We start from the raw sequence: 115343 nt of genomic DNA on the forward strand, positions 1-115343 counted from the left end.
TGAATTATAGCGATTCTATTTAGGAATCGCTATAATTTGTCCAGGGTATATTTTAGAGTCCTTTAAGTTATTTATAGAAATAATTTCATCTACAAAGTCCCTTATATCTCCTTTATGATCCGATTCTTTTGCTATATCCCAAACTGTTTCATCGCTTCTAACTGTATATGACATATATTCAATCTTTGATTCATGCCCTTTTGATAATGTATAATTAAATGCAAGTGCTACTATTGTTATTAGTGTCAATATAATAATACTCATGCTTAGATAAAATCTAAATTTATTTACTATTCTATACTTTTTCATAACGTCCTCCGTTCATATGTTCGTTAATTATATGATATCGAACATTTGTACGGTTGTCAATAGTTTTCGAACAAATTTTCGTAAATTAGAACTTATGTTTGTTTACTAAGATTCTATATGCTATAATTTACTTAAATGAGGTGTTAAAAATGTATGAAGATTTAAATAAAAAAGAAATGATACTTCTCGAATTTTTAAAGAATTTTATAAATGAAAATGGGTATCCCCCATCATACCGAGAAATTATTGAAGATATAAAGATTATAAAATCTACTTCTACTATCAATTCATATTTAATACAACTTGAGAAAAAAGGCTATATTAGACGGGATCCTACTAAGAATAGAGCTCTTGAAATAATTGATATGGATGATTATATGACCGTTGGCAAAAAAGAAACATATGATATACCTATAGTAGGAATGGTTACAGCAGGCCAACCAATTCTTGCAATAGAAAATATTGAAGATACCTTTCCCCTACCTATTGAGTTTTCTCAAAAGGGTGAACTATTTATACTAAATGTATCTGGGGAATCAATGATAGAAGCAGGCATTCTAGACGGGGATAAAATAATAGTAAGAAAACAAAATGTTGCAGAGAATGGAGACATAGTCGTAGCTCTTATAGAAGACTCTGCCACAGTCAAAACTTATTATAAACACAGTGATCATATTGAACTTAGACCTGAAAACTCCAGTATGTATCCAATAATAACAAAGCAAGTTGAAATTTTGGGAAAAGTAATAGGTTTATTTAGAGAAATATAGATGGACTAATCCATCTATATTTTTATTTTATCTATTTCCATAAATTTTTGTAACACTTTCATCAATGCCAACTTGCATTGATAGAAGTTAAGCCCACCTTGATAATAAGCTACAAAAGGGTATCTAAGAGGACCATCTGCCGATATTTCTATGGAAGAACCATCGATAAAAGATCCTGAAGCCATTATAACTTTATCTGTATATCCGGGCATATCCCAAGGATAAGGGGTTACAAATGAATCTACTGCAGAAGCTTCTTGAATACTTCTACAAAACTCAACTACTAATTCTTCATCTTCAAATTGAATTGCTTCAATTATATCGTACCTAGTTGAATTGGAGTTTGGAAAAGTTTTAAAACCTAAACTTTCAAAAGTAGATGCAAACAACAAAGCTCCTTTAAGTGCTTCCATGGTAACTTTAGGTGCAAAATATAGGCCTTGTAGTGTTGTTCTTGTAGTACCAAATGTTAAACCAGTTTCTTTTCCAAGTCCTGGAGCTGTTAGTTTTATAGCTATCCTCTCAATTAATTCATTTGTACCAACAATATAACCACCACTTAAAGCTATTCCTCCACCTGGATTTTTTATAAGAGAACCAACCGTTAAGTCAGCCCCCAATTCTGAAGGTTCTTGTACTCTTGTAAACTCTCCATAGCAGTTATCTACCATAACTATAATGTTTTTATCTATAGATTTAACAAAGCTTATAGCCTTTTCTATCTGCTCCAAACTAAGTGCATCTCTTAAACTATAACCTGTTGACCTTTGTATCATTACTAATCTTGGTTTATTTTTTAAAATCTTGTCTTTTACAGCATATAAATCTATATTACCATCTTCAAGTAAATCTACTTTGTCATATTTAACTCCAAGTTCTATAAGTGTACCTTTAGTTTCTCCCTCAATACCAATAACCTGTCTTAATGTATCATATGGATCTCCATTAATAGAAAGTATTGAGTCTCCTGGTAATATACTTCCCTGTAATGCTAAAGCTAGAGCATGAGTTCCAGAAGCAATATTTGGTCTTACTAATGCATCCTCTGTTTTAAATACTTTCTTATATATCTCTTCTATTTTATCTCTTCCAGGGTCTCCATAACCATAACCTGTGGTCCAGTTAAAATCAGAAGATGAAAGTTTACTTTCCTGCATAGCGTTTAATATTTTTAAAAGATTGTGTTCTTCTATTTCTTTTAGTTTTATAAATCTTTCGTTTAGTTCATCTTCCTTTTGACATACATAATCATAAATATTTTCATCTATTCCATATACATCTTTGTAAAATTTTTTATTCATCTATATCCCTCAAAATATAATCAGCTATCTTTTCAAAATCGTAGCCATATTTCTTTATATCAATCCAATTTATCCTATCATCTCTTCTAAACCATGTATATTGCCTCTTTGCAAGTCTCCTGGAATTTCTTTTAAGAAGCCTTAACATTTCATCATAATCGGTTTTATTATCTAAATAATCTATAACCTCTTTGTATCCGATTCCCTTAAATGAAATAGAATTTTTATCATATTTTGAAATTAAAGACTTTACTTCTTTTAAGAGACCTTCTTCTATCATTTCGTCAACCCTATGGTTTATTCTTTCATAAAGCTTTGATCTTTCTTCTTCCAAACAATAGATATGAAAGTTATAATCTTTATTCTCTTCTCTAAAGTTATCATTTTTTTCAGAGTATTTAAGGCCCGTTGTATGATTATATTCAATAGCCCTAATAATTCTTTTAATATTATTTTCATCTATTGTCTTAAGTGAATTAGGATCCTTTGATTTTAGTAAATCTAAAAGTGGTTCAGGACCTTCTTTTTCATATATGTTCCAAAGTTTATTTCTATAATCTTCGTTTGGCTCTTCTTCACCAAATTCAAGTTTATACACTAAAGAGTTTATATATAGCCCTGTACCTCCAGCAATAATAGGAGTTTTGCCTTTTAATAATAAATTATCAATTATTTGAAAAGCATCTTCTTGAAAGTTTGAAACATTGTACTCTTCATCAGGATTTACAACATCAATTAAATAGTGCTTTATATCATTTTGAATTTTTCTACTTACTTTTGCAGTTCCAATGTCCATTCCTCTGTATATTTGCATGGAATCTGCCGAAATTATTTCGCTTTTGAGTTTATTTGCCAAGATTAATGATAACTTAGTCTTCCCTACTCCCGTCGGACCCACAATTAAAATTACATCTTTCATTATTTAACCCTCAAAAATAGTTTTTCAAGTTCATTTTTACTAACTTCTATTATAGTTGGTCGTCCATGTGGACAAGTTAGAGGATTTTCACATTGTAAAAGTTGTTGTAAAAGTACCTCAAGTTCTAAGTTAGACATAAAGTCTCCCGATTTAACAGATGCTTTACAAGACATGGAAATTATTTTGTTAATAATTTCTGAGTCATCAAAACTATTAATATCATCATTTAATCTATCCAATATATTTGTAAAAAGATCTCCTGTTTTTGGAATCTCTAAAATTTCAGGAAGTCCTCTTATAATAAGTGTGTCATTGCTAAATGCATCAACTTCAAAGCCTAAATCATAGAACATATTATAAAATTTCCTATATAGATCCATCTCTTTATCTGTAACATTTACAAGAATTGGACTTACTAATTGTTGGCTTGCTACTTCTTTTTTATTATATAAATTTAGAAATTTTTCAAAATTTATTCTCTCATGGGCAGCATGTTGATCCATTAGTATAATCTTATTTTCTTTAAGAGATTGAAAAATATTATAGGTTTTAAAAATAGTCCCAATATATTGATAACTTTTTATTTCTTTACTTGATTCGCTAAAATAACTTATATTATCTATTTCAATATCTTCTTCGTCTTCAATTTCTTTATTTGAAAAATTACATGAAGGTAAATGTTCCTCCTCTACGAAAAAATCATATTTAGCATCCAAGTCTGAAATATTAGAATCTTCTTCGTTATTAGAACTATCTTCAAAGTTTGTAGTACTATAGAAACTATTAATTTTCAAATCTTTTTCTTCATATGAATTAGAATATCTGTTTAGTAAATCTTTAAAGTCATTATTATATAGCTTTGGAACTTCTTCATCCTTATCATGTACAGATAAGTTTAAAAGATTCTTGCTTTCATTTAAAATTCTAGGCAATTCTTTATTAATCGAATTCTTAATATCATCTAAAATAACAATAGAAACTTTTTCTTTATTTGGATGAATATTTACATCAATAAGATTTGGTTTTATCTCAAAAAATAATTGAAAAGCTGGAAATCTTCCATTAGGTATTAATGAACCATAGGCTTTTTCTATTGCATTTGAAATATCTGAGTTTTTTACATATCTTCCATTGATATAAATATATTCCATGGACCTATTGGAGCGGTAATATCTATTATTTGATATATAGCCCTTGATGCTAAAATCCTTTTTATCAATATTAACTTCTAAAAGCTCTTTTGTAAATTCAAATCCAAAAAGCTCTGAGAGGTTAGATTTTAAACCTTGACCCTTAATAGTTCTAAAAACTTCTTTATCATCCTTTACATAAGTAAATCCAATATCATTATTACCTATGGCAAGTCGATACATAATTGAAGTTATAGCATTGGATTCTGATATTGTTGAATTCAAAAACCTCTTTCGCACAGGTATGTTGTAAAACAAATCTTCAACAATTATAGAAGTGCCATTATTTTTTGCAATATCGCTACGTGAAACCAGTTGTGATGACTCAAATATAAAAGAAGATCCTATATCGTCATCTTTAGTTTTTGTTTCTATGGTGGTTTTGGAAATAGAAGTTATACTTGCTAGAGCTTCTCCTCTAAAACCAAGTGAGCATATATTATAAAGATCGTTAAAGTTATCAAGTTTTGAAGTAGCATGTCTTTTCACTGCAACCTCTACCTCAGACTTTGAAATTCCACATCCATTATCTGTAACTTTTATATAATTCAATCCGCCTTCAGAAATTTCTACTTTTATCTCAGTGGCCTTTGCGTCTATTGAGTTTTCAACAAGTTCTTTAACTACAGAAAAAGGTCTTTCAATAACCTCTCCTGCAGCAATCTTTTGAATTGTATCTTTTGAAAGTATTTTAATCATATTATCTACAAATCCTTAGCTTCATTAAGTATTTTAATCATATTATCTACAAATCCTTAGCTTCATTAATTATTTCATCCAACTTAGTCAATGCTTGCATAGGAGTAAGCATATTAACATCAACTTCTCTAATTTTATCAATGAAAATCTCATATGAAGAATCCACCTCTTCATTACTCATATCGAAAAGTGATTCTTCTATAATGTCAGAATCTTTTTCTCTTTCTCTCTCGATATTTGAAAGTATCTTTTGAGCTCTGTTCGTAAGCTCAAGTGGTAAACCAGCAATTTTAGCTACTTCAATTCCATAAGATCTATTAGATTTGCCCTCTACAATTTTTCTTAGGAAAACAATACCATCTTTATTTTCTTGAATTTTAACTTTCAAATTAATGACATTATCAAATTTATCTTCAAGCTCAGTCAATTCATGATAATGCGTAGCGAAGAGAGTTTTAGCTTTAATTTTCTTACTAATATATTCAAGTACTGCCCAAGCTATACTTAGTCCATCAAAAGTGCTTGTACCTCTTCCAACTTCATCTAAAATTAAAAGGCTATCTTTAGTCGAGTTCTTTATAATATTACTAACTTCATTCATTTCAACCATAAAGGTACTTTCTCCCTTATATAGATTGTCAGATGCACCAATACGAGTAAATATTTTGTCCACAATGGATATATTTGCTTCATCAGCAGGAACAAATGAACCTATTTGTGCCATTATCACAATTATTGCTATTTGTCTTAAATAGGTTGACTTACCACTCATATTTGGTCCAGTAAGTATTTGGATATCATTGTATCCCAAGCCTATGGTAGTGTCGTTACTTATAAAATTCTCTAAACCTATAGAATTTTCAACTATAGGATGCCTTCCACCACTTATTTGGATAAGACCTATATTATTTAAATTTGGTCTAACATATTTATTTTCATATGCAACTATTGCAAGAGAATTGAATACATCTATTTCGGATATTATCTTTGATGTTTCCTTTATACGATTGATACAATCAAGAATTTCAAGTCTAATTCTATTAAATATCTCATATTCTAAGTTTACTATTTCAGAATCCGAACTTAAAATCATATTTTCAATATCTTTAAGTTCAGAAGTTATAAACCTTTCAGAGTTAGTTAAAGTCTGTTTTCTTTCAAAATAGTCAGGAATAAATTTTAAATTACTTTTAGTTACATCTAAAAAATATCCTAGCTTTTTATTAAAGACAACCTTAATATTTTTTATTCCTGTTTCTTCTTTAAGTTCTTGCTCATATTCAATTAATCTTTTCTTTCCCTTGACTCTATTATCTCTAATTTCATCTAAATGGGCATCGAAGCCAACTTTTATAATATTTCCTTCTGTAATTAATATTGGTGGATCTTCTTCAATAGATTTATCTAGTAACTCATATATATCTTTTAATGTGTCTAACTTTTCAACTATTGATTGTAAGACTTTGCTGTCATTATCTAAAATAGCCCTTTTTATTTCCGGAAGTTTTTCAATAGAAATTTTTAAAGAAACTAAATCTCTAGCATTTGCTCTTCCAAATGACAATTTACCAATAAGTCTTTCTAAATCGTATATCTCCTTTAATAAATTTGATATATTATTTTGTAATGATCTAGAATTGTAAAAAGAATTTACTATTTCTTGTCTAATAATAATTTCATTTTTATCCATTAATGGTCTTTCTAAAAAACTGTGTAAAAGCCTGCTTCCCATTGATGTAGACGTATTATTTAATATTGAATAAAGTGATCCCTTCTTAAAACCTGTTGAAAGATTTTTATGAATCTCAAGGTTTATAATTGTATGAGAATCAATATTCAAATATCTATCTATTTCGTAATAATATGCACTTTTAATATGCGTTAAGTTTTCGGTCCTATAATTGTAAATATAGCTTAATAGCAAGCTTATAGCTTTAAAGATTTTTAAGTCTTTTAATTCAGATGTTATTTCCTTTTCATCTATTATTTTTTCATGATCATTTTCAGCAATATTTTCCGAAATAGTTAATGTTATATTATTTAACTCAGCCAAGTTACTTAAAAAATCTTGTGAAAAAGCTTTATTCTCATTATAAATTATTTCTGATGGACTTACTTTTATTATTTCATTTTCTATTTTCTTTTCTAATTCTGAATGATTGGAATATCTAACCTTTGTAAAGTGAATACTTCCATCTAATATGTCCGAATAAGCTAAAGTTACAATATTATCATCAAAACAAATAGCCATTAAATAGTTAAAATCAGATGAATCTGTTGCTTCTTTATTTATGATTGTTCCAGGTGTTACCTTGTCAATAATTCCTCTTTTAACTATCCCCTTTGCCTCTTTTGGGTCTTCTAATTGCTCACATATTGCAACTTTATAGCCTTTTTCAACAAGTTTTGATATATAAGTATCTGCAACGTGATATGGAATCCCACACATAGGACATTTTTGATTATTACCACAATCTCTCTTAGTTAAGGCTATTTCAAGCTCTCTTGAAGCTGTTATGGCATCGTCAAAGAACATTTCGTAAAAATCTCCCAGTCTAAAAAATAGAATACAATCTTTATTCTGTTCTTTTACTTTCATATATTGTTGCATCATTGGAGTTAAATTGTCCATTATATCACCTTATATTAATTCTCCGCTAAGTGAAAAAGAATTATGACTATTTATTTTCACTTGAACCAGTTTTCCTATTAGTTCTTTTGGACCTTCAAAGTGAACCAGCTTATATCCTCTAGTTCTTCCTGTTAATATATCTTCGTTATTTTTACTAGGACCCTCGACTAATACTTCTACCGTTTCACCTAACATTTTTTCGTTATTTTCATAAAATATTTGATACATCTCTTCTATTAGTCTATCAAATCTCTTTTGGCTTACATCTCTCGGTATTTGCTCATCCATTGTTGCGGCCTTTGTGCCTTCTCTTTTACTGTAGATAAAAGTAAATCCTTGGTCATATCTTACTTCTCTAACTACTTTTAAAGTCTCTTCAAAGTCTTCCTCTGTTTCACCTGGAAATCCAACAATAATATCCGTTGATAGAGTTATATTAGGAATTCTTTTTTTTAACTTTTTAACAAGATTTAAATAGTCCTCTTGAGTATATTTCCTATTCATTGCTTTTAATACACTGTTTGACCCTGCTTGGAATGGTAAATGTAAATTTTCGCATACCTTATCACATTCTGCCATTGCATCTATTAAATCATCTGAAAGATCCTTTGGATGGCTAGTTAAAAATCGAATTCTTTCAATTCCGTCAATCTTATTTATCATTCTAAGCAAATCTGGAAAAGAACAAGGATTTTCTAAATTCTTTCCATATGAATTTACATTTTGACCAAGTAGAGTGACTTCTTTATAACCTTTTTCGGCAAGTAATTGTATTTCTTCTAAAATACTTTCTGGACTTCTACTAACTTCTCTTCCCCTTGCATATGGAACTATACAATAGGTACAAAAGTTATTGCATCCTGTCATAATATTTACATATCCTATAAAGTTATGATCTCTATTTAAATTTGGTATTTCATCTATTAAATCCGTCTCTGATATATCTACTACCATTTTCCCAGTATTTAGATGTCTGTCGATTAAATTAGGTAGCATAGAAATATTTTTAGTTCCAAATATTATATCAACATGTCTATACTTTTCTCTAATTACATCTCTAGCGTCTCCTGTTTGCATCATGCAACCACAAACTGCAATAATCATGTCTGGTTTCTCTCTTTTAAGTCTTTTTAGAGCTCCCAGTTGTCCATAAACTTTAAGCTCTGCATTTTCTCTAACAAGACATGTGTTGTATATTATAAAGTCTGACTCTTCTAAATCTTCAGTTCTTTCGTAACCTAAATTTTCTAAAATATATCTAATTCTTTCAGAGTCGTGTTCATTCATTTGACATCCATAAGTTATTATAGTGTATTTCTTTTTCATAAAATCTACTTTTCAATTGCCTTTCTAATCAAATCATATTTTTTTACAGGAAAGTCTATTTTAGTCGTAAATATCTCTTTAGCTCGTGGAACTACATCTACAACTTCTCCCTCAGCGTTTGTCATTTCGCCTATAATGAATTTATTATATTTATATTCTGGTCCGAATATTTCTAATTCATCTCCTGAAAATATTCTATTTCTTTGTTCAATTGTAGCTGTTTTTGTATCTTTATCATAATCTAGAACTACACCTACAAAATCATAATTTCTAATGTATGAGCTTGTGGTATATAATTGATCGTGTTCGTCTGGCTTTTTAAAAAAGAATCCTGTTGTAAAATCTCTATGGGAAACTTTTTTTATTTCATCTAAAAGCTCTGTTGCTAATTCTTCTGTGTAAGTTCCATTATAATATGCATCTATGGCAATTCTATAGCTTCTAATAACTGTAGCAACATAATATAATGTCTTAACTCTTCCTTCAATCTTTAAGCTATCTACATTAGCTTTAAAAAGTTCTGGAATATGCTTTATCATACATAAATCTTTAGAGTTAAATATAAAAGTACCATTATCATCCTCTTCAATAGGATAATATTGTCCTGGTCTTTTTTCTTCAACTAAATTGTATTTCCATCTACAAGCTTGGGCACAGTCTCCCCTATTTGCATCTCTACCTGTCATGTAATTGCTTAGTAAACATCTTCCAGAATATGAAATGCACATAGCACCATGCACAAAAACTTCAAGATCCACATTTGGAACTTCACTTTTTATTTTGCTTATTTCGTCTAATGAAAGCTCCCTTGCAAGTACAATCCTCTTAACTCCCATACTCTCCCAAAATCTAACGGTCTCATAATTAGTTACGGAAGCCTGAGTTGATAAATGTATTTCAATATCTTTACTTACAGACCTAATAACTGAATATATTCCAGGGTCTGATACAATAAGTGCATCTACCTTACTATTTACAAGAAACTCAACATATTCTTTTAATCCAATTAGATCTTCATTATGCGGAATAATGTTAAGTGTTATATAAATCTTTTTATTATTTTCATGAACAAATTCTATAGCTTCTAATAGCTGTTCATTGGTAAAATTTTTAGATGCTTTTCTCATTCCAAAATCTGGACCAGCTAAATAAACCGCATCTGCACCATAATGAATTGCATATTTTAATTTTTCTAAATCCCCTGCTGGGGCAAGTAATTCTATTTTTTCCAATCTAAACTCCTCATCAAAACAATATCCTATAAGAGATTAAATCTTATAGGATATTGACATTCCATCATCTATAGGTATAATTGATGTTCTATATTCCTCTAAATTAGAAATATATTCAAGAAACTCATTTAATCTTTTGACGATAGTTATTTTTCTATGGCGCTTAGTAAGCGCTTCTTCATTACATACCATACCTTTAAATAGTACGTTGTCACATACAATAATACCTTTATCATTTATCAAATTCATTGATTCTTTAAAATATTTTAAATATTGTCCCTTCGCGGCATCGATAAATATCATGTCAAATTTTTCTTCGCAATCTAGTAGATATTCATAGGCATCACATTGAACGACATCTATACTATGACTAAAATCAAAATCCATTATATTTTTTTTAGCAATTTCAATCATTTTAAGATTTTTTTCTAAAGTTATTATTTCAGCATCACTATATGCCAGATTCATAATAATAGATGAATAGCCTATTGCTGTTCCTAGTTCTAAAATCTTTTTTGGTTTTTGCAAGCTAACAATAAGAGTTAAAAATTTAGACACTTCAGCTTCAATAATTGGAACATGATTTTCCTTAGCATATTTTTCCATCTCTAATAGTCTTGAATCTTTTGTAATTGATAAAGATCTTATATAATTTTCGACATTTGAATCTACTATCATTAATCTAATTTGATTTCCTTTTCAATAGCTTGAAACACTTCTTGAAGTTTCATAGAAAAACTTGCTTCAGAAAATAAAAATCTACTAACTTCTGGATTTAAGGACAATATATTTTGTAAGTTTTGAAGATTTTTAAAATCTTCACCTGTAGCCTTATTCTCTTGTTTTTTTAATTCATAATCCAGAATTTTTCTTCTGAAGTCATCAATCATATCCCTGTTCTTTTCATCTTTATAAACTGTTTCATGTAATTTTTTATATTCCATAAACTCAGAGCTATTTGCGAGCTCTTTGCCTATCTCTGTTGCTTTTGAAACTAAATCCATTATAAACTCCTAAACTTCTATAATTACAGGAAGTATCATTGGTCTTCTCTTTATCTTGCTAAATAGGAATTTTTTTAAATCCTCTCTAACTTGATGTTTAATACTTCCCCAGTCTTTTATATTATTTTCTTGACATTCTTGTAGAGAATTTTCAACAACATGCTTTGCATCGTCCATTAAAGACATACTTTCCTTGACATATACAAAACCTCTGGAAATAATGTCAGGGTCAGATAAAATTTCGTTAGTATCTTTATTAACTGTGATTACAACTACAATAAGTCCATCTTCTGAAAGATGCTTTCTATCTCGAAGTACAACATTTCCAACATCACCTACTCCAAGACCATCTACTAATATATTTCCGGCATAGTCTGTATCTAGTAATCTTGCGCCTTTTTTTGTAAATTCATAGGTATTTCCATTTCTACCAATAAATATATTTTCACTGTTCATACCAAGTGACTCTGCTAATTCTCCATGAACTTTTAAATGTCTATACTCACCATGTGCTGGTATAAAATATTTTGGTTTTACAAGCACATGCATAAGTTTTAGTTCCTCTTGGCAAGCATGTCCTGAAACGTGAACATCAGCTAATGCATCATAAATTATATTTGTACCTATTTCAGTTAGTTTGTTTATTATTTGAGACACAGTTTTTTCATTACCAGGTATTGGTGTTGCAGAAATAATAATGGTATCTGTCGGTGTAAGTTTTACCATTCTGTGTTCTCCATAGGCCATTCTTGTTAAAGCACTCATTGGCTCACCTTGAGAACCTGTGGTTAGTAATACAATTTTATCACCATCATACTTATTTATATCTTTGAGATCTATTAATGTATTATCTCTAACATCAAGATAATTCAATTCTTTAGCTACAGAAATAATATTAATCATGGATCTACCTGAAAGCGCAACCTTTTTATTATAGTGCTCTGCAGCATAAATAACTTGTTGTATTCTATGCAAGTTAGATGCAAAAGTTGCAACTATAATCCGAGATTTTGCTTTGCCGAATAAATCTATAAATGTTTCTCCTACAGATCTTTCACTTAGAGTATATCCACTTCTAACAACATTTGTGCTGTCAGCAACAAGTGCTAAAACTCCATTTCTTCCTATCTCCGCAATTCTTGTAAGATCCATTCTATCACCGTCAATTGGAGTATAATCTATCTTAAAATCTCCCGTAAAGAAAACTACTCCAAGTGGTGTATTGATAGAAAGACATACAGCATCTGGTATACTATGACTTGCTTGGACAAACTCTATATCAAAACATCCTAGTTTTATAGTTTGACCCTTCTCAACTACTTTTAGATTATTTGAACTAAGATTGTGTTCAATAATTTTATTTTTAATTAAACCAATAGTTAGATTTGTAGCATATACATCAATATCTAGTTTTTTAAGAACAAAGGGTATTGCACCAATATGGTCTTCATGTCCATGGGTTACTACAATCCCTCTAACTTTGTGTGCATTTTTTTCTAAATAATCAATATCTGGTATAACAATGTCAATACCTGGCATACTTTCATCAGGAAAAGTTAAACCAGCATCTACAACTATGATATCATTGCCATATTCAACCACAGTCATATTTTTACCAATTTCAGATATTCCCCCAAGAGGAATTATTTTTAACTTTCCATCTTTGCCATTTTTATTGTTTCTACCATTATATTTCTTATATGTTTTTCCTTTTTTATTTGGCATCTAAATCTCCTTACTTAATATTATTTTTCTCTTGACATTGAGAGCAGATACCAAAAAACTTCAAAACATAATTTGTTACTTTAAAACCGTAATTCTTTCTAATACTTTCTTCTATATCACTTGTTAAATCATAACTTACTTCTTCAACCTTATTGCATTGTGTGCAAATTAAATGATGATGCTGATGCTCTTCATCTCTTGTTAACTCATATCTATATCTATTATCATCAAAATTTAATTTGTAAACTAAGTTAAGTTCCTCAAATAATTGTAAAGTTCTGTATACTGTTGCTATACCAATATCTTTATCTTTTTTATTTACAATTAGATGTAGTTCTTCTGGACTTAAATGCTCAGAAGAATTTTCAAGTAATGTTTCATAAATAACTTCTCTTTGCTTAGTTATTTTGTATCCATTATTTTGAAGTATAGATTTGAATTTTTCTAAATCCATTGCTATCTACCTCCCTTTTTGTCTTTTTTCTCTTTCAATTCCAAATATATATCTATAACTTCATCAAGTTTTTTTTCATTTTCAATTCCCTCAAATAAAACTTGACCATCTTCATCTTTGACAGTTTTAAATATATATAAAATTTCATCGTCTTCATCTGTAGATTTTAAAACTACATAATCATCGTCTTCCACACCGAAACTATCTACAAGATAATATTCTTCTATTTCATTGTTTTCATTGTATATTTCAATTATTTCCATAATATCTCCTTATTTAATCATATCCAAATATGACTGAAGTATATATGTCGAAGCAACTTTGTCAATCACTTTTTTTCTATTCTTTCTACTGACATTTCCTTCAATTAAAATACGTTCTGCAGAAACTGTAGTAAGTCTTTCATCTTGTAAAATTATTTCATTATTTAACTCTTTCTTCATACGAGAAACAAAGTCTAAGACTTTTTCACCTTGTGGACCAATGGAATTATTCATGTTTTTAGGTAGCCCAACCACTATTTTCGAAACATTATTTTCTTCAATTATTTCCTTTAGCCTTTGAATATCCTTTTTTATTCCCGTTCTAATAATAGTACTATGACCTTGAGCGGTAATAAAAAATGGATCACTAATAGCTACTCCAATAGTTTTATCTCCTACATCTAAACCCATAAATCTTTCCATTATAACTCCTTATATTACTTTGATATAAAAATCTTCACATACAGTGGCGCAATATCCACAAAGCACACATTTATTAGGATTTACTTTTGCCTTATTATTTTCAAGATATAATGCATTTTGGTCACATCTTTTAACGCATTTTCCACATCCAATACAATAATCCTCAATTATAAGTTTTCTCTTTCTAGATGAAAGTTTTTCTAGTTTTTTATTGCACTTATTGTTAATAATAAGATCAACATTACAGTCTATTTCATCTTTCGATTGGCAACCGATTGCTATACTATCAGCTAAATTTAATTCTTTAACAAATTTAATTGAGTCATATACTTCAGAGATAAGATGACCTCCACCTAGTGGCTTCATACTATATATACCTTTATTGTAAGACTTTGCCTCTTTAAGAACTCTTATCATATCTTCTGCATTTCCATCGGGAATTCCAAGACCATTTTTATTTAATATTGGATGAAGAACTTCTATTTCATTAAATTTATTAGCTCCTTCAACTCCAGAAATTCTGTGTGTTGATAACCCTACTGTTCTTATATACCCTTTTTCTTTTGCTTTAATAAGAAATTCTAAAGCTTCGTAATGACCTTTGATTGTAAATTCCGATTCCTGTTCATGTAATAAAAAAATATCGATATAATCTGTGTTTAATCTATTAAGAGCTTCTTCTAGGGCTTCTTTTGCAAGTTCTTTATTCCATGCATAAGTTTTGGTTGCTATAACATATTTATCTCTAGAAATTCCAGCGTATCCCTTTTTTAAATACTCATAATTGTCATAAAGCTGGGCTGTATCAATGAAATTAACGCCTTTTTCAAAGGCATATCTTATAAGATATGCCCCTTCATCTACAGGTAGATTACTTTGAAAAGGCGTAATCGTTAAACTTCCGAAACACATTGGAGAAACCATAATTCCTGTGTTCCCTAACTCTACTAATTTCATTCTATTTTTCTTCTTTTAAATAATTTTTTAGAATTTCTTCAAGTAAATCATCTCTATCCACTTGTCTAATAATATTTCTAGCATTTCCATGAGAGGTTATATACGTAGGGTCATCAGATAGTAAATAACCTATGATTTGATTAATTGGATTATATCCCTTCTCTTTTAGGAGTTCATAAACTGTTGTTAAAATTTCTTTAATTGATTTTTCAGAATCTTTTTGTGGTTCAAACATCATAGTTTCGTTCAAATGATCTTTATTCATAAAAACCTCCTTGTATACCAATATTACTTAATAAAATTATCGATTATTGACTTAACAGAAGATAAAGCCTCATCTACTTTGTCAACATCTTTTCCACCTGCCATAGCAAAGTCAGGTCTTCCCCCGCCATTTCCTCCGGTAATTTTAGCTACTTCTTTAACTACATTTCCTGCAGAAATAGTCTTTCCAGCTAAATCTTTTGAAACTGCTGATAAGAAGTTTATTTTTTCGTCAGTTATATTAGCAAGAACAACTACTCCAGATTGTAATTTATCCTTTAAGTTATCTCCCAATGCTCTTAAGTTGTCTACAGACATGTCATTTACTTTATAAGCTACGAATTTTATTCCTGAAGTTTCTTTTACATGTTTAAGGATGTCGTCACTGCCTTTTAAACTATCTTTTTCTTCAAGTTTAGCTAATTCTTTTTCTAAAGCTTTTAGTTCTAAGTGCATATCTTTAACTTTTAAAGTTAGGTCTTTCTTTTCTGACTTCAATTCATCTGATAGTTCATTTAATAGATTTTCATCTTCTTTTAAGACTTCATATACTTTTCTACCTGTTATGGCTTCAATTCTTCTTACACCTGCTGCAACTGAAGATTCTGAAACTATCTTAAGCATTTGAATTTCAGCTATGTTTTCAACATGACAGCCACCACAAAGTTCTACAGAGAATTTATCACCTATGGAAACAACTCTAACAATATCTTTATACTTGTCTTCAAATAGACCTACAGCTCCATATTCTTCAGATTCTTTTAGTGTCATATTTTGTTTTTTTACAGGTAAAGCCTTTGATATGGCATCATTTACTATATTTTGTACTTTTAATAAATCTTCTTTAGAAATTGTTTCAAAATGAGTTATATCAAAACGAAGTCTGTCTGGTCCAACATAAGAACCAGCTTGGTGAACGTGGTTTCCAAGAACATCTCTTAGGGCCTTATGCAATAAGTGAGTTGCTGTATGATTTTTTGTAATATCACGACGTCTATCTACATCAACCTGTAAATCTACATCGTCACCAATATTTATTTTTCCTTCTTTAACAGAAACAAAATGATAAATTCCGTTATTCTTATTCTTTTTGGTGTCAAAAACATCTATCAAACTAGTTTTAGATTTTATTATTCCTGTGTCACCTATTTGACCTCCACCTTCTCCATAGAAAGGTGTAGTTTCGGTTACGATAATACCTTCTTCACCAGCTAATAGACTGTCCACTAAAGAGCCTTCTTTTAAAATCATAGCTACTTTAGACTTTGCACTCATATTGTCATATCCAACAAAGTTAGACTCTTTCAAATTGATTAGATGTTCATTCTTTTCGTTTGCCCAACCAACATTTCCACTTTGTCTTGATGATCTAGATCTTTCTCTTTGTTCTTCAAGTAAATTTTTAAAATCATCAAGATTTACATTTAAAGAATTTTCCTTAAGTATTTCAACTGTTAAGTCTATAGGAAAACCATAAGTGTCATATAATTTAAAAGCATCTTCGCTTTTAATATAATCATGTTTGGCTTTTTTTGCATTATCTATTAAATTTTCAAGAATTGATAGTCCTTGGTCTATAGTTTCCTGGAATTTGCTCTCTTCAGAAGATATAATCTTAGTAATTCTTTCTTTATCTTCTAAAAGTTCTGGATATTCCATATTGTAAATTTCCATAACTTTATTTACGATTTCAGGTAAAAAGTTATCTTTTATACCAAGTAATTTTCCATGTCTAGAAGCTCTTCTAATTATTCTTCTAAGAACATATCCTCTACCTTCATTACTAGGAATAATGCCGTCGTACACTAAGAAAGTCATTGCTCTAACATGGTCTGCTATGATTCTTATTGATATATCTTTTTTACTGTCAGTTTTATACTGGACCCCTGAAATTTCTTCAATTTTATGGATAATGTCCTTAACAAGATTTATTTCAAAAATATTGTCGGCATTTTCCATTACCATTGTAATTCTTTCAAGTCCCATTCCAGTATCTATATTAGGATGTTTTAGTGGTGTATAATTTCCATTAGCATCTTTATTAAACTGTGTAAATACTAAATTCCATACCTCTAAGAATCTATCACAGTCACATCCAGGCTTGCAGTTTGGATCACCACAGCCATTTTCAACACCTCTATCAACATGTATTTCAGAACAAGGTCCACAAGGCCCTTCTTCAAGTTCCCAAAAGTTATCATCTTTTCCAAGTCTTACTATCTTTTCTTCAGGAACGCCTATTTTATCTCTCCAAATAGTGTAAGCCTCATCATCTTCTTCATATACAGAAACCCATAGTATTTCTTCTGGTATTTCCATTCTCTCAGTTAAAAACTCCCAAGCCCACGTAATTGCTTCTTTTTTAAAGTAATCTCCAAAAGAGAAGTTTCCTAGCATTTCAAAAAAAGTACCATGTCTTTGAGTTATACCTACAGAATCAATATCTGCTGTTCTTATACATCTTTGAGAAGATGCAGCCCTATTTCCTGGCATTTTTAATTCTCCAGTAAAATATTTTTTAAGTGGTGCCATACCTGCGTTAATTAACAATAAACTGTCATCATCCATAGGTATTAGTGGAAAGCTCTTTATTATATTGTGTTCTTTTTCGCGAAAGAATTCTAAAAATTCTTTTCTAATTTCATTTAAACCTAAGTTTTTCATTCAATTCTCCTATATGTTTCTGTGATTATTATCAAAGAAAAAATTCTTTATATCATTTTTAAAATGTCCTAGTACTACCTTTACAGTAGCTACAACTGGAACTGCAAATATCATTCCAGGAACTCCAAACATTCCAGCTCCTAGTATCAAGCTAGTCAATATTAAAAGTGGATTTAGTCCAATAGTAGTTCCAAGTATCTTTGGTGCCAAAATATTATTTTCAACCCATTGTATTAAAACAAAGGCCACAGCCACAATTACAGCTTTAATTGGATTATCTACCAAAGCTAGAACAACTGCAGGAACAAATCCTAAAGCAGGTCCTATATATGGTATTATATCTGCAACACAAGTTATAATCCCAATTATAAGCGCATAGTCTATCCTCATAATTAACAAGAATATAGTAGTCATAACTCCAACGGCAATTGCCATTATTAGTCTTCCTCTGACAAATTGGGAATTAACTCTATCTATTTCTTTAAATAGTGATGTGGTGCTCTTGTATTTATTTGGTGGAACTTGATTTTTAATCCACACAAAATACTTTTCTTTAAACATTATAAAATAAAATGTAAATACAGGTATTAAAACAACCCTTATAATACCGCTTGCAAGTCCAGATACTTTTTCTCCTATATTACCCAATTCGAATATTAAGTTATCTTGAACTTTATTTAGACTTTTTAAGATACTTTTAGTTCCACTTGTTATAAAGTCATTTGCTGCTGGATAGTCTGTGAACTTATCCCCCACTTTTTCTCCTAGCTCATTAATGTATCGAATAATTTGAGGTATTGACTGAACTAAATTTTTAAGCTGTTCTACAAGCATAGGCCATAAAAATACTACAATAATAGCAAAGAAAAGTATTACTATTAAATACACTACCAAAATGGCATATGACCTTTTTAAACCTAAATCTTCAAGCTTCATGGCTAGAGGATTTATTAAGTATGCTACAACTACAGAAATTATTGCAGTGGATAATGTCCTACTAACTATTGGATACTTATTAAAAATAAAAAGGGTCATTAGTATTAATATAATTATAACCGTAGTTCTCTTTATAAAAATTTGATCGAATTTTAACCTATTTCGTAAACTAACTTTGGTATTTCCAATATTAATCAAATAGTAGATGCTAAAAGATAACAAAAAAACTACTAAAACCAATATTGCATTTATAAGTAAATGTTGAACATCAAAAGGCATTTATACACACCCCTAAATCTATATTATCTCTTAATATAGTATATCATAGATTTTTAAAAATATTTAAGTTACTTTAAAAGTCAAGAAAACAAGATAAAATTATCTTGTTTTCTTAACATTTCTATCTACCATATCTTGTAAACTTATGGAATCAATTGTATTGTTCATCTCATCTTCAATAACTTGCCAAACTTGTCTTGCAATACAGTAATCTTCTTTACAGCAAACTCCATCCGCGCTTGAACATTCTGTAATTCCAAAAAAGTCTTCAGCTGATCTTAAAACATCTCCCACGGTTATATCTTTAGGATCTCTCGTTAAGAAATAACCTCCCTTTGGTCCTCTTATACTATCTACTAAATTATCTTTTTTTAATTTTCTAACCAATTGTTCTAAATATCCCATAGGCAAATCAGTAGCTTTTGAAACTTCGCTTAGAGGAATTGGGTCTTCCCCATAGTGTCTTGCTAATTCAAACATAGTATGCAGTCCATATCTGCCTTTAGTTGAAAGTCTCATTTTACTCCTCCAAATTACTTAGTATCATAATTTTAAAATAATTTTATTTCTTACACTATAAAAAATATTAAACCTTTATTTTATAACTAGATTAATTATTTTCCCTGGCACATAAATCTTTTTGATTATATTTTTGCCTTCTAAAGCATCTTTGAACTCATCACTGGAAATAACTTTATCAAAAATAGCTTCCTTTTCTTCGTCAATATTTATCTTTATAGTTCCTTTAACTTTACCGTTAAGTTGTACAGGAATTTCGTAAACACTTTCAACTAATTTTGATTCATCGTATTCTGGCCAGTTTTGCTCATGCACATTTCCATTCTTCATTTTTAGTTCCCATAATTCTTCAGTTATATGTGGTGCAACCGGGTTCAATAATATTAGGAAAGTTTCAAAGTCTTTTAATGTAAGTTTGGAATTCGAATAAAATTCATTTATTAAAGTCATAAGCTGAGCTATAGCTGTATTAAACTTTAAATTTTCATAGTCTTCAGTAACTTTTTTTATAGTTCTGTGAATTTCTCCTTCTAAATTCTCAGAATACTCTTCACTTTCTTCTAACATATCTTGAAGCTTCCAAACTCTTTCTAAGAATTTTCTACAACCCTTTACACCATTTTCAGACCATGGCGCTGATTTTTCAAAATCACCTATAAACATTTCATAAGTTCTTAATGTATCCGCTCCATAATCTCTTATTATATCATCAGGATTAACAACATTTCCTCTAGATTTCGACATTTTTTCGCCGTTATCTCCAAGAATCATTCCATGGCTTGTTCTCTTTTTATATGGTTCTTTAGTATTCACTACTCCTATATCATATAAGAACTTATGCCAAAATCTTGAATAAAGTAAATGTAGAGTTGTGTGTTCCATTCCTCCATTGTACCAATCTACTGGAAGATAATAGTTTATTGCGTCTTTTGAAGCAATTCCATTATTATTTTTTGGATCTACATATCTTATATAATACCATGAGGAACCTGCCCATTGTGGCATTGTATCAGTTTCTCTCCTTGCAGCTCCACCACAGCAAGGGCATTTTGTATTAACAAAACTCTCTATATTTGCCAGTGGTGATTCGCCGTCTCCTGTAGGTTCATAATTATCCACTTCAGGTAACTTTACAGGTAGCTCTTCTTCAGGTACTGCAACCCATCCACACTTTTCACAGTGAACTAGTGGAATCGGTTCTCCCCAATATCTCTGTCTTGAAAATACCCAGTCTCTTAATTTATAATTGGTTTTTCTATTTCCAATCTTTAATTCTTCAGCCTTAGAAATTATTTTTTCTGAAGCCTCTTTAACATCTAATCCATTTATAAAGTCTGAGTTTATTAACTTTCCATTCACTATTTCTGTTAACGGAAGCTTATCATTTTCACCTCGAGAAATTACTTGAATTATTTCAAGTCCAAATTTCTTTGCAAAGTCATAGTCTCTTTGGTCGTGTGCTGGAACTGCCATAATAGCACCAGTTCCATATGTTGTAAGAACATAATCTGAAACATATACCGGAATTTCTTTTCCTGTAAATGGATGAACAGCGGTAATTCCATCAATTAAAACACCGGTTTTATCTTTAACTAATTGAGTTCTTTCAAATTCAGATTTTTTTTCAGCCTCTTGTCTGTATGCAGCTATTTCATCCATGTTTTTAATTATATTTTTATGTTTTTCTAGTAGCGGATGGTCAACTGCTATAACCATGTAAGTAACACCAAAAATAGTATCAGGTCTTGTTGTATATACTTTTATAAAATCGTCTAAGTTAGAAACTTTGAAATCCAATTCGCATCCATGGGTTCTCCCAATCCAGTTAATTTGTTGCATTTTAACCCTTTCAGGATAATTAACCTCAGCTAGATCGTCTATTAATCTATCAGCATATTCAGTTATTTTAAGCATCCATTGGCTTTTAATCTTATGTTCAACTTCACTGCCACATCTTTCGCAGTTACCACCTATCACCTCTTCATTTGCAAGTCCTGTCTTACATGATGGACACCAGTTAATAGGCATTTCTTTCTTATAAGCAAGTCCTTTTTCGAATAGTTTTAAAAATATCCATTGAGTCCATTTATAATACTCAGGATCAGTTGTGTCTATTTCTCTGTCCCAGTCAAAGGAAAGGCCGATAGATTTCATTTGATTTCTAAATCTATCAATATTAGTTCTTGTAATTACTGCAGGATGAACTTTGTTTTTTATAGCATAATTTTCTGCAGGAAGTCCAAAAGCATCCCAGCCCATTGGATAAAGAACATTATATCCTTGAAGTCTTCTCTTTCTAGATACTATGTCCATAGCTGTGTAAGGTCTTGGGTGGCCTACATGAAGTCCCTGTCCTGATGGATATGGGAATTCTATTAGTGCATAAAATTTCTCTTTGTTTTCATCAATTTCTGTTTTAAAAGTTTTATTCTCTTCCCAATACTTTTGCCATTTTTTTTCAATGGCATTAGGATTGTATATGTCCATTTTTCCCTCCAAAATTTAATCTGAATAAGAAAAAACTTTCGTTTCAAAATGACACGAAAGTTAATTTCAGTTAATTAATTATTATTAGTTTTATTATAACAAAATATTTTTTCTTATCTTCTTGTCATTACAAGATTATCTTCTTATTAAAATTTAATTATCTAGTTAAATTGTAGCATTTTAGTTCAATTAAATCAATCTTCAAACTCTTCTTTAAGAAGTTCTAACAGGATTTTTAACTCATCTTCCGTAAAAGTTAGTCCCTTGCTCATTCTTGTATGATCTGGATTCCATTCTCTTATATCATACTTTGCAGGTCTTTCAGCCCAACTTACAAGATTTAATTCTTTTCTCCATCCCTTATCATTTTCAGATAGTATACCAAGATTTTCAACTATTTCATATTTAAATTCAGCCATATCTTCCCCCTACATAATAAAATTGTTTTTATTTGGAATTACTGCTAGAAGCATACCATTTATTTCCTTTATTATATTGTTTAAGCGATTAATATCATCACTCAAATCCTCTTCATATTTAAATACATGGTTTAATAAAAGCCTATCCTCCTCGTTGAAACTTTGTAGTAATTCATCTAAATTTCCATCAAATTCCTCTCCACTCTTTACAGCAGAAAAAAGAATGTTTAAAGTTTTATTTTCATAGATTTTTATTTTTTCTAGATCTTCATCTTTTAGTGCATTTAAAGAATTTAAAAGTATTTCATCTACTTCATTTTGCATCTTATTTATTTTAAAGTTTTCCAAAAGTTCTTTAATACTATAATATTTTTTCTCCAATACCTTCGACTTCTTTATATTTTCATTATCCAAATGCACACCCTTCATAAATTCTATATCGATAATGTAGTCTATAGCTTCAAGCATTCCATTACTAATATCAGTATTTAAGTTTAAAGATTTTAAAACTTCAACTTCTTGCAACTTATAGAAGAGTTCCTTTTGTTTCATATTTCTTAAGTTTTGCAAACTTTTTACTTTTTCCAAGCTTAAATTAAATTCTTTTATATTGTCAATCCTATCATTTATTAGTTCAAGTAAATTATCTTCTTTCAGTTACAATCACCCCTATCAAGCTTAAGTTTATCATCAAATAAAAAAGTTTCAAAATTGATTTTGAATTTAATGATATGATATCATTAAACTATAAAAATTTAAAACCTTAATTTAAGGAGTAAGATATGAAAAAAAATAATTTTATCGTTAAATTAGTCGCTGGATTACTTGTTGTAGCTATGATATTCCCTATAATTTTTTCATTTTTTGCAACATGGAAATAAAAGACATTAGTTTTGACGAAAAAAAAGGACTTTTTATAGTCGAGTTTGATAAAAAAACTCTAAATGCAAGCTATAACCTATATAATGAGCTAAATCTTTCAAAGGGAAAAGTTTTAGACGAAGAAGAATTTAATAAACTTATGGACTTTAATGACTACAATTTGAATTTCTCAAAAGCTCTTAATTTTATTAGTTTTAGAATACGTTCAAAAAAGGAAGTTTATGACAAATTAAGAAAAGAAAATGTGTCTAAAGACCATATAGATAAAATAATCTCAAAACTTCAAGATGATGGATACATCGATGACTATAGATTTGCTAAGGCCTTTTTCGAATCAAAGATAGAAATTAATAAATGGTCAAATAGAAAAATTGAGTATGAACTTATAAATAAAGGTATAGATAAAAATATTATAGATGAATTTTCATTTAATTTTAAAGAACTTGAATTTGAAAACGCAAAAGACTTAGTTGAAAAAAAATTACCTCAATGGGAAAACAAATTCGAAGGATTTAAATTAAAAAACAAAATTTATACCTTTCTTTCATCCAGGGGCTTTGATTATAGCACTATAGAAAAGGTCATCGGTGAACTAATTTGAATTTCGTATATATTTTAAAATGCAAAGATGAAAGTCTTTATACTGGATGGACTAATGACTTGAAAAAAAGAATTGAAACCCATAACTCTGGAAAAGGAGCAAAGTACACAAGAGGAAGAACTCCTGTAAAACTCATGTACTATGAAGAGTATGAAGATAAGCTTATAGCTCAAAGGCGTGAAAGAGAAATAAAAAAACTGCCTAGAGAAAAAAAACTAAAGTTAATAGAAAGCAAGACTAAATATCTATTAAGATGAAAAAACTAGGAGTTTAAGCTCCTAGTTACATTTTTATATTCATATATTCTTCTAGATTTTTACTTAATAGAGAGAACATCACTGTTCCTGGCCCTGAATGAGAACTTATAACTGGGCCTATTTCGTCTACATATATATTTGTAAATCCCATTTCTTTAGAAAGTATTTCTTTGAAATCCAAAGCCAACTGTAAAGAATCTGAATGTCCTATAATAACAAGCTGATCTTTACTTATATCTGGATCCATTTCTTTTTTTATTAATTCAACAAATTTCTTATAAACTTTTTTTATTCCTCTTGCCTTGTCAATTGGAATTAGTCGCCCTTCTTTATCTACATGAAGTACAGGTTTAATATTAAGCATTCCACCTACAACTTTTTCTGCAGCTGATACTCGTCCTCCCCTATAGAGATATTTCAAATCATCTACTGTAAAGAATGTTAAAGTAGAATCTATAAGTTCATTTATTTTTTGTATAATCTCTTCAAAATCCATACCATTTTGTATATATTCCACTGTTCTCCTGACTAATAGTCCAAATCCATATGAAGCAAGTTTTGAGTCTATAATCTCTATAACAGCATTAGGTTTTTCTTCCAGTAACATATTTTTAGCTAATCTTGCAGAATTTATCGAACTTGTTATACCACTTGATAATACTAATGAAATAACTTTGTTTCCCTTTTCAACTTCTTCAAAAAAAGCTCTATAATATTCATCAATCGGTATTTGAGCTGTTGTAAAGACATCTCCCTCGCGCATTCTTTCATTTAATTCTTTGGATGATATATCTATACCGTCTTTATATTCTACTTCATTACATATTGCAGTAAAGGGTAATATTCTTATATCATATTTTTTCGCCAGCTCCTGAGATAAATCGCAACCTGAGTCAACTAAAAGTTTTATACTCATTTTATCACCTCACTTTTGTTTATTATAACATGAACATTGACCTAAAATCCATCTTTAAGTATACTATATAATGTTAATTAACAATTTAAATAATAGGAATGTGATAAAATGAGTAATTTAATAATACCAAAAGAATATAAATCAAGTCTTGATTTGATAAAGACACAAAAAGCTATAAAATTGATTAAAGATTTTTTTCAAATAAATCTGTCTGAAAAATTAAATTTAATAAGAGTTTCTGCCCCACTCTTTGTAGATAAACAATCTGGTTTTAATGACAACCTAAGCGGAACTGAAGTGCCAGTTTCATTTAAAGTTTCGCAAGATGGAGAAGATGTTGATCTTGAAATAATACATTCACTGGCAAAGTGGAAGAGAAACGCTCTGGCTTCATACAATATAGAAGTTGGTCAAGGGCTATACACTGATATGAACGCCATAAGATCTTGCGAAATTTGTGACAATACCCATTCCTACTATGTAGATCAGTGGGACTGGGAAAAAGCAATTTCTCCTAATGAAAGAAATGAAGAATATTTAGAAAAAGTTGTTAGAGATATTTATGATGTGCTTTTAGACACTGAAAACATGTTATCCGAAACGTACGATGACTATAATAAAATTTTGCCAAAGGAAATAACTTTTATTACTACATTTGAACTTGAAGAAATGTATCCAGATATTTCTTTTGAAGAAAGGGAAAAACTGTTTGCAAAGGAAAAGGGAGCTATATTTATTTCAAAAATAGGTAGAAATTTAAAATGTGGTAAACCTCATAGCATGAGAGCTCCAGACTATGATGACTGGGATTTAAATGGAGATATTATCGTTTGGAATCCTATATTAAATGATGCTCTTGAGCTTTCTTCCATGGGTATTCGTGTTGATTCCAAAGCATTGAAAAAACAACTTGAAGAATCAAAAACCACTAATAGGCTAAACTATGAGTTCCATAAGAATTTGGTTGATGGAAAATATCCTGAATGTATCGGTGGAGGTATTGGCCAATCAAGACTATGTATGTTTTTCTTGCAAAAAGCCCATATTGGTGAAGTTCAAGCAAGTACATGGCCTAAGTCTATGATTGAAGAATGTAAAGAAAATGAAATAAATCTACTTTAATAATTTTTTGCTCATATTAGAGATTTTAACAATCTTTAATATGAGTTTTTAATTTATTGAGTAAAACGGTATCATTACACTTAAATTAAATTGAAAATTATTGTATAATGGTATTAGAATTTGTTTTGAGGGAGAAAAATGCTGAAACTTATTGTAATATCAGACTCCACTGGAGAAACTTGCGAGCAGATTGTTAGAGCTGCTTTTGCACAATTCGATATAGAAGAAAGAGAAATCGAGAGACATTCAAATGTCCGAAGCGTAGAAGTTCTTAACAAAATAACCGATAAAATTGATAATTTTGATAAAACTATCGTATTTTATTCACTTGTTGATGAACATCTAATAGAGCATTTGAAAAAGATTTGTGAGCTTAAAAACTTACACTCTGTCGATATTTTAACTCCGGCCATAGTAGCCATTGAAAGGGTTTCCAATTTGGAACCAAAAACTAAGCCAGGTGCCCTTAGAAATCTTGATGCTCAATACTTTAAAAGGGTTGATGCCATAGATTTTGCTGTGCGCTATGACGATGGTAAGGACCCAAGAGGTGTACTATCAGCCGATGTAACCATTATAGGGGTATCACGTACTTCAAAAACTCCCCTATCAATGTACTTGGCTAATAAGAACTTCCGGGTTGCAAATATTCCTCTGGTGCCAGAAACACCAGTGCCAAAAGAAATTTTCGAAGTGCCAAGTAAGAAAATAATTGGACTTACTAATTCGCCAGTTAAACTTAATTCTATAAGAAAGTCAAGACTTCAATCTCTTGGCTTACCATCTAACTCTTCTTATTCAAATCTTGATAGGATATTGATAGAACTAGAATATGCGCATTCGATAATGAAGAAAGTAGGATGTCCTATAATTGATGTTTCCGATAGGGCTATAGAAGAAACAGCTGAAATAATTATTAGACATCTAAGAAAAATCAATAATAGGTTGTAGGAGGAATCAAATGACAAAAAAGTATGTTTACGATTTTTTAGAAGGTAATAAGGATATGAGAAACCTTCTTGGAGGAAAAGGTGCTAACTTAGCTGAAATGACAAACTTAGGGCTTTCAGTACCTCCAGGATTTACTATTACGACTGAAGCTTGTAATAGATATTATGACGAAAATGAAAAGCTTTGGGAAGAACTTTTAAACGAAGTAAGAGAACATATTAATACTACTGAAGAAAAGTTAAACAAGAAGTTTTCTGACACAGAAAATCCTCTACTATTCTCCGTTAGAAGTGGTGCTGTTTTCTCAATGCCAGGAATGATGGATACAATTTTAAACCTTGGTTTAAATGATGAATCCGTTATAGGCTTAGCTAATTCAACCGGAAATGAAAGATTTGCATTTGATTCATATAGAAGATTTATTCAAATGTTCTCCGATGTTGCTATGGAAATACCTAAGGTTCACTTTGATACTGCATTAGATAATATGAAGAAAGACAGAAAGGCCGAATTAGATACAGATCTTACAGCTGAAGATTTAAAACAATTAGTTTCAGAATACAAAGAAATTTATAAAGAAGAAACTGGCAATGAGTTCCCTCAAGATCCTATTGTGCAACTTGAACATTCAATAGAAGCAGTATTCAAATCATGGAATAACCCAAGAGCAAAAGTATATAGAAAACTTAATGGCATTGATGATTCTCTTGGAACTGCAGTAAATGTTCAATCTATGGTTTTTGGTAATATGGGAGAAAATTCCGGTACAGGTGTTGCCTTTTCAAGAAACCCTGCTACAGGAGAAAATAAATTATTTGGTGAATATTTAATGAATGCTCAAGGCGAAGACGTAGTTGCAGGTATTAGAACACCTCACGAAATTATGGCACTACACGAAGAAATGCCAGAAGTATATGATGAGTTTCTAGCAACTGCTGAAAAACTTGAAAAGCATTATAAAGATATGCAAGACCTTGAATTCACAATAGAAAAAGGAAAACTATATATCTTACAAACTAGAAATGGAAAGAGAACTACTCAAGCCGCATTAAACATCGCCGTTGATTTAGTTGAAGAAGGTTTAATTTCAAAGGAAGAAGCTCTTTTAAGAATTGAACCTCTTAGCTTAAACCAACTTCTACACCATACTTTCGATGAAAAACAACTTCAAAGTGCCGAACTTATTACTAAGGGGCTAGCCGCTTCACCAGGAGCTGCTAGTGGTAAGATGTACTTCCATGCACATGATGCTGTAGAAGCTGCAAAAAATGGCGAAAAAGTTATTCTTGTAAGACAAGAAACTTCTCCAGAAGATATTGAAGGAATGGTAACAGCAGAAGGTATTCTTACAGCAAGAGGTGGTATGACATCGCATGCTGCTGTTGTTGCAAGGGGAATGGGTAAATGCTGTGTTGCCGGTGCTTCTGATATAGTAGTAGACGAAATATCAAAAGTTATGAGAACATCTAAATATGTTCTTCACGAAGGTGATTATATATCATTAAATGGTAGTGACGGCTCAATTTATCGTGGAGAAATAAAAAAAGTTGAACCTACTCTATCAGGAAACTTTGAAAAATTTATGTCTTGGGCAGATGAAATCAGAGATATGGGCATAAGAACAAATGCTGATACTCCAAGGGACGCTAAGCAAGCACTTGCGTTTGGTGCCGAAGGAATTGGACTAACTAGAACTGAGCACATGTTCTTTGATGAAGAAAGAATTCCTATTGTTAGAGAAATGATTTTATCAAAGACTTTAGAACAAAGACAAAAAGCTTTAGAAGAATTAAGACCTATGCAAGAAAGTGATTTCTATGAAATCTATAAGGTAATGGGAGAAAAATCTGTTACAACAAGATTACTAGATCCTCCTCTACACGAATTCCTTCCTACCAAAAAAGAAGATATTGAAGCTTTAGCTAAGAAGATGAATCTTACTTTTGATGAAGTTAACGATACTGTTAATGATTTGAAGGAAGTTAACCCTATGCTTGGTCATAGAGGCTGTAGACTTGCAGTAACATACCCTGAAATATATCGTATGCAAGCAAGAGCAATTATTACAGCTGCTTTAAGATTAAAACAAGAAGGAATTAATGTAACTCCTGAAATAATGATTCCTCTTATTGGAGATTTAAAAGAGCTAAAATATGTAAAATCTGAAATCATTGAAGAAATAAATAATGTATTTGAAGAATTAAACTCTAAAGTTGAATATAAAATCGGTACAATGATAGAAGTACCAAGAGCTGCATTACTTGCTGACGAAATTGCTAAAGAAGCTGACTTCTTTAGTTTTGGTACAAATGATATGACTCAAATGACTTTTGGTTTCTCAAGGGATGATGCAGGTAAATTCCTATCAGATTATGAAGAAAAGAAAATTTACCCAAGAAGCCCATTTGAACAAATTGACGTGGATGGTGTTGGAAAACTTCTTGAAATAGCTGCTGAAGGCGGAAGAAAAACAAATCCAAATATTCACTTGGGTATTTGTGGTGAGCATGGTGGAGATCCAAAGTCAATTGAATTCTGCTATAGCATAGGACTTGATTATGTATCCTGTTCCCCATACAGAGTTCCTATAGCAAGACTTACCGCTGCACAAGCAAAGGTAAAAAAAGATAGAAATATAAAATAGTAATATTGAGAGTTGTCAATTGACGGCTCTCTTTTTATGAAATAAAAAAGAGTTGCCCTAGGACAACTCTCAAATTATGTTAAAATTTTTTTCTACTACCAGGTTTTACAAGCTCAAGTCCCTCTTTACAGAATGGACAGTCTTCTTTGTCATAAATATTTATTTCAAGGCTTATGGCAGGATATAGTTTTATTCCAATATCTCTTCCTGAAGTTCTATCGGCTAAGCAAGCAATTCCTAAACAGTTTGCTCCGTGGTCTTCAATAACTTTGATAGTTTCATATGAACTCTTTCCAGTTGTAACAACATCTTCAACTACAAGTACATTTGCTCCTTCAGGAATTTCGAAACCTCTTCTTAGAGTCATGACATCATCTTGTCTTTCAGTAAAGATTGCAGGAACTCCCAATACTCTTCCAAGTTCATAAGCAATTATTATACCACCCATTGCTGGTCCAACTACTAAGTCAACTTTTATACCGTCTGCATCAATTTTTTCTTTTATAATCTTACATACTTCTTCAGTCTTTTCAGGATATTGAATAAGTTTAGCACATTGAATGTATCTGTTACTATGTTTCCCTGATGATAATAAAAAGTGTCCTGTTAATAATGCCTTACTTTCTTCTAATAATTCTAAAACTCTATTTTCCATTTTATCCCCCTAAATAATTCCTCTTATTTCGTCTAAGCTCTTTATTCCCTGTTCAACCATGAACTTTTTCATTCCTTCTACTATTTCAACCATAGCATTAGGGTTAACAAAGTTTGCAGTTCCTACTTGTATTGCGGTTGCCCCAACCATTATATATTCAATGGCATCTTGCCAATTCATAATGCCACCAATTCCTATTATAGGAACATTTACTACTGAAGCTACATCATGAACCATTCTTAGCGCAATTGGTTTTATTGCCGGACCTGAAAGTCCTGCAGTTATGTTTGAAAATACTGGTTTTTTATTGTAAATATCCACAGCTAATGCATTAAATGTATTTACTAGTGAAAGACCATCTGCCCCTGCTTCAACACATTTAACCGCCATATCTTTAATATTTTCTGCATTTGGTGAAAGCTTTACAATTAAGGTTTTTTCAGTTGCATTTCTAACTTCCCTTACAACTTCCTCAGCTATATCACATTTAATTCCAAATGCCATTCCGCCCTCTTTTACATTTGGACAAGAAATGTTAAGCTCGATTAGTTCTATATCGGTTTTGTTGAGTAATTCGATTGATTTTAAATATTCATCTATTGTAGCTCCCCCAACATTAACCAATATTTTAGTATCATAATCTCTTAAAAACTCAAGATCATTTTTTATAAACTCTTCAGTAGAAGGATTTTGAAGACCTATACTATTCATTATGCCTGATGGTGTCTCATGTATTCTGATGCCTCTATTTCCTGGTTTAGCTTTAAATGTTACGCCAGAAGTTGCAATTCCACCAATCTTATTAAAGTCTACATATGGTTCGTATTCCCTTCCAAATCCAAATGTACCAGATGCTGCAATTACTGGATTTTTTAAAACAGAGTTACATAATTTTGTACTAAGCATCAAAAATCACCTCTTCTCCTTTAAATATAGGGCCTTCATGGCAAACCCTCTTTACTCCCTTTGTAGTTTGAATTGCACATCCATAGCAAGCGCCTATTCCACAAGCCATATGAGCTTCCAAAGAGTAAAAAGACTTTCCTGATAGTTCTCTTTTTTGAAGCGATTGCATCATTGGGTTTGGACCACATGCAAATACATAGTCGTATTTATCCTCTATTATATCAGTTACAAGTCCCTTATGACCTTCATATCCAGTTATTGTAGTTACATTTACATTGTTCGCATATTTTGCAAATTCATCCATTAAGTAGCTTTTATCATAAAATCCAGCATATATATCAACTTTTCCTTTTAAGGTCTTAGCAAGGTACATAAATGGCGCTATACCTATACCACCAGCTACTATGGCGCAGCTTTCTACTCCCTCAGTTGGGAAGGTATTACCAAGAGGTCCTAATAATTTTATATATGCTCCCTCTTTTAATTCAGAAAGGATTCCAGTTCCCTTGCCAACAACCTTATAAAGAAAAGAAATTTTATTTTCTTCTAAATCATATATACTAAGTGGTCTTGGAAGTAATGGACTATCATCCCAAGCTCTAAGCATATAAAACTGGCCTGGTTTGCCTTCAAATTTTCCTTCAAGTTCCATTAAATAGATGTCATCTTGAATATGTTTATTAAGAATAATTTTACTATCCCTGTAATTTTTCTTTTCCATATATATCCTTTCTCATTTTAAGTACCGCATCTCTTGTGCATTCTTGGAATTTCTTTTCTCCACCTTCAACCTTTTTGTAAGCTGTTATTATACCTCTTGAAGAGTTTACAACACCACCATTAAAGTTGTTTAGATAAAGTCTAATATCTTCAGCCTTTCCGCCTTGTGCACCGTAGCCTGGAATTAAGAAGAATGAGTTCTCATATCTATCTCTTATTTCCCTAGCTTCTTCGCTATATGTTCCTCCAACAACAAATCCTAAAGAACTGTATCCACACTCCCCTATTACTTCTTGCGCCATTTTGTATATGTTGTCGCCAATTGTGTAGTACATAGGTTCATTGTTGTACTCTAAATATTCTATGTCTTTTGCCCCTGGATTAGATGTTCTAAGTAGTACGAAAACACCTTTGTCTCCACTTTTTAAGTATTCCATATATGGAGTTATGCTGTCATAACCCATGTATGGATTAAGTGTAATGAAATCTACTTCAAAATCACCTGTGAAATGAGCTTTTGCATATTCCTTTGCCGTATTTGCAATATCTCCTCTTTTTACATCACCTATTGAAATGCAGTTTTTATCTCTAAGATATTTTAAAGTTCTGCTATAGGCTTTCAGACCATCTATTCCCATAGCTTCATAATAAGCTATTTGAACTTTGTAAACGCCAGTAATATCATGTGTTGCATCTATTATTTGTCTATTGTATTCAAATACAATGTCTTCAACACTGGAACTCATATTTTTTATATTTTCAGGTATATAGTCCATAGATGTATCAAGTCCTACACATACAAAACCCTTTTCTTCAACTGATTTATAAAGTTTATCGATTATCATTTATTCCTCCTTGTCATAAATTTGATCACAATATGCACATTTATATAATTTTTGCTCTCTGTCTATAAGTTCAAATCTATGAACTATATTTCTTTCACTTGTGGAAATACAACGAGGGTTTTTACAATGAATTACGTCTTCAACTACCTCTGGAAGTTCTACATTTATCTTTTTAACAATTTTTTGATCTTCAATTATATTTACGGTGATTGTTTCGTCAATTAATCCAAGCACTCTCAAGTCTAAATCTATTACATTTTCTATTTTTATGATATCTTTTTTGCCCATTGCCTTTGAACTTGCATTCATTATTAGCGCTACAGAGTAATCTGCTTTGTCTAAGTCAAGCATTTCATATAGCATGTGTCCGTGGCCTGCTTTTATATGGTCTATTACAATCCCTTTGTTAATACTATTAATTGTTAACATTATTTCACCCCTAGTAGTTTTAATATAAGTGCCATTCTAACAATTACACCGTATCTTACTTGTTTAAAGTAAACTGCCCTTGGGTCGCTGTCTACTTCTACGGCTATTTCATTCACCCTTGGAAGCGGATGTAGTATTGCTAAGTCCTTCTTAGCATTTTCTAGCTTTTCAAGCGTTAATATATAAGAATCTTTAAGTCTTATATAATCTTCCTCGTTAAAAAATCTTTCTCTTTGCACTCTTGTCATGTATAGAATATCTAAGTCTTGCATAACTGAACTAAGTTTTTCAGTTTCTACAAACTCGATATTTTTATTTCTTAATACTATTTTTATATACTCTGGAATTTTTAATTCTTCCGGTGATATAAACACAAATTTATTGTTAGGATACATACTCATTGCCTTTACAAGTGAATGAACTGTACGGCCAAATTTTAAGTCACCACAAAGACCAATTGTTAGGTTTTCAAATGTACCCTTTGTTTGCATAATTGTAAGTAAGTCAGTTAGTGTTTGAGTTGGATGTTGATGTCCTCCATCACCTGCGTTTATTAAAGGCACAGTTGTAAAGTCCTTTGATAATGTTGCAGATCCTTCTTTAGGATGTCTCATTGCTATTATGTCAACATAGCTGCTTATGGTTTTTACTGTGTCAGCTAAGCTCTCTCCCTTTGCTGTAGATGATGAAGAGCTTTCTGAAAAGCCTATGCAATCTCCACCAAGTCTGTGAATTGCTGACTCAAAACTAAGTCTTGTTCTAGTTGATGGCTCAAAAAAAAGAGTCCCTAGAATCTTACCAGTACAACAACCGGAAAAACTCTCAGGACTCTTTATTATGTCTTGAGCTAAATCCATTATTTCACTTATGTCTTCTTTAGAAAAATCATTAATCTCTATTAAATCTCTGCCAGATAACATTTATTATGCCCCCTCTTTATTTTTTCTTAGACTAAGATACCATTTTAAAATCATATTGTCAAATTATTTTTCAAAAATTTTTTCAAAAAAATAAGAGGACCTAAATCCCCTTATATTCTTCTCTTAATTCTTTTATAGATTTTGAACTTATATTTTCTCTTGAAATACTGAATTCATCAAGAAATTTATTTAATTCCTCCTCTGAATTAGCCTCAATTTCAGCATAGTCAAAGGGAAATGAATTTCTATCCCAATAGTCAAAATCTATTCTAATATTTTTATATGAATAGCTGAATCTCTCTTTAAAAGTAGACTCAAAGTCATCAAGTTTTATAAACTCTAAAATCTTTTTAAGATTTGAAAGGTTATCAAATTCAATAGTATATTCTTCAGCTCTTTTAAATTCAGAATCTTCAACCATTTTTTTGTAAGTTAGATAATTATATGATTTATTATTTAGCAAATCTTTTACAAGTCTTATTCTCATATAGTCTCTATCACATATTATATTTGCTGTTTTAGATGAAATTAATATGTTTTCTTGTTTCTCGTGATGAGTTAAGCTTGCACCCTTTTTTAAAAGCGAGTTTTTAAACTCTTCTAAATCAATATTTATTAACTTTACTTCTAATTCTTTTTCCACTATCTTATCTTAACGCTACTTTCGTCTATAAATACAGTTACGTCATGATGTAGCTTTAATAGTGAAACAGGAACTTTTGTTGAAATTTTGTCCTTATTAACTAAATAGTTTGTTGCTTCTTCTTTATTATTTCCACTTATTAAAAGAATAATTTTTTCCGCATTAAAGATTGTTCCCATACCCATAGAAATAGCCATAGTTGGAACTTCTTCTTCACTTTCGAAAAATCTTGCATTTGCCTTAATAGTACTTTCTTGTAGATCAACAACTGAAGTAGAGTAGTTTAACTCTTCATCAGGTTCATTAAATGCAATATGACCATCTGGGCCAATTCCAAGTAGCTGAATATCTACCCTTTCAGACTTTCTTACATCATTTTCGTAGTCTACTACCTCTTGTTCAGGATTTTTATTCCCTTGTGGAATTCTTATATTTTCTCTTTTTACATTTATATGGCTTAATAAGTTGTCAAACATAAAATAGTTATAGGATTGAGGATTGTCAGGAGTCAAACCTATATACTCATCAAGATTAAAAGTCTTAACTTCTGAAAAGTCTAAACCGTTAACATGAGCTTCTATTAAACATTTGTATAGTCCAACAGGTGTAGAACCAGTTGCAAGGCCTAGTATAGAATCTTTTTTGTTTTTAATTTGTTCTATTACCATTTGTGCAGATTGTTTGCTCATTTCATCATAGTTTTTTGTGTAAATTACTTTCATTTCTTCCTCCTATTTTAGTTGTGTTCCAACTATTTTAATTGGTTTGAACTTTAGATAGTCGCTAGATGTACAGAAGTATTCAACACCATCAACGACTCCTTCAACCACATTGCTAAGTCCAGGTCCATGTAAGTGACCATAGACACATTTCGTAACACCATGTTCCTTTAAGATATAATGAAAATCATCTGGAAGCCTTTCAGTTGTGAAAGGTGGATAGTGAAGCATACATATTTTTTCTTTGCCTTTTGGCGCAGAATTTAAGGAAAGTTCTAACCTAAGAAGCTCTCTCCTATAAATATTATACTCTTCACATTCCACTGTAAGGTAGTCCCATCCTCTTGTTCCCACTATGCAATAATCATTAAATTCAAAATAATTATTTTGTAAGAAAAAAATACTTTTCAAATTTAAGGAATTATTTTTATTTAGAGAACTCCACCAATAGTCGTGATTGCCCTTAATAAAAACTTTTTTTCCAGGCATTTCGTCTATTCTAATAAGGTCATGATATGCATCCTTTAAATTCATAGCCCATGAAATATCTCCAGCTACAAGTACCAAGTCCTCACCCTTAACAGTTTCTTTCCAGTTTTGAAAAATTCTCTCTTCATAATCTGTCCAACTATCTCCAAATAGGGTCATGGTTTTTTCTTTTGTATAATCCAAATGTAAATCAGAAATACTATAAATCATTATCTCACCTATAAATTTATAATTTTAACATCTTGATGTGACTTTAAAATTTCCATTTCTCTTTCTTGGCAGCTTAGTATGATAATCTGATTAAGAACTAGCTCCTTTTTTAATACAGAAATTATTATTTTAAGTCTGTCATCATCTAAATAATTAAAAGCATCATCTAGAATAAGAAAACCTGATTTATCATATAGTTCAGTACAAATGGCTATCTTAAGAACGAAAAAAATTATATCTTGCGAACCTTTACCCAAGCTTAAAGAAGATTTAATATTACTACTTGCATTTTCTTTATAGGAAATATTTAAAAACTCATCTATATAAAATTTTATATTATCTTCATAGATTGGTTTCAATAATAAGTTTACCTTATTTATAAGCTTTGGAACAAAACTAGACTTTAGCTCTTCAAAAGATTCTTCCACTAATTTTATAGTAAGATCAATTATCCTCAAATTATTTTCCAATTCTTCTATCTTCTTAGACGTACTATTCTCTTTGTCTAACAAGCTCGGTAAGTTTATTATTTCGCTATCTAGTATTTTAATTCTTTCTTTAATTTTGACAATCTCATTGTTAAGTAAATCTTTTTCATTTCTTAACTCTTCAATATTCATATTTTCTACCATATAAAAATCTTTTGAAAATTCTACATTATACACTTTCAAACTTTTTGTTATAGGTTTTGTCTTTACTATAAAATCAAGTTTAGACTTAGATTCTTTTAATTTCTTTTCACAATTAAAAAGCTCTTCATCAAGATCTTTTATCTCTTTAATCCCAATGTTGAATTTGTCATTAATGATCTTATCAATATCTAATAGAGAATTATTTTTATTCTCTTCGTCATTTAATAAGTACTCAATTTCCCTATCTAGCTCCTCTATCTTTTTTAAATAAAAATCTCTATCACTTTTAACTTTTTCATACTCTTTTGCATCTAATTTACCTGAATGACGATTCTGTATCATAAAAGATATTAGATTCACCATTACAAAAATCATGAATATAGTTGTACTTGAAAGTTTTGTGTATTGTCTTAAAAGATAACTTGCAATAATTGAAAATAAAAACACTATAAAATATCTTATTTTTACTGATTTTTCACATTTCTTATTATCTTTTACTGCGTCATCCAGTATTTTTGAAATATCCAAATACTTTTTATACACTTGTCTCTTTTCTTGAGAAAGTTCATCAAATGCTTTTTTTAAATACTTTTCTTCATCTTTTATTTTGTCATATTCTTTTAAATAGGGTTCGTAGATTTTTTTTGAATTTTCAATTTCAGATATCTTTTTATTTAAGTTAGATATCTCATTTAATAATTCATCTTTTTCATATAAGACTTTCGCATCTATTTCCTGTTTCTCAAAGGATAACTGCTTTTCTTTTAACTCAAATAGATTATTCTTATCTACATATTTTCTTTCTAAGTCTGAAAGCTTATTTAAAGAATTGTCATACTCTTCTTTTAATTCTGAGAGTCTTTTTAATTCTGAACTTAAAGTTTTATAGTCCTCATATGCTCGTCCCAATGGCTTATTTGAATTTGTTGCTGTTCCAATATCTCTTCTTAGTTCTTTTAGATACTCAACGCTTTTTTTACTGGTTGTTAAATCTTCATGGTTATCTCTTTTTTTAAGCATAGTATCTGTAATATATCTTGTAGCTTGGTCTTTTATTCCAACATTATTCTGTCCGATTATTTTTGTGTTATTAAAAACTTCACTACTTACTTTGAAAAAATATTCTCCTGGAAAGCTTTTATTGGACTGCTTATATCCATTTAATGTATCTGTAATATCCTTTCCGGATTTTTCATTATAAATCTTGTATTCACCTGTTTGAAAATTTCTATAAACCCTTAGAATTTCACCTTTGTATTCAAATATAATTGAACCTTCATAATTAGAGCAGTTCCATGGTCTATACTTTTCTAAATCATCTGTATACCTGGTTGTTTTTAAATATGGTTTTACAAATCCATAAAATACACCTTCAATAAATTTAACACATGTGCTCTTACCAGCCTCGTTATCTCCTCTAATTAGAATAAAATCCTCATCTAAGTCAATTATTTTATTTTCAAATTTTCCAAATCCAGATATTTCAAGTTTTAAAAGCTTCATGAATCCTCCCTCATTAAAGCATTCAATCCATATTTTAATATTTTTTCCTTTGTTTCATGACTTTCATTTAACTCATTAACCTTGTCTATAAAAATTCCTATCTGATTTTCTCTATTTAAATCAAGAATCTTTTCAGCATCATAATTTTCTTCAGTATTGTCAATTACTTCAATGTAATATACATGCTTTTTTAGAGCTTCTTCAAGTCCCTTTATGTCCAAGTCAAAGCCTACAGGTAGTTTACCCGTAAGAGTCAATCTAATATAGTTATTTTTATCATCCACAATAATATTATTTTTCAAATGTTCTAGCAGATAATAAAAATCAAAGCTCTCTTTTAATTCGTAGTTTACCAATGTAAATATTGAACTAGAAAGAGGTATGAATTTTGTATATAGATTTCTATTTTCAAATTCACCATAAATTGCACCATGGTAACCAGTTTCTTTAAATGAAAGTGGTCCTAAAGATCCTGGATATATAATATTTTCTTTGACTTTTTGAGGCTTATGAATATGCCCAAGGGCAATATAGTCAAATCCTAAATTTTCTATATTACTCAAACTTAAATTCATGTAATTAAAATTAGGAATTAAAATATCTGTGTGTAACAGTAAAATATTAATCTTATTATTATCTAGTCTTACGCTTTCAAAGTAAGATGGTTTATTTAAAATTCTATCGGTATAACTTATTCCATATACATTAAAACCTTCAAACTCGAAACTTCGTAAATTATCTTCATCAAATACAAAAACATTTGAGGGATAATTTAAATATCTGAATTTTGAATTTTTTGAATATGGATCATGATTTCCAAATATTATAAAAATCTTTGTTTCAGGTACAGTTTTAAATAAGGAGTTTAGTCTTTCTAAAATTGATAGAGTTACATAATTTTCATTAAATATATCTCCACATAAAAATAGACAATCAACTTTCTTTTCCTTGGCATAAGAAAATAGGCTTTCAATAGAAGCCCATATATTTTCTCTGCGATTTTCTACTAAATCAACAGGTAAGTCTGAAGAATAAAAATATGAACCTAAATGAAAGTCTCCACTATGCAAAAATGTTAACTTGTTATTTTTCATAATACCTATACTCTTCCTTCCTGTCCTGCCTAATATATATTTCCAATATATCAAAACTTAAATTGTACGCACTAAAAATTTTTATTAGTAAGTCTCTTATTTTATTTGCTGGAAATTTGGTTTCTATATAGACACTATTACCTATTAGTACCGCATTTCTAATCTTATTTTTCTCTAAACTAAAGTAAGTCCTCTTCCAGCCATTAAAATCTGTTTTATCTGGAAAAGATCTAAAGATTACTGGATTAAGCTTATAGAAGTACTCACAAAGACTTACATATAAGTCATAGTAAGAGCTTATTGTCACTATCTCACCTCTATACAGTCTATAACCTTCAGGTTTCGTATAAGTGAAATCGTGATCTAGAGTTACTTTATTAGTTATAATCTTACTAAGCTCAAACTCTTTTAATCTAAGCTGAATATTTATTGGTTCAATAGAATCTAAAACTGTATTCATATTGTCCAAATACTTTTTTATCTCTTCTCTATCTTTTGTAGTTAAGTCATGTTCTAAAGCTTCTTTGAAATATTTTATTTGATCTTCCAAAGATGTTTTTATATTTAAAACAAGCTCCGGATTTTTTTCTGTTAATTGGTCAAAAAATTTTTTCATATTATCCCTCTAGAGATATTCTTTTTTTAAGTGTTCAACAAATTTCCTCGCATCATTTAAATCATAAGTTTCTACATCAAATTGTTTTTTATCTAAATCGGTTATAACTCCTTTTAAATGACCCGATGAAATAGTTTCATTAGAGTTACCTTTTCTCACTATCTCATATTTATTAAAATTAGAATCTTTAAGCCCTTCAATAATAACTAAATCATAGTAATTTGATTCTTTTAAAAAATACTCTATATCCTTTGATGGTTTCCCCATAATTTGATACTTGTAATCTGAGTAAACAACTGTTATCATCGCACCATTTATAAATGCTATATTCGAATCCCTATCTTCATCTACTGTAAAATCATGTCCATCATGTTTTATATATTTTATCCGGTAGCCTTCTGTACTTAGTAAATTTATTACATTTGATATAAAAGTGGTTTTGCCAGAGTTTTTTTTGCCACAAATACAAATTATATTGTTATCTAGGAGCTTTTTATATTGTGATGGATAATTTATATTGGAAAGGATTATAGAGTCAAACTTGCTGTATTTTAAAGGAACTCTCTTAGCGTCTTCGTCATATAAAAGGTCCATAAGTTTGTATTCTTTATTCGTAATTCTTTTTTCAAGTATAGGAATAATACTCTTTGGATAAATTGAACCAAGTGGATTTAGTTTTCCATCATGTTCAATTGTTATTATCCTATTATCACTTGAAGCATATGTTGATAAAAATTCTGCTACTTCTAAAGTCATAAACTGCATATCAACGCCAACTATAAATACATTTTCCGTTTCTGCCTCTTTAAGAATTTCAAGAATACCTGCTATAGGACCAATATTTTCATATTTATCCCTTACAATTTTATATCCTTCGATATCGGTTTCGGAGTTATTATTTGAAATTATTATTGGATAGCCTTTAAATTCATCCACTAAATTTTCTAAAAAAGTTTTATTTTTATATAGCAGTTTTGCTTTATCAGCACCCATTCTGATACTTTTACCGCCTGAAAGAATTCCTATAGTTAAGTCCATTTAAAACAAGTAAATGATATTTACTTTATCTCCTTCCTTAATCTCTTCATTAGGATTTTGTAGAACTAGACAATTACATTCTGCAAAGTTAGAAATAACAGATGAATTATGCAAATTTTCCAATACTACAAATTCCCCATCGGCCTTAGCTCTCACAAATCTATTTAACTTACTAGGTTTTAAGTAACTGTCTTTCACTATTCGTTCATATACTTTATTCCTGAAATAAGAACATCCATAATATTTTTCCACTGCGGGCCAAAATAGCACTTGAAAGTTTACCATGGCTGCAAACGGGTTTCCTGATACACTAAGTATAAGTGTCTCATCAAATATGCCTGATGTAACTGGAGTTCCTGGTTTCATTTTTACTTTTGTGAATAAAGTTTCCACATTTAATATTTCATATATTTTTTCAATATAATCATATTTTCCAACTGAAACTCCCCCAGTTGTAATAATAATATCAGCATGTTTTGATTCTTCTTGTATTGAACTTTTTATGTGCTCAATGTCATCATCAATAATCTTATTTGAAACAACTTCAATTTTGTATTTTTCTAAGATTGACTCTATCATAAAAGTTGATATAGCATAAATTTTTCCAGGTTCAAGTTTTTCTCCTGGTTTTGTTAGCTCAGATCCAGTAGAAATTAGCGATACTTTTAAAGGCCTATATACTTTTATTTTGTCCAGACCAATTCCTGCAAAAATCCCAATGTGTCCAGAGTTTATTACAGTTCTACTTTTAATTAATGTTTCGCCCTTTTTAATATCCTCTCCAACAACACAATAATTAAAATGTTTTCCAACCGGATTTAAAACTTTAATCATATCATTTTCTATTATGACATCTTCCTGTTTAACTACACAGTCATAACACTCCGGCACATATGCCCCAGTCATTACTCTTACGCAAGTATTCTTTTTATAATCATAATTATTAAAGTCACCCGCTGCATTTTCACCAATTACTTTGAATTTATCACCATCAATTAAGTCCTTGTGATTAAAAGCATATCCATCCATTGCAGACTTTGGAAAATTTGGTACATCTATATTTGAAATTATATCTTCTGATAAAACATATCCTGCAGATTCAAAAAAAGGAATCTCAATAGTCTCTTTGCAAGTCTTTATATTTTCTATAATTTTTTCTCTAGCTTCATTAACAGTTAACATTTCACACCTTCTTAATATACATTATATCAAATGCTTTGAAATTACTCTAATTAAAAAAGCCGATAGCAAAACCATCGGCCATAAATTTATTTTTTTGATTTTATTTCATCTAATAGATTTTTTACAAATTCATCTACTGAAATTGAACCCTTGTCTCCCTCGTCTCTCTTTCTTACAGAAACTGCTCTTTCTTCAACTTCCTTTTCACCAACTATTAAACTATAAGGAACTTTTTGAATTTGAGCTTCTCTGATTTTAAAACCAACTTTTTCAGCTCTGTCATCAACTTCAGATCTTATTCCTAACTCTTTTAGCTTTTCATTTATTTCATAAGCATAGTCGTTAAACTTATCTGAAATTGGTAAAATTCTTGCTTGAACTGGTGCAAGCCATGCAGGGAACTTACCAGCATAGTGTTCAATCAATATTCCTAAAAATCTTTCAATTGAACCAAGAATTGCTCTGTGTACCATTACAGGTCTCTTCTTTTCCCCGTCACTATCAATATAAGTTAGTTCAAATCTCTCAGGCATTTGGAAGTCAAGTTGAATTGTCCCACATTGCCAAGTTCTTCCAATAGCATCTTCTAAATGGAAGTCGATTTTTGGTCCATAGAAAGCTCCATCTCCTTCATTGATGGTGTATTCAAAGTCTTTTGAATCTAAAGCTTCTTTTAGACTGTTAATAGCTACATCCCAATCTTCGTCAGAACCCATTGAGTTTTCAGGTCTTGTTGAAAGCTCAACATTATATTTAAATCCAAATACAGAATAAATATAATCACAAAGGTCAATAACTTTTGATACTTCTTCCTTAATTTGTTCCTTTAACATATAAATATGGGCATCATCTTGTGTAAATGCTCTAACTCTAAATAGACCATGTAAAGCACCTGATAACTCGTGTCTATGAACAAGACCCATTTCTGCAAGCTTTAATGGAAAATCTCTATAACTATGCATTCCAGACTTATAGATTAATATAGATCCTGGACAGTTCATAGGCTTAACTGCATAATCTTGGTCATCTATCTTTGTAAAGTACATATTTTCTTTATAGTGATCCCAGTGACCTGATTGGTGCCATAGTGTTTCACTTAAGATTATCGGTGTTTGGATTTCTCCATAACCTTCTTTTTTATGAACTTCTCTCCAGAAATTCATAAGTTCATTTTTCACTATCATTCCATTTGGATGGAAGAATGGGAAACCTGGACCTTCTTCTTGGAAACTAAATAAATCTAATTCTTTTCCTAACTTTCTATGGTCTCTCTTCTTTGCTTCTTCTATAAATTCTAAATAGTCTGTAAGTTGTTTTTGCTTTTCAAAGCTTATTGCATAAATTCTTTGAAGCATATCGTTCTTTTCGTCGCCTCTCCAATATGCTCCAGCAACTGAAAGAAGTTTTACAGCTTTTATTTTTTTAATGTCATATAGATGAGGGCCTTTACAAAGATCTATAAATTCACCTAGCTTATAGAAAGATATTATTTCATCTGCTGGAAGATGTTCTATTAAATCAACTTTGTATTTTTCTCCTTTTTCTTCGAAGAACTTTACAGCTTCATCTCTTGGCATTTCATATCTTTCAACTTTATGACCTTCTTTTATAATCTTCTTCATCTCTTCTTCAATTTTAGGAAGATCTTCGTCTGTAAATCTGTGCTCAAGGTCAAAGTCATAATAAAATCCATTGGCAATTGCAGGTCCTATACCAAATTTTACATCTTTATACAATCTTTGTACCGCAAGGGCCATAATATGAGCTGAAGTATGCCAAAAAATTTTCTTCCCTTCATCATCTTCGAACTTTACAAATCTTACATGGCTGTCTTCTCTAATAGGCTCTTGTAGTCCCATTATATTGTCATTAACTACTGCACCTAGGACAACCCTTGCAAGTCCTTCTGAAATATCTTTTGCAACTTCTCCTAGTAAAACTCCTGATTCGTATTCTCTAACAGAATCATCAGGTAAAATAATTTTTATCATCTCTGCCTCCTATTAAATAAAAAAGACTTCTCCATCCCTACATACCGTAGGGACGAAAAAGCCGTGGTTCCACCCTAATTTTTTCTCATTTTAATTATTCACTCCGGATTAGTATTCACATATTCATTTACTTATGGAAACTCTCAGCTTTGTTACCAATCTCTTGAAGTTTAAATATGTTACTTGGATCCATCATCATTTATAAATATTTAATTAACTCGTCATATGAACAAGAGAGTTGCTCTCCTGTAACCATATTTCTTAAAGAGTAAGTTTTTGTTTTAACTTCCTCTTCTCCAATGATAATCGTATATGGAACATTTAGCTTATCCGCATATCCAAATTGCTTTTTAAGCTTTCCACCTTCCAAATAGATTTGTACCATCTTATCATCTTTTCTAAGATCTGTCAATAACTCTATACCGTTACTTTCATACCCTTTCATAGGTATTATTAAACATTCTGTTATATGAGCATTTGATTCTTTTAATAAATTTGACTCTTTCAATTGATAGAAAAGCCTTGTTAAACCAATACTCATTCCAACTCCAGGAAGTTTTTGCTTTGTATAGTTTTCGGCTAAGTTTTCATATCTTCCACCGGAACATACAGATCCAATAGACTCATAGCCAGTTAATATAGTTTCATATACAGATCCAGTATAATAATCTAGTCCTCTAGTTATGCTTAATTGAATTTGGATATTCTCTTCCTTAACTCCAAGAGCTTTCATATTTTCATATACAAATTTTAATTCATCAAGACCTTCATTAAATAACTCATTAGAGATATCTAGGCTTTCTAAATATTCTATAATTTCATCATTACTGCCCTTTGTAGCAATAAACTCTAATAAGCTATCAATAACATCGGATTTCAAACCATATTCTAAAAACTCATTCTTAACATTGTCTTTACCAATTTTATCAATTTTATCAATTGTTCTTAATGTAAAAATAAAGTCATCAAGACCTATGGACTCAAAGAATCCATTAAGAAGTTTTCTATTATTGAAGAGAAATTTAAAATTACTAAATCCAAGTTTAATAAATACTTCATTCATTACTGCAGGAATTTCAGCATCATTATAAAGAGAAAGTTTTTCATGTCCAACAACATCAATATCACATTGATAAAACTCTCTGTATCTTCCTCTTTGGTTTCTTTCCCCTCTGTACACCTTTGCAATATGATATCGTCTAAAAGGAAAATTTAAATCACTAAAATATTGAGAAACATATCTTGCAAGAGGAACAGTTAAATCATATCTAAGTCCTATCTTTGAAGATCCCTTTTCAAATGCATATACTTGTTTAGAAGTTTCTCCGCCACCTTTTGCAAAAAGTATTTCTTGTTTTTCCATAACTGGAGTATCCAGTGGTAAAAAACCATACTTTTTAAAAGTTTCTTCAATTGTATCTTTAATTTCATTAAATAATATCTGGTCTTGTGGAAGTAGCTCCATCATACCTGATAATATACTTGGTTTAATCATTTATTCCTCCTCTAATACCTATAATAGAACCTAGATCTACAAATTCACAGTCCCTAGGATAATAATATTTTATATTTTCAGTGTTAAGTATTTCAACTAACTGGTCACTATATTTATATCTTTCTAAATTACCATAAAATAAAATTTCATCTTCTGAAATCATTCCACCACATCCACCAATAAACCCCGTATCATATCCTGATAAGAGAATAGCTCCAAATGGGATTAAATAAGATTTTATTCCGGTATCTAAATAAGATTTATAAAGTCCTTTATCGGAAGTTACAACTGTGTCTTTACCAATTATTAAAGATGAGCACTTACTGTAACCCTGTTTAACTAATTTTGGTTTTGAAGTTTCCTTTAAATAATTTTCTATACTCAAGTCAATGCAGCTGTTCTTGTAAAAATAATAATCATTTGTTCTTGAAACATTTAGAGCTACATCATTTGGATAAAATTTATTTAATGCATTTGAAGACGGAATAACTTTTATCCCATATTCTTTTAATTTTTCTTCATAGTAGTCCTTATGCTTATTATAAACTACAAATTTATTATTATCTATAGGATGTACTGCCATATCGGGATGATCCTTAACAGGTTCATCTATTTCTTCTATGGGTAATGTTTTTATTATATCAATATTTAAATCTGTAAGTAACTGTTCAAAGCTTTTACTTATTTTATAACTTACAATCACAGCTTTAACTCTATTATTAAATACAAATGGATTTATTCTTTTCACCCCGATTTTACTCATTAAATAAAAACTTTTAGAAATTGGAAATTAAATCTTAAATCTGGTATAATTTTTACTATAATATCTGAAATGTCCAATGTTAAAACATACAAATCAGATTATAAACTCTTATATAATTTAATTTGACTTTTCTACAAAATTATTGTATCATAAAGCTTGTAGTTAGTTAAATATTTAGGATGAAATATAATTTTATCGTTCGCCCAGATAGCTCAGTCGGTATAAGTGAGTGGTCCATTTCCCAAAGGAAATGGTGGCAATGACTTAGGCTTTGCAAAGCAAAATAAGAATGAGCGGATGGGAAATATAAAAATAATTATTTTAAACACTTAATAACATAAATATTTAATACATATGCCCAGATAGCTCAGTCGGTAGAGCAGAGGACTGAAAATCCTCGTGTCGCTGGTTCGATTCCGGCTCTGGGCACCAAGAAGTATTTGCGGAAGTGGCTCAGTGGTAGAGCATCGCCTTGCCAAGGCGAGGGTCGCGGGTTCGAGTCCCGTCTTCCGCTCCAATATGGCGACATAGCCAAGTGGTAAGGCAAAGGTCTGCAACACCTCTACCCCCGGTTCAAATCCGGGTGTCGCCTCCATGGTAGTATATTCTACAATATACTACCTTTTTTATTTCAAAATTTTAAACAATTTATACTTTTGCATACAAAAAAAACTACCTGTTAAGATAGTTTTTTTTTGGACTAGAAAATAAGCCGTGTTCTGTATTAGATAATCATCTGTCTAGCCTTATTGTTACCAATAAGGTCAAGCGATCTACCCATGGTGTAGCGAGCAACTACATTATTCCATTTTGATCTTGCACCAAATGGGGTTTACATAGCAACTTAGTCGCCTAAGTCCTGGTGAGCTCTTACCTCACCTTTCCACCCTTACCATAAAATGGCGGTATCTCTCTGTTGCACTATCCTTAGGGTCGCCCCCACTGGACGTTATCCAGCATCCTGCTCTACGGTGCACGGACTTTCCTCGTTATTTCACGCGATTATCTCTTCTACTCATGTATATTATAACATATTATATGATTTTTCTTTTTGAAATGTCATATTTAAAACTATGAATTTCTTCTTCCACAAATTTAGAAAAATATTTAAATAAAAAATCTATAGAGTCTATTTCAGAATTATAATGGCCTATATCTAAAATAGCTAGATTGTTTTCATAAGCTTTCTGCCCGTCATGGTATTTTATGTCTCCTGTAATAAGTAAATCTATTTTTTCATCAATGCACTTATCAATTGCAAATGCACCGCTACCACCCATTACAGCAACTTTTTCAATTTCTTTATCGAAATCTCCATAAGTCACTATGCTACTTAGATTTAATCTTTCTTTAACAAACTCAGCCATATTAAATAAAGTATTTTTTTCTATTTCAGATTTTTTCCCAAGGCCATTTTCAGAATTTTCTTCTTTAAAAAGAACTTCACTATTTTTGAATCCCAGTTTTTCTGCGAGAATATTTGAAACACCAAAACTAATTTTATCAAAATTTGTATGTGCAGAGTAAACTGTAATTCTGTTTTTAACCAATAGCTCTAAAATTTTTCCTCTAGTTGAATAAAAATCTAAAGACTTTATATCTTCAAAAAAGAATGGATGATGAAGAAATATTAAGTTTGAATTTTTTTCTATTGCAAAGTCCACCAACTCTCTTGAAAGATCTAATCCTATTACAATCCCCTTTAACACTTCTTTGCTAAAGTCTATTTGAACTCCACAGTTATCCCAGTCTTCTTGTAGATTTAGTGGGCAGTCCTCTTCAAATTTATTAATTACTTCGATTACTTTCAATCTCTTCTACCACCTGTTTTAAATATTTTTTTCTTTCATTGAAGTTATTGATTTTCTCAGTCATGTCCTCTTTACTCAAAGCCTTTATGTCTCTAATTATATCGTCAATTTTTTCTATTTCTAATTCTATAAACTCCTTCAAGTTATTGGAGCCTTTATCAATCAAAACTTTCCCAAACTCATAATAATAATCTTTTTTATAAAGTTCTAATCCAGATTCTACTTTTAATATCTGATAGTATTTGCTATTTTCAAATACATCAGATTCATCTACAATAGAATATCCATTTTTATGAAGAAATCTTCTTAATGCTTCAATATTATTATTACCTTGAAGTATTAATATGCTTGCAGATTTCGCAATTTCTGGACTTTCTTCTATAATTTTTGAAATCAAAAGTCCTCCCATTCCAGATATAATTATCGTATCTACTTCAAATGGTTTTAATACTTTTAATCCATCAGAAACTATTGGATAAATATTTTGATACTTTAAATTATTTTCTATTTTTAATTTCAATTTTAAAAGTGATTTCTCACTAATATCAATCCCAATTATCCTCTTAGCTATTTTATTTTTAGATAAATATATTGGAACCAATCCATGATCAGTTCCAATATCTGCAACTATAGAATTCTTTTCTACAAATTCAATAATTTTTTCTAATCTATCTGACATATTTACTCCAAAAAGTCTCTTAATTTTTGACTTCTACTAGGATGTTTTAGCTTTCTTAAAGCCTTGGCTTCTATTTGTCTTATTCTTTCTCTTGTAACATTAAATTCTTTACCAACTTCTTCCAAAGTTCTTGGAGTTCCATCGGTTAATCCAAATCTAAGTTCAAGAACTTTTCTTTCTCTGTGATTTAAGGTTGATAGAATCTCATCTAGTTGTTCCCTAAGCATAGTAAAGTTTGCAGCCTCGTCTGGCGCTACAGCAGTATCATCTTCAATAAAGTCTCCAAGATGACTATCTTCTTCTTCTCCTATTGGAGTTTCTAATGATACTGGTTCTTGCGCAATTTTTCTTACTTCTCGAACTTTTTCTACATCTATTCCCATTTCTTTTGCAATCTCTTCATTTGTAGGATCTCTTCCTAAAGCTTGAATCAATTGCCTTTCAATTCTTACTAGCTTATTTATTGTTTCTACCATGTGAACTGGTATTCTTATAGTCCTAGCTTGGTCTGCAATTGCTCTTGTTATAGCTTGTCTTATCCACCATGTTGCATATGTTGAGAATTTAAATCCTCTTGTGTAGTCAAACTTTTCTACAGCCTTCATAAGGCCTAAATTTCCTTCTTGAATCAAGTCAAGAAATTGCATTCCTCTGCCAACATATCTTTTAGCTATACTTACAACTAGTCTAAGGTTTGCTTCTGCAAGTCTTCTCTTTGCAAAAACATCTCCATTTTCCATTCTTTGAGCAAGCTCAACTTCTTCTTCTGCTGAAAGTAAAGAAATTTTTCCAATTTCTTTCAAATACATCTTGACTGGGTCATCTACATTGATTCCCTTTATGTCAACTGCTAAGTTCTTAACTTTGCTTAAATCATCTTCATCTTCGTCATAGTCTTCATCTTCATCAATATCTTCTATATCTTCATCTTCATCTTCGTCAAGTTCTTCATCGTCACTATCAGTTGTTTGGCCTTCTCTTTCGATGGCATCTTCTTTTAAAAGCTCTATGTTCTCTTTATCAAGATATTCTTTTATTTCTTCAATGTCATCTTCAGTTAATTCAGAAAATCCATCAATACCTGTGAATTTACTATACTCAATCATTCCATCATTATCTGATGCAATCGATAATAGTTCTTCAAAAATATCTTTTTTTATGCCCTCTAGCTCATCAGAATATTCTTGTTTATTACTCTTCACGTTACCCTCCCCTTTTAAATACTTTTCAAAAGCGAATCTATTTTAAATATTTCATTTGCTAAATCGGTATAAGATTTTTTTAAACTTTCAGATAATTCTTCATTTTCTTGAAGAAGAATTAGTTGCTCTTTAAGTTTATCTCTTTCCATAATTAAAACATGCCTTTTAAGGGAGTTTAAAAATCTTATAGCATTTTCTTTATTATTGTAATAATCTCTACTTTGAGTCTTTAAAGTAGTTTCAATGATTTTTTTTATATTACTATTTCCATCTAAATCTTTTATATCACTTAAAGTACTATCTATTGTTAGTTCATTTTCCTCTATGAAAATAATAGTTGGTGTAAAATACTCCGTTTCTTCCTCTAAAAAATTTACTGAGTTTAGTATTTTACTTCTTAATTCAACATCATTATTAAAAAGATAATACTTGATGCTTTCTAGGAAAATTAATTTATTATTATTTACCCTATTTACTTTAGGAGTATCTTTTATAGGAGTTTTTGAATATTTTTTTTGCTTGCTAAGCTCTGATTTAATACTGTTTACATTTATGTCTAAATCTTTAGAAAATCTTGTTAAATACTCATCTTGAACAAGTTTATTATCAATTTCACTGAGTAGCTTTACAAGCTCATTCAAAAATTCTGTCTTGCTATTAATGTCTTCAAGGTCATAATTTTTTAAAAGCTTTGTATAGTTATATAAAATCGAATTTAAAGAATTTGTTATTAAGGTTTCAAAAGACTCCTTGCCATATTTTTTTATATAGTCATCAGGATCAAGCTGTTCTGGTAGCTCTATAACATTAGCCTGTATGTCAATTTCTTTAAAAATCTCAATCGCTCTTTGAGTTGCACTTTGACCAGCTGAATCTCCATCATAACATAAGTATATATTCTTTGTATACCGGCTGATTAACTTTGCTTGTTCTTTCGTAAGTGCAGTCCCTAAAGAAGCCACACAATAATCAATTCCATAGTTATATAATGATATTACATCAACATAACCTTCTACAATTACAACTCTATCTTTTTTAGAAATAGAGCCGAAATTTGTAACTCCATATAAATTTTTTGATTTGTGATAAACAATAGACTCTGGAGAATTTATATACTTAGCCCTGTCATCAACCAAAGTTCTACCACCAAATCCTATTACCTCTTTTCTATTATTCGTAATTGGAAAGATTAATCTGTTTCGATATGCATCATATAGATGACCGTTTGCTGACTTTTTAATTAGTCCAAGCTCTAATAAATCCTCTGTTTTTACATTTTTATCTTTGAAATAATTAAGTAAATTATCAAAACCATCTGGAGCATATCCCAACATAAATTTATTTACCACCGACTTGTTTAGTCCTCTTTTTGATAAATACTCTTTTGGAAGTTGATAAGTTAATAATTGTTGAAAAAAATAGTACTTGGCTTCTTCATTAATTCGAAGTAAAACCTTCCTATGTTCATAAAGTTTCTTATCAACATTTCCTGTATCAAGAAAAATCCCTAATTTATCAGCTAAAAAATGAATTGCTTCTACATAGTTCATATTCTCTTTTTTCATAATGAATGTTATAGCATCTCCCCCAACACCACATCCAAAACAATGGAAAATTCCCTTACTTCTTGAAACAGTAAAGGAAGGTGTTTTTTCATTATGAAAAGGACAAAGTCCAATATAGTTCTGTCCTGAAGGTTTTAATTCTACATAATCAGAAATAATATTTACAATATCAAGTTGATCTTTAATATCTTGAATTTTCTCTTCAGGTATATATGCCATATTTCCTCCATTAAATATGCCATTGTTTTGGAATAAAAATATTTTTATATTCCTGTATGGCAAAAGTATCAGTCATTCCAGCAATATAGTCTGTAACTATATCCTCCTTGCTAGAATCTTTTAAATTCTCATTATTTTTATAAATTTCTAAATGTTCATTTGGTAATTTGTAAATGTTTTTTAAATAGTATGAATATAATCTTTCAATTAATGCCTTTGCTTTTTCCTCATCTTGTTTAACAATTGGGTTAAAATAAACTTCTTGAAACATAAATTTTCTAAGCTGCATCATAAGGCTATATTCTTCATCACCCATAAGAATATCATCTTTACCATAGCTTTCATTTATAACATTAACTACCATGTTGTTAATTCTTTCAGATGGAGATTTGCCAAGTTTTTCACGTATGTTTTCTGGTAAGTCTTCTTCAGTTAATATGCCTGCTCTTATAGAATCATCAATGTCATGGTTAATATAAGCTATTCTATCGGCAAATTTAATTACTCGTCCTTCCAGTGTGGTAGCTTTATTATCTCCTGTGTGGTTTACAATTCCGTCTATAACTTCTCTTGTAAGGTTTAAGCCATGTTTCTGTTTTCTTATCTCTAAATATTTAACAATTCTACTTGATTGCATATAATGTTTAAAACCATTGGGGTTTAAAGAATTAAGTGCATCTTCACCCATGTGTCCAAAGGGAGTATGACCTAAATCATGTGATAAAGCAATTGCTTCTGTTAAGTCTTCATTGAGTTCTAATGCTCTTGCAATAGTTCTTGCAATTTGAGCTACCTCAAGAGTATGTGTCAATCTTGTTCTATAATGATCTTTTTCTGGGGAAATATAGACCTGTGTTTTATGTTTCAATCTTCTAAAAGATTTTGAATGAATTATTCTGTCTCTATCTCTTTGGAATGAAGTTCTATAAAAATCAGCCTCTTCATCAATATCTCTAACTGCAAATTTACTCTTTGTAGCGTATTTTGACAGATTTTTAATTTCAAATTCTTCCTGTTTAACCCTGGTATTCATCAAAGCTCTCCTTATTATCTATCTAATAAAATAGATACCCAATTAGATTAAACTTCCACAAAATACGAATAAAAAAAGATAGAGCTAACTCTACCTTTTAATTTTTTATTCTTCGCTATCTTCGTTTTCGTCAAGCTTAGCTGCAATTAAATCTCCTAGATTATGTTCTAATTCTTGATTTTCATATTCAGGAGCTTTTTCTTGTTTAGGTTTTGGAGACTTCTTTGGTTGTGGTCTTGGTTTTGCTTCAGGTTTTTCCTTAGTTTCTTTTATACTTAAAGCAATTCTCTTGCTTTCAGGATTAATTTCTAATATCTTAGCTTCTATTTCATCTCCAATGTTAAGCTCATCTGATGGCTTTTCAACATGTTCATATGAAATTTGTGAAACGTGTACTAAACCTTCAACACCTTCTTGAAGTCTTACAAAAGCGCCAAAGTCTAGAAGATTAACAACTTCTCCTTTAACAATATCTCCCTCTTTATTATTTTCCATGAATTCTTCAAAAGGTTTCTTTGTTAATTGTTTTAATCCTAGAGAAATTCTATTTCTTTCTCTATTAGCTCTTAATATTTTTACTTCAATTTCGTCGCCTACTTTTAGAACATCTGATGGATGATTTATTCTCTTCCAAGAAATGTCAGAGATGTGAATTAAACCATCTACTCCTCCTATGTCGACAAAAGCTCCGAAATCAGTTAATCTTTCAACTCTTCCTTCTATTACTTTACCAACTTCAATGTTTTCCCAAGCTTCGTCCATTTTCTTTTGAAGTTTTGCTTCTTCAATAACTCTGCTTGATAAAACAAGTCTTCTCTTCTTTTCATCTAAGTTGATTATTTTACATTCTAAAGTTTCACCAACATAAGGAGATAAATCCTTGACAAAAGTAGTAGCAACTTGTGATCCTGGAATAAAAGCGTTAATATCAAATACAGTTGCTAAAAGTCCACCTTTAACTAGCTTTGTAACCTTAGCTTCAACTGTTTCATCATTTTCTGAAATTTCTACTAACTTTCTCCAATTCTTTAAACCTTCTACTCTTCTAGTTGAAAGAACTACATTACCTTCACCATCATCTAGTTTGATAACATAAACTTCAACTTCTTGACCTTCTTTAAAAAGATCTCTAGGTTTAGCATCAGGATCAGATGAAAGCTCATCTTGCTTAATTATCCCGTCTGAAGTGTAGCCAATGTTGACCATAACTTCAGAATCAGTAACGTAAATAACGCTACCCTTAACCACGTCTTTAGGGTATATCTTTGTAATACTACCCTCTACTTGCTCCATAAATTCGTCTTTGCTGTAATTATCCATTACTTGAACAACCTCCTCAATTATCCAAGCAGGTGTGGATGCACCCGCCGTAATTCCTATTTTATTATATTTACATACTTCTTGTAAAGATAAATCATCTATGGTTTCAATCATAAATGTATTTTTACAATGCTTTTTGGACAATTCAAAGAGCTTGTTAGTATTTGAGCTCGTTCTTCCTCCTATAACAACCATTGCATCAACTGTCTTTGCCAGTTCAATAGTCGCCTGTTGTCTATTCTTCGTTGCATTGCATATTGTATTTTTTATCACTACATTAGTATTGCTATCCTCTATTATATCAGATAATTCAAAAAATTTCTCGTAAATGTTTGTAGTTTGTGAAATTATATATAATTTGTCTAGTCCAACTACTTTTTTTGCTTCATCTGCTGAATTAATTATAATAGGTTCTTTCTTTAAATGTCCTGCCATAGCTATGATTTCAGGGTGTTCTTTCTTTCCTATAATAACTATTTTATATCCTTCTTCCTCAGCCTTTTGAATCCTTTTGTAAATAGACAAAAGCACAGGGCATGTGCAGTCTATAACATTGTATCCTAATTCTTTATACTTTTCTATATTTTCCAGTGTTTCCCCATGGCTTCTAATTATTATATTTGCTTCTTCATGTGTAAGTGTTGGATTATTTTCTATTTTAAATCCTAAACCTTTCAATCTATTTACTTCCTGAGGATTATGAATCAAATCTCCAGTTGCAATTGTATTTATATTAGATTTTAAAGTTTCTTCAGTTTTTTCTACGGCATTTTTTACGCCAAAACAAAATCCTGAGTGATCCGCAATTATAATTTCCATGTTACTCCTCAATATTGTATATTTTCTTATAAACTTCCATTGTTATCTCTTTATTAGTATCTCTTCCAAATTCTTTAAAGTCTTCAGGGTAAACCAAATCTCTAAAGCTCACTTTTATAGGTCTGAAAATTTTGTATTCAGTATCTATATATACAGGAAGTATAGGTGCTCCAGTTCTATTTGCAATCATCCCTACGCCTTCCTTAATATTATCCACTGAAATTGTTTTGACTCTAGTCCCTTCTGGAAATATGCCTAGAACATCTCCACTCTTTAATATGGAAATGGCAGTTCGAACGCTCTTTAGGTCTGTCTTTGATCTATTAACTGGAAAAGCACCAAGTTTTTTCATAAAATAACCTAATACCGAGTTGTTGAATAGCTCTTCTTTTGCCATAAAAAAAATTTTTCTATCACAAACCTGTGCAAGTACAACTGGATCTAATGCACTAGTGTGATTGGCGCAAATTATTAAAGAACCATCTTTTGGAAATTTATCTTTATCATACACTTCAAATTTAAAAAATAATTGAAGCATACCTCCACAAAAATCTTTTAAAACTTTATACATCTATACCTCTTATAATATTAATAATTTTTTCTACAACCTCTCTTAAAGTCATTTCTGTACTATCTATCAAATGCGCATCTTCCGCTTGTTTAAGAGGAGAGATTTTTCTATTTGAATCTAGTACATCCCTAGCCTTTAAGTCTTCTAAAATCTCTTCATAACTTTTGTTTAAAGAAGATTTTTCATCTTTAAAGCGCCTCATGGCTCTTTCCTCAGCTGTTGCAGTTATAAAAAATTTATATTTTGCATTTGGGAAAACTACCGTTCCTATATCTCTACCATCTAGTACAATAGACTTTCCATTTGAAATATTTCTTTGTAAATCAACAAGAACTTCTCTAACAATAGAAATGGCTGAAACTTTAGAAACATTTTTTGTAACTTCGTCTCCTCTTATTGCTTTCGAAATATCTTCTCCATTTAAAATAACACTGTCTTTTTCAATGTCAATATTTATATTTCCTATAACTTTTCTTATTTTTTCTTCGGTTAAGCTTATATTTTCTTTTAAAAGATAATAGGTAAATGCTCTATACATGGCCCCAGTATCTAAATAACTTATATCAAGTATCTTAGCAATTTCTTTTGCTACAGTACTCTTTCCAGAAGCTGAAGGTCCGTCAATCGCAATGACAAAATATTCTTTTTCCAATATTTCTATAATAATATCCTTATTATCTTTATCTTCTAATATTGATGTATTTACAAATCCTTCAAAATTAAACTTAACTAGGTGATTTAAAACTTCTTTGTAGTTTTCAGGAATTGTTATAAGCACATCGTTTTTAGTAGTATCAATTCTTTTTAATTCTTCATAAATAAGATTTGCAATATCTTCGCTACTTTTACCTTCTAATTTTGAATTTTTAATTATCATTACAATCTTCCTTTATGCTACTTCCTGCAAGAAAGCCTGTAGAGTAGGCAATTTGTAAATTATATCCTCCAGTAAATGCATCTACATCTATTACTTCTCCTACAAAGTACAGATTTTCCACCTTTTTAGATTCCATTGTGGAAGAGTCCAGCTCCTTTACTTCTACTCCGCCTCTTGTTATTATTGCTTCATTAAAATCTCTAATACCATTTATATTAAAGTCAAAACTTTTAATGTTTTGCACAAGCCTTTGTCTTTCTTCTTTAGTAATTTGATTTATCTTTTTATCCCTTGGAATATTGGAAATTTCTAAAACAGGCTTGATTAACGACTTAATAAGTAGATCCTTTAAACCATTTTCGATATCCTTATTGATATATTTGTTGAAATCTCGATTTATTCTATCATCTAACTGATTATAATTCAAACCAGGCTTCAAATCTATTGATAAGGAACATTTCTCCTTTGGATAGATTAATGATGATAGACTTAGTATTGTAGGTCCTGATATTCCAAAATGAGTGAATAGTGCTTCTCCAAACTCCTTTTTAAAAGCCTTGCCATTTTTATTTAAAGTAACTTCTACATTCTTTAAGTTAACTCCTAAGAGCTCTTTATGAATAGAACTATTTAAATTAAGTCCCACAAGGCCTGGATAGACTTCTGTTACTTTCATTCCAAAGTTTTTTGCAAATTTATAGCCATCTCCAGTTGAGCCAGTGGACTTATAAGAGTTTCCACCAGTGGCAATTACAAGATAGTCGCATGAAAAACCACGACTCTTGGAGTATAACTTAAATTTATCATCTACTTTTTCTATATACCTTATATCTTCATCAAAAATAAGATTAATACCTTTGTCATTTAATATTTTTTTAAATGTTTTTATAACATCTGAGGATTTATCTGAAGTGGGAAAAACTCTATCCCCCCTTTCAACTTTGTATTCCAAACCATATTCATTTAACAAATTTAAAATATCCATATTGCTAAAAGAATAAAATGCAGAATACATAAATTTTTCATTTCTGTTAATTTCTGGAAAGAATTCAGATATATCCTTGTAATTTGTTATATTGCATCTACCCTTGCCAGTAATATATAATTTTTTACCAAGTTTTTCATTTTTTTCTATAATGGTCACATTATTATTTTCATTTTTCGCTGCAATGGCAGCCATCATTCCTGCAGGGCCACCACCAATAACTATAACTTCTTTCATTTTATTTTCTCCAACATAATTATAAAAGGAGGATTATTTTTTTGATTTATAAAATCAAATTTAATAATTTCAAACTCCTTTTGATTTAGTTCGCTTAAGTATTTTTCAATATGTATAGCTTCTTCTAATCCAGATGGATGTCCAGGGTAGAATGTAATAAATACCCTACCATTTGGATTTAACATTTCTAGTAATACATCAAGACTTTTAATTACCTTTTTATAATTAGTTACAATTTTTTTATCGCCTTTTGGCAGGTACCCCAAGTTATAGACCGCAATATCTATTTTTTCCTTTACATATTCACCTATGTACTCATGGCTATCTAAAATAAGGTTGATTTTAAACAACTCGTTTTCTGAAAATTTATCTTTTGTATTTTGAATACTAAGCTCTTGAATATCAAATCCATAAAAAACACTTTCTTTTCCCAAAGTTCTAAAGAGTTTTCTTAGGTCATTTCCATTACCAAGGGTCATATCAACTGCAACCAAATTCTTATCCTTATAATCTTGTAAAAAAAGATTTAGTATTCCATTGCAATTCTTAATCATTGCAACAACTTCCCTTTAAAAAATCTAAAATGTAGATTGGAGATTTTGGAAGTAAGTCTTCTAAAATTTCATTTTCATAGTTAAGATATTCAAACCCCAAATCATAAACCTTTGAAGCTGTTGCTCTAAGATAGAAATTTTTATCAAAAAAATCAAAATCTCCTATAACTTTAAAGTCTTTTAAATAACATTTTTTGCAATCAATTTCTATTTGAGAGTACCCAACTATTTCTTCATCTTCAAATAATGTAAAAAATATTTCTGGTTTTTCATAATTTGAACTTAGCTTAATATTGTATTCTTCTCTAAAGTACAATAAGTCATTTGGATTTGAATCTTTAACAACAAGCATTATAAACTCCTTAAGTAATCTATTTCTTCTTTTGTAAGTTTTCTAAATTTTCCCTCAGGTAAATTTTTATCTCTTATTTTTCCTATGGAAATTCTATTTAAGTCAATAACCTTACATCCAATATAATCAAACATTCTTCTAACCTGTCGGTTTCTCCCTTCGGATATAGATATTTGGTACTTGAAATTAGAAGTCTTTTTTATTTTGCATCTTTTGGTTAAATATCCATCCATGGGTATTCCCTTTTTTAATGTTTCTAAATCCACTTCTTTAGGCTTTTTATCTAAAGTGACTTCATAGGTTTTAAAAATATCTTTTTTTGGATGTGTCAATTTATAAGTTAGTTCTCCATCATTTGTAATAATAATTATTCCTCTACTGTCTTTATCAAGCCTTCCAACTGGATATAACCTTTCATTATAGTCAATTAAATCTATAACTGTTTTTTCAGCATATGGATCTTCTACTGTGGATACATAACCAACAGGTTTGTTCAAAAGAAAATATTTGAACTTTTGGGATGGAGTTACTACCTCTCCATCTAGCTTAACAACATCATTCGGTAAAACTTTGGTTCCAAGTTCTTTAACTATTTTCTCATTAATACTTACCCTTCCTTGAGATACTATTTCATCTGCCTGCCTTCTTGAACAAATTCCACTATGAGCAAGGTATTTATTAATCCTCAACTTTATCCACCTCTAAAAATAACTGTTCAACTTCACTTTTTTGTGGAAGGTGTTTTATATCAACTAAATCAAATACCCTTAGAAATTCATCTGTTGTGCCATAAAGAATTGGTCTTCCGATTTGCTCTAATCTTCCAACTTCCATTATCAAATCTCTTGAAAGTAATGTATCGATAGGACCTTGCGATCTAACTCCTCTAATCTCTTCAATTTCAATTCTTGTAATTGGTTGTTTATAAGCTATAATTGACAAAACTTCCATGGATGAATTTGTGATGTTTTTGTTTTCATTTTTGTTAACTAACTTCTTAACATAGTCTAAATTGGTTTCCTTTGTTACGTATTGAAAATTATCCCCATATTGTTTTAACTCCAGTCCTCTATCGGAAGAGTCACAGTCAAGCACCATTTCATTAAGTATTTTTTTAGTCTCTCCAGGAGTTTTTTCTATTATCTTTGCAATTTCTTTATATGAAAGTGGTTCACCCCATATATATAATAATGATTCAATTATAGATTTATAATTCATTTTCACACCTTAATTCTATGAATATTTCATCAAAGTTTCCATTTTGATAAAGTTTAACTTCACTTATTTTTAATAGTTCCAATATGGAAAGAAATAGAGTTATCATTTCACTTACGTGCATATTATCATGGAAAAAATCTGAAAAATTCTTCTTTGTTCTAGGTCTTAAATTATCCCTGATAACATCCATGTATTCATCTACAGAAAATTCTTCTCTTTGCAATATATCAAACTTTTCTAAGTTTTTTTGCCTCTTTTCAATTCTGTTTAGCACTTTACATAACTCGTTATAAAGTATTGTGCCATCTCCAATTATTTTATTTTCTGTTTTGTCTTCAAAAAAATCGGACAAATCTTCCTGCAACTTAGGATATGAACTGTCCGCCTTATCTTTGTGTTTTTGTAATTCTTGTGAAAGTTCTTTAATCTTTTTATATTCTCTAAGTCTTGTTAAGATCATTTCTTCTGTAACTGTTTCTTCTTCGTCTAAAAATTCATTTTTTGGAAGAAGTTTTTTTGACTTTATTTCAAGTAATGTACTTGCCAAAAAAACAAAATCCGCAATATTTTCAGGGTTTATTGTCTTTAAAGTCTCTACTTCCCTGAGAAATTCCTCAGTTATGTCACTTAATTTTACAGTATAAATATCTATCTTATTCTTTTCTATTAAACTTAATAACAAGTCAAATGGACCTTGAAAATAATCTGTTTCTATTTTATACATATACTACCCCAATAAACTATACATGAAATTTAAAACAAAATCAGACATGGAAAGTATTACTTTAGATATTGAGCCTGTAAAAATAAGTGCCATCAATATCATATTTGTATATCTTTCAACGCTAAGTAGCTTATATGTTACTTTGTCTGGTAAAAAAGTCATTATTATCTTTGATCCATCAAGAGGAGGTAGTGGTATTAAATTAAACACTCCCAATAGGACATTGTACTGCACCATGGACTTAACAAATAAAATCAAATAAGGATTTGCATCCACCTTTAAAATTACAAAGTCAAATACTATTAGAAATAGAAAAGCCAACAAAAAGTTAGTCATTATTCCTGATATGGAAACCAAAAAATCTCCTAATTTTCTCTTTCGAAAATTGTATGGATTAATCGGTACCGGCTTTGCCCATCCAAAATGGAATATCAAAAGCGAAAGTGTGCCCAGTGGTGATAGATGTTTTAAAGGATTTAGTGAGAGTCTTCCACTATCCTTTGCTGTTGTATCTCCCATGTAAAGTGCAGCTAATCCATGTGCATTTTCATGTAGTATAAGCGATATTAAAAGAGCTGAATATATTACAGCATATGTTAATATGGTTTGAATATTAAACATTTAACTTTTCCTAGCCTTCAGATATAAAAGCCCTATAATAGTCTTTGAGTCCTCAATCTTGCCTTCTTCAATCATATTTAGAGCTTCTTCTAATGTATACTCTTCAATATTTAAATCTTCTCCTTCATCCTCTTGTAAAGGGCTGGAGAATAAATCTGTAGCCAAAAAATAGGACATCTTTTCATCTGTAAAACCCGGAGATGAATAAGAATCAAAAAGATATTCAAAATTCTTTGCATCATACTTTATCTCTTCTTGTAATTCCCTTTGTGCCGCTTCTTTTGGAAGTTCATTTGATTCAATAAGCCCTGCAGGAAGTTCAAGCAACTCTTTGTCTACAGCCTTTCTATATTGACGAACAAATACAATTTTGTCACCTTTTAATGCAATTATGGTAACTGCATTTGAATGTTCGACAATTTCTCTTTTTGAGTATTTTCTATTCTTAAGTTCCACAGTGTCAACTCTTAAATTTAAAATTCTTCCCTCATATATCATTTCAGATTTTATTGTCTGTTCTTTGCTCATTTTATTTCTCCTATTCGTTAAATCTAAACCTTCCCTGTTCAATCATATCAATTGCCTGATTGATTGTGTTCTCAGTTATGTCAATTCCACCTATAAGTCTTGAAATTTCCATCACTCTCTCTTTAGCATCTATAGTTCTAATATTTGAAATAGTATCTAAGTCGCGTTCACTTTTTTCTATTAATTTATGTGATGAAGCGAGTGATGCTATTTGTGCAAGGTGAGATATGGTTATAATCTGTCTTGACTTTGAAATCTTTTGTAGTTTTTCCCCTACTAAAATTGCTGTTCTTCCACTAATGCCCGTGTCAACTTCATCAAATATCAAAGTGTCAACATTGTCTATAGATGCCAGTGAAGTTTTAAGTGCCAACATAATCCTGGAGAGTTCTCCTCCAGACGCCACTTTGTTTAATGGCATTAGAGGTTGACCCATATTAGTAGAAATATTAAATTCTATAATATCATTTCCCGTAGATGTTATTTTTTCATCTTCGTAAAAATCAATGGAAAACTTTGCATTCGGCATATTTAGCCCTTTTATATTTTCGAGAATATCTTTTTCAAGTTTGTTGCTTACTTTTTTTCTTATATCTGTTAGAATATTACAAAGTTTTTTGCAATCTAAGTATTTTTTATTAATTTCTTTGTTGAGTCTTGCGGTATTTTCTTCTATTTTTTCTAAAGCATTAAGTCTTTCTTTAGACTTTTCTCTAAAATCTATTAAATCAGAAATATCAGAACCATATTTTCTCTTTAAATTTGTAATATTTGCAATCGCATCGTCTAAGAGTTGTAATCTTTCTTCATCATAGTAAAGATGATCTTGATAACTTTCTATGTCTCTATAAACGTCTTCAAGTTCATAGTAGGAAGATTCTATTCTATCAAATACTTCTTTTAATTCCAAATCCAATTCTTTTAATTCTGAAAGTTCAGTTACTATTTCAGAAAGTGATCCTAACACTTCAAATTTTCCAAAGTCACTACTTTTAAATCTTTCGGATATTTCAGCCATGGATATTTTTATGCGGTCAACATTACTAAGAACTTTAAATTCATTTTCAATTTCTTCCTCATTGAAATTTTCTAAATCAATACTCTCTAACTCTTCAATTTGAAATCTTAAAATATCTTTTTCTCTATCTATTTCTTCAGAACTCAAACTAAGACTAGATAACTTACTTCTTAAACTTTGTAACTCTTTTAGATTTTTATTTAAATCCTCTAATATCTTCTTATTTCCGTCGGGACTAAATGCATCCAATATACTTATATAGTTTGATTTGTTTAAAAGGGTTTGGTTTTCATTTTGGCTATGAATATCTATTAAATCTTGCATCATCTCTTTTAAAAAGCCAAGTGTAACACTTCTTCCATTAATTCTATTGTTACTTATTCCTTCACTTTGAGATTCTCTAGTTACAATTAAAACGCCATCTTCTAATTCGTAACCCATTTCCTTAAATCGATTTAACCTTTCTTCTGAAGATATTAAAAACTTTCCTTCCACAATAGAAGTGTTTCCATATTGGCCAATATAGGATTTTTGAAATCTATCACCAATCAATAGCTTTAATGCATTTACTAATATGGTCTTACCCGCACCAGTTTCTCCTGTAATAACATTAAAAAAAGGATCAAATTCAACTTGTAATTTTTCAATTATAACAAAATTTTGAATATAAAGTTCTGCTAACATGACTCTCCAATTTATTTCATTAACGCTTTTATTTCATTAACAACTTCATCTAGTTTTTCTTTATCATCTACTGCTATAAAGATTATATCATTTCCAGAAAGAATCCCACTAATATGTTTTATCTTTGCATTTGTTATAGGCACTGCCGATACAGTTGCCGTATGGGAAATAGTTTTTACAATAACCATCTCTCCATTGTGATCAATACTAAGTACTGCAGATTTGAATATTTTATCAAGTCTTTCATTTAATGAATCATGAACGGTATCAATTACTGAGTAATGATATTCTCCATCTTTTGTCTGTACCTTTGTAATTCTTAACTCTTTAATATCCCTTGATATGGTAGCTTGAGTAGCAATAACTTCATTTTGTTCAAGTAATTCTGACAATTCTTCTTGAGTTCTTATTTCATACTTATCAACCAAATCCAGAATTAGTCTCTGTCTTGCATATTTTTTCATATAATACTCCTTATTCCTTAATTATATGTTTTTTAACTATGTAATCTAAATATTTCAGTTAAAGTCACTCATATATGATAATAAGAGCTTTTAAAAGCTCCTATATATCTCTATTAATAAAATTATTTGTCAAATCTTCTAAAAACTCAGTGTTTTTATTTAAAGATTTCAAACAGTTCATGGCATTCTTGGAATGTTCTTCAATAGTCTTTGACATCTCTTCTTTGTTCTTAATTAAAGTTGCAAAGGTAAGCTTTTGAGACTCCAAATCCTCTTCATAGTCAAGCATATCATCTCGAAGTTGAAAAGCTAGGCCAAAGTTATATCCAAATTTTTCTGATAATTCTACTTCTTCTTCAGTTGCACCTGCTGTAATAGCTGCACATTTGCAAGCCGCTTTAATTAATCCGCAGGTCTTTTTATCATACATATCAAAAAAATCAGACTTAGTTTCTAGTTTATTTTGAATATCTAACACCTGACCATATATCATTCCTTCATATCCAGACTGTGAATAAAGATATTTTGATGCTTCAACGAATAGTTCTTTATTGTCTGAGTTTAAAATAGCCATTAGAATTCTTTCCATACTTTTATTAAGAAGACCATCGCCAATAAGTACTCCCATATCCTCTCCATACTTCTTATGTACGGTAGGCTTTCCCCTTCTCATGTCGTCATCATCCATGCAAGGAAGGTCATCATGAACAAGAGAGTAGTTGTGTATTAATTCTATTGCATAAGCAAAATCCATACATGATTCGTCAACTTCTTTAAAGAGACTATAGAATTCTATAAATAAAATTGGTCTAAATCTCTTTCCATTATTCATTAGCGCATAGAATGAGCCGTCTTCTAAAATATTTTTGTACGTGAAAATTTTTTCAAGTCCTTTATTAACAATGTCTTTTCTTAAATCGTACTCTTTTATAAAATTATTCATCGCTATTTAATATATTAGGATCAAAATCAGATTCGCCTTCTTCTGTCATCATCCTAATCTTCCCTTCTTCTCTATCCAGTATATCCATTAAATTTTTATGAAGTGCCAAGGCTTCTTCATAAAGCTTTACGTTTTCTTCCAAAGTAATATTGTCATCTTCAAGCTTTTCCAATATCTCTTCCAGTCTCTTTAAACTTTCTTCATAGTTTGAAAATCTATTTTCCATTATCAATACTCCTTATTTCTGTGGTTGCTGTTCCATCTTCAAAGTGAATTTTTAATAATTCTCCAACCTTTAAATCCTTCGCTGACTTAATGTATACACCTTCTGATGAGGCTCTAATATATCCAAGCTTTTTTATTCTTGAGTCATTATGGCATTCTATTCTAGACTCTAGAGTTTTTAGCTTTAATCTTTCTTGATCCAATTTTGAAAATACTTTTATATTTATAATTTTTTTAATGTTATCTGCTTCATCTTTTAAAATTTTAATTCTATCTATAGGATTATGTTTCACCAAAGATATGTTAAGTTTATCTAAAGCATCTCTTTTACTAACAATATTTAGCTTGACCTGTCTATCAATCCTTATTTTCAATTTATCATTTTCCTCTTTCAATTTTGAAATTTTATCTAGAGGATTATAAATTTTTAGAATATTCAGATAATAATCTAGTTTTTTTCTTTCTTCAAAAAAGTAATTTGAATAAGCTTTTTCAATTAAATCTATCTTTTTGTTCAAGTCTTCCTTTAAATCAATTAGATTAGGTGTACAAATTTCAGCCGCAGCCGTTGGAGTTGGTGCCCTAAGGTCTGAAACAAAGTCAGATAACATATTATCCACTTCATGACCAACTGCAGAAATTATTGGTTTTTTTGAGTTAAATATCTTTAAAAGCAAATCTTCATCATTAAAGCAATTTAAATCTTCAAAAGATCCTCCACCTCGACCTACTACAATAAAATCTATAAACTCATGAGAATTTAATACCTCTATCCCTTTAATTAAACTTTGCGGTGCATTTTGCCCCTGCACTATTGCTGGATAGACATATAGATTTGCTATGGGAAATCTTCTCTTAATTGTGGTAATAATATCTCTAATGGCAGCTCCATTAGGCGATGTTACTACACCAATGTTGTTTGGCATTTTTGGAATTGGACGTTTATGCTTTTCATCAAAGTATCCTAGCTCTTTGAATTTTTCCTTTAAGAGTTCGTATTGCCTGTAGATATCTCCAATGCCTGTATTAATAACCTCTTTTACAAGAAGTTGATAGTAACCACCCTTTTCATATGTTATTACACTTGCTCTTAGTGAAATCTTATCTCCGTCTGAAAGCTGTAAAGTTTTAGAAATCTCCATGTTTCTAAAAATGATACACTTTATTGATGCATCCTCATCCTTTAAACTAAAATAAATATTTCCTGAAGATTTTTTGAAGTTTGAAACTTCTCCTTCAACAAATACATTTATAAGCATAGGATCCCTTTTTAGTAAAGTTGAAATATATTTACTTATTTCTGTTACAGTAAACGCTTTGCTATTCACAGTCCTCACCTTTTGAGATACTTCCTAATACGCCGTTTATAAATCTATACGAATCTTCTGATGAATATTTTTTCGCTATTTCAACTGCTTCGTTAATAGACACTCTAGCAGGCATGTTATCATCGTAAAGAATTTCATTTGTGGCAACTCTTAAAATTGATTTGTCTATGCAATAAAGTCTATTGAAGTCCCAACCTATTAAATTAGCTTTGATTTTTTCGTCAATTTCTTCGAGATTGTCTATAATTGAAAAAATTGAACCTTCTATAAAGTCTCTATGCTTTTCATCTATTTCAAAATGATTAATAAAGACTTCTACTTCTTCTTTGTCGAATGTTTCGTTTATAGTGATTTGGAAAATAAATTTTACAATCCATTCTCTGGCTTCTTTTCTAGTCAAAATTCCTCCATAAAAAATCCCTCTTATCACAAGAGGGATAAAATCTTAATATATACCAACAACACTTGTGTTTACTTGTGACACATTCAAACCTGTAAAATTTTCTACATTTTCTTTTATTTTTTCTTGAATATTTCTTGAAACCTCAGGAATTCTAACTCCCATTTTCAAAATTACATTTACATTAATATTCACAAAATCTCTTCCAATATTCACTTGGACAGCCCTTGAAGCTCCTCTAAGTCCATCTGTGATTCTTTCTCCGAATCCTCCTGCAAGTCCTGCTACTCCGTCAATTTCTAAAGCAGAAGTGCTTGCAATTTTATTTATAATCTCATTTGATATCTTTACACTACCATTTTCAAATTTATTTTTATTCAACATATTTATCCCCCATTTCATTTTAACAAATGTTATAATTCATTGCAATAAAGTAATCAATTGAATATTGCAGAAATAAAATCTTTTGGATTAAATTCCATTAGTTGATCTATCTGTTCTCCTACTCCAATATACTTTATTGGAATGTTAAATTCTGATTCTATTGGAAATACCATTCCACCCTTTGCAGTTCCATCGAGCTTTGTTATAACAACTCCTGTTATATCTGCAACCTCCTTAAATTGTTTTACCTGCAAAATTGCATTTTGTCCTGTGGTTCCATCTACTACTAGAAGAACTTCTTTCCTCGCATCAGGATATTCTCTGTCCACAATTCTATGAATTTTTTCTAACTCATTCATAAGATTCTTCTTGTTATGAAGTCTTCCTGCCGTATCACAAATTAAAATATCTGTGTTTTTGGATTTTGCTGATGCTATTCCATCAAATACAACTGAAGCTGGGTCGGCGCCTTCTTGATGAGATATTATATCTACACCAGCTCTATTAGACCATTCGCTTAACTGCTCTATTGCCGCCGCTCTAAAGGTATCGGCAGCTACAAGTGTTACAGATTTACCTTCATTTTTATATTTTGATGCTAACTTTCCTATGGTAGTCGTCTTTCCAACTCCATTTACACCTATAACAAGCATTATTAGTGGAGTGTCTTTAATATTCATACTATTATCAAGATTTGCTTCTTCAAGTTTTTCAATCATGATATTCATCAACATACTCTTTACTTCTTTTGGATCTTTAACTCTCTTAAGCTTAACTTGATCTTCTAGCTCATCCATAATATTCATTGTTGACTCTACGCCTATGTCTGCAGATATTAAAATCTCTTCAAGCTCTTCAAAAAGTTCTTCATCAACCTTTTGGTATCTTGCTAATGCACTGTCGATTTTATTTGAAATATTATCTCTAGTTTTTTGAAGTCCACTAAAAAGATTATTAAAGAAGCCTTTCTTTTCTTCTTTTTCAACTTCTGCTATATTTTCTTTAATTGAATCAACTTTTTCTTCTACTTCATTTTCTACGGAAAAATTTAAATCTTTAGCTTTACTTTCATCATCTATATCTTCTTTTTCTTCAGTAGAGTTTAGGTTTTCTTCGATAGATTCTTTTAAATGTTCAATATTTTCTTGAATATCTTTAGACTCTTCTTTTATATCCTCTAAATCTTTTTCTACCGATTCTTTAGTCTCTTCAATTTTTTCTTTTATTCCAGGTTCTTCTTTGTCTTTTTTCTTAAATTTATTAAAAAAACTCTCTAACATAGTACCTCCTATTTTAATTTTAAGGAAACCACTTTACTAACTCCTTCTTCCTCCATACTTACCCCATATAACACGTCTGCAATCTCCATTGTAGTTTTTCTATGGGATATCATTATAAATTGCGTTGAGTCTGTAAGTGACTTTAAATAGCTTGTGTATCTTGTTATATTTGCTTCATCAAGTGCAGCGTCAATTTCGTCTAGAATACAAAATGGTGAAGGTCTTGTTTCAAATATTGCAAATAGTAGTGCAACCGCTGTAAGTGATTTTTCTCCACCAGATAACAATGTTAAGCTTTGTAGTTTTTTTCCAGGTGGCTCCGCAACTATTTCAACGCCAGACTCCAACGGATTTGCCCCGTCTAGTTTAAGTTCAGCATTTCCTCCATCAAAGAGTATTTTGAAAATCTTTTGAAATCTATTATTTATATCTTTGAAAGAAGTTGTAAACATCTCCTTCATTTCCCTATTCAAATTTTTAATTATCTCTTCAATATCATTTTTTGATTTTAATAAATCATTTTTTTGATTTAAAAGGAAGTTCAAATCCTCATCTACAATTTTAAATTCTTCAATTGTATCTGCACTAAAATATCCTAGATTTCTTAGGTCCTTCTTTAACGATTTAAGTTCGCTTCTAGAAGGCTCCTCCACTTCTTCAATCAATGTAAACTTGTCAATATATACAGAATATTCTTCTAGACAATTAGTTCGTATTCTAGTAATATTTGAATTTAGATTTTCAATCTTTTCAAGATTTAATCCCATTGAATAGTCAAGTTTTACATTTATATCTTTGTAGTCCCTTAGTTCTTCTTTCTTTTCTAAAAGTTCATCTTGTCTTCTTTTGAAATCAACTTCATTTCCTTTTAAAACACTTTCAATTTCATTAAGCCTTTCGTTTAGCTCATTAATTTTATAATTATATTTTTTTATATTGTCTCTGTTGATTACTAGTTCAGACTCAACATTTTCTTTAGATTCTATATCAAGCTTTAATCTATGGGAAAAATCTTCATTTTCGTTCTTTATATCTTTTTCTTTGTTAGATAAAATATTTAAGTCCCTCTCTAAACCATCTATCTTAGAAGAAATATTTATTTTTTCTATCTCTAAACTTCTTTTATCTAGATTTTTATTTTCAAGATTAGACTTTAATTCTTCATACTCTGCATTTAATTTTTCAATTTCCACGCTAATACTTTCATGATTTTCTAAATCTAATTTGTCAGAAGATGCGTTCAAAATACTTTCATATTTCCAAGCGGCTTCTTCATATAATGATTTTTTTACATTAATTTCATTGGAAAGATTTTGGAGTTTTTTATCAAGCTCATTTTTTTTATTTTCATTTAATCTTTTTTCAGATTCTTTTGCTTCATATTCTTTATTATAATTTTTTAGAGTTTCATCTAAGCTTTTAAGTTCTTTAATTAACTCTTCTTTAGTTTGTTGTAGAATTTTATTTTCATTCTCAAGCTCTATGATTTTATTATTTCTATTTAAAATATCTGTGTTTGAAGACTTCCCAGTGTACCCACCAACAATTGACCCCCAGGAGTTAAAAATTTCTCCATCAAGAGTAACAATTCTATACCTGTTATACTTTTTAGAAATTTCTATTGCATCTTCTAAGCTTGATACAACTAACGTTTTGTTTAAAAAGTGATTTATTAGTCCTTTGAATTTGCTTTCGCAATTTACAAGTTCTGAAGCAATTGCCAAAATTCTTTCATCATCAAATTTAACATTTGCACTTGGCTTGTTAATCTTATTTAACGGCAAAAATGTCAGTCTTCCAATTCTTTCAGACTTTAGAAACTCAATCAATACCTTGGCGTCGTATTCATTTTCAACAACCACATTTTGAAGTGAGCCACCAAGGGCGTTATTAATTGCAATAAGGTACTTTTCCTCAACTTCTATTAAATCCGCCAGTGTTCCTATGCATTTATCTTTCAAATTCATTCCTTTTATTCTATTAAAGAAGTTTGAAACCTGTTTGTTATACCCTTCATAGTTATCTCTGACATTTATATAAAAGTTAAGCTCTCTTTCTTTTGTGCTTAAATCAACTTCAACCTTGCGATACTGATCATTTAATTGAACAAATTTATTTTTATTATCTTCTAACTGAATTTCCAATTTTTCTATTGAAGATAATTGTTCCGTTACTTTGTCATTAACTTCTTTATAATTAGCGTATAACTTATCATAACTTTCATTTAAAACTTTAAGTTCTTCCGCTAAACCTTCCTTGTCTTTAGAAAGTTTTAAAACATCTTCTCTTCTGCTTTCAAAAAGCCTTTCTCTGGTTAAATTCTCAACCTGAATATTACTTAGTGTCTCCCTTAAAGAAGAAAGTTTTGATTCTCTTTCACTTAAAGCTAAGGTTAAATTTTCAATTTCTTCTTGTAGGTCTGCTATCATAAAATCAACATCATTAAGTTCTTCTTTACGAGTTAAAAGTGAGTTATTTGTTTCTATTTTTTCTTCATCTAACTCTTTTGATCTTATTTTGTTCTTGTCCAGCTTTTCATTAAAGTACTCTATCTCTTTTGAAACTCTTTCAATTTCATTGTTATTATTTAAAACCCGTTCCTCTGTAAGTTTAAGTTTTAAATTATAATCTTGAAGTTTATTAATAAAAGAACTTTTCTCGTTTGAAAATCTTTTTAATTCATCTTCCAAAGACTTAAGAGTTAAAGTCTCTTCTTCTAACTTAGGTTCAAGTTTAGAAATAATCTCTTTATATGAGTCCATCTCTTCTTGGATAGACTTGTTTTCTTGTATTATCTCATTGTATTTATTTTGTATTATTTCAACATCGACCAAATAATAATGTAAATCTAGAAGTTTAATCTCTTCTGTAAGCTTTAAACCTATAGTTGCACGCTTTGCCTGCTTTTCAAGATAGTCTCTGTTTTCTTGCTTTTGTATTAAGACATCTTCAATCCTTCCAAGATTTGTGACAGTCTTGTCAAGCTTTCTTAAAGCCTCTTCCTTTTTGTATTTATATTTTGAAATACCAGAAGCTTCTTCAAATATATATCGCCTATCTTCACTTTTATTTGAAAGAATTTCGTCAATTCTACCTTGACCTATAATAGAATAACCTTCTTTTCCGATACCAGTGTCCATAAATAGTTCTCTTATATCTTTAAGACGACAGGCTTTTTTATTGATGTAGTACTGAGATTCTCCCGTTCTAAATACCCTTCTTGAAACCACGACATTTTCATACTCAATAGGTATCCACTTATCTTTATTATCAAAAGATAGGGAAACTGAAGCAAAGTTTAATGGCGCAATTTTTTCCGTACCGGAAAATATAACATCTTCCATCTTATTTCCACGAAGTGACTTTGCAGATTGTTCTCCTAAAACCCATCTTATTGCATCAGATATGTTTGACTTTCCACTACCATTAGGACCAACTATAGCACATATGGGATTATTAAATTGTAAATTCACTTTGTCTTTAAAGGATTTAAACCCTTTTAATTCAACGGATTCTAATTTCACCTAATCAAACCTCTGTAACTTTTTAAAAATTTGTCCATGTCTAATTCTAACGTGTCTTTATTTGACTGAATTTTTATTTTATCATCTTTTGTTCCATGAACTTTAAACTTTTTGATGTCATATTTTTCCATTAAATATTTCTTATTAGCACCTTTGTTGCCAACAAAATAGTTAAGTTCTCCATTATTTACATATACATCTATGTCTTGCTCTGAAAAGTTTTTTAAAACTTCATCCATAGCATCTTTATAGAGTTCTTGAATGGTTAATTGCCTAATAGATGGGTGAAAAGGGCCTGCAACAACATCCTTTCCTAATGTAATATTATCTGTCGGCTGTAAACCGATTCTTATAATATCAATCCTATTTTTATAAAACGTGCAATAGATATCTTTACATAGCCCTATTGTTTCATCCAAAGAATACGGCTTGTACTTTCCATCTAAATAAAGCTTTTCCAAATAACTATCTTTTATAACAAGAGTTGGATATACTCTAACAAACTCTGGACCAATTTTCACAAATTCATCCGTTGTGTATAAGTCCCTTTCAAAATCCGATTTGTATAATCCTAACATTTGTTGTAGACCTAGTTTAAATCCAAATTCCTTTATTAATTTTGAAGAACTATAGACCACATCTGAAAGGTGATTCCTTTGGTTTGCAACAAGAACTTCATCTACTAAAGACTGTACTCCCAGCTCGATGGTCGAAACTCCATAAGACTTAAGGATGTTTAGAATATTTTCATCAATATAATCAGGCCTTGTAGATAACCTCAAAGAGTTAACTACTCCTTGGTCAATAAAACTCTTTCCAATGCTTAAAAATTCTTTCATTACATCCATGGGAAGTCCCGTAAAGCTCCCGCCATAAAATGCAATTTGAGTTTCATTGTTCTTGTTCGAAAAATAATTTAGGTACTCAACAATGGATTTTCTAGTTTCTTCAAAGTCCTTTATATAATTTTGATTTGTAATTTTTCTTTGATTGCAAAAAATACAGTCGTTAGGGCAACCATAATGCGGAACAAATACTGGTATTATATTTAATTTACTCAAAATCTATCCCCATCTTAATAATAGAATTTTTTGCGGCGTCTTGTTCTGCTTGCTTTTTGTTTTTACCTACGCCCTGTTCAAGTGGAGTTACACCACAAAGAGCAGTAACATAAAAAGTCTTGTCATGGTCTGGCCCAACGGACTTATCTAATCTATAGGTCAATTTTTCCTTCATTTCCCTTTGAATATAATTTTGCAATATGGACTTGTAATTCAAACTTGAAGTTTCTAGATATTTCATAAAAAGTCCTATATGTTTTGCAGTAATAAGCTCATACACAACCTCATATGAAGAATCTAAATAAATAGATGCCATCAAAGCTTCAAATGTATCTGAAAGAGTTGAAATTCTCTTTCTTCCTCCAGACTTAGCCTCTCCCTTTCCCATTATTAATAAATCTCCAAGGTTAAAGCATTCTGCAGCGTATCCGAAGCTAGGTTCACAAGTAACCATGCTTTTTAATTTTGTTAGCTTTCCTTCATCTTTTTCATCATACTTTTTAAAAAAATATTCAGCAAATACCGCCCCTAATATGGCATCTCCTAAAAATTCCAATCTTTCATTTGACCTGTAGTTTTTATTTTTTGACTCATTAACCTTAGAAATATGATGGAAGGCGAAGTCTAAAAGTTCAATATCATTGAACTTATAGCCTATACGCTCTTCCAAATCATTTAATTTCTTAAGTCTTTCTTCAGTTAGTTTCAATTTTAGCCTCTTTTGTTGTTTTCAATGTATGATACCACATCTGAAACTGTAATTATTTCATCTAATTTAGAGTCATCTATTTCAATGTCAAATTCATCTTCAAGCGCCATAACAAGCTCTACAAGGCCAATTGAGTCAGCTCCTAAGTCTTCTCTTATAACTGTATCCATTGATACATCTTCTACGCCAAATTCTTCTTTTATAACTTCTACAACTTTATCAAAAATCATTTTAATCCTCCAAATTCTCTTCTATTTTTCTTACAACATCTTTTTCAACAAATTGAACTAGTTTGTCTATACCTGTTTCAACTGCTCTTTCATTGGAACTTCCATGGGCTTTAAAAACTGCCTTTTTAACCCCAAGTAGTGGTGCTGCACCAACTTCATTATAATCAAAACTACTTTTAAGTTTCTTTAGTGCAGGCTTCATTAATGCCGCGCCAATTTTTGTTCTCAATGAAGACATAATTCCTTCTTTTAAGACCTCTGTTATTCTTATGGCTGTACCTTCAATACTTTTTAAAAGAACATTTCCTGAAAATCCATCGGTAACAATAACATCTACATTGCCACTTAAAGCGTCCCTTGCTTCAATATTTCCTATGAAATTTAGATCCATGTTTTTTAGATGCTCAAATGTTTCTTTTCTTAAGTTGTCGCCCTTGTTTTCCTCAGTCCCTACAGATAATAGTCCAACCCTTGGATTGTTTGCATTTAAAACTTCCTTTGAATACACATTGCCCATTATTGCAAATTGTGAAAGGAGTTCTGGAGTACAGTCCATATTTGCTCCCCCATCTAATAGCAGAGCATATGAATTCTTTGCTGGTAATACAACAGTCAAAGCCCCTCTAGATATTTTATCTATTCTCTTAACTATTAGAGTTGCACCTGCAAGAAGAGCTCCCGTACTTCCACAAGAAAGGATTCCATCATAACCTTCCTCTTTTAGTTTCTTTAAACCTAATGTAGTTGAAGAATTCTTTTTTCTTCTAATGGCAAGAGCCGGTTCTTCATCGTTTTTAATGTACTCGTTAGTGTCTATTATTTCTATTCTATTTTTGTTTTTTGAATCTTTAATTAATTCTGTAATTTCTTTTTCTGGTCCTATAAAGGTTATTTCAAGTTCATTGTGGTTTTCTAGTGCTTTAAGTCCACCTTTCACAACTACTTCATATCCCTTATCTGCCCCTAATGTGTCCAATAATATTTTCATAATACACCTCACTATATTTTACCATATAAAGAGCTATTTATACATTATTGAGCATATGTATTACTAAGTTATTCGATTTTATAAAAATAAAAAAGAGAGGAATCATCCTCTCTAATCATATTATTCTTCATCCACTGATAAGACTGCTTTGCCATCGTAGTAACCGCAATTTCTACAAACTCTATGTGGTAATTTTGGTTCATGGCACTCAGGGCATTCAGTTATAGTTACTCTTGGTAACTGATATGATGATGCTCTTCTCTTGTCTCTTCTAGCTTTGGAAGTTTTTCTCTTTGGTACTGCCATTGTTACACCTCCTCAATAGTTAAATCTTTTTAAATTTTTAAATTATGGGAGGCTAACAGTCCCATAAGCTAATCGGTTATGATTTAAATTTATCTAACGTTAGTATTATACTGATTTTTAGAAACCTTGTCAACTATTTAGTTAATTCTAAAGTATCTCTTGCAATCATAAGTTCTTCATTTGTTGGAACTACAAAGATTTTTATCTTAGAATCATCTGCAGAAATTAAAGCTTCTTTTCTAACTTTGTTCTTTTCTTCATCTAGTTTAATTCCAAAGTTTTCAAGATTTTCTAATATTGCAGCTCTTGTAGTAATTCCGTTTTCACCAATTCCACCTGCAAAGCAAATTGCATCAACATGGCCAAGTTCAAGTAGATAAGCACCTAAGAACTTTCTAACTCTGTTATGGAACATATCAAGTGCAAGTTTTGCTCTTTCGTTTCCTTCGTTGCTTGCTTGTTCCAAGTCTCTAAAGTCTGAGCTTAATCCAGATATTCCTAGAACTCCTGATTTTTTATTTAAGAATTGGTTCATTTCATCAGCTGAAAGACCTTCTTGATTTTGAATAAAGTTTAATACAGTTGGGTCTAAGTCACCAGATCTTGTTCCCATAATAAGTCCTTCTAACGGAGTAAGTCCCATTGTAGTATTTAAACATTTACCATTTTTAACAGCTGCTAAAGATGATCCATTACCTAAGTGTAGAGTAACTATGTTTATATCTTTTTGATCTTTTCCTAATAACTCTGCAGTTCTTCTAGTAATATATTTATGACTTGTTCCGTGGAAGCCGAATTTTCTTAATCTATATTTTTCATAATACTCATAAGGTATTCCATACATATAGTTATATGCAGGCATAGTCATGTGGAAAGCTGTATCAAATACTGCTACATTTGGTTTTCCTGGAAGTATTTTTTCACATGCTTCAATACCCATTAAGTTTGCTGGGTTGTGAAGTGGACCAAACTTGATGTACTCTTTAATAACTTCTTTTACATGGTCGTTTATAAGTGTTGAATCAACATATTCTTCTCCACCATGTAGTACTCTATGGCCAATTGCGTTGATTTCGTCAACGCTATTAATAGCTCCCTTTTCTGAATCTGTTAAGAATTCAAATACTAAAGTTAAAGCTTCAGTATGTGTAGGCATTGGAGCTTCTTTAGATAGTTTCTTTTCGCCTACTTCTTGTGATATTTTTGATCCTTCAATTCCAATTCTTTCTACTAAACCTTTTGCAATAACTTCTTCATTTTCCATATCGAATAATTGATACTTTAATGATGAACTACCGCAGTTTACTACTAATACTTTCATACACCCTCCTGAAATAATTTTTATTCATTTTACTAAACAATTATATCATACATCTTTATTTTTTGCCTAGTTTAGACTCTTGTCCCGTTCTTATTCTATTAATATTTGATTTATGTCGCCATATGACAATAGAACCTATGACAATTAAGAGAATCGCCCTTTCATATCTTTTTGTTGCCAAATAATATATTCCTTGGATTATACTCGCAACAGCAGCTGCTATAGACCCAAGGGATACCATTTTGCTACTTGCAACTGTTGTAAAGAAAACTATGGCCAGTACTAGAACAAATAGAGGGCTAACTGCTATAAAAACTCCCAGAGAAGTTGCAACTCCCTTGCCTCCTTTAAGGTTAAAGTAGATTGGCCAGTTGTGCCCACACACCGCCCCAATTCCAGCTAAGAGAAGGCCTGCATCTCCAAATAGTTTATAACCTATCATTGAAGGTATAAAACCCTTTAATACATCTAGTATGAGGGTAGCAATGGCAAAGTTTTTGCCAAAAGTCCTTAATACATTTGTAGCTCCAGCATTTCCAGAACCAAAATCTCTAATGTCTTTTTTACAAAAAATCTTTCCAAGTATTATGGCCCATGAAATAGACCCTATTAGATAGGATACTAAAAGTAAAATAAACTTCATTATTTACTCCTTGGCCCTCTAGGTTTTAAATCAAATAATATTGGAACACCCTCAAACTTAAAATATTCTCTAATTTGGTTTTCTAGATATCTTAAATATGAAAAGTGCATTAACTCTTTTTTATTTATGTGGAAAAGTATTTTTGGAGGTCTTGTTGAAACCTGTGATGCATAAAATACCTTTAACCTCTCTCCTTTGTCTGTAGGAGGAGCATTGTGAAGAACAGCTTCGTTTACTATTTCATTTAAAGTTCCTGTGCTAATTCTCATTGAATAATTTTCATTTACCTTTTCAATCATTTGAAATAGATTATGCACTCTAAGATTGTTTTTTACTGACATAAAGATAATAGGAACATAGTTTATAAAACCAAGTCTTGTTCTAATTTCCTTTTCAAATTCCCTTTGAGTTTTTTCATCTTTGTCGACTAAATCCCATTTATTTACAGCAATAATCATTGCCTTTCCATTATCATGGGCATATCCTATTATTTTTGAGTCCTGCTCTGTTACACCTTCCGCCGCATCAATCATCAAAACGGATATATCGGAGCTATCTATGGAGGAAAGAGTTCTTACAACACTATATCTTTCAACTTCTTCGTCTATATATCTCTTTCTTCTAAGTCCTGCTGTATCTATTAACACGTAGTCATGGCCATTATATCTGAAGTTTGAGTCGATAGAGTCTCTTGTGGTTCCAGCAATGTCTGTAACTATCATCCTCTCTTCTCCAAGTAGTCTGTTAATTAAAGAGGATTTCCCAACATTTGGCTTCCCAATAATTGAAACCTTGGTCACATCATCTTCAAACTCAGCTTCCATTGGCTCGAAGTTTTTAACTATTTCATCTAGAAGGTCCCCTATGCCTTGAGATCCTTCGGCGCTAATTCCCATTACAGTAGGTATTCCAAGTTCATAAAACTCATATATTAAATCATCATCTTTTCTGCTATCTATCTTGTTAACTGCTAATATTATCTCTTTATTAGACCTTCTTAAAAGATTTGCAACATCTCTATCTTCAGCGGTTATTCCAGTCTTTGCATCTACGACAAATAAAATTACATCTGCCGTTTCTATTGCTAGGTCAACTTGATTTACTATTTGTTTTGAAAATACATCATCACTTTTTATTTCTATACCACCTGTATCAACTAGGGTAAAGTGTCTATTTTGCCACTCTGCATCTTGATACAATCTATCCCTTGTAACTCCAGGGTCATCCTGAGTTATTGCAATTCTCTTTCTAACGATTTTATTAAATAATGTCGATTTTCCTACATTTGGTTTGCCTACAACTGCTACTATAGGTTTTCTCATATTTCCACCTCTTTTCATACAATATAATTTTATCACTTTTTTGAAATAAAAATCATCTTCTCTATTATACTGTATTTTAAAAAAGTTACAAAAAATCCCTGAGATTTCTCCCAGGGATAAATACTATTTGTATAGAGGATATTCTTCAGTTAATGCTAGAACATCTTTTCTAATTTCTTCTGGACTTCTTTCCTTCTTTAATGTTTCAATAATCAATTTACCAATCTTTTTGAAAGCATCTTCCTTCATTCCTCTTGTTGTACAAGCAGGTGTACCAATTCTTACACCTGAAGTAACAAATGGTGATTCAGGATCGTTAGGAATAGTATTTTTATTTGTAGTTATATTAACTTCAGATAGAAGTGCTTCTGCTTCTTTACCAGTTAGGTTAAGTCCTCTTACATCAAGAAGTAATAAGTGGTTGTCTGTTCCACCAGATACAAGTCTGATTCCACCTTCTTGTAATGTTTGGCCAAGAACCTTAGCATTCTTTATAACTTGTTTGATATAGTCTTTGAAGTCATCTTGCAAAGCTTCTTTAAAACAAACTGCCTTCGCTGCAATAACATGCTCTAATGGACCGCCTTGAAGTCCTGGGAATACAGCCTTGTCAATTGCCTTTGCATGTTCTTCTCTACAAAGAATTATACCACCACGAGGTCCTCTTAGTGTCTTATGAGTAGTTGAAGTTACAAAATCAGCATATGGGATTGGGCTTGGATGTTCTCCAGCAGCTACTAGACCTGCAATATGTGCCATATCAACCATTAAATATGCTCCAACTTCATCTGCAATTTCTCTAAATTTCTTAAAGTCGATTATTCTTGGGTATGCACTAGCGCCAGCTACGATTAATTTTGGTTTGTGTTCCAATGCTTTTTTTCTAACTTCTTCATAGTCTATAGTTTCAGTTTCAGTACTTAATCCATAGTCAACAAAGTTGAAGTAAAGTCCTGAAATATTTACAGGTGATCCATGTGTTAAGTGTCCACCTTCTGAAAGCTTCATTCCTAAAACAGTGTCTCCTGGTTTTAAGCATGAAAGGTAAACAGCTAGGTTTGCATTTGCTCCTGAGTGAGGTTGAACGTTTGCATGGTCTGCTCCAAAAAGCTTACAAAGTCTTTTTCTTGCTAAATCTTCTGAAACGTCAACGTATTCACAGCCACCGTAATATCTCTTTGCAGGATATCCTTCTGCGTATTTGTTGTTTAGAGTTGTTCCTAGTGCTTCTAAAACTGGTTCTGAAATAAAGTTTTCAGAAGCAATAAGCTCTAAATGCTCTCTTTGTCTGTTGGTTTCATCTTCAACTACTTGATAGATTTCGCTATCAAATTCCTTTAGATGTGGTAATTCTCTTAAGCTCATCTTAATTTTCCTCCTAAAATATTTAGTTAATTTTTTTTATAGTTAGAATATCATTGGTATTCTTACTTATCTTTTTATCTATTCCTCTTAAAATAAAAATCGAAATTGCTAAGAACAATAATCCAAATAATAAACTTAAAAATTCATTACTTCTTATATCATACTTACCAAGTATAATTGTAGCACATATAACACCCGTAATAAAAGCTATTATAGGTATAATATATACCATTGCGGAGTACTTTAACACAGTTGAACTGTCCATGTTAAGTTCCACTCTGTCTCCTTTATTAAATCTTCCATCATCTTTTACATTAATAATCAAAGGCTTGTCTTCTCCTGAGCAGCCAGCGCAGCTTTCACACTTCCCTCCGCAGGCACTCTCCCTGATTACAAGTATATCTAACATGTTACTGTCTTTGTTTATTACAAGACCGCTTTTCTTCATTTAATCATTCCTTTATTAAATCTTTAATCACTTCGCCTGCAATTACAAGTCCACAGGCAGGTGGTACAAAACTTATGCTAGAAGGGAAAATTTTCCCAGTAGATTCATCAACAAATCTTTCTCCCGATGGGCTTTCTTTAGACCATACTACTTTTAGTTTTTTAACGTCTAAAGCCTTGAGCTCTCTTCGCATAATGCGCGCAACAGGACACATTTCAGTTTTGTATATATCTGATACCCTAAATGCTGTAGGGTCAAGCTTATTTCCTGCGCCCATTGCAGAAATTAATTTCAAATCATAATCCCAAGCATATTTTGCTAAAGCTACTTTGCCCTTTAAAAAGTCTATGCAATCCACAATATAATCATATTCCTTAAGGTTAAAAATTTCAATATTGTCCGGTGTCAACTTTTCTTTAATTGGACTTACATTTAACTCTGGATTTATTTCAAGTAATCTATCCTTCATGACTTTAACTTTAGACTTGCCTACGGTTTTTGTTGTAGCTATAATCTGTCTATTGATATTTGTAATATCCACATCATCAAAGTCAACGATGGTTATATTTGAAACTCCTGCTCTTACAATTGATTCGGCACATATTCCACCAACTCCTCCAAGGCCGAAGACTATTACTTTGGCCTTGGAAAGTTTTTCTAAAGATTCAGTTCCGATTAAAAGCTCTGTCCTTTGTGTAAATTTATTTTTCATCTTCTCTTAATGATACATGAATTTCTTCCAATTGCTTTTCATCAACAAGTGCTGGAGCTCCAGTTAGTAAGTCTGTCGCAGATTGTGTCTTAGGGAAAGCAATAACATCTTTTATATTATTTGTTTCGCAAATTTGCATTGCAAGTCTGTCAATTCCATATGCAATTCCGCCATGAGGAGGTGTACCATACTTAAGCGCATCAACAAAGAATCCAAATTTCGCTTCAATTTCTTCGTCAGTTAACTTAAGGGCTTTGAAAATTCTCTCTTGTATTTCAGAATTATTTATTCTTATGGAGCCTCCCGCAGCTTCTTCTCCATTTATAACAAGGTCATAGGCCTTTGATTTCATCTTTTCAGGTGCAGTTTCAAGTAGGTCTAGGTCTTCTTCCTTAGGCATTGTGAATGGATGGTGTTTAGCTACCATTCTTCCTTCTTCTTCAGAGTATTCAAACATTGGGAAGTCAACAACCCATGCCATTTTAAATACCTTTGGATCTAGTAATCCAAGATTTGATGCAATATGCCTACGAAGGGCGCCTAGTGAATCAAATACTACTTCGTCTTTATCTGCAACTATTAGGATTAGCGCATTGTCTTTAGCATCAAATACATTTAAAATATTTTGAAGCTCTTCTTCACTTAAGAACTTTGCAATCGGAGAATTAACTTCACCATTATTTACCTTAATCCATGCAAGGCCCTTAGCACCGTAGTCCTTAACAAATTTTTCTAGTGCATCTATTTTCTTTCTTGAGTATTCACTTTGATACTCACCAATATTTATACCCCTTACAGAATGTCCCTCTTTAACATTGCCAGAGAAAACTTTAAACTCTGCATCTTTGACGATTTCTGAAATATCTGTAAGTTCAAATCCAAATCTTAGGTCAGGTTTGTCTGAACCATATCTTGACATGGCTTCATCAAAAGGAATTCTCTTTAGTGGAATTTCAATATCCACCCCCTTAAGTTCCTTGAACACCTTTTGAACCATTCTCTCGTTTATACTCATTACGTCATCTTCATCAACAAATGACATTTCAATATCCATCTGAGTAAACTCTGGCTGTCTATTTGCTCTAAGGTCTTCATCTCTAAAGCATCTTGCCAGTTGATAGTACTTGTCCATGCCTGCAACCATTAGAAGTTGTTTCATCAACTGCGGGCTTTGTGGTAGTGCATAGAATTTATTTGGATTTACCCTTGATGGAATAAGATAGTCCCTTGCTCCTTCTGGAGTTGGTTTGCCAAGATAAGGTGTTTCTGTTTCAATAAACCCTTCTCCGTCTAAAAAGCTTCTCATAAGAGTAATTAGTCGTGCTCTCTTAATTAAGTTTGATTGAATAGATTCTTTTCTAAGGTCTAAGAATCTATATTTTAATCTCATTTCCTCTGAAACATTGTCGTCACTCTTAATGTATATAGGTGGAGTTTGTGCCTTGTCAAGTATTCTAAACTCGCTACATAAAATTTCTATATCCCCGTTTGAAATATTTGGATTAACAGACTTTCTATTTCTAACATGGCCCTTAGCTGCTACAACAAATTCAGACCTTACAGTCTTAGCCTTTTCAAAATAGTCTTTACAATCTTCATCATTAACAACTATTTGAACAATACCTGACCTATCTCTAATATCCATAAATATAATATGTCCTAGGTTTCTTTCCTTTGCAACCCAGCCCATTACAATAACTTCTTTTCCAACTAATTCATTTGTTACATCTGCACACATGTTAGTTCTTTTAAAATTTTTAATATTATCCATATCTTCTCCTAAAATTAAAATTTTGCACAAAAAAACCCGTCACAAAGGGACGAGTTAGCTCGCGGTACCACCCTAATTAGGTAAACCTCACTTAAAATTTATAACGCAATTACCATAGCTCCTAGGCGTCATCAAAAGCCTTAGTAAGTAGGTTTCACCAAACCCTACCTCTCTTTCATACTCTTAGCTTTATCCTTCCTATTCAACGCTAATATTAACATGATTTTATTGTATATTATTTAATATCAAAGGTCAAATTATCTTCTTGATCTAGCCTTTGACTTTATTTGTCTAATTAAATTCTCGGCTTCTTTAACTTTAAATACCATTACAAACACTGCATATATTAAAGCTCCAACAAGTATTGCCAGAAACATAGCCTTCTTACTTCCAAGGCTGTTAACAAGGGCATTATTTGTGAAATGTACTCCTATGCCCATAATGATGGATGCAGCAGCTATCTTTAAAGTTTCCACAATTAAGTGGTTCATCTTTGAAAACTCACCAATTTTCTTCTTCAAGTTATAAAAAAGAAGAATTGCCCCAAAGTATGCTGCAACTGTAGTTCCCAGTGCTAAACCATTAAGTCCTAAAAACCTTGAACTTCCTACGGAAACAATTATATTTACCAAAATCATCCACATGGTGTTTTTTGTTGGTGTCTTAGTATCTTTTAAACTATAAAAAGATTTAAATAGTATATCTCTAAGTGCTATTGCCATAAGACCAGATGAATAAAGCATTAAGACCGGTGCAGTCAACGCTGTGTCACCCTTAGTAAAGTTACCACCTTCATAAATAAATTCCACTATTGGGTTCGCAAGTATTCCAAGGCCCACCATTGCAGGTATTACTAAAAGAAACATAGACACAAACGTATCTACGATAACATCTTTGAATTCTCCAATCTTATTTTGTCCTGCAAACTTACTTAAAATTGGATACATTACTGTACTTACCGATACAATAACAATTCCATTTACAAGCTCACTTAGTCTAGAGGCGTATTCCATTACATTTATACCTCTTTCACCCATTATCATTGTGGCTAAGTTTTTATCTACTATAACGTTTAATTGATTAACAGAAACACCTACAATTATAGGTATGGCCATTATCAACATGGATTTTATTTCTGGCTCTTTTACACTTAAAATCTTTGTCCATTTATACCCCTTTTTCTTAACAGCAGGAATATATGGAGCAAACTGTAAAGTTGATGCCACTGCAATACCTATGGCAAGGTAGTACTTGTTTATATACTTACCAAGATATAGTCCAAGGATTATAAATACATTTAATATAAAACCTTGTAACGCCGTTACTATAAACTCGCCATGGCAATTTAAATAGCCTCTATATACTGTTGCAATTCCAATTGGTATTAAAGATACCATAGAAATACGCAAAAAGTTTGTGGTAAGCACCCTTGCTGGTTCGTTTAACTTAAATGCAAATACATAGGTAAGTTGTCTTGCAAATATTTGACATAGTATTACAAGTACAATGGTTATAATAGCAGTTATATTAGCTAAATTACTGGTAAATCTATCTGCAATCCCAACACCTTGTTGTTCTTCTAGCCTTTTGTACGTCGGTATAAAACCCGTTGTTATACCTACTGCAATAAAACTGAATACTAAAACTGGAATAGACATTGCCAAGTTAAATGCCGCAGCCTCAATCCCCGTTCCAAAAAGTCTTGAAAGAGTTGCAATCCTTACGGCGCCCAAAATTTTTGAAAGCACCGTTAAAACCATTAATATAATTGATATTCCTTTCATATTCACCCTCTTTTCATTAGCCTTATAACTTTATCATAAACTAGAATTTCAATCAATATTATAAAATTAACTTTAAGTATTTTGTAGTATTTGATATACTCAAATCATAAAAATAAGATAGGGTGAGGAAATGCTCTTAAGTCAAATAAGCGAAATAAAAGAATTAAAAATTAAAGATAAAAATATTTTTTCAAATGAAGATATTTACGCATGTTCTGTTTCAAATTCACTTGATAAAAATAATTTGAATGTCTTAACAGAAAATGAAATAAAAAATTTAAACCCTGAAAGTGGAAATTTTTTAATTGTAAACTCAAATGATGAATTCAAAAGCAAAAATAAAATTAGTTATCTACACTCAAGTTTAGATAATGTAGAACAGGCCATGGAAATATTACAGCCTTTGATTATTGAAAACCAAAAGTTTTTAGAAAAAATCTACTCTACTATCTGTTTAGACAAGGGAATTGAAAATTTACTTAAAAAGATTAGCTCAAAATTTGAAGATAAGGTTTGTGTTTTGGATAATAACAAAAAATTACTTTATAATCCGTTTGACTTCAACAAGGTCAGTGAGTTATATCCGCTGAAGTTCATATCTTCAAATTCATCAAGAATGTTTGCATACTTGGCCTTTGAAAATAGCCATGAAGATGAAAAAGAAAGTATAAATAATTTATGTACTATAATTTCAAATTATATTCACAAAGAAGTTAAGAACCTTCAAACTTCATTTGATAATTTTTATCTATCTCTTAAAAATTTATTAAAAGGAGACTTTTCGGACGAAGACTACAAAATACTCAAGGGGCTTAATTGGAGTGTTAAAGACAACTACAAGGTTTATGTAATTCAACTTGAAGCAGGGCTATTTAAATATAGAGATATGTTTATTCATGGCAATCGCTTTATATTAGATAACCCACAATACCTCTTTTCAATTTTAAACCAAAATCACCTTATACTTTTAATAAACAAGACAAGACTAAATAGAAACAAATTGGAAGATGAAATTTTAGAATACATTACAAAGTATAACTTAAAATACTATAGTCATGATTTGAAGAATAAACTATCAAATTTCAATAAGGTATATGATTTGTCAAAATTTATTTTTGATAATGAAGTTCCAGTTTCATCTGATGGACAAGAAGAGCTTCACAGTTTAATGAAACCGCTGCTTGGGCAAATTGATTTTTTGGAAATTTTAATTCCAGAAATTTTAAAGCCACTTCTTGAACACGATTTGGAAAAAAATTCAGAGTTTTTAAAGACCTTGTACCTATATCTGACAGAAGAGAGGTCTCTAATAAAAGTTGCAGAGATTATGGACATTCACAGAAATTCCGTAGTCTATAGAATAAACCGACTTTCAGAGATTGTAGACATTGATTTTGAAGATTCTAAGACAAGATACAATCTACTTATTGGAATTGAAATATTAAAAGAGCTATATCCAAAAATACTAGACCAATAGGCCTAGTATTTTTTAATTTATATTCTTTATTTTCTCTAATAAAATCATAGCATTATTAAAAAGTTCTTCAGATATATCATAATAACTAACAACACTTTCTAAGTCTTCTTTTGCCTTTTCAATCTCTCCTATGTTTAAAAAAATAATGGCTCGGTTAAATTGTAATGGTGCATTGTCTCCTATGTTTTGAAGAGCCATGTTTATAAGTCCCAGTGCTTCTAATACAAGTCCTGCTTGGCCCAGCACAAAGCTATAGTCGATAAAGAAATTCGGATCCATTAATCCCTCATGTTCCTTATGGGTCTTTTCAAAAAGTTCTAAGGCTTTCTCAACGTCTCCCTTGTTGTAGTACGCCATTGCAAGATATTGATCCTTTTTATAATTAAAAGTATCCACATCTTCTAAGGTTTCAATTACTTCATTGTAACTTCCACTTTGAAGTTTATGAAAGGCCTCCTCAATTTTTGAATCCGTTACAACTTCATGCAAAAGTGGCGCTATTTTTTCCCTAAGTTCTGCTTCAAAGGGACTGTCCTTTGATAGCTCAAGAGCCTTTCTAAAATAAAATTCTGCTTTCATTGGGTTTTCTTCAAGCATTTCAATTGTCCCAAACAAAAAGTAATTATATGGAAAGTAAGGGTAATTTTTTATATTTTCATTTAAAACTCTCTTTGACTCTTCTAAGAACATTATATCTAAAGTGTTATCAAAATAGTCCTTGAGAGCTGATGCATATGCAAATGATGACGAACTTTGAGGAAAGTTTTCATAGATGAACTTGAAAAATATCATGGCATTTTCATAATTTATTTCTATTTCTTCAAATGCCATTGCCATTAAATAACTTTCTGTATTTTCTATACTATTAAGCATAAAATTTACATAGTCGTCCCTATATATAAAATCTTCGTCCAGTGCACAGATATATGCCATTCCCCTGACGAAATAACTTATATCTATCTCTTCTGTAAAGGTATCATTTTTTAATTCTTCCATAAAATCTGATTTCAATATAGGAAGTGGAAAACCATAAACGCTTTTGTCCTTCAGCTCCAAAAAATATATATTATCCGTCTTCGATTCAAAAAATTTTTTAATATTATTCATTAAAATTCCTCATAAACTCTCTTTTTCTTCTGGATGAACCATTTAATATTTCAAATAACATTCCTCTATACATCAAATAAATACCTATTATTAAAATAACTACAACGGACTTTATAACGGACTTCAAGTCACTAAAATATAATCCTGTAAATAGTGATCCTCCTTCTATTGAAGCGTAAATTAAAGCCATTATGATTATATTTGGAAGTCCCCAGTTAAGAATATTTTCTTTTAAAAAGTACACGCTTTTTATAATTGAATTATATCCATCATAATCTTCAAGATAAAGAGTTTCTGGAAGGGCGTTTAAAACAATCATAGCAATTATTGTAACTATAAAATAAAATTTCATTGCAATGGGACTTAATATAATCTGCGCTATATAAATTACAAATCCAACTTGAATAATCTTTATGGCAAATGGTTTGAAATCATAATCTTGTAACGCAACCGAGGTTCCAGTATCTTTAACTCCCGTATATAAAATGGACATTATAAAGCCTAATATGCACACTTTGAAAATATAAACTAAAAGGCCTGAAATATATCCATTTAGCTTTAACACTCCAAATAAAATATTTGAAATTATATTAGTAGCTATTATGCCCATTGCTAAAATAACTGCACATAGCACAATATATCTTGGATTTTTAAATGTGTTTCTTAGAGCTTTTTTCTGAATATAAATAAAATCGTTTAAAATATCCATGCTACCTCCAACTTTCTGTAATATCGTAATATTTTCTGTCTTTAATTCTGTAAATTAAAAGTAAATCCTCTTTCTTGAAATCAGTTAAAATCTGATAGTCAAATTTTAGGAAGATATAATTTTTAATAAGTCTTTTTGCAGGAACGTCATGCTCCGATATTTTTTCTAAAACGTTGCCGTCCCTTAACAAATCGTGTTCCTTTGCACCTTCAATCTTTTTTGGATTTAAAAACCAAGGAACTTTGCCATTGGTTAACACATAGTCATGTATTAAGAGTTCATTTAGTAAGTCAACCTCTTTAAATTCTCTCTCAATTAAAAACTCTTTTAAAATTTTATATAGTGAATCTCTAGAATGATTTTTAAATAGGTAGTCTTTTTCATCCCAATAATTTCCTAACTCTAGAAAGAATTCATAGTAGTCGCTGTAATAATTTTCAAAAAGATAATTTATTGTGTTCTTGAAATAGCCCTCATTATAGTACTTATCGAGCATCTGTTCTATCTTTTTTACTTCTTGTAACTCCATGTAGCTAATCCATTTTGTAGATATAACTTCAAATGGCGACTTCTTATCGTAAATTATTTCATATTGCTCCGCTTTATGGTATATAGGTGAACCTTTTAAAACCTTTAGGAAACCTAATTGAAGTTTGTCTGGGCCAATGGATAAAATATCATTAAATGACTTTCTCAAACTTTTTAAATCTTCAAATGGCAGTCCTGCAATTAAATCAAGGTGAAGATGTATATTTTTAAATGACATAATCTCTTTACAAACCCTTGTTATTGTTTCAAAGTCACCCACCCTTTTAATTGCCTTGCACGTGTCTTCGTTAGTGGATTGAACTCCAACTTCAAATTGAAAAAGATCTTTTCTTGCTGTTCTAAATAGATTTAAATAGTCTTCATCAATAAGTTGAGGATGTATTTCTAAGTGAAAAGTAGTAAAATTGTTGTCATTATCAATAATATATTTTAGTATTGTAAGACTTCTCTCTTTGTTAAAATTAAATGTTCTGTCAATAAATTTAACAAGCGGAACATTTTCATCTAAAAATAATTTTATATCCTTTAAACATCTTTCAAGTGGATAAAATCTTACATGTCCTGTAGACGAAGACAGACAAAATTCACAGTTATAAGGACAACCTCTGGAAGTTTCGTAATAAACTATCTTCTTGTCTTTAATGTAGTCTAAAGTGTATTCTATTTTTGAATTTTCAAGATCCACCACCTGGTAAATATCATTTCCTACTACTTCCTCATTAGACAGTGTAACCACGCCTGCTGGCAATTCCTTTCTTTCACCATGAACGTAGTCAAGTAGTTCTAAAAAGGACACTTCACCCTCTCCACTCATAATATAATCAACATATGGATGATTTTTGATAATCTCTTTTGAGTTAAAAGATACTTCTGGACCTCCCATAAAAATAATGAGATTTGGATTGATTAATTTTAATTTTTCACAAATTTCCAAGGTCATTTCCACGTTCCAAATATATGTTGAAAAGCCTACAATGTCATATGCTCCCCTTATTATTTGAAATATTATCTCGTCGCTATTTTGATTTATAGTAAAGTCAATAGTATCGCATTTGTACTTTGGATACACCGTATCTTTTAAGTATCTTATTGCGATATTACTGTGAATATACTTTGTGTTCAATGATGTTAAAAGTATTTTCATTTAACCACCTATTTCAATTGTGCTACAGTAACACCTAGTCCACCTTCATTAAACTCTCCATCTCTGAACTTTTTAATGAACTTGTGCTTTCTAAGATAGTCCTGTACACCCTGCCTTAGTACTCCAGTTCCCCTTCCATGTATAATAGACACTTCTTTTAGCCCTACTATATATGCATCATCTAAAAATTTATCTATTTCGAATATTGCCTCTTCTATATTCTTGCCTCTTAAGTCCAACTCACTTTTAATATTGGAACCTGATTTCGATTTTATAATGCTTTTTATATTATAATTTGATTTTTTCTCTTCTTCAGATTTCACAAATTTTAAATTTTTTATATTGGCAGAAATCTTCATTATGCCAACTTGAACCTGTAGGTCGCCTTTTCTATCAGGCTCAGTAACAACCTCACCAACTCCACCAATACCTAAAATCTCTACGGTGTCTCCAAGTTTAATCTCTTTTTTATCTTTCTTTTTATTTTCTTTTAGTATAGATTTCTCTTCAGTTTGTTTCTTTAAATGAGTATTGAATTTATTTTCAATTTCAACTGCCTTTGAAGCAATATTATCTTCATTTGACTTTGAAAGGAATTTTAATTCCTTCAATAGACTTGCAGATTCTTTTTTAGCTTCATTTATAATTTCATAGGCCTCATTTTGAGCTTCTTCTATGATTTTTTCTCTATCATTTTTTGATTTTTCAATTTCAAGATTAAGCCTTTCTTTTAAGCTTGCAACTTCTTCTTCAAATCTCTTTTGTCTTTGTCTACTCTCTTCTATTTCTTTTCTATCTGAATCAATCTTATTTAAAATGTCTTCAAAGGAAAGCTCTTCCTGTGGAATAAGTCTCTTTGATTCATTTATTATTTCTTCAGAAAGGCCAAGTCTTCTAGATATTTCAAAGGCATTTGACTTTCCTGGAATACCTATTGTAAGTCTATAGGTTGGACTTAAAGTCTTCACATCAAATTCTACACTTCCATTTTTTACCCCAGGAGTATTTAATGCAAATAGTTTTAATTGTGAATAGTGTGTTGTTGCCACTGTTCTAATGTTTCTATCAAGAAGTTTTTTTAGAATTGATATTGCAAGGGCCGCACCTTCAGTTGGGTCCGTTCCTGCACCAAGCTCATCAAATAAAACAAGTGACTTTTCATCCACTTTAGAAAGTATGTCTACAATATTTGTCATATGTGATGAAAATGTACTTAGCGATTGTTCTATACTTTGCTCATCACCAATGTCACTAAATACTTCGTCAAAAATCGCAACTGTTGTATCCTCTTTACAAGGTATTAAAAGTCCCGATTGTGTCATAACAGTCATAAGACCTAATGTCTTTAGAGTTACCGTCTTACCTCCTGTGTTAGGTCCTGTTATAACAAGGGTATTGTAGTCTTCTCCAAGATAAATATTAATTGGCACAACCTTTTTCTTATCAATAAGAGGATGCCTTGCACTTTTTAAATCTATAATGCCATCTAAGTTAACATCTGGCTTAATACCATTCATTTCAATACCAAGGGACCCCTTTGCAAACACAAAGTCCAAATGGGCCATGTTTATTTGATTGAAAATAAAATCATCATATATATTTAAAAGCAAGTTTGAAAGTTCTTTAAGAATTCTCTTTATCTCTTCTTGCTCTTTTAGCTCTAAAGTCTTAATGTCATTATTGATTTCAACCACCGATATAGGTTCTATAAAGACAGTTTGTCCTGATCCTGATTGGTCATGGACAATACCTTGAACGGAAGATTTATTTTCTGATTTAACAGGAATAACATAACGGCCATCCCTCATTGTCACATATGAATCTTGTAATAATTTTTGAGAACTTTGTGCCTTTAAAATTTGTGACAGTTTCGTTCTAATGGACTCTGTTTTTGACTGAATTTCTCTTCTAATACGCTTTAAAGTAGGACTTGCATTGTCACTTATCTCCGTTTCAGAAATGATTGCAGAGCTAATTTCCCTTTCAATATTTGGATATGGCTTAAGAAGTGAAATCAAATTTCCAATCTTCGGATACTTTTCCATGTTCTCTTCACTGTCGTTAAAGTATTTTTTAGTTTCTTGAACTGAGCGAAGTAACATGGCAGCATCTAATAAATCTCTATTGTCTAATGTTCTACCCTTTTCCACATGCTTAAGCATAAGTCTAAAGTCCTTTACTTCATAAATAGGTGCCCTACCATGGGCGTATAATAAAGAAAGAGCCTCTTCACTTTCAGAAAGATTGTTTTGTATTGATTCCATGTCTGTTTCAGGTAAAAGTTCATCGCATAATTTTTTACCCAATGCAGAACTTGCATGACTAATTAGTTTTTCCTTTATAATATTAAACTCTAATATTTTTAAAGCCTTATTATTCATCTATTCAATCCCCTTTTCAAAGTGTCCAAAAGTGTAATTTTTTAAATCAAATTTTTGTTCTGAATTGTTTTCGCCATTAATCTTTTCAAAATATATCTTGGGTAAATTTAGCTTCTCCCCATCGTTAATGACCCTAATATTTCCACCATTTCTAAAATCTATGTCGCATAAGAAATTATACCCTAAAAGTTTTTTGCTGTGATATACCTCGGTATATCCATTTATTCTTTTTACTGGAAAAATCTCGTTGTTTTTCGCTTTCATAAATCCAAAATTAAAATTGCAACTGTCGCATCCACTGCTATCTTTGCAGCCCTTTATAACTGAAAATGGACAATGAACCATAATCATTGAAATAAGTGGGCCATGAGCAATTATTTCCGCATCTCCCTCTGTGTATTTCAATATTTCGTTCAATTCTTTTAAATTTAATTCAGTTGATAAAGTAATCCTCTTAATTCCCAATTGCTTTAAAAACAAATATGAATATATGTTTAAAACATTTAGTCCATAGTCACCAATTATATCTTTATTTTTAAACTCTTCTCTTATAAACTGAATATCTCCAAGATTATTAACTAAAAATCCTCTAAAATCTTTTTCTTTTAATTTTGAATTGAGTACTTTAAATTCTTTTTCAAATTGAAGTCTAGGCATTTTATAAAACTTTTCGCTAGATAATTCATCAATGTTTTCAGTATAAATATCCCCATATTCATTGTCTGTTCCTGTTGAAAAAATATTTTCTTCAATGTTTACACTAATATTCTTGTCTTTAAAGTCTGACAACTTTAGCTGTTTTAAAGAAACATAATCTAATGGAACTCTTTTATTGAAATTAGAAATTTCTTCATCTAATTTCCCTACAATTTCACGGCGCATCTCGTTTAGAATTCTAACGGGAATAAAGATGTCATCGTCAATTAAAATTTCAATTTTTTCTAATACATAGTCCGTATTTCCTAGCTTTTCTAAAGAGCGAACTATATATTCCTTACCAACAGGTTTATTATTAGCTCTTTCAATTATATTTTCAGATATAACTTCAATGGATATATCTTTATATTTTAAAAATAACTTTGCAGGTTCTGATACTTTTCCCACAAATTTAAAATCTATTTTATTATTTAGTTCTAAATTTCTGGAACTGATTTCGTCTATTAGTTTAGATGAGCTGGACCTCACAACTTTTGATGATATTTTTAAGTCATAAAAGTATTTTTCAGAAACTCTTTCGCCCTTTTTAAAATCTCTTTTAAGTGTGTAAGGAATATTTTTGTTTTTTTCTGTTTCTAAAATTAAGATATCATCTTTTTTGCATGGAAATTTAAATAAGATAGATTTTTTTCCTCTATCTTCAACAATGTCTCCAACTTCCAATCCCTTTTTCCCAGCCTGCCTATTAAGCTCCGTATAACTTTTACCAAAGTCATTAAATATTAGGCCATCAGTGTAACCCCTTAGTGAAACTTCCTTTAATCTGTTTTTTTCAAAAGAATTTTTTTCGATTTTATCTTTATAGGACTTTACCACATTGTAAACATATTCAGGTTTTTTCATCCTACCTTCAATCTTAAAGGAGTTTACACCTGTATTAAGCAGTGTTTCCACATATTCAATTGTACATAAATCTTTAGGACTAATAAAGGAGTCAAAGTCTTTACTTATATCTTCTTTATTTCTATTTAAAAGCTTATAGTCCAGGCGACATGGCTGTGCGCATCTTCCTCTATTTCCACTTCTATTTCCAATATATGAACTCATCAAACATTGTCCAGAGCAACCAACACAAAGAGAGCCATGAACAAAGACTTCGACTTCAATATCTAAGTTTTCACAAATCTTTTTTATCTCGTCTATTGGAGTTTCCCTTGCTAACACAACCCTTTTAAATCCAAGACTTTGAAGAAATTTTGCTCCATAATAGTTATTTATATTCATCTGTGTAGACCCATGTATTGGAAGATTTGGAAGATGTTTTCTTATAAGATGGAGTAATCCCAAGTCTTGTATGATTACTCCATCCACATCCATATTATATAAATCTGTTACAAAGTTTAATGCACTTTGTATCTCGCTGTCATGAAAGAGGGTGTTTACAGTTACATATACTTTAACCCCTCTTTTATGACAAAATTTTATAACTTTTTTTAACTCTTCATTATCAAAATTTGTTGCATAGGCTCTTGCTGAATATAAGAGCCCTCCAAGATATACTCCAGTAGCTCCCGCTTTTATAGCTGCTTCAAGCATTTCCATGTTTCCTACAGGAGCCAGTACCTCCGGATTATACTTCATTAATTACCATCCTTAATGTCTTCAAGTTCTGAAATAATATTGTCGATTTTGCTATTTATTTGCATATAAGCCCTGTTTAAATTGATATTTTCTTTATTTAATATATCATTTTGACTTACTAATCCCGATTTTTCTCTCTTTAACACTTCTAAATCTCGTCTTAAATTTTCAGACTTCGTTTCAAAGTCAAGCTTCATATCCTTTATTTTAAATTCTAAATCATTTTTTAATTTCTTTTCTTCATTATAAAGCTTTAATACTTCTTCATACTTATCATTCATTTCTTTGAATTTTTCACTGTCAGCCTTTGCAGATGATTTATAGTTTTCATTTTCAAATTTTAAACTGATTAAATCACTTTCCTGTTCCTTTACAAGATTTTTGTTTTTATTAACTGACTCTGCAAAATAAAGAAGTGCCAATGTATAAACCATGTCATTAGAAAGGGATGAATGATCCTTTCTAATGCTTTTGATTTGTTCATTAATAGTATCTTCTAAGGCTTTTATATCCTCTGGAGATTTATCAGAAAGAAGACTATAGGATCTTCCCATAATGGTTACGCTATATTTTTCTTTATCCGCCATCTTAACTCCTTAATTGTGCGTTAAACTTATCCTCCAACTTAGAAAGTATATTATTCATTATTTCACTTATCTCTTCTTCTCTTAAGGTTCTATCTTTTGATTGGAATTTAAGTTTATATGCAGAACTCTTCTTGTCCTTTTCTATATTGCCACCCATGTACACATCAAATAATTCTACTGATTTTAAAAGCTCTGAGCCATTTTCAATCATAAACTTTTCTAATACATCAGTTTCTAAATCTCTGTCAATTACAATGGCAATATCTCTTTCAACAGTTGGGTACTTGCTTATTTCTTCCATTAAAATATCTTTAACTATATATGGCATAATCTTGATTAAATCTAGTTCACCAATATAAACTCTAGATGTAATGTCGTAGTTTTTAGCAAGTCCAAAAGAAATTTCACCAATTTCTCCAATCTTTATATCATCTATATAAATCTTAGCGGCTCTTCCTGGATGGTATGTGTCATTATCAGTTAATGCTACATAACTTGCGTTTTTAATCCCCAGTTCTTTAAGCAATATTTCAACTACTTCTTTAAGCGAATAGAAATCCACATCTCCGTACATACCAAAACCAACTTTCTTGGTTTCGCCATAATTACCTTTAGAGTCCTTTAAGAATGTATTTGCTAGTTCATATACTTTCATGCTAGGTATTTTGTTCTTAGAGTTCTTTTCCAAAACATCTAAAATGTTAGTAAGTGTAGTTGTTCTCATAACAGAGAAGTCTTCTCCTAAAGGATTTATAAGTTCAATGGATTCTTCTGGATTATATTTGATAGACGCTTTTGCATAGGACTTTTTACTTATAAATGAATATGTCATAATTTCAAAAAGACCACATCCATATAGAATATGTTTTATTCTGTCTTCAACTTGTCTACGTTCACTCTTCTTACCACTTAATAAATCTCCTCTTAATGGCATTGGTGTTATGTTGTGGAAACCATGTAGTCTTCCAACTTCTTCTGCGATATCTTCTACGATTGAGATATCTGTTCTAAAGAAAGGAACCTTTACATTAACATCTTCTCCATTTGAACTTACAGCAAATTCTAAATCTTCAAGGTAACTTATTATTTCGTCTTTTGAAAGTGAAGTTCCTAAAAGTTCATTGATTTTATTGTAATTAAAGTTTACTTCTACTTTTTTACTTTCTTTTCCTCCAATATCAAACTTCCCTGCTACAACTTTTCCTGAGTTTGTTATTTCAATTAAATTACAAACTCTATTTATTGCAATTTCTGCAAATTCTACAGGAACGCCCTTTTCATATCTTGCTGAAGCTTCAGTTCTTAGGTTCAATCTCTTAGATGTATCTCTAACAGAATCTGGGGAGAAACTTGCAGATTCAATAAATATTGTCTTAGTGTTGTCTTTAACATCTGAATCAAGACCACCCATTACACCTGCAATAGCAGCTGGTTCGTCCTTGTCATAAATTACTAAATCATCTGATGTCAAAGTTCTCTCTTCGTTGTCTAAAGTTGTAAATTTAATGTCTTTAGATGGTTTCTTTATATGAATTTCCTTAGATTTTATTGTATCTAAGTCAAAGGCATGAATTGGTTGGCCAAGTTCAAGTAAAACGAAATTTGTAATATCAACTATGTTGTTAATTGGTCTCATTCCTGATTGCATAAGTCTATTTTTTAGCCATTGAGGAGACTCTTTTATAACAACATCCTTTACAACTTTACCCATATATCTGTAGCAATCTTCTGACTCAATTACAACATCTTTAAAGTAATTTTTAATGTCGTCTTCCTCATTTTTAATTTTAAACTCAGGTACTTCAATTGTATCTTTAAATGTTGCAGCAACTTCCCTTGACATACCTACTATTGAAAGACAGTCCGGTCTATTTGGAGTGATTTCAAACTCAATTATAGGCATGGTCAATTCTAAAACTTCTGTAATAGGAGTTCCAGGCTTACCTTCTTCTAATATTATTATTCCATCTTGAGAGTTCTTTGGTACTAAAGATTTTGAATAGCCAAGTTCTTCATAGGAACATAACATTCCAGGTGACTCTATGCCAACTAGCTTAATCGGCTTTATTTCAAGTCCATTTGGAAGCTTTGCTCCCACCTGTGCAAAAGCAACAAAGTCTCCTTCTTTCATGTTCTTTGCGCCTGTAATTACATCTATCTCACCACTGCCATAGTCCAATGTAACAATGGAAAGTTTGTCTGCATCAGGATGCTTTTCTATTTTTAATATTTTTGAAACTATTATTTTTTCAAGTCCCACACTTAAATCTATAACCGATTCAACATGTGAACCTGTAAGTGTAACTTTATCAGCAATCTCCTTGCTGCTTATATCTATATTAAGATAATCTTTCATCCAAGTTAATGGTAATAACATATATGCCTCCTAAAATTGTTGTAAAAATCTCTTGTCGTTATCATAAAGCAATCTAATATTCTTTATGCCATGTTTAATCATGGTAATTCTGTCTATCCCCATACCAAAGGCAAAACCTGTATAAACTTCTGGGTCTATTCCACAATTTCTAAGTACATTAGGATGAACCATTCCACAACCTAAAAGTTCCATACTCCATCCTGTGAAATTACATGCTTCACAACCTTTACCATGACAGTTGAAACATGAAACGTCTACCTCTGCTGATGGTTCAGTAAATGGGAAGTGATGTGGTCTAAATCTAGTTTCCATGTCTTCTCCAAAGAATTCTCTTATGAACACATTTAATGTGTCAATAAGATTTGCCATTGTAACACCCTTGTCTACAACAAGACCTTCTATTTGGTGAAACATTGGTGAGTGAGTGTCATCAACTTCGTCATATCTAAAGGTTCTTCCTGCGGAAACCATTCTTATTGGAGGCTTTTGCTCTAACATGGTTCTAATTTGAACAGGTGATGTATGTGTTCTAAGTAATGTATCTTCATCAATGTAAAATGTATCTGAAGTTGATCTTGAAGGGTGATTCATTGGCGAATTCAACTTGTTGAAGTTGTTTTCAACGGTTTCTATTTCCGGTCCTTCAATAATAGAAAATCCCATTCTTTGGAATAGATTTTCAAGCTCTTCCATAGTTTCATTAAGTGGATGTCTGTGTCCAATTTCAAAGCTATTTATATTTCTTGTTATATCAATCTTTTCAGTCTTTATTTTTACTTCGTTTAGTTTTTCTTGTAACTCTTCTTTCTTAACTCCCAAAGCTTTTTCAATTTCTGCTCTAACTTCGTTTGCATATTGACCTATGATAGGTCTTTCTTCCTTTGAAAGTTTACCCATCTCACGTAAAATCAAGGTTAAATCACCTTTTTTACCAAGAACTTTTACTCTAATTTGTTCTAAGTCTTCCAACTTTTCCATGCTCTTTATACTAGAAAGGGCATTTTCTTTGATTAAATTAATTTTATCTTTCATAGTTCCTCCCTTATATTAAAAAAATCTCTCATCCCAAACGGGACGAAAGATTCGCTATACCACCCAAAAGTAATTCTATTAACGCTAGAAACGCTTGGCATTACCCAAGAACTCCAGAGCGAAAAAAGTAAAACCAATTACTATGTTCCACCAAATCCATAGTTCTCTGAAAAATTTGTTAAACTTCCTTCTCCTTCTTCGAATATATTAAATTTAAATAAAACATTGATATGCTTGAAGCAATGGCCGCATTTAAAGAATCTATATTTTTACTAATAGGTATTATTACCTTTTTGTGCGCCAATTGTGATACTTCTTTTCGCACACCATGTGATTCGTTACCAATTATTATAGCATGCTTTGGAATTTTTGTCATAGATGTTATGTCTATACTATCTTCCTCCAAAGTTGTTGCAAGTATTGTATGTGTTTTTCTTAAATCTTCTAAAGTTTTTATATCAACTTGATTAATTGAAATCCTGAAAATAGAACCCATGGTAGCTCTTAGAACCTTACTATTATAAATGTCAACACAATTGCCTAAAAGAAGAATGTTTTTGTAGTTGAATGCTTCTGCTGTTCTAATTATTGTTCCCATATTTCCAGGATCCCTAATTTCATCTAAGATTAATAAATTTTTTTCAAAATCAATTTCACTTTCAATCTCTTTGCAAATTAGAATAACTCCTTCTGGATTTTTCAAATCTGACAATTGTGAAAACATTGAGTTTTTTACTCTTATAACTTTTTTTTGTAACTTTTCATCTAAATCTAAGTCGGCGTTTTCATCTAATATTATATTTTCAATCTCCACATTTGATTGGGTAGCTTCCTCTGCCATTTTAAACCCTTCTACCAAAAAAAGTTTATCTCTATTTCTATTTTTTAAAAGCTTAAGACTTTTAACTTTTTTTATTATGGAGTTATTGGCGCTCGTTATTATATTATTCATTTGAATTTTTCACCAAGGCTTCAATATTATCCGTAGGTCCAAGCAAAAGTAAGACATCTTTTTTATTTATAACCTCTTGAGGACTTGGATTTATTATATCCTCGTCATCTCTTCTTATTGCCATGATTGTAAGGTTGTCATCCTGTCTAATGCCAAGGTCTATAATCTTTTGGTTAACCCAAGTTTTTGGCGCTTGGACTTCCATCATACTAAACTCTTTAGAAACCTCAATAAAATCTAATATTTCTTCTTTAACCATGCTATGAGCAAGTCTAAGTCCCGATTCTTTTTCTGGAATAATAACTTTGTCCGCACCGATTTTATACATAATCTTAGCTTGAAAACTATCCCTCGCCTTTACAACAACCGTTGGGACTCCAAGTTCCTTTGCTATTGTTGTAACTAATACAGAAGCCTCAAAGTGGGAACTCATCCCTACCACTACCACATCGAAGTTTTGAATTCCTAATTCTTCCAGTACTCCCTCTACGGTAACATTAGCCGTTACTGCATGGGTAACATAACTACTTATCTCGTTAATTACATTTTCGTCTATATCAATAGCTAGTACTTGTTGCTCTAGTTCTGATAGTTTTATGGCAAGCGCCTTGCCAAATCTACCACAACCTATTACTGCAAATTGTTTCATATTTCACCTATCCTAAAATAATAGTTCCATAAGCTTCTTTATAAAGCTTTTGTTTTCTTTTCTTTGTAGCAAATATTATAGTTAATATCCCCACTCTTCCAAAGAACATCGTTATAATTAAAAGAATTTTAGAAAGAGGAGACAGTATAGCAGTTATACCTCTACTTATACCTACTGTGCCTAAAGCTGAAATCACTTCGTATAGTACATCTGAAGTTTTGAATGGCTCTGTAAACACAATAATATTTCCTACCACAAGTATCCACAACATATATATTATAAATGCAGCGATAGCTTTTTTAACCTGTGTGAATTTAATCGTCTTGTTGAACATTATTATATCATCATCTCCGCGAATTTCAGATACTAAAACCATTATTATAAGTGCTACCGTTGTAACCTTAACCCCACCACCGGTACTTGCAGGAGCTGCTCCAATTATCATTGCAACCATTGACATAATGGTAGAACTGTTATGCAAACCAGTTTGACTCATGGCTGAAAACCCTGCAGTTCTTAAGGTTACCGATTGAAAAAATGAATTTAGTAATTTATATCCTACAGGCAATCTTCCTATTGTTAGTTCGTTGTTAAACTCAAAAATAAAGAATAAAATTGTAAACGAAACCAATAATATTGCAGTTGTAGTTAAAACAACCTTTGAGTGTAATGAGTATCTTTTGAAATTTAATCTGTATTTTGTAATGTCCATATACACATTAAATCCAATTCCACCTATGATAACTAAAAGCGCTATTGGAAGTATAATCATAGCATTTGTATTAACTCCAAGTAGACTCTCTTGTCCAATTAAATCAAAACCCGCATTACAAAATGAAGATATTGAGTGAAATATGGAAAACCAAATCCCTTTGAGGAAGCCGTATACGGGAACGAAACTAAATGCCAATATGAATGCTCCTATGGATTCAATCACGAATGTTGATGCTAATACGTATCTTATAAGTTTTACTAGTCCACTATATCCCTTTGCGCCAACTTGCTCTCTAATAATTAGTCTTGATGATAGTGTAATCCTCTTTCCAAGTAACATGGCAACTAAAGTAGAAAGCGTCATTACTCCCAATCCACCTATCTGAATTAGCATAATAATAATTATCTGTCCAAAAAAATTCCAATGGTTTGCTGTTACAACTGGAGTAAGACCCGTAACACATACTGCCGATGTGGAAACAAATAGACTATCTAAGTAAAGTGTGGGCTTCCCATTTGCAGAAGAAATCGGTAGGGAGAGCAATATAGAACCTGTTAAAATAATTATTAAAAATCCAATCATAAGATAAAGCGGTGGATTGTTTTCTATTTTTTTAATTAATTTAGTAAATTTGTCAAATTTTTTTGAAAAATGCATTTATTTCCCTCTAAACGCAAAAAAACCCCAATGGTTTGGGATTTAAGCGTTTTTTGCTATCTCTACAAGTTTTTCAAAAGCTTGAGGATCTTTAATTGCAAGATCAGATAACATCTTTCTGTTCATGTCAATTCCATTTTGCTTTAAACCATGCATAAACTTGCTGTAGCTAAGTCCATGTTGTCTAGTTGCAGCATTGATTCTTGCAATCCACATTTGTCTGAAATCTCTTTTTCTTCTCTTTCTACCAATGAAAGAATAAGCCATTGACTTCATTACAGCTTGATTAGCTGTTCTATATAAAGTGGATTTAGAACCGTAATATCCTTTTGCAGATTTTAATACTTTTTTATGTCTTTTGTGGGCATTTGTACCCCTTTTAACTCTAGCCATTCTGTACTACCTCCTAATTTACGGAATCATATGATCAATTCTCTTTTGATCACCCTTGCTAACTAAAGTAGCTTTTCTTAAGTTTCTAATTCTCTTTTGTGATTTCTTTCCTGTTATGTGGCTCTTGTAAGCTTTATATCTTTTTAATTTTCCAGAGGCAGTTCTTTTAAATCTCTTTGCAGAACCTCTGTGAGTTTTCATCTTTGGCATAATTTACCTCCTAATTATTTTCTGGATTTGGAGCAAGGAACATTACCATGCTACGGCCTTCCATAGTAGGCTTTTTATCTATAATTCCATTTTCAGATGTTAATTCAGCAAAATCATTTAATACATCTTTACCTATGGAAGTATGTCCAAGTTCTCTTCCTCTAAATCTTACTGTAACTTTTACTCTATCACCCTTCTTAAGGAAATTGTTAGCTTGATTTGCTTTAACTTCCAAATCATGTGTATCGATGTTTGGTGATAGTCTAAGTTCTTTTACATTAATAACTTTTTGTTTTTTCTTTGCTTCTTTTTCTCTTTTGATGGCCTCGTATCTATACTTGCCATAATCAATAACCTTACAAACCGGTGGTTTTGCATTAGGAGCAATGTTTACTAAGTCCAAGTCTGCTTCCCTTGCTGCATCAAGCGCTTCGTTAATAGATACAACACCTATTTGTTCACCGTCCGCACCAATAAGTCTTACTTCTTTTGCTCTAATACCCTCGTTAATTTGTAATTCCTTAATGATTACACCTCCATAAAATTTCATTAAAAAAAGGCAGATAGAAATATCCGCCTATAAATCACTTAACTTATTACCTTATGCACCCGATTGTGATAAGGTGAGAGCGGATAACTCTACTTTTACTAACGTAAACTATTATATTATCTAAATTTTAATTTGTCAAATATTTTTTAAAATTCGCAATGTCCCACTGTTCTTGGGAATGGAAGTACGTCTCTAATGTTGGTCATACCTGTTAAATACATTACCATTCTTTCAAAACCAATTCCAAATCCACCATGGTGAACAGTACCATATCTTCTTAGGTCCATGTACCAGTCATAATCTTCTGGTTTAAGTCCCCCATCAATTATCTTTTGTTTTAGAACTTCCGGTCTGTATTCCCTTTCACTTCCACCAATTAACTCACCAATTCCTGGTACAAGTAAGTCCATAGCTGCTACGGTCTTTCCATCTTCATTTAGCTTCATGTAGAAGGCCTTTATATCCTTTGGATAGTCTGTTATAAATACTGGACCTCCAACAATCTGTTCGGAAATATATCTTTCGTGTTCAGTTTGTAAGTCCATTCCCCATTCTACAGGGTATTGGAAATCAACCTTTGCATCTTTTAAGATATTTATGGCTTCTGTGTAGGTCAATGTTTTAAAATCGCTGTTGACAACTTTTTCAAGTCTTTCTATTAGTCCCTTTTGAACGAACTTGTCGAAGAATTCCATTTCTTGTGGGCAGCTTTCTAAAACATATTTAATAATGTACTTTATTACATCTTCTGCTAGTTCACAAACATCCTTTAGTTCTGCAAATGCAATTTCAGGTTCAATCATCCAGAACTCTGCCGCATGTCTAGGAGTGTTTGAGTTTTCTGCTCTAAATGTAGGGCCAAAAGTATATACATTTCTATGGGACATTATAAAGGATTCTACTTGAAGTTGACCACTTACTGTTAGATTTGTTCTCTTACCAAAGAAATCTTCTTTAAAATCTATTTCTCCATTTTCAGTCTTAGGCAAATTATCTAAGTCTAATGTAGAAACTTCGAACATCTCTCCTGCACCTTCAGCGTCAGATCCAGTAATTATTGGAGTGTGTACATATACAAAGCCTCTTTCGTTAAAGAACTTATGTATTGCGTAGCTAAGCTCTGAACGAACTTTAAATACTGCATTAAAAGTATTTGTTCTAGGTCTTAAATGTAATATGGTTCTTAAGAATTCAAATGTATGTCTCTTCTTTTGTAGTGGATAATCATCGTCCGATGCTCCTTCAACATAAATATTGTTTGCTTGAACTTCATAGGCCTGTTTAGCTTGTGGACTCTTAACTAGTTTTCCCTTGACAATAATAGCTGAGCTTAGTCCTAGCTTGCTAATCTCTTCAAAGTTTTCTACATCTTTGTCCACAACTACCTGTACAGGTTTAAACTGAGTTCCGTCATTTAATTCAATAAATCCCAAGTTCTTTTGAAATCTTGAGTTTTTAATCCAACCTGCAATCTCTACTTCTTGGCCTATGAATTTTTCATAATCTTTTTCAATATCTCTAAGTAAAATCAATTTATTCCTCCCTTAAACTTTTAAGTAATTCATATATCTTTTTTTCATAACCTATTTCTTTAGGATTATAATAATTTTTTTCTTCAAAATTTTCTGGCATATACCTTTGCTTTACATATCCACCTTTATAATCATGGGGATATTTATATCCAATTCCATGGCCCAAGTCCTTTGCGCCACTATAATGTGCATCCCTTAAGTAACCAGGAATTTCTAGATTTGGATTTGATTTGACATCTTCTATGGCTTTCATTATGGCCACGTATGAGCTGTTACTCTTAGGTGCAGTTGCAAGATAAGTAACCCCTTGTGCAAGGTTTAGCTTACACTCTGGAAGCCCAATAACTTCCGCCGCTCTAAACACATCATTTGCAACGGTTAACGCCCTTGGGTCTGCATTACCTATATCTTCAGATGCAAATATTATCATTCTTCTTGCTATGAATTTTGGATCTTCTCCAGACTGTAACATCTTAGCCAAATAAACTAGTGCTGCATCGGGGTTTGAACCCCTCATGGATTTTATAAATGCAGATATGGTGTCATAGTGAATATCACCATCTCTATCATAACCTAAATGATTTAAAAAGAAACTGTCCTTTATAATATCTTTGGTAAGTTTTATCTTTCCATCAACTTCCTCTGTGGATAGTACTGCAACCTCCAAACTATTTAAGGCATTTCTTACGTCCCCATTTGAAAGCTTTGCTATAAAATCCAGTTCTTCTTCCCCAATTTCAATATTATACATAGAAAGTCCATCTTTATGTTCAAGGGCTCTCTTTAAAGCTTTTTTTATATCTTCTGGTGAAAGATGTTTAAGCTCTACTATTTTTGTTCTTGATAAAAGAGCTCTATTTACTTCAAAAAACGGATTTTCTGTTGTTGCACCTATTAAAGTTATTAGCCCCGACTCCACGTGCGGGAGAAGCGCATCCTGTTGAGACTTGTTAAATCTATGAATCTCATCTACAAACAAAATCGTCTTTTTGTTAAAGAAGTTTTGATTGTCCTCTGCGTTTTTTACAACTTCTTTAACATCTTTAACTCCCGATGTTACCGCCGAAAGCTTTTCAAAAACCCTATTGGTAGATTTTGATATAACATATGCCAAAGTGGTCTTTCCCGTTCCCGGCGGACCGTATAATATTAAAGATCCTATTCTATCTGTTTTTATTAACCTAATTAAAGGGCTGTTTGGATAAATGATATGCTCTTGACCATAAAAATCTTCTACGTTTTCAGGTCTAACCCTTTCAGCCAAGGGCGCAGAATTTTTCATTTTTTGTTCTAAATCATATTCAAATAAGTCCATATTTCCCCCTAGTTTATTTATATTATCACAAAAACAGTTCTATTAACATAGAAAAGGAATTTAAATTTTTATCAAATCAAAATATTTTTCTATATAAAACAAAAAGCCCCATTAAATGAGGCTAATCTTTAACTTCTTCCAACTCTTCGTAAAATGATTCAACTCTTTGAAACTCTTTATATACTGAGGCAAATCTTATATAGGCAACTTTATCTATGTTTTTTAGTTTTTCCATAATCAATTCGCCAATTTCAGAAGATGGAATTTCTTTTTTATTCAAATGATTTAATTCTAGCTCTATCTCCTTAGTTGCGTTTTCTAACACCTCTAAAGGAACTTTTCTCTTGTAGCAAGATTTAATCATTCCATTTAAAATTTTATTTCTATCAAAAGATTCTCGCTCTTGATTCTTTTTTATTATGATTAGTGAGTTGATTTCATATTTTTCATATGTTGTAAATCTTCTCTTACAATCATTGCACTCCCTCCTTCTTCTAATGGAGGTTTCGCTATCAACCTGTCTCGAATCTACAACTCTAGTGTTTGTAGAGTTGCAAAAAGGACATCTCATTACTTAAAATCCTCTTTTCTTTAAGAATGAAGGTATTTCTATATCATCAAGATCATTTGATTCTTTAGATTCACTATCTTCTTCTTTTTCTTCATTAATACTATTAGTAAAACTATCTTTGTTAAAACCAGTAGCAATTACAGTTATCTTTATATCGTCTTTTAGTGTTTCGTCAATTCCTGCACCAAATATGATATTTGCATCTGGATCAACCGCTTCTCTTATTAATTCAGAAGCTTCGTTAACTTCGAATATTCCCAAATCTGAACCAGTAACGTTTATAAGAACTGCCTTTGCTCCATCAATTGAAGTTTCAAGAAGTGGACTCTTAACTGCAAGTCTTGCAGCTTCAACTGCTCTATTTTCACCTGTAGCAACTCCAATACCCATGTGAGCAATACCTTGGTCATGCATAATTGCTTTAACATCAGCAAAGTCAAGGTTAATTAGATTAGGAACTGCGATTAAGTCTGAAATACCTTTAATACCATTAAGTAATACTTCATCTGCCATAGCAAATGCTTCTTTCATTGTAGTTCTCTTTTCAGCAATTTGAAGTAATCTATCATTAGGTATAGTTACAAGTGTATCAACTTTGTCCTTTAAAGCTTCAATACCTTGTTCTGCTTGAAGTTGTCTTTTTCTTCCTTCAAAAGCGAATGGTTTTGTAACTACTCCTACAGTAAGTATTCCTAGTTCCTTTGCTATTTCAGCAACAACTGGAGCGGCACCTGTACCAGTACCTCCACCCATACCTGCAGTAATAAATACCATGTCAGCGCCTTGAAGCATTTCAACAATTTCGTTTCTACTTTCTTCTGCAGCCTTTTGTCCAATAGATGGATTAGCTCCTGCTCCAAGTCCCTTTGTTAGTTTTTCGCCAATTTGTAATTTGTTTTCAATGTCACTTGCAAGTAGAATTTGTTTGTCAGTGTTCATTGCAATAAGTTCAACACCTGTTAAACCTGTTTCTAACATTCTCATTAAAGCGTTGTTACCGCCTCCACCAACACCTACTACTTTTATATTCGCCATTGAATTGTCGTTTGCGATTTCCATTTCAAAACTCATTATGTTCATCCTCCCAAAAATATTGTTTCATCTCTTAAGTATTATTATATATTTAGGAATTTCAAAAGTCAAAATTAGAACCTGTATTTCTACGGGTTTTGAGCCTTTTGGATTTTCTTTGTATTTTAAGTACATTATTTAATTCAAAATCTTTTAATCGCTGTTTTACTGCTGTTTGGATTTGTCTTAAAAGTTTAGTTTAATGTTTTTTCTTTAGAAATCAAAAAATAAGCGAAATTAATATAATTTTTTAATTCCACTTATCTAAATTAATATTCTATTTTATACTTTAGATTTGTTTCGTAGATACAATTTTCTAACACTAGCTAATCAGCTATAACTACAGGTTTCTTTACATTAGACACTTTTATTTCTTTTACATCTATACCTTTAGTATCATTCTCTGAAATAATTTTCGAAATAATTTCAAATTTCTTTTTTATTTGCTTTTTATTTCCAAAATACGCATTAATACCATCAATTTCCATGAACATATTCTTTTTATCCGTTAAATTTAACCTGGTGAATTTTATATTGTACTTGTTGGCATTATCAAATATCTCTTTTATTGTAGCATCGTTAAATATACTAGTGTTTACAATAAGATCTGTATTCACTCCAACAATTTCTGGTAGATTTTCTGTGTCATCTTTCTTATTGCTTATATTTCCCAAGGTGTCTATAAATACAATCTCTTTATTCTTAGCTACAATATATGCAATATTTGTCTTCTCTAAAATTTCAACTTTCAACTTATTGGGAAACTCTTTTTTTATATCAACTTCTATTATCTTATCATCATCTGATAGTTTTTTCTCTGCGTCCTTTATATTTGCCAAGAAGTAATTTTTCCCATATATTTTCGACTCATTTTTAAAGTCTTCAATTGTATAAGTCTTATTTCCATCCATTTCAATATTTGTTAAATTAAAATATGGATGTCTTAGCAAAAAATACGCCATAATAGATATTATTGAAATTATGATTATAATTGTCCAAATTAAGGCAAAATTACTTTTTCTTTTTTTATTTTCCATTACTTCCTACTTTTACTATTTCCTGAACTATTTCATATCCCGCATTTGGAGTTGCAAATTCTTTTGCCCTTTCTCCCATTTCTTTTAATTTATTGTCATCATTTAAAAGTTCAAGTATTTTTGATTTTAAACTGCTAGACTCTAAGTCCTTTTCCTCAATCATAAGTGAAGCTCCTTTATTTTTAAATTCCATCGCATTATACACTTGATGATTTTCTGTTGTATATGCTTTTGGAACCAAAATAGAAGGCATGCCCAAGTAGGATAGTTCTGCCAAAGTAATCGCTCCAGAGCTTGTTATAACAAGGTCTGAGATTGCATAGGCCTCTTGAATATTATCTAAATATGGATAAACTTTTACATTAGGCAATACTTTCATATCTTTAACAAAACCGTCGTAGTTATTTTTACCTGTTACAAAGAAAAGATTAAAATCATCTTGGTTCAAGTTTTCATTAATAATCTCTTTGAAAACCTGATTTAATTTTCCTGATCCATTGGACCCACCAAACACCAAAATATTTTTGTTTTCATTTTTAAATCCCATATGAAAGTTTGCTTCATCTCTTATTTCATCGATGTTTAAAAATTTATTTCTAATTGGATTTCCAGTAATTATTCCATTTTCCTGATTTTTAAAATATTTTAAACTCTCTTTAAATGTTACAAAGTACTTATTTGCATATCTTGATAATATTTTATTCGTAACTCCTGGGTATGAGTTTTGTTCGTGAAAAAAAACTTTTTTTCTTAATTTATGTGCCGCATATAAAACTGGGCCAGTAACAAAACCACCGGTTCCAATTACAAAATCTGGATTAAACTCTTTTATTATCTTTTTAGACTCGCTAATTCCCTTTAGTGTATCTCCTCCAGTCTTAAAAATCTTTTTTATGGACTTTCTTGAAAGTGGAGATGCTGTAATGCCTCTAAATTCATATCCTTGATTTGGAACAAGAACAGACTCTAAACTATTTTTCCTTCCAATATATAAAACTTCTGTGTCAGGATAGAGTTTTTTAAACTCTTCTATTATGGCTATGGCAGGATATATATGTCCTCCTGTTCCTCCACCACTTACTACTATTTTCATATTACCTCCTGTCCGCCTGTTTTGAAATTCCTAAAACTATTCCCATCATAAATAAAAATACCATTAAGGATGTTCCGCCATAGGAAATAAATGGAAGAGTCAATCCTGTCGGAGGAATAATTCCAAGAGCAACAGATATGTTTATGAACGCCTGTAAACCTATTAATAACATGATTGAAATAACTAAAAGCTTTGCAAAGCTATCCTTTAGTTTAAAGGCCATTTTCATACCGCAATAGATAAGATAAAGGTATAGTAAAATGACCATTATACTTCCTATAAATCCTAATTCCTCTGCTATAATCGCAAATATAAAGTCATTATGCGCCTCTGATAAATAGCTAAATTTATGTCTTGATTTGCCAAGCCCTACGCCAAAAATTCCTCCATAGGAAACCGCAAATAGTGATTGGGCAAGTTGCCAACCCTTGTTTGAAAAGTCTTTTAGTGGATTTAACCAAGCTTCTATTCTTGACGATCGGCTATAAGAACTTTTGGAAAAAACTATTCCTAATACTCCAGCAGCTCCTAATATTCCAAGACCTAAGCCTGATTGAAATAGATTTACTCCCCCAACTATAAATGTACATATTATTACAGCACCCATAACCATAGTTGTTGATAGGTCTGGCTGTAAATATACTAATCCACAGGATATCATCAAAAAGAAAAACATTGGCAAAAATCCATATATCACATTATTAAGTTTCTTTTTATATCTATCAATGTATTTGCAAACTGCTAAAATTGTTCCTAGTTTCAAAAAGTCTGAAGGCATTATTGTTATCGGCCCAATATCTAGCCATCTTTTTGCATTATATGTTTCTAAATCGCCAAAAATCAAAACAAGAACCGATAGAATTATAGATATTATATAGATTACATATCCATATTTTTTTAAAATTCTGTAGTCTATATTTGAAGTTATAAACATAATAATGATTCCAACAAAGGAAAATACTAAATTCTTATTTATGAAAAAATATGGATTTATTCCCTTTCTAACCGCATATGGCCAGCTAGAACTAAACACCATTATATTTCCTACAATAAGTAAAAGCATAGTGGCTATTAAAATGTTAAAATCTATATTTTTCCTTCTTTTTGGCTTCTTCACCATCTAATCACCTAAGTTATTTACTAAGTCTTTAAACTCATTTCCTCTGTCTATATAGTTCTTATACATCCCCCATGATGCACACGCAGGAGAAAGTAGCACAACATCTCCCTTTTCCATTACTTCGTAAGAGAGTTCTACCGCTTCTTTCATATTCTTAACTATAATTATATCCCTTACACCTTTGGCTTCTTCCTTCATTTGAGTAGCAGTTTCTCCCATAAGTATAAGTTTTTTTATTCTATATCCATATTGTTCAAACATCTCTTTGAAAGACACCTTCTTGTCATATCCACCTGCAATTAAAATAATTGGATTTTCAAAAGAAGATAGTGCCTTTATTGTTGAATCCACATTTGTTCCCTTAGAGTCATTGTAAAACTTAACTCCATTTAATTCTCTAACAAATTCTATTCTATGTTCAACGGCGTTAAAACTATAGCATGCCCTTTCAATATCTTCGTCAGATATATTTAAAGCATTTGTTATAGCCACTGCCACAAGGACATTTTGTACGTTATGAATCCCTGGAATTCGAAGCTTTCTAGTATCAATCATCTTTTTTTCACCATGAAAAATATATGATTTATCATAATGAAATAATGCATTTTTATCTTCCAATGATATGGAAATAATTTCTGATTTTATCTCATTCTTTAATTTAATTAATCTTTCATCATCAATATTTAAAACCAATTTATCATCTGGTTTTTGATTTTTAAATATATTTTGTTTTGCTTTAAAGTATGCATCAAAACTACCATGCCAGTCAGAATGGTCTGGCGAAATATTTGTAAAAGCCGCAACTTTAGTCCTAAATGTATTTGTGGCGTCCAGTTGGAAACTTGAGCTCTCTATTATAAAATAGTCTACTTCAGGGTTTGAATAAATCTCCCATAGCATTCCAACTCCAATATTCCCTATGGCCATGGACGACTTTCCGCTTTCGTTTAATATGTGGTTAACAAGCATTGTAGTTGTTGTTTTTCCATTAGTTCCTGTAATTGAGATTAAATTTTTATCTCCAAAAAGTCTATATGCCATTTCTAAATCAGAAACAGTTTCTATTCCCCTTTTAGAAATTTTTTGTATCAATTCATTATGAGGTGGTATACCCGGACTTTTTATACATATAATTTCCTTTGAAAGAACGTCTTCTAAATCAAATACTAATTTGTATTTAATATCTTTTAATTCCTTAGGTTCGTCTTCCTTAGAGCCTATATTGCTATCATATGAATAGACATTAAATCCCATTTTGCTAAGTGTCTTTACTGTGGAAATTCCCGTTATACCTAGGCCTATTACTAAATAATCCATCTTATCTCCCTAATCCCAATACTGTAAGTATGGAAAACACTATTGAAAGTACTGTAAATGCCGCAACAATTTTAGGCTCCTTATATCCCTTTAACTCATAATGATGATGAATTGGCGACATTAGAAAGACCCTCTTTTTATTTCTAGTCTTGTAACTAATTACTTGAATTATTACAGACATTGTCTCAATAACATAAACACCGCCAAGTATTACTAGGTAAAGTGGAGCATTTAATATTAAAGCCATCATAACTAAAGCTCCCCCTATGGCCATGGATCCAGTGTCTCCCATAAATACTGATGCGGGGTTTGAATTATATACTAAAAATCCTAATAGAGAACCTGCAAATATTGTTGCAAACACTGCCATTGATGAACCTTTTAACGCCGTTATTGTTGCAAGGGCTATAAATACCGGTATTGAAACAGATGTTGCAAGACCATCGAGACCATCAGTAATATTTGTAGCGTTAACAGTTCCAATCATTATAAATGTAAGTATTGGATATGCTAAAATTCCTAAGTTTAATTCTATATCTGTAAAAGGAATGTTAATCATCGAAATATGTTTAGCCGATACCTTTGAAGCCAAGTAAATTAGTCCAAAACTCATAATTATTTGAAAAATTATCTTTTGTAACTCTGTAAGTCCTAGTGACCTTTTCATTACTAGCTTAAAAAAGTCATCTACAAATCCTACAAGGCCAAATCCAAGCATACTTATTATTATAAGTATGTTCTCGTGGGTATATCCTCTAAAGATTGCCAAGGTTATTAAAGTTGAAAAAATAAATATTATTCCACCCATTGTTGGAGTGCCCTGTTTTAGCAGGTGGGCCTTTGGTCCGTCATCCCTTATACTCTGTCCTATTTTTGCTCTTACTAAAATTTTAATAATATACTTACCAATGACGATTGATATGAGCATGCTAACCAAAAGCATCGTAAGTAGTTTAAATATATCCATTTAATTATTCTCCTTTACTCATCTTATTATTATATCCTAAAGAGTAGTTATTGTTAACTAATTAGTAAGCTCTGTCAAGCCTTCTAAATCTAGTATCACTATGTCTCCCTTCGGAAGAAGTTTTACTAAACCTAAGTTTTCAAAATAACTTAACTTCCGAATCACAGTCTCCCTAGCTACTCCAGAAAAACTTCCAAGCTCCATTCTATTCATATTGTGCTTAATTAATATTTCGCCGGATTCTTCTTTTATTCCATATCTATTTGAAAGATCTATTAAACTCTTTGCAACTTTCATATCTGCATTCATTACTGAAAGCCTGTCAATTAACTCTTCGCCTTTTCTTATCCTAAGATAGGACTGAATTAGTAAGGACTTTAAAAACAATTCATCGTGCATTAATATATTTAAAAAATCCTTCTTAGAGATTTTTAAAACCTGACACTTAGTAAGTGCAATTCCATTATAAAGATATGATTCTGACGTTATTAAATTAAGTCCACCAACAAAGTCTTCATCTTTATATACATATAGAATCTGTTCTCTTCCGTCAGAAAGGTCCATGGAGATTTTCATTGAACCACTTTTTATAATATACATATAAAGTGCCTTGTCTCCTGGATGAAACACATACTCTCCCTTATCCACGTTAACAATCTCTACGGATTTCGAAAGTTTGTCCTTATTTTCTTTTGACAATTCTTTAAAAAGCTTTGTTTCCTCAATTATATTCTTCATTTTTCCTCCAATATAATTATATATTAAAGACTACGAATAATAAAATAAGGCAGAGCATATGCCCCACCTTAAGAGTTAAGAATATCACTCCATCAATTATTTTGATTTTCTTCCCCATCATTTTGATTTTCATCTATATCTTCATTATCTTCTTCATGGTTATGATTATTCTTGTCATCTGTTTTTATAGGTTCATAAATCAATTCCAAAGTATCTTTTTGTCTCAAAAACTCTCCAGCAGGTGGATTAGTCTTTATAATTCTCGATTTTTGAGAGTTACCTGTATGAATTATCTTAAGATTTGTATCCGCTAATATTGATAGGGCTTCATTTTTATATTTTCCGACTAAATCAGGGACCTTAACTGTAGACTCTCCCGAATCATCAGCCACAAGTGTTACAACCTTTGTATGATTTATTTTTGTTCCAGGATCAACAGATTGACTCTTTATTATAATACCATCATTGTCCGAAGTATTGACTATTTCAATTTTTATTCCCATGGAGTTTGCCTTATTAACTGCGTTTCTCAAGGTTTCTCCAGTAAAGTCAGGAACTTCAACATCAGTAATATCAGATTCTTTATTTACTCTATTTAAGTTCTTAAGCTTTGCAATTTCATCATTAATCTTCTTTGTTATCTCTCCTGCCACTGCGTTTCCAGAGTTCATTCCCGTTGGCTCATCTACTACAACAAGAACAGAATACTTTGGATTTTCCATTGGAAAGGCGGCGTAAAAAGATGCTATGGTCTTTTCAGATGTATATACGCCATCTTCAAGTTTTATTGTTGTTCCAGACTTTCCTCCCACTGTATATTGAGATGATTTAACTGCATTTGCCCCGCCGTTTTCAACATTATTTACCATAAGTTGTTTCATGCGGTCGCTGGTAGTTTTAGAAATAACCTGTCTTTTAACAAGTTCTTTTTCATCCTCAATCTTTTTATCTCCAACTTTGTCCAAAATTCTAGGAGTAATTACATATCCACCATTTACTATTGCATTAGCTGCAGTTATTACCTGTATTGGAGTTGCTGAAATTCCATGACCATAGGACATTGTACAAAGTTGTGCTATGTTCATGCTTGAAGCAGAATCAGGTATAAGACCCTTTTGCTCACCAACTAAATCTATTCCTGTCAATTCGCCAAACCCAAAGGCCTTTAAATATTGATGCATCTTAGCATATCCAATCTGCTCTGCCATTTGTGCAAATGAAGGGTTACATGAGTTTGCCAGAGCTTCCTCCATGGTTTGCTTTCCATGTGGGTCATACCAGCTTACACACTTTATAGTAACTCCCTTTGCAATATTATAGTATCCTTTACATACATAGGTACTACTTTCATCAAAGACTCCCTCTTCAAGTCCAATTGCAGAGGTTATCAATTTATATACAGAGCCTGGCTCATAAATATCGCTGATACTCTTGTTTCTCCAAATATCATAATATTTTTTAAGCCTCTCTTTTTCAGTTAAACTTTCAAGCTCTTTTTCTTCTTCTTTATTTCTTGGTTTTCTCGGATCATTCGAATTAAATCTAGGGTAGTTTTCCATGGCGACAACTTTATTC

General features: G+C 31.0%; 109 protein-coding genes, 3 tRNA genes, 1 other RNA gene and 1 other annotated feature (1 of these 114 running past the window's edge). Of the genes, 10 read left to right on the forward strand and 103 right to left on the reverse strand.

Annotated features, from left to right (window positions below):
• Nucleotides 1–15: 15 nt before the first annotated feature.
• Nucleotides 16–309: a cell division suppressor protein YneA gene (yneA, locus tag WKS98_RS00005; protein ID WP_498915801.1), complete on the reverse strand. Its 294-nt coding sequence runs from the start codon at nucleotides 307–309 to the stop codon at nucleotides 16–18.
• Nucleotides 310–458: 149 nt separating this feature from the next.
• Here yneA and lexA point away from each other — a divergent pair, with 149 nt between their 5' ends.
• Nucleotides 459–1079 (forward strand): transcriptional repressor LexA, encoded by a 621-nt coding sequence (gene lexA, locus WKS98_RS00010; RefSeq protein WP_498915803.1) that lies wholly within the window; start codon nucleotides 459–461, stop codon nucleotides 1077–1079.
• 14 nt (nucleotides 1080–1093) lie between these two features.
• Here the strand turns inward: lexA and WKS98_RS00015 are convergent, their stop codons facing one another.
• The 20 genes from WKS98_RS00015 to WKS98_RS00110 form a co-directional block, all read right to left on the reverse strand.
• On the reverse strand, nucleotides 1094–2380 hold the full coding sequence (locus WKS98_RS00015; RefSeq protein ID WP_498915805.1) for a methionine gamma-lyase family protein: 1287 nt from the start codon (nucleotides 2378–2380) through the stop codon (nucleotides 1094–1096).
• Nucleotides 2373–3299 (reverse strand): tRNA (adenosine(37)-N6)-dimethylallyltransferase MiaA, encoded by a 927-nt coding sequence (gene miaA / locus WKS98_RS00020; protein ID WP_498915807.1) that lies wholly within the window; start codon nucleotides 3297–3299, stop codon nucleotides 2373–2375. The genes WKS98_RS00015 and miaA overlap by 8 nt, the downstream gene beginning before the upstream one ends.
• Entirely contained in the window at nucleotides 3299–5188 is a 1890-nt protein-coding gene (gene mutL / locus WKS98_RS00025) for a DNA mismatch repair endonuclease MutL (protein WP_498915809.1), read from the reverse strand. Before mutL ends, miaA begins: the two co-directional genes overlap by 1 nt.
• A 46-nt stretch (nucleotides 5189–5234) precedes the next feature.
• A complete protein-coding gene (gene mutS, locus WKS98_RS00030; protein WP_498915811.1) occupies nucleotides 5235–7820 on the reverse strand; it encodes a DNA mismatch repair protein MutS in 2586 nt (861 codons plus the stop codon).
• 9 nt (nucleotides 7821–7829) lie between these two features.
• On the reverse strand, nucleotides 7830–9146 hold the full coding sequence (gene miaB, locus WKS98_RS00035; protein ID WP_498915814.1) for a tRNA (N6-isopentenyl adenosine(37)-C2)-methylthiotransferase MiaB: 1317 nt from the start codon (nucleotides 9144–9146) through the stop codon (nucleotides 7830–7832).
• A gap of 5 nt (nucleotides 9147–9151) precedes the next feature.
• Nucleotides 9152–10378 (reverse strand): peptidase U32 family protein, encoded by a 1227-nt coding sequence (locus tag WKS98_RS00040; RefSeq protein WP_498915816.1) that lies wholly within the window; start codon nucleotides 10376–10378, stop codon nucleotides 9152–9154.
• Nucleotides 10379–10414: 36 nt separating this feature from the next.
• Nucleotides 10415–11056, reverse strand: a complete 642-nt coding sequence (locus WKS98_RS00045; protein ID WP_498915817.1) for an O-methyltransferase — start codon at nucleotides 11054–11056, stop codon at nucleotides 10415–10417.
• Nucleotides 11056–11382, reverse strand: coding sequence for a YlbF/YmcA family competence regulator (locus tag WKS98_RS00050; RefSeq protein WP_498915819.1), 327 nt, complete (start codon nucleotides 11380–11382; stop codon nucleotides 11056–11058). The genes WKS98_RS00045 and WKS98_RS00050 overlap by 1 nt, the downstream gene beginning before the upstream one ends.
• A 9-nt stretch (nucleotides 11383–11391) precedes the next feature.
• Nucleotides 11392–13107, reverse strand: coding sequence for a ribonuclease J (locus WKS98_RS00055; protein ID WP_498915821.1), 1716 nt, complete (start codon nucleotides 13105–13107; stop codon nucleotides 11392–11394).
• Nucleotides 13108–13117: 10 nt separating this feature from the next.
• Complete coding sequence (locus WKS98_RS00060) at nucleotides 13118–13561, reverse strand: Fur family transcriptional regulator (RefSeq protein ID WP_498915823.1); 444 nt, start codon at nucleotides 13559–13561, stop codon at nucleotides 13118–13120.
• Nucleotides 13562–13563: 2 nt separating this feature from the next.
• On the reverse strand, nucleotides 13564–13824 hold the full coding sequence (locus WKS98_RS00065) for a DUF1292 domain-containing protein (RefSeq protein ID WP_498915825.1): 261 nt from the start codon (nucleotides 13822–13824) through the stop codon (nucleotides 13564–13566).
• Between the two features lie 9 nt (nucleotides 13825–13833).
• The gene (ruvX, locus tag WKS98_RS00070) at nucleotides 13834–14247 is read right to left on the reverse strand and encodes a Holliday junction resolvase RuvX (protein ID WP_498915827.1); all 414 of its coding nucleotides are present in this window, start codon (nucleotides 14245–14247) and stop codon (nucleotides 13834–13836) included.
• A gap of 9 nt (nucleotides 14248–14256) precedes the next feature.
• Nucleotides 14257–15204, reverse strand: coding sequence for an aldo/keto reductase (locus WKS98_RS00075; protein ID WP_498915829.1), 948 nt, complete (start codon nucleotides 15202–15204; stop codon nucleotides 14257–14259).
• A gap of 1 nt (nucleotide 15205) precedes the next feature.
• On the reverse strand, nucleotides 15206–15469 hold the full coding sequence (locus WKS98_RS00080) for an IreB family regulatory phosphoprotein (protein WP_237036360.1): 264 nt from the start codon (nucleotides 15467–15469) through the stop codon (nucleotides 15206–15208).
• A 23-nt stretch (nucleotides 15470–15492) separates the two neighbouring features.
• On the reverse strand, nucleotides 15493–18132 hold the full coding sequence (gene alaS, locus WKS98_RS00085; protein ID WP_498915831.1) for an alanine--tRNA ligase: 2640 nt from the start codon (nucleotides 18130–18132) through the stop codon (nucleotides 15493–15495).
• A 9-nt stretch (nucleotides 18133–18141) separates the two neighbouring features.
• Nucleotides 18142–19347: an AI-2E family transporter gene (locus tag WKS98_RS00090; RefSeq protein ID WP_498915833.1), complete on the reverse strand. Its 1206-nt coding sequence runs from the start codon at nucleotides 19345–19347 to the stop codon at nucleotides 18142–18144.
• A 99-nt stretch (nucleotides 19348–19446) separates the two neighbouring features.
• Entirely contained in the window at nucleotides 19447–19866 is a 420-nt protein-coding gene (locus WKS98_RS00095; RefSeq protein WP_498915835.1) for an RrF2 family transcriptional regulator, read from the reverse strand.
• 75 nt (nucleotides 19867–19941) lie between these two features.
• Entirely contained in the window at nucleotides 19942–22353 is a 2412-nt protein-coding gene (gene leuS / locus WKS98_RS00100) for a leucine--tRNA ligase (protein WP_498915837.1), read from the reverse strand.
• A 194-nt stretch (nucleotides 22354–22547) separates the two neighbouring features.
• Nucleotides 22548–22772: a YdbC family protein gene (locus WKS98_RS00105; RefSeq protein ID WP_498915839.1), complete on the reverse strand. Its 225-nt coding sequence runs from the start codon at nucleotides 22770–22772 to the stop codon at nucleotides 22548–22550.
• A 9-nt stretch (nucleotides 22773–22781) separates the two neighbouring features.
• Nucleotides 22782–23324: a hypothetical protein gene (locus WKS98_RS00110; RefSeq protein ID WP_498915840.1), complete on the reverse strand. Its 543-nt coding sequence runs from the start codon at nucleotides 23322–23324 to the stop codon at nucleotides 22782–22784.
• Nucleotides 23325–23643: 319 nt separating this feature from the next.
• Here WKS98_RS00110 and WKS98_RS00115 point away from each other — a divergent pair, with 319 nt between their 5' ends.
• Complete coding sequence (locus WKS98_RS00115; protein WP_498915842.1) at nucleotides 23644–24255, forward strand: regulatory protein RecX; 612 nt, start codon at nucleotides 23644–23646, stop codon at nucleotides 24253–24255.
• Nucleotides 24252–24512, forward strand: coding sequence for a GIY-YIG nuclease family protein (locus WKS98_RS00120; RefSeq protein WP_498915844.1), 261 nt, complete (start codon nucleotides 24252–24254; stop codon nucleotides 24510–24512). The genes WKS98_RS00115 and WKS98_RS00120 overlap by 4 nt, the downstream gene beginning before the upstream one ends.
• A gap of 25 nt (nucleotides 24513–24537) precedes the next feature.
• Here WKS98_RS00120 and WKS98_RS00125 read toward each other — a convergent pair whose 3' ends face one another.
• Nucleotides 24538–25428, reverse strand: a complete 891-nt coding sequence (locus WKS98_RS00125; RefSeq protein WP_498915845.1) for a DegV family protein — start codon at nucleotides 25426–25428, stop codon at nucleotides 24538–24540.
• 108 nt (nucleotides 25429–25536) lie between these two features.
• On the opposite strand from WKS98_RS00125, the gene asnA reads away from it, so the two are divergent.
• The 3 genes from asnA to ppdK all read left to right on the forward strand — a co-directional run bounded on the left by asnA (nucleotide 25537) and on the right by ppdK (nucleotide 30145).
• Entirely contained in the window at nucleotides 25537–26550 is a 1014-nt protein-coding gene (asnA, locus tag WKS98_RS00130; RefSeq protein WP_498915846.1) for an aspartate--ammonia ligase, read from the forward strand.
• Nucleotides 26551–26688: 138 nt separating this feature from the next.
• Nucleotides 26689–27501: a pyruvate, water dikinase regulatory protein gene (locus WKS98_RS00135; protein ID WP_498915848.1), complete on the forward strand. Its 813-nt coding sequence runs from the start codon at nucleotides 26689–26691 to the stop codon at nucleotides 27499–27501.
• 10 nt (nucleotides 27502–27511) lie between these two features.
• Nucleotides 27512–30145: a pyruvate, phosphate dikinase gene (ppdK, locus tag WKS98_RS00140; RefSeq protein WP_498915849.1), complete on the forward strand. Its 2634-nt coding sequence runs from the start codon at nucleotides 27512–27514 to the stop codon at nucleotides 30143–30145.
• A gap of 79 nt (nucleotides 30146–30224) precedes the next feature.
• Here ppdK and pyrE read toward each other — a convergent pair whose 3' ends face one another.
• The 17 genes from pyrE to WKS98_RS00225 form a co-directional block, all read right to left on the reverse strand.
• Entirely contained in the window at nucleotides 30225–30800 is a 576-nt protein-coding gene (gene pyrE / locus WKS98_RS00145; protein WP_498915851.1) for an orotate phosphoribosyltransferase, read from the reverse strand.
• 9 nt (nucleotides 30801–30809) lie between these two features.
• The gene (locus tag WKS98_RS00150; RefSeq protein WP_498915852.1) at nucleotides 30810–31706 is read right to left on the reverse strand and encodes a dihydroorotate dehydrogenase; all 897 of its coding nucleotides are present in this window, start codon (nucleotides 31704–31706) and stop codon (nucleotides 30810–30812) included.
• A complete protein-coding gene (locus WKS98_RS00155; protein WP_498915853.1) occupies nucleotides 31699–32427 on the reverse strand; it encodes a dihydroorotate dehydrogenase electron transfer subunit in 729 nt (242 codons plus the stop codon). Before WKS98_RS00155 ends, WKS98_RS00150 begins: the two co-directional genes overlap by 8 nt.
• On the reverse strand, nucleotides 32402–33271 hold the full coding sequence (pyrF, locus tag WKS98_RS00160) for an orotidine-5'-phosphate decarboxylase (protein ID WP_498915855.1): 870 nt from the start codon (nucleotides 33269–33271) through the stop codon (nucleotides 32402–32404). Before pyrF ends, WKS98_RS00155 begins: the two co-directional genes overlap by 26 nt.
• Nucleotides 33272–33700 (reverse strand): aspartate carbamoyltransferase regulatory subunit, encoded by a 429-nt coding sequence (locus tag WKS98_RS00165; RefSeq protein ID WP_498915857.1) that lies wholly within the window; start codon nucleotides 33698–33700, stop codon nucleotides 33272–33274.
• The gene (pyrB, locus tag WKS98_RS00170; protein WP_498915859.1) at nucleotides 33700–34620 is read right to left on the reverse strand and encodes an aspartate carbamoyltransferase; all 921 of its coding nucleotides are present in this window, start codon (nucleotides 34618–34620) and stop codon (nucleotides 33700–33702) included. The genes WKS98_RS00165 and pyrB overlap by 1 nt, the downstream gene beginning before the upstream one ends.
• 100 nt (nucleotides 34621–34720) lie before the next feature.
• Nucleotides 34721–35263, reverse strand: coding sequence for a class IV adenylate cyclase (locus tag WKS98_RS00175; protein ID WP_498915861.1), 543 nt, complete (start codon nucleotides 35261–35263; stop codon nucleotides 34721–34723).
• A complete protein-coding gene (gene nagB, locus WKS98_RS00180; RefSeq protein WP_498915863.1) occupies nucleotides 35263–35985 on the reverse strand; it encodes a glucosamine-6-phosphate deaminase in 723 nt (240 codons plus the stop codon). The genes WKS98_RS00175 and nagB overlap by 1 nt, the downstream gene beginning before the upstream one ends.
• A gap of 9 nt (nucleotides 35986–35994) precedes the next feature.
• A complete protein-coding gene (locus WKS98_RS00185) occupies nucleotides 35995–36681 on the reverse strand; it encodes a metallophosphoesterase (protein ID WP_498915865.1) in 687 nt (228 codons plus the stop codon).
• An 8-nt stretch (nucleotides 36682–36689) separates the two neighbouring features.
• Nucleotides 36690–38816, reverse strand: a complete 2127-nt coding sequence (locus WKS98_RS00190) for an ATP-binding protein (protein WP_498915867.1) — start codon at nucleotides 38814–38816, stop codon at nucleotides 36690–36692.
• Complete coding sequence (locus tag WKS98_RS00195; RefSeq protein ID WP_498915869.1) at nucleotides 38813–39910, reverse strand: metallophosphoesterase family protein; 1098 nt, start codon at nucleotides 39908–39910, stop codon at nucleotides 38813–38815. The genes WKS98_RS00190 and WKS98_RS00195 overlap by 4 nt, the downstream gene beginning before the upstream one ends.
• A complete protein-coding gene (locus WKS98_RS00200; protein WP_498915871.1) occupies nucleotides 39900–40526 on the reverse strand; it encodes a hypothetical protein in 627 nt (208 codons plus the stop codon). Before WKS98_RS00200 ends, WKS98_RS00195 begins: the two co-directional genes overlap by 11 nt.
• A 9-nt stretch (nucleotides 40527–40535) precedes the next feature.
• The gene (gene mobB, locus WKS98_RS00205) at nucleotides 40536–41564 is read right to left on the reverse strand and encodes a molybdopterin-guanine dinucleotide biosynthesis protein B (protein ID WP_498915872.1); all 1029 of its coding nucleotides are present in this window, start codon (nucleotides 41562–41564) and stop codon (nucleotides 40536–40538) included.
• Nucleotides 41565–42746 (reverse strand): molybdopterin molybdotransferase MoeA, encoded by a 1182-nt coding sequence (locus WKS98_RS00210; protein WP_498915874.1) that lies wholly within the window; start codon nucleotides 42744–42746, stop codon nucleotides 41565–41567.
• An 86-nt stretch (nucleotides 42747–42832) separates the two neighbouring features.
• Nucleotides 42833–44737, reverse strand: coding sequence for a threonine--tRNA ligase (thrS, locus tag WKS98_RS00215; RefSeq protein WP_498915876.1), 1905 nt, complete (start codon nucleotides 44735–44737; stop codon nucleotides 42833–42835).
• A 199-nt stretch (nucleotides 44738–44936) separates the two neighbouring features.
• Nucleotides 44937–46232 (reverse strand): histidine--tRNA ligase, encoded by a 1296-nt coding sequence (gene hisS / locus WKS98_RS00220; RefSeq protein WP_498915878.1) that lies wholly within the window; start codon nucleotides 46230–46232, stop codon nucleotides 44937–44939.
• Nucleotides 46225–46995, reverse strand: coding sequence for a DUF6873 family GME fold protein (locus WKS98_RS00225; RefSeq protein ID WP_498915880.1), 771 nt, complete (start codon nucleotides 46993–46995; stop codon nucleotides 46225–46227). The genes hisS and WKS98_RS00225 overlap by 8 nt, the downstream gene beginning before the upstream one ends.
• Before the next feature lie 356 nt (nucleotides 46996–47351).
• Here WKS98_RS00225 and WKS98_RS00230 point away from each other — a divergent pair.
• From WKS98_RS00230 to WKS98_RS00240, 3 genes are all read left to right on the forward strand, one after another.
• A tRNA-Phe gene (locus WKS98_RS00230) sits at nucleotides 47352–47427 on the forward strand.
• Between the two features lie 10 nt (nucleotides 47428–47437).
• A tRNA-Gly gene (locus WKS98_RS00235) sits at nucleotides 47438–47512 on the forward strand.
• A gap of 4 nt (nucleotides 47513–47516) precedes the next feature.
• Nucleotides 47517–47590: transfer RNA gene (locus tag WKS98_RS00240), tRNA-Cys, on the forward strand.
• A gap of 98 nt (nucleotides 47591–47688) precedes the next feature.
• Here WKS98_RS00240 and rnpB read toward each other — a convergent pair.
• From rnpB to murJ, 39 genes are all read right to left on the reverse strand, one after another.
• An RNA gene (gene rnpB, locus WKS98_RS00245) (RNase P RNA component class A) lies at nucleotides 47689–48013 on the reverse strand.
• Between the two features lie 16 nt (nucleotides 48014–48029).
• Nucleotides 48030–48806 carry a Nif3-like dinuclear metal center hexameric protein gene (locus WKS98_RS00250; protein WP_498915882.1) on the reverse strand — a complete coding sequence of 259 codons (777 nt, stop codon included), beginning with the start codon at nucleotides 48804–48806 and terminating at the stop codon, nucleotides 48030–48032.
• A complete protein-coding gene (locus WKS98_RS00255) occupies nucleotides 48784–49485 on the reverse strand; it encodes a tRNA (adenine(22)-N(1))-methyltransferase (RefSeq protein ID WP_498915883.1) in 702 nt (233 codons plus the stop codon). Before WKS98_RS00255 ends, WKS98_RS00250 begins: the two co-directional genes overlap by 23 nt.
• Nucleotides 49486–49487: 2 nt before the next feature.
• Nucleotides 49488–50687: an RNA polymerase sigma factor RpoD gene (gene rpoD / locus WKS98_RS00260; protein WP_498915885.1), complete on the reverse strand. Its 1200-nt coding sequence runs from the start codon at nucleotides 50685–50687 to the stop codon at nucleotides 49488–49490.
• Nucleotides 50688–50701: 14 nt separating this feature from the next.
• Nucleotides 50702–52471: a DNA primase gene (gene dnaG, locus WKS98_RS00265; RefSeq protein WP_498915887.1), complete on the reverse strand. Its 1770-nt coding sequence runs from the start codon at nucleotides 52469–52471 to the stop codon at nucleotides 50702–50704.
• A gap of 10 nt (nucleotides 52472–52481) precedes the next feature.
• Nucleotides 52482–53504, reverse strand: coding sequence for a deoxyguanosinetriphosphate triphosphohydrolase (locus tag WKS98_RS00270; protein ID WP_498915889.1), 1023 nt, complete (start codon nucleotides 53502–53504; stop codon nucleotides 52482–52484).
• A gap of 105 nt (nucleotides 53505–53609) precedes the next feature.
• On the reverse strand, nucleotides 53610–55643 hold the full coding sequence (locus WKS98_RS00275) for a bifunctional 4-hydroxy-3-methylbut-2-enyl diphosphate reductase/30S ribosomal protein S1 (protein WP_498915890.1): 2034 nt from the start codon (nucleotides 55641–55643) through the stop codon (nucleotides 53610–53612).
• Between the two features lies 1 nt (nucleotide 55644).
• The gene (locus WKS98_RS00280) at nucleotides 55645–56214 is read right to left on the reverse strand and encodes a lysophospholipid acyltransferase family protein (protein ID WP_498915891.1); all 570 of its coding nucleotides are present in this window, start codon (nucleotides 56212–56214) and stop codon (nucleotides 55645–55647) included.
• The gene (cmk, locus tag WKS98_RS00285) at nucleotides 56207–57091 is read right to left on the reverse strand and encodes a (d)CMP kinase (RefSeq protein ID WP_498915893.1); all 885 of its coding nucleotides are present in this window, start codon (nucleotides 57089–57091) and stop codon (nucleotides 56207–56209) included. Before cmk ends, WKS98_RS00280 begins: the two co-directional genes overlap by 8 nt.
• Nucleotides 57081–58313 carry a BaiN/RdsA family NAD(P)/FAD-dependent oxidoreductase gene (locus WKS98_RS00290; RefSeq protein WP_498915895.1) on the reverse strand — a complete coding sequence of 411 codons (1233 nt, stop codon included), beginning with the start codon at nucleotides 58311–58313 and terminating at the stop codon, nucleotides 57081–57083. Before WKS98_RS00290 ends, cmk begins: the two co-directional genes overlap by 11 nt.
• Nucleotides 58310–58867, reverse strand: a complete 558-nt coding sequence (gene mnmM / locus WKS98_RS00295) for a tRNA 5-(aminomethyl)-2-thiouridylate-methyltransferase MnmM (RefSeq protein ID WP_498915896.1) — start codon at nucleotides 58865–58867, stop codon at nucleotides 58310–58312. Before mnmM ends, WKS98_RS00290 begins: the two co-directional genes overlap by 4 nt.
• Nucleotides 58860–59219, reverse strand: coding sequence for a hypothetical protein (locus WKS98_RS00300; protein WP_498915898.1), 360 nt, complete (start codon nucleotides 59217–59219; stop codon nucleotides 58860–58862). Before WKS98_RS00300 ends, mnmM begins: the two co-directional genes overlap by 8 nt.
• Nucleotides 59219–59908: a pseudouridine synthase gene (locus tag WKS98_RS00305; protein ID WP_498915900.1), complete on the reverse strand. Its 690-nt coding sequence runs from the start codon at nucleotides 59906–59908 to the stop codon at nucleotides 59219–59221. Before WKS98_RS00305 ends, WKS98_RS00300 begins: the two co-directional genes overlap by 1 nt.
• Nucleotides 59898–60437, reverse strand: coding sequence for an SMC-Scp complex subunit ScpB (gene scpB / locus WKS98_RS00310; protein WP_498915901.1), 540 nt, complete (start codon nucleotides 60435–60437; stop codon nucleotides 59898–59900). The genes WKS98_RS00305 and scpB overlap by 11 nt, the downstream gene beginning before the upstream one ends.
• Nucleotides 60427–61161 (reverse strand): segregation and condensation protein A, encoded by a 735-nt coding sequence (locus tag WKS98_RS00315; RefSeq protein WP_498915903.1) that lies wholly within the window; start codon nucleotides 61159–61161, stop codon nucleotides 60427–60429. The genes scpB and WKS98_RS00315 overlap by 11 nt, the downstream gene beginning before the upstream one ends.
• A gap of 3 nt (nucleotides 61162–61164) precedes the next feature.
• Nucleotides 61165–61782 carry a site-2 protease family protein gene (locus WKS98_RS00320; RefSeq protein ID WP_498915905.1) on the reverse strand — a complete coding sequence of 206 codons (618 nt, stop codon included), beginning with the start codon at nucleotides 61780–61782 and terminating at the stop codon, nucleotides 61165–61167.
• Nucleotides 61783–62310: an NUDIX hydrolase gene (locus WKS98_RS00325; protein ID WP_498915907.1), complete on the reverse strand. Its 528-nt coding sequence runs from the start codon at nucleotides 62308–62310 to the stop codon at nucleotides 61783–61785. It abuts the gene before it with no gap.
• A gap of 10 nt (nucleotides 62311–62320) precedes the next feature.
• Nucleotides 62321–64012 carry a DNA repair protein RecN gene (recN, locus tag WKS98_RS00330; protein WP_498915908.1) on the reverse strand — a complete coding sequence of 564 codons (1692 nt, stop codon included), beginning with the start codon at nucleotides 64010–64012 and terminating at the stop codon, nucleotides 62321–62323.
• An 11-nt stretch (nucleotides 64013–64023) separates the two neighbouring features.
• On the reverse strand, nucleotides 64024–64476 hold the full coding sequence (locus WKS98_RS00335) for an arginine repressor (protein ID WP_498915910.1): 453 nt from the start codon (nucleotides 64474–64476) through the stop codon (nucleotides 64024–64026).
• A gap of 100 nt (nucleotides 64477–64576) precedes the next feature.
• A complete protein-coding gene (locus WKS98_RS00340; RefSeq protein WP_498915912.1) occupies nucleotides 64577–65419 on the reverse strand; it encodes a polyprenyl synthetase family protein in 843 nt (280 codons plus the stop codon).
• A complete protein-coding gene (gene xseB / locus WKS98_RS00345) occupies nucleotides 65412–65645 on the reverse strand; it encodes an exodeoxyribonuclease VII small subunit (RefSeq protein ID WP_498915914.1) in 234 nt (77 codons plus the stop codon). The genes WKS98_RS00340 and xseB overlap by 8 nt, the downstream gene beginning before the upstream one ends.
• Entirely contained in the window at nucleotides 65635–66972 is a 1338-nt protein-coding gene (gene xseA / locus WKS98_RS00350) for an exodeoxyribonuclease VII large subunit (RefSeq protein ID WP_498915916.1), read from the reverse strand. The genes xseB and xseA overlap by 11 nt, the downstream gene beginning before the upstream one ends.
• Entirely contained in the window at nucleotides 66965–67372 is a 408-nt protein-coding gene (gene nusB, locus WKS98_RS00355; protein WP_498915918.1) for a transcription antitermination factor NusB, read from the reverse strand. Before nusB ends, xseA begins: the two co-directional genes overlap by 8 nt.
• Before the next feature lie 45 nt (nucleotides 67373–67417).
• Nucleotides 67418–67756 carry an Asp23/Gls24 family envelope stress response protein gene (locus WKS98_RS00360; RefSeq protein ID WP_237036411.1) on the reverse strand — a complete coding sequence of 113 codons (339 nt, stop codon included), beginning with the start codon at nucleotides 67754–67756 and terminating at the stop codon, nucleotides 67418–67420.
• A 53-nt stretch (nucleotides 67757–67809) separates the two neighbouring features.
• A complete protein-coding gene (gene ftsY, locus WKS98_RS00365; protein WP_498915921.1) occupies nucleotides 67810–69036 on the reverse strand; it encodes a signal recognition particle-docking protein FtsY in 1227 nt (408 codons plus the stop codon).
• Between the two features lie 8 nt (nucleotides 69037–69044).
• On the reverse strand, nucleotides 69045–72560 hold the full coding sequence (smc, locus tag WKS98_RS00370; RefSeq protein WP_498915923.1) for a chromosome segregation protein SMC: 3516 nt from the start codon (nucleotides 72558–72560) through the stop codon (nucleotides 69045–69047).
• Nucleotides 72557–73621, reverse strand: coding sequence for an elongator complex protein 3 (locus tag WKS98_RS00375; protein ID WP_498915925.1), 1065 nt, complete (start codon nucleotides 73619–73621; stop codon nucleotides 72557–72559). Before WKS98_RS00375 ends, smc begins: the two co-directional genes overlap by 4 nt.
• On the reverse strand, nucleotides 73614–74330 hold the full coding sequence (gene rnc / locus WKS98_RS00380; RefSeq protein ID WP_498915926.1) for a ribonuclease III: 717 nt from the start codon (nucleotides 74328–74330) through the stop codon (nucleotides 73614–73616). The genes WKS98_RS00375 and rnc overlap by 8 nt, the downstream gene beginning before the upstream one ends.
• Before the next feature lie 2 nt (nucleotides 74331–74332).
• Nucleotides 74333–74560 carry an acyl carrier protein gene (acpP, locus tag WKS98_RS00385; protein ID WP_498915928.1) on the reverse strand — a complete coding sequence of 76 codons (228 nt, stop codon included), beginning with the start codon at nucleotides 74558–74560 and terminating at the stop codon, nucleotides 74333–74335.
• A gap of 1 nt (nucleotide 74561) precedes the next feature.
• A complete protein-coding gene (plsX, locus tag WKS98_RS00390) occupies nucleotides 74562–75548 on the reverse strand; it encodes a phosphate acyltransferase PlsX (RefSeq protein ID WP_498915930.1) in 987 nt (328 codons plus the stop codon).
• 120 nt (nucleotides 75549–75668) lie between these two features.
• Nucleotides 75669–75854 carry a 50S ribosomal protein L32 gene (gene rpmF, locus WKS98_RS00395; protein WP_498915932.1) on the reverse strand — a complete coding sequence of 62 codons (186 nt, stop codon included), beginning with the start codon at nucleotides 75852–75854 and terminating at the stop codon, nucleotides 75669–75671.
• A gap of 133 nt (nucleotides 75855–75987) precedes the next feature.
• Entirely contained in the window at nucleotides 75988–77175 is a 1188-nt protein-coding gene (locus WKS98_RS00400) for an acetate kinase (RefSeq protein ID WP_498915934.1), read from the reverse strand.
• 55 nt (nucleotides 77176–77230) lie between these two features.
• Nucleotides 77231–77818: a glycerol-3-phosphate 1-O-acyltransferase PlsY gene (gene plsY, locus WKS98_RS00405; protein WP_498915935.1), complete on the reverse strand. Its 588-nt coding sequence runs from the start codon at nucleotides 77816–77818 to the stop codon at nucleotides 77231–77233.
• Nucleotides 77818–79140: a ribosome biogenesis GTPase Der gene (gene der, locus WKS98_RS00410; protein WP_498915936.1), complete on the reverse strand. Its 1323-nt coding sequence runs from the start codon at nucleotides 79138–79140 to the stop codon at nucleotides 77818–77820. Before der ends, plsY begins: the two co-directional genes overlap by 1 nt.
• 123 nt (nucleotides 79141–79263) lie before the next feature.
• Entirely contained in the window at nucleotides 79264–80505 is a 1242-nt protein-coding gene (glyA, locus tag WKS98_RS00415; RefSeq protein WP_498915938.1) for a serine hydroxymethyltransferase, read from the reverse strand.
• A gap of 22 nt (nucleotides 80506–80527) precedes the next feature.
• A complete protein-coding gene (locus tag WKS98_RS00420; RefSeq protein WP_498915940.1) occupies nucleotides 80528–80953 on the reverse strand; it encodes a SoxR reducing system RseC family protein in 426 nt (141 codons plus the stop codon).
• A gap of 4 nt (nucleotides 80954–80957) precedes the next feature.
• A complete protein-coding gene (locus WKS98_RS00425; protein WP_498915941.1) occupies nucleotides 80958–81665 on the reverse strand; it encodes a tRNA threonylcarbamoyladenosine dehydratase in 708 nt (235 codons plus the stop codon).
• Nucleotides 81655–83436 carry an aspartate--tRNA ligase gene (gene aspS / locus WKS98_RS00430; protein ID WP_498915943.1) on the reverse strand — a complete coding sequence of 594 codons (1782 nt, stop codon included), beginning with the start codon at nucleotides 83434–83436 and terminating at the stop codon, nucleotides 81655–81657. The genes WKS98_RS00425 and aspS overlap by 11 nt, the downstream gene beginning before the upstream one ends.
• Nucleotides 83437–83478: 42 nt before the next feature.
• Nucleotides 83479–83651 (reverse strand) — a binding site (T-box leader).
• Between the two features lie 42 nt (nucleotides 83652–83693).
• Nucleotides 83694–85220, reverse strand: coding sequence for a murein biosynthesis integral membrane protein MurJ (gene murJ / locus WKS98_RS00435; protein ID WP_498915944.1), 1527 nt, complete (start codon nucleotides 85218–85220; stop codon nucleotides 83694–83696).
• Between the two features lie 130 nt (nucleotides 85221–85350).
• Between murJ and WKS98_RS00440 the strand changes: the two genes are divergently transcribed.
• Entirely contained in the window at nucleotides 85351–86697 is a 1347-nt protein-coding gene (locus WKS98_RS00440; RefSeq protein WP_498915946.1) for a helix-turn-helix domain-containing protein, read from the forward strand.
• A 12-nt stretch (nucleotides 86698–86709) separates the two neighbouring features.
• Here WKS98_RS00440 and WKS98_RS00445 read toward each other — a convergent pair whose 3' ends face one another.
• The 25 genes from WKS98_RS00445 to WKS98_RS00565 all read right to left on the reverse strand — a co-directional run.
• Complete coding sequence (locus WKS98_RS00445; protein WP_498915947.1) at nucleotides 86710–87804, reverse strand: tetratricopeptide repeat protein; 1095 nt, start codon at nucleotides 87802–87804, stop codon at nucleotides 86710–86712.
• Nucleotides 87797–88513: a hypothetical protein gene (locus WKS98_RS00450; RefSeq protein WP_498915948.1), complete on the reverse strand. Its 717-nt coding sequence runs from the start codon at nucleotides 88511–88513 to the stop codon at nucleotides 87797–87799. Before WKS98_RS00450 ends, WKS98_RS00445 begins: the two co-directional genes overlap by 8 nt.
• A gap of 1 nt (nucleotide 88514) precedes the next feature.
• Nucleotides 88515–90206 (reverse strand): B12-binding domain-containing radical SAM protein, encoded by a 1692-nt coding sequence (locus WKS98_RS00455; RefSeq protein ID WP_498915950.1) that lies wholly within the window; start codon nucleotides 90204–90206, stop codon nucleotides 88515–88517.
• 8 nt (nucleotides 90207–90214) lie between these two features.
• The gene (locus WKS98_RS00460) at nucleotides 90215–92587 is read right to left on the reverse strand and encodes an endonuclease MutS2 (RefSeq protein ID WP_498915952.1); all 2373 of its coding nucleotides are present in this window, start codon (nucleotides 92585–92587) and stop codon (nucleotides 90215–90217) included.
• Complete coding sequence (locus WKS98_RS00465) at nucleotides 92588–94885, reverse strand: U32 family peptidase (protein ID WP_498915954.1); 2298 nt, start codon at nucleotides 94883–94885, stop codon at nucleotides 92588–92590.
• The gene (locus tag WKS98_RS00470; RefSeq protein ID WP_498915956.1) at nucleotides 94885–95472 is read right to left on the reverse strand and encodes a cell division protein ZapA; all 588 of its coding nucleotides are present in this window, start codon (nucleotides 95470–95472) and stop codon (nucleotides 94885–94887) included. The genes WKS98_RS00465 and WKS98_RS00470 overlap by 1 nt, the downstream gene beginning before the upstream one ends.
• A 1-nt stretch (nucleotide 95473) precedes the next feature.
• Complete coding sequence (pheT, locus tag WKS98_RS00475) at nucleotides 95474–97849, reverse strand: phenylalanine--tRNA ligase subunit beta (protein WP_498915958.1); 2376 nt, start codon at nucleotides 97847–97849, stop codon at nucleotides 95474–95476.
• A gap of 9 nt (nucleotides 97850–97858) precedes the next feature.
• Nucleotides 97859–98881: a phenylalanine--tRNA ligase subunit alpha gene (gene pheS, locus WKS98_RS00480; protein WP_498915960.1), complete on the reverse strand. Its 1023-nt coding sequence runs from the start codon at nucleotides 98879–98881 to the stop codon at nucleotides 97859–97861.
• A gap of 178 nt (nucleotides 98882–99059) precedes the next feature.
• Nucleotides 99060–99833, reverse strand: coding sequence for a TrmH family RNA methyltransferase (locus tag WKS98_RS00485; protein WP_498915961.1), 774 nt, complete (start codon nucleotides 99831–99833; stop codon nucleotides 99060–99062).
• The gene (locus WKS98_RS00490; RefSeq protein ID WP_498915963.1) at nucleotides 99826–100482 is read right to left on the reverse strand and encodes a potassium channel family protein; all 657 of its coding nucleotides are present in this window, start codon (nucleotides 100480–100482) and stop codon (nucleotides 99826–99828) included. Before WKS98_RS00490 ends, WKS98_RS00485 begins: the two co-directional genes overlap by 8 nt.
• A gap of 7 nt (nucleotides 100483–100489) precedes the next feature.
• Complete coding sequence (locus tag WKS98_RS00495) at nucleotides 100490–101854, reverse strand: TrkH family potassium uptake protein (RefSeq protein ID WP_498915964.1); 1365 nt, start codon at nucleotides 101852–101854, stop codon at nucleotides 100490–100492.
• 42 nt (nucleotides 101855–101896) lie between these two features.
• A complete protein-coding gene (gene rplT / locus WKS98_RS00500) occupies nucleotides 101897–102247 on the reverse strand; it encodes a 50S ribosomal protein L20 (RefSeq protein ID WP_498915966.1) in 351 nt (116 codons plus the stop codon).
• An 18-nt stretch (nucleotides 102248–102265) separates the two neighbouring features.
• Nucleotides 102266–102457 carry a 50S ribosomal protein L35 gene (gene rpmI / locus WKS98_RS00505; RefSeq protein ID WP_498915968.1) on the reverse strand — a complete coding sequence of 64 codons (192 nt, stop codon included), beginning with the start codon at nucleotides 102455–102457 and terminating at the stop codon, nucleotides 102266–102268.
• Between the two features lie 10 nt (nucleotides 102458–102467).
• Nucleotides 102468–103007 carry a translation initiation factor IF-3 gene (infC, locus tag WKS98_RS00510; RefSeq protein WP_498915970.1) on the reverse strand — a complete coding sequence of 180 codons (540 nt, stop codon included), beginning with the start codon at nucleotides 103005–103007 and terminating at the stop codon, nucleotides 102468–102470.
• A gap of 146 nt (nucleotides 103008–103153) precedes the next feature.
• Entirely contained in the window at nucleotides 103154–104539 is a 1386-nt protein-coding gene (asnS, locus tag WKS98_RS00515) for an asparagine--tRNA ligase (protein ID WP_498915972.1), read from the reverse strand.
• 1 nt (nucleotide 104540) lies between these two features.
• On the reverse strand, nucleotides 104541–105854 hold the full coding sequence (locus WKS98_RS00520) for a replication-associated recombination protein A (protein WP_498915974.1): 1314 nt from the start codon (nucleotides 105852–105854) through the stop codon (nucleotides 104541–104543).
• Nucleotides 105855–105975: 121 nt separating this feature from the next.
• Nucleotides 105976–106425: a transcriptional regulator NrdR gene (gene nrdR, locus WKS98_RS00525; protein ID WP_498915976.1), complete on the reverse strand. Its 450-nt coding sequence runs from the start codon at nucleotides 106423–106425 to the stop codon at nucleotides 105976–105978.
• 3 nt (nucleotides 106426–106428) lie between these two features.
• Complete coding sequence (ftsZ, locus tag WKS98_RS00530) at nucleotides 106429–107496, reverse strand: cell division protein FtsZ (RefSeq protein WP_498915978.1); 1068 nt, start codon at nucleotides 107494–107496, stop codon at nucleotides 106429–106431.
• Nucleotides 107497–107822: 326 nt separating this feature from the next.
• Complete coding sequence (locus WKS98_RS00535) at nucleotides 107823–108533, reverse strand: cell division protein FtsQ/DivIB (protein ID WP_498915980.1); 711 nt, start codon at nucleotides 108531–108533, stop codon at nucleotides 107823–107825.
• The gene (gene murG / locus WKS98_RS00540; protein WP_498915982.1) at nucleotides 108523–109626 is read right to left on the reverse strand and encodes an undecaprenyldiphospho-muramoylpentapeptide beta-N-acetylglucosaminyltransferase; all 1104 of its coding nucleotides are present in this window, start codon (nucleotides 109624–109626) and stop codon (nucleotides 108523–108525) included. The genes WKS98_RS00535 and murG overlap by 11 nt, the downstream gene beginning before the upstream one ends.
• Nucleotide 109627: 1 nt before the next feature.
• The gene (gene ftsW / locus WKS98_RS00545; protein ID WP_498915983.1) at nucleotides 109628–110746 is read right to left on the reverse strand and encodes a putative lipid II flippase FtsW; all 1119 of its coding nucleotides are present in this window, start codon (nucleotides 110744–110746) and stop codon (nucleotides 109628–109630) included.
• A complete protein-coding gene (gene murD / locus WKS98_RS00550) occupies nucleotides 110747–112063 on the reverse strand; it encodes a UDP-N-acetylmuramoyl-L-alanine--D-glutamate ligase (protein WP_498915985.1) in 1317 nt (438 codons plus the stop codon).
• Between the two features lies 1 nt (nucleotide 112064).
• On the reverse strand, nucleotides 112065–113030 hold the full coding sequence (mraY, locus tag WKS98_RS00555) for a phospho-N-acetylmuramoyl-pentapeptide-transferase (RefSeq protein ID WP_498915987.1): 966 nt from the start codon (nucleotides 113028–113030) through the stop codon (nucleotides 112065–112067).
• A 57-nt stretch (nucleotides 113031–113087) separates the two neighbouring features.
• Entirely contained in the window at nucleotides 113088–113768 is a 681-nt protein-coding gene (locus WKS98_RS00560; protein WP_498915989.1) for a Crp/Fnr family transcriptional regulator, read from the reverse strand.
• 92 nt (nucleotides 113769–113860) lie between these two features.
• Nucleotides 113861–115343, reverse strand: partial view of a penicillin-binding transpeptidase domain-containing protein gene (locus tag WKS98_RS00565; RefSeq protein ID WP_498915991.1) — the 3' portion only. Its footprint extends 761 nt past the window's final position; 1483 of the gene's 2244 nt are visible here — the last part of the coding sequence; its start codon lies beyond the right edge, outside the window; the stop codon is at nucleotides 113861–113863.

Source organism: Lagierella sp. ICN-221743 (assembly GCF_037890055.1).
Taxonomy (GTDB): Bacteria; Bacillota; Clostridia; order Tissierellales; family Peptoniphilaceae; genus Mediannikoviicoccus.

Bases quoted from the DNA above. Each gene is read 5' to 3' on its own strand.
- yneA (WP_498915801.1), bottom strand. From the start codon at position 309: ATGAAAAAGTATAGAATAGTAAATAAATTTAGATTTTATCTAAGCATG.
- lexA (WP_498915803.1), top strand. From the start codon at position 459: ATGTATGAAGATTTAAATAAAAAAGAAATGATACTTCTCGAATTTTTA.
- WKS98_RS00015 (WP_498915805.1), bottom strand. From the start codon at position 2,380: ATGAATAAAAAATTTTACAAAGATGTATATGGAATAGATGAAAATATT.
- miaA (WP_498915807.1), bottom strand. From the start codon at position 3,299: ATGAAAGATGTAATTTTAATTGTGGGTCCGACGGGAGTAGGGAAGACT.
- mutL (WP_498915809.1), bottom strand. From the start codon at position 5,188: ATGATTAAAATACTTTCAAAAGATACAATTCAAAAGATTGCTGCAGGA.
- mutS (WP_498915811.1), bottom strand. From the start codon at position 7,820: ATGGACAATTTAACTCCAATGATGCAACAATATATGAAAGTAAAAGAA.
- miaB (WP_498915814.1), bottom strand. From the start codon at position 9,146: ATGAAAAAGAAATACACTATAATAACTTATGGATGTCAAATGAATGAA.
- WKS98_RS00045 (WP_498915817.1), bottom strand. From the start codon at position 11,056: ATGATAGTAGATTCAAATGTCGAAAATTATATAAGATCTTTATCAATT.
- WKS98_RS00050 (WP_498915819.1), bottom strand. From the start codon at position 11,382: ATGGATTTAGTTTCAAAAGCAACAGAGATAGGCAAAGAGCTCGCAAAT.
- WKS98_RS00055 (WP_498915821.1), bottom strand. From the start codon at position 13,107: ATGCCAAATAAAAAAGGAAAAACATATAAGAAATATAATGGTAGAAAC.
- WKS98_RS00060 (WP_498915823.1), bottom strand. From the start codon at position 13,561: ATGGATTTAGAAAAATTCAAATCTATACTTCAAAATAATGGATACAAA.
- WKS98_RS00065 (WP_498915825.1), bottom strand. From the start codon at position 13,824: ATGGAAATAATTGAAATATACAATGAAAACAATGAAATAGAAGAATAT.
- ruvX (WP_498915827.1), bottom strand. From the start codon at position 14,247: ATGGAAAGATTTATGGGTTTAGATGTAGGAGATAAAACTATTGGAGTA.
- WKS98_RS00075 (WP_498915829.1), bottom strand. From the start codon at position 15,204: ATGAAATTAGTAGAGTTAGGGAACACAGGAATTATGGTTTCTCCAATG.
- WKS98_RS00080 (WP_237036360.1), bottom strand. From the start codon at position 15,469: ATGAATAAAGATCATTTGAACGAAACTATGATGTTTGAACCACAAAAA.
- alaS (WP_498915831.1), bottom strand. From the start codon at position 18,132: ATGAAAAACTTAGGTTTAAATGAAATTAGAAAAGAATTTTTAGAATTC.
- WKS98_RS00090 (WP_498915833.1), bottom strand. From the start codon at position 19,347: ATGCCTTTTGATGTTCAACATTTACTTATAAATGCAATATTGGTTTTA.
- WKS98_RS00095 (WP_498915835.1), bottom strand. From the start codon at position 19,866: ATGAGACTTTCAACTAAAGGCAGATATGGACTGCATACTATGTTTGAA.
- leuS (WP_498915837.1), bottom strand. From the start codon at position 22,353: ATGGACATATACAATCCTAATGCCATTGAAAAAAAATGGCAAAAGTAT.
- WKS98_RS00105 (WP_498915839.1), bottom strand. From the start codon at position 22,772: ATGGCTGAATTTAAATATGAAATAGTTGAAAATCTTGGTATACTATCT.
- WKS98_RS00110 (WP_498915840.1), bottom strand. From the start codon at position 23,324: ATGAAACAAAAGGAACTCTTCTATAAGTTGCAAGAAGTTGAAGTTTTA.
- WKS98_RS00115 (WP_498915842.1), top strand. From the start codon at position 23,644: ATGGAAATAAAAGACATTAGTTTTGACGAAAAAAAAGGACTTTTTATA.
- WKS98_RS00125 (WP_498915845.1), bottom strand. From the start codon at position 25,428: ATGAGTATAAAACTTTTAGTTGACTCAGGTTGCGATTTATCTCAGGAG.
- asnA (WP_498915846.1), top strand. From the start codon at position 25,537: ATGAGTAATTTAATAATACCAAAAGAATATAAATCAAGTCTTGATTTG.
- WKS98_RS00135 (WP_498915848.1), top strand. From the start codon at position 26,689: ATGCTGAAACTTATTGTAATATCAGACTCCACTGGAGAAACTTGCGAG.
- ppdK (WP_498915849.1), top strand. From the start codon at position 27,512: ATGACAAAAAAGTATGTTTACGATTTTTTAGAAGGTAATAAGGATATG.
- pyrE (WP_498915851.1), bottom strand. From the start codon at position 30,800: ATGGAAAATAGAGTTTTAGAATTATTAGAAGAAAGTAAGGCATTATTA.
- WKS98_RS00150 (WP_498915852.1), bottom strand. From the start codon at position 31,706: ATGCTTAGTACAAAATTATGTAACTCTGTTTTAAAAAATCCAGTAATT.
- WKS98_RS00155 (WP_498915853.1), bottom strand. From the start codon at position 32,427: ATGGAAAAGAAAAATTACAGGGATAGTAAAATTATTCTTAATAAACAT.
- pyrF (WP_498915855.1), bottom strand. From the start codon at position 33,271: ATGATAATCGATAAACTTTATAAATCAGTTGAAGAAAAGGGTTTTGTA.
- WKS98_RS00165 (WP_498915857.1), bottom strand. From the start codon at position 33,700: ATGTTAACAATTAATAGTATTAACAAAGGGATTGTAATAGACCATATA.
- pyrB (WP_498915859.1), bottom strand. From the start codon at position 34,620: ATGTTATCTGGCAGAGATTTAATAGAGATTAATGATTTTTCTAAAGAA.
- nagB (WP_498915863.1), bottom strand. From the start codon at position 35,985: ATGAAAGTAATTTACACAAAAAACTATGATGAAATGAGCAAACAATCT.
- WKS98_RS00185 (WP_498915865.1), bottom strand. From the start codon at position 36,681: ATGATTTATAGTATTTCTGATTTACATTTGGATTATACAAAAGAAAAA.
- WKS98_RS00190 (WP_498915867.1), bottom strand. From the start codon at position 38,816: ATGAAGCTTTTAAAACTTGAAATATCTGGATTTGGAAAATTTGAAAAT.
- WKS98_RS00195 (WP_498915869.1), bottom strand. From the start codon at position 39,910: ATGAAAAATAACAAGTTAACATTTTTGCATAGTGGAGACTTTCATTTA.
- WKS98_RS00200 (WP_498915871.1), bottom strand. From the start codon at position 40,526: ATGAAAAAATTTTTTGACCAATTAACAGAAAAAAATCCGGAGCTTGTT.
- mobB (WP_498915872.1), bottom strand. From the start codon at position 41,564: ATGGACTTAACTATAGGAATTCTTTCAGGCGGTAAAAGTATCAGAATG.
- WKS98_RS00210 (WP_498915874.1), bottom strand. From the start codon at position 42,746: ATGTTAACTGTTAATGAAGCTAGAGAAAAAATTATAGAAAATATAAAG.
- thrS (WP_498915876.1), bottom strand. From the start codon at position 44,737: ATGATAAAAATTATTTTACCTGATGATTCTGTTAGAGAATACGAATCA.
- hisS (WP_498915878.1), bottom strand. From the start codon at position 46,232: ATGATTAAACCAAGTATATTATCAGGTATGATGGAGCTACTTCCACAA.
- WKS98_RS00225 (WP_498915880.1), bottom strand. From the start codon at position 46,995: ATGAGTAAAATCGGGGTGAAAAGAATAAATCCATTTGTATTTAATAAT.
- WKS98_RS00255 (WP_498915883.1), bottom strand. From the start codon at position 49,485: ATGTCAGATAGATTAGAAAAAATTATTGAATTTGTAGAAAAGAATTCT.
- dnaG (WP_498915887.1), bottom strand. From the start codon at position 52,471: ATGGCATATATACCTGAAGAGAAAATTCAAGATATTAAAGATCAACTT.
- WKS98_RS00270 (WP_498915889.1), bottom strand. From the start codon at position 53,504: ATGAATACCAGGGTTAAACAGGAAGAATTTGAAATTAAAAATCTGTCA.
- WKS98_RS00275 (WP_498915890.1), bottom strand. From the start codon at position 55,643: ATGGAAATTATAATTGCGGATCACTCAGGATTTTGTTTTGGCGTAAAA.
- WKS98_RS00280 (WP_498915891.1), bottom strand. From the start codon at position 56,214: ATGTATAAAGTTTTAAAAGATTTTTGTGGAGGTATGCTTCAATTATTT.
- cmk (WP_498915893.1), bottom strand. From the start codon at position 57,091: ATGATAATTAAAAATTCAAAATTAGAAGGTAAAAGTAGCGAAGATATT.
- WKS98_RS00290 (WP_498915895.1), bottom strand. From the start codon at position 58,313: ATGAAAGAAGTTATAGTTATTGGTGGTGGCCCTGCAGGAATGATGGCT.
- mnmM (WP_498915896.1), bottom strand. From the start codon at position 58,867: ATGATTAAGAATTGCAATGGAATACTAAATCTTTTTTTACAAGATTAT.
- WKS98_RS00300 (WP_498915898.1), bottom strand. From the start codon at position 59,219: ATGCTTGTTGTTAAAGATTCAAATCCAAATGACTTATTGTACTTTAGA.
- scpB (WP_498915901.1), bottom strand. From the start codon at position 60,437: ATGAATTATAAATCTATAATTGAATCATTATTATATATATGGGGTGAA.
- WKS98_RS00315 (WP_498915903.1), bottom strand. From the start codon at position 61,161: ATGTATAAAATAGAAACAGATTATTTTCAAGGTCCATTTGACTTGTTA.
- WKS98_RS00320 (WP_498915905.1), bottom strand. From the start codon at position 61,782: ATGTTTAATATTCAAACCATATTAACATATGCTGTAATATATTCAGCT.
- WKS98_RS00325 (WP_498915907.1), bottom strand. From the start codon at position 62,310: ATGAGCAAAGAACAGACAATAAAATCTGAAATGATATATGAGGGAAGA.
- recN (WP_498915908.1), bottom strand. From the start codon at position 64,012: ATGTTAGCAGAACTTTATATTCAAAATTTTGTTATAATTGAAAAATTA.
- WKS98_RS00335 (WP_498915910.1), bottom strand. From the start codon at position 64,476: ATGAAAAAATATGCAAGACAGAGACTAATTCTGGATTTGGTTGATAAG.
- WKS98_RS00340 (WP_498915912.1), bottom strand. From the start codon at position 65,419: ATGAATAATTTTATAAAAGAGTACGATTTAAGAAAAGACATTGTTAAT.
- xseB (WP_498915914.1), bottom strand. From the start codon at position 65,645: ATGGAAAATAGATTTTCAAACTATGAAGAAAGTTTAAAGAGACTGGAA.
- WKS98_RS00360 (WP_237036411.1), bottom strand. From the start codon at position 67,756: ATGTTGAATAAAAATAAATTTGAAAATGGTAGTGTAAAGATATCAAAT.
- ftsY (WP_498915921.1), bottom strand. From the start codon at position 69,036: ATGTTAGAGAGTTTTTTTAATAAATTTAAGAAAAAAGACAAAGAAGAA.
- acpP (WP_498915928.1), bottom strand. From the start codon at position 74,560: ATGATTTTTGATAAAGTTGTAGAAGTTATAAAAGAAGAATTTGGCGTA.
- plsX (WP_498915930.1), bottom strand. From the start codon at position 75,548: ATGAAAATATTATTGGACACATTAGGGGCAGATAAGGGATATGAAGTA.
- rpmF (WP_498915932.1), bottom strand. From the start codon at position 75,854: ATGGCAGTACCAAAGAGAAAAACTTCCAAAGCTAGAAGAGACAAGAGA.
- WKS98_RS00400 (WP_498915934.1), bottom strand. From the start codon at position 77,175: ATGAAAGTATTAGTAGTAAACTGCGGTAGTTCATCATTAAAGTATCAA.
- plsY (WP_498915935.1), bottom strand. From the start codon at position 77,818: ATGAAGTTTATTTTACTTTTAGTATCCTATCTAATAGGGTCTATTTCA.
- der (WP_498915936.1), bottom strand. From the start codon at position 79,140: ATGAGAAAACCTATAGTAGCAGTTGTAGGCAAACCAAATGTAGGAAAA.
- glyA (WP_498915938.1), bottom strand. From the start codon at position 80,505: ATGAGCTTAAGAGAATTACCACATCTAAAGGAATTTGATAGCGAAATC.
- WKS98_RS00420 (WP_498915940.1), bottom strand. From the start codon at position 80,953: ATGAAGAAAAGCGGTCTTGTAATAAACAAAGACAGTAACATGTTAGAT.
- WKS98_RS00425 (WP_498915941.1), bottom strand. From the start codon at position 81,665: ATGAAAAATAAATTTACACAAAGGACAGAGCTTTTAATCGGAACTGAA.
- aspS (WP_498915943.1), bottom strand. From the start codon at position 83,436: ATGGATAATATTAAAAATTTTAAAAGAACTAACATGTGTGCAGATGTA.
- murJ (WP_498915944.1), bottom strand. From the start codon at position 85,220: ATGAAAGGAATATCAATTATATTAATGGTTTTAACGGTGCTTTCAAAA.
- WKS98_RS00440 (WP_498915946.1), top strand. From the start codon at position 85,351: ATGCTCTTAAGTCAAATAAGCGAAATAAAAGAATTAAAAATTAAAGAT.
- WKS98_RS00445 (WP_498915947.1), bottom strand. From the start codon at position 87,804: ATGAATAATATTAAAAAATTTTTTGAATCGAAGACGGATAATATATAT.
- WKS98_RS00450 (WP_498915948.1), bottom strand. From the start codon at position 88,513: ATGGATATTTTAAACGATTTTATTTATATTCAGAAAAAAGCTCTAAGA.
- WKS98_RS00455 (WP_498915950.1), bottom strand. From the start codon at position 90,206: ATGAAAATACTTTTAACATCATTGAACACAAAGTATATTCACAGTAAT.
- WKS98_RS00460 (WP_498915952.1), bottom strand. From the start codon at position 92,587: ATGAATAATAAGGCTTTAAAAATATTAGAGTTTAATATTATAAAGGAA.
- WKS98_RS00465 (WP_498915954.1), bottom strand. From the start codon at position 94,885: ATGAAGTATAATCCGGAGGTACTGGCTCCTGTAGGAAACATGGAAATG.
- WKS98_RS00470 (WP_498915956.1), bottom strand. From the start codon at position 95,472: ATGGCGGATAAAGAAAAATATAGCGTAACCATTATGGGAAGATCCTAT.
- pheT (WP_498915958.1), bottom strand. From the start codon at position 97,849: ATGTTATTACCATTAACTTGGATGAAAGATTATCTTAATATAGATATA.
- pheS (WP_498915960.1), bottom strand. From the start codon at position 98,881: ATGAAAGATAAAATTAATTTAATCAAAGAAAATGCCCTTTCTAGTATA.
- WKS98_RS00485 (WP_498915961.1), bottom strand. From the start codon at position 99,833: ATGAATAATATAATAACGAGCGCCAATAACTCCATAATAAAAAAAGTT.
- WKS98_RS00490 (WP_498915963.1), bottom strand. From the start codon at position 100,482: ATGAAACAATTTGCAGTAATAGGTTGTGGTAGATTTGGCAAGGCGCTT.
- WKS98_RS00495 (WP_498915964.1), bottom strand. From the start codon at position 101,854: ATGCATTTTTCAAAAAAATTTGACAAATTTACTAAATTAATTAAAAAA.
- rplT (WP_498915966.1), bottom strand. From the start codon at position 102,247: ATGGCTAGAGTTAAAAGGGGTACAAATGCCCACAAAAGACATAAAAAA.
- rpmI (WP_498915968.1), bottom strand. From the start codon at position 102,457: ATGCCAAAGATGAAAACTCACAGAGGTTCTGCAAAGAGATTTAAAAGA.
- infC (WP_498915970.1), bottom strand. From the start codon at position 103,007: ATGAAATTTTATGGAGGTGTAATCATTAAGGAATTACAAATTAACGAG.
- WKS98_RS00520 (WP_498915974.1), bottom strand. From the start codon at position 105,854: ATGGACTTATTTGAATATGATTTAGAACAAAAAATGAAAAATTCTGCG.
- nrdR (WP_498915976.1), bottom strand. From the start codon at position 106,425: ATGAGATGTCCTTTTTGCAACTCTACAAACACTAGAGTTGTAGATTCG.
- ftsZ (WP_498915978.1), bottom strand. From the start codon at position 107,496: ATGAGTTTTGAAATGGAAATCGCAAACGACAATTCAATGGCGAATATA.
- WKS98_RS00535 (WP_498915980.1), bottom strand. From the start codon at position 108,533: ATGGAAAATAAAAAAAGAAAAAGTAATTTTGCCTTAATTTGGACAATT.
- murG (WP_498915982.1), bottom strand. From the start codon at position 109,626: ATGAAAATAGTAGTAAGTGGTGGAGGAACAGGAGGACATATATATCCT.
- ftsW (WP_498915983.1), bottom strand. From the start codon at position 110,746: ATGGTGAAGAAGCCAAAAAGAAGGAAAAATATAGATTTTAACATTTTA.
- murD (WP_498915985.1), bottom strand. From the start codon at position 112,063: ATGGATTATTTAGTAATAGGCCTAGGTATAACGGGAATTTCCACAGTA.
- mraY (WP_498915987.1), bottom strand. From the start codon at position 113,030: ATGGATATATTTAAACTACTTACGATGCTTTTGGTTAGCATGCTCATA.
- WKS98_RS00560 (WP_498915989.1), bottom strand. From the start codon at position 113,768: ATGAAGAATATAATTGAGGAAACAAAGCTTTTTAAAGAATTGTCAAAA.